Raw genomic sequence first — 109,214 nt, forward strand, 5'->3', positions numbered from 1 at the left:
TGGTTGGCGTTTATAATTTAGAGCTTGCGCGCATGTATGCCTATCTTTATCAGCGATCTGACAAAAAATATACTATTTTAAATGCATTGGAAGGTTATGATGAGATTTCGCTTACGTGCGATTTTAAAACATTTACCCCTGAAGGTGAAAAAATAAACACATTAAAAAGTGTTGGCTTTGATAGGGTAGACCCATCAGCAATAGTTGGAGGAAGCACGGTTAATGAATCGGCCGCTATATTTATGCAGGTGTTAAACGGCAATAGTACTACAGCGCAAAGCAATGTGGTTTTAGCAAACGCGGCATTAGCTATTAAAACAATAAATCCTCAAAATAGCTTTGCGGATTGTTTTTATGAAGCAGAAAAAGCATTAGTTAGTAAGAGAGCATTAACAAGTTTTAAAACCCTTGTTGAAAATTAAAATGAAAATAAAGGTTTGCGGGTTAAAATATCCGGACAATATTAAGGCAGTTGCTGATTTAGATCCTGATTATATGGGCTTTATCTGTTATGATCGCTCGCCAAGATTTGTTAGTGAAGTACCTGCTGATGCTTTGAACGGTCTGCTTGCGTCAATTTTAAAAACTGCTGTTTTTGTGGATGAAAATCAGCAGGAAATTAACCGGCTTATTGAAGAATTTGGATTTGATGCTATACAGTTACATGGACAAGAAACTCCTGAATTTGCCAATTCATTCAGAAACAGGGTGACAGTTATTAAGGCCTTTGGCCTAAATGAAGATTTTGATTTTAACCAGCTAAATGATTACGCCGGCAAAGTTGATTATTTCCTGTTCGATACCAAGACAGATACACACGGCGGCTCTGGCAAAACCTTTAACTGGAAGGTATTAGATAAATATAAATTGAACATACCGTTTTTTTTGAGCGGAGGTTTAAGTTTGGATAATTTGGAGCAGGTAACTATAATTGCACACCCCCAATTTTATGGTGTCGATTTGAACAGTAAGTTTGAAACAGCACCCGGAATGAAAGATATAAAAAAATTAAAACAGGCGTTTAGCCTGTTAAAACAATCTACTACGCATGAAATACGGAGTTAACGAACATGGTTATTATGGCGATTTTGGTGGCGCTTACGTGCCCGAAATGCTGTATCCTAATGTTGAAGAATTAAGGCAGCAATATTTAAAGATAATAAATGAGCCCGATTTTAAGGCCGAGTTCGATCTGCTTTTAAAAGATTATGTTGGCCGGCCGTCTCCATTATATTTTGCTAAAAGATATTCTGAAAAATATGGCGCCAATATATTTTTAAAGCGCGAGGACCTGAACCACACGGGTTCGCATAAAATTAATAATGCAATCGGCCAGATATTGCTTGCACAACGCCTGGGAAAAAAGCGCATAATCGCCGAAACAGGTGCGGGCCAGCATGGGGTAGCAACCGCTACGGTTTGTGCGCTAAAGGGTATTGAATGCGTAGTTTATATGGGCGAGGTTGACATGGAGCGCCAGGCCCCAAATGTGTCGCGTATGAAGATGTTGGGCGCGAAGGTAGTCCCGGCCTGTTCTGGTAGTAAAACACTTAAAGATGCCACCAATGAGGCCCTGCGCGACTGGATAGCCAACCCGGTTGATACACATTATATTATCGGGTCGGTTGTTGGCCCGTATCCTTATCCAGATATGGTAGCGCGCTTTCAATCTATCATATCATTCGAAGCTAAAAAGCAATTATTTGAGCATACCGGTAAAGAGTTACCAGAATATGTAATGGCCTGCGTAGGCGGTGGCAGCAATGCCATGGGTATGTTCTACCATTTTTTAGATGATGAAAGTGTTAAGCTTATTGCGGTTGAAGCAGCCGGGAAGGGCGTGAATAGCGGACACTCTGCAGCTACAACGTTTTTGGGCAGGGAAGGTGTTTTGCATGGAAGCCGTACCATATTAATGCAAACAGACGACGGGCAGGTGGTTGAGCCTTATTCTATATCTGCCGGATTAGATTACCCGGGTATAGGCCCGCAGCACGCGCATTTGTATAAAGTAAACCGTGCGCAATATACAAGTGTAACAGACGATGAGGCATTGCAGGCAGGCCTGTTATGCTGCCAATTAGAAGGTATTATACCGGCAATAGAATCTGCACATGCATTGGCACAATTAGAGAAAATGAAATTTAAGAAAGATGATAACGTGATCATTTGTTTATCAGGTCGTGGAGATAAGGATTTAGACACGTATATTAAATATTTTAACTACTAATAATGAACCGTCTAAACCATCTTTTTGCTACCAGGAAAGATAATTTATTATCCATCTATTATACAGCAGGTTACCCCCAACTGAATACTACCCTTGATATTGCCGAAGCATTAGAAAAAGCCGGAGCTGATTTTCTGGAAATAGGCTTTCCATATTCAGATCCTGTGGCAGATGGGCCAACCATTCAGCATAGCTCACAACAAGCGCTGGATAATGGCATGACGCTTAATTTATTATTCGAGCAATTAAAAGACCTGCGTAAGCGGGTAACCATACCGGTACTTTTAATGGGATATTTTAATCCAATAGTTCAATATGGTGTGGAAGAGTTTTGCAAAAAAGCTGCTGAAGCGGGAGTAGACGGTGTTATTGTACCAGATTTGCCAATGTATGAGTATGAAACCATGTATGCCGGTTTTTTTAAGGATAACAAACTGAGCAATATATTTTTAGTTACACCGCAAACCTCTGCAGACCGTATCCGTAAAATTGATGAGTTGAGTAATAGCTTTATTTATCTGCTTTCATCATCATCAATAACAGGTGGTAGTTTAGATGTATCTGATAGTATTGAAGATTATTATAAACGTATTAAAGCCATGCAATTAAAAAACCCTGCAATTATCGGTTTTGGTATAGGCGATAATGCTACATTTAAAAAGGCCTGCGAATATGCTAACGGTGCAATAGTTGGAAGTAAATTTGTAAAGCTTTTAGAATCTGAAGATTACCTCGAAAAAATTAATGGATTTATACATTCCATAAGGCCATCTTTGTAAAATTATATCTCCAAACTTCTTTATTTTTCTTTATAGATAAATGTATCCTAAAGATTTAATATATAAACTTATATTTAGGTTAAACTATATAGTTTATTTGAGGAATTTCTTTAATTTCCGCAAGCTAAGCTGATAATGATCGATCAGTCTTATAAAAACGAAATTTAGCATTTTCCCAAATATGATAATTTCTTTTCTTCAAACTAAGCTAAAAGATACCTCTATTTCCAGGAAATTGTATTTTACAATTGGTACCATGGCTGTGCTTGTAGTAATAGAATTAAGTACACTTTGGTTTGCTGTTAATACGCTTTCTTCTGTACGCTCATATGTTGAAGGAGAAGGGTTATGGTCAAAGGCACAAAAAGATGCGGTTTATCATTTGCGTATCTACGCATCATCGCATGATGAAAAAGATTACAATGCATTTCTTGATTTTTTAAAAGTTCCGTTAGGGGATAAAAAGGCCAGACTGCAGCTTCAAAAAGCACATCCTGATCTTGATATTGTACGGCAAGGGTTTATAGAAGGGCGTAACCATGCGGATGATGTTGACGGAATGATCAAGCTTATGAGGCGGTTCCACAACGTATATTATATTAAAAACGCATTTATTATCTGGGGTGAGGCTGAGGGGAAAATGGAACAGCTAATTCCGCTCGGCAAAAAAATGCATGTAATGATAACTTCAAAAACTGCATCGCAATCTCAAATAAATACGGTACTGGAGTATGCAGAGAGCATCAACAGGAAGCTTACTAAACTGGAGGATGATTTTTCATTTACATTAGGCGAAGGTTCCAGGTGGCTGGAAAATATTGTACTTAAGCTATTACTCGCACTCTCACTTACTATTGGTACAACAAGTATACTTATTACCATATCTGTAAGCAGAGGCATTGAAAAGGGGTTAAAAGCAATTATTGATGGGGCCGCTCTTATTCGCCAGGGATTATTAGGTACGCGTGTTGAGGTTTACTCGCGCGACGAAATTGGGGTGTTGGCTAAAGCTTTTAACGACATGACGGCTACTCTTGAACATAAGATACAGGAGCTTAAGGATGTCGAGGATAGTTTAACCAGGGAAAAAGAAAGAGCCGAAGCATCAGAAAAAGTAAAACAGCTTTTCCTGGCAAATGTGAGTCATGAAATACGTACACCAATGAATGCCATATTGGGTTTTGCGCGATTGCTGGAAGAATCAGTTACAGACAAAGGATTACAGGAGTACATTCAGATAATTATAAAGTCGGGCGATGATTTGTTAGTGATTTTAAATGACATACTTGATTTTTCAAGAATTGAAACCGGGAAGATACTTTTTGAAAGAAATCCGTTTAGTTTGCGGGGTACAATTGATTCTATTGTAACTATGATGGAGGCTAAAGCTCATTCAAAAAATCTTGAACTTGTTACTGTCATTGATAGTAATATACCCGAAATAATTATTGGCGATTCTGTGAGATTAAGCCAGATACTACTAAATCTTATTTCAAACGCTATAAAGTTTTCTGATAAAGGGGATATTAATGTTTCTATGGCCGGAGTTGATGAAAATGAAAATAATATTATAATTGAATTTATTGTAAAAGATGATGGCATAGGTATATCAAAAGAAAAGCAATCAAAAATATTCGAGAGCTTTGAACAGGCAACAACAAGCACCATACGCAGGTTTGGTGGTACCGGTCTTGGATTAAGCATTGCAAAACAGTTGGTTGAAATGCAGGACGGTGAGATTTTTGTAAAAAGTGAACCTAATCATGGAGCCGAATTTCATTTTCGCCTACCATTTTTAAAGAATAGAATTAAGCAAAAAAAAGAGGATGTAAAGAATAAAACCGATGAAACGCTACTACCCGCCCAAAGCGGAAAAGGTATTCATGTTTTAGTTGTCGAGGATAACCCAATTAACCAAATGCTAATAGTTAAAGTATTAAAAAAACGTGAATTTGAAATAGACGTTGCCGGAAATGGTGTTATCGCTTTAAGCAAATACAAAAAAAACTATTATGACATAATTTTAATGGACCTGCAGATGCCTAAAATGGACGGATATGAAACAACCCACAACATCCGTAAACTGAAAGGCGATAAAAAAGATATACCAATTTTAGCTATGACGGCACATGCGATTAAAGGTGAAAAGGAACGTTGTATTGAAATAGGCATGAATGATTATATACCTAAGCCGTTTAATGTAAATGAGCTGTTTGAAAAAATTTTTTCATTTGTAAAAAAGGAAGGATAGACTTAAAAATTAAAAAACTAAGTCTCAACTGTTATAAATACAATTCCAACTCACCCTTACCTTCACGTATTACCTCAAAATCGCCGGATGTGCAATCAACAACGGTTGATGCAATATTATCGCCATAGCCGCCATCAATCACCAGATCAACCAGGTTCTCATATTTTTCGTGGATCAGTTCAGGGTCGGTAGAGTATTCAATGATCTCGTCATCATCCTTAATAGAGGTAGAGAGGATAGGATTACCTAACACCCTTACAATCTCGCGTGCTATATTGTTATCAGGCACACGTATACCTACTGTTTTTTTATTAGAGCTTAACAGTTTGGGTACATTGTGGCTGGCATTAAATATAAATGTAAATGGCCCCGGCAGCGCCTTTTTTAATAAACGGAAAGTGGTATTATCAATTGGTTTTATATAGTCTGATATATGGCTTAAGTCGTAACATACGAAAGAGAAATTAGCCTTTTCAGGCTTTATATTTCTTATACTGCAAATAGCCTCAATAGCCTTATGATTGGTAATATCGCAACCCAAACCATAAACTGTATCAGTAGGGTAGATAATTAATCCGCCCTTACGTAATACATCAACCACCTGTTCAATAGCTTTTGGATTTGGGTTTTCAGGGTATATTTTAATTAGCATTGTTTGTAAAATATCGGATTTTCAAATGTTCGATTTCGGATTTATTGGCTGCAATATACACCAAAAGCAACCTCATTTTGAGATTGCTTTTGAATTATAGCATTAAACATGCCAATATAAAATTTCAAAATCGAATATTTGAAACCCGAAATAAAAATTACGCTTGTTTAGCAAATTGAGCGTTAATGGTAATCTTAATATCTTCACCTGCTACAATTGCACCGGCTTCGGTTATACCATTCCAGGTTAAGCCAAATTCTTTACGGTTAATTTTACCGGTAACTTCAAAGCCGGCTTTCGTATTTCCATAAAAATCATCTGCAGATCCACCATATTCAACATCAAGTGTAATCGGTTTAGTTACATCTTTAATAGTTAAATCGCCTGTTAATTTATATTCGTCATCACCTGCTTTGGTAAATGAAGTTGATTTGAATTTAAGATTTGGATATTTTTCCGCATCGAAAAAATCAGCAGATTTTAAGTGCTCATCGCGTTGAGTTTGGTTGGTATCAATGCTATTGATATCTATAGTGAATTCTACAGACGCGCCTTCAAAGTCGTCACTTTCAGACGTTAATGAACCTTCAAAACTTTTGAAAAAGCCACTTACGGTTGATATAACCAGGTGCTTAACTTTAAATTGTACTTCTGAGTGCATAGGGTCTATAACCCATTTTGTTGCTGTTGCCATGATTGATTGTTTTATTTAATGATACAAATATAAATAAATAGATGTTTAAACATGTAATTTAATTATTAAATTTACTCTTTATCGACATTGTTGCAACAATGTACCCTGTTAACTACATTTTCTTTAATACAATGTTTTTTATTAGCCACAAAAAAAGGGGCCAGGGCCCCTTTAATAATTTATTTAAATATAATTTGCTATGCCAATACTTGTTTAACTATTTCAGCCGCTTCTTTTAACAGAATAGCTGAGTAAACTTTTAAGCCAGAATTATCTATCAGTTCTTTTGCCTCTTTTGCATTGGTGCCTTGTAAACGAACAATGATAGGAACCGGGATATTGCCTATTTCTTTATAAGCATCAATAACGCCTTGCGCAACACGGTCGCAACGTACAATACCACCAAAAATATTGATCAAAATCGCTTTAACATTCGGGTCGCTTAGTATGATATTGAAACCGGCTTTAACTGTTTGCGCATTAGCGGTACCGCCAACATCAAGAAAGTTAGCAGGCTCGCCACCGGCCAGTTTTATAATATCCATAGTAGCCATAGCTAAGCCGGCGCCATTAACCATACAGCCTACGTTACCGTCAAGCTTTACATAGTTAAGGTTTGATTTACCTGCTTCAACTTCGGTAGGGTCTTCCTCGTTTGTATCACGCATTGCTGCATAATCAGGGTGACGGTATAGCGCGTTATCATCTAAATTCACTTTAGCATCAACAGCTAATATTTTATTGTCTGATGTTTTTAATACCGGGTTGATCTCGAACATAGAAGAATCGGTAGCATCGTAAGCTTTATATAATGAAGCGATAAACTTGGTCATATCCTTAAACGCGTCACCTGATAAACCTAAATTAAAAGCGATCTTGCGGGTTTGAAATCCCTGCAAACCAACTTTAGGATCAATCTCTTCTTTAAATATTAAATGCGGGGTATGCTCGGCAACTTCCTCTATATCCATACCACCCTCGGTAGAATACATGATAATATTGCGGCCCTTACCGCGATCTAACAAAACACTTATATAAAACTCTTTAGTTTCACTTTCGCCCGGGTAATAAACATCCTGGGCAACTAATATCTTACGTACTAATTTACCTTCAGCGCCCGTTTGTGGGGTAACTAATTGCATTCCTAAAATATCGGTAGCTCTTTGTTTAACTTCGTCTAAATTCTTAGCCAATTTTACACCACCGCCTTTACCTCGACCACCGGCATGGATCTGTGCTTTAATAACAACCCAGCTTGAGTCGTAGTCTTCCTTTAATTTTTTAGCGGCTTCAACAGCTTGTTCAACAGTATTTGCAACTATGCCTTCTTGTACTCTTACGCCAAAACTTTTTAATATGGCTTTACCCTGGTATTCGTGAATATTCATATTTTTTCGAGGAATTTGCGGTAAATCTAATGATTTTGTTTTAAAATCAATTATCGGTGATTTGAGATTGGTGATTAGTTTTACTTTGCTGTGATTAGGATAGCATGATTAATTAAAAAAGGGTGTAAAACCAATAAAAATGTTACATAACAAGGCTTCTACTTTAGAAAAGTTAACAACAAATCACCAATCTCTAATCTCTAATCGCTATTTTTGGCCATGCTTAAAGCAACAGCTATTCATAAATCATACGGGCAACTTCAAATATTAAAGGGCGTTGATTTTGAAGTAGAAAAAGGTGAAATTGTAACGATAGTTGGCGCATCAGGCGCGGGTAAAAGTACCCTGCTTAATATTTTAGGTACACTGGATAAGTCCGATTCTGGTCAGCTATTCATCAATAACGTTGAGCTAAATAAACTGAACAACAAAAATTTAAGCGACTTTCGTAATCGTAAAATTGGTTTCATATTTCAATTTCACCACTTATTGGCTGAATTTGACGCGCTGGAGAATGTTTGTATTCCTGCTTTTATAGCCGGAGTATCAAAAGCCGAAGCTGAAAAGAGAGCTACAGAACTGTTAGATTTACTTGGATTAGGCGCTCGGCTTCACCATAAACCCAATGCCCTTTCGGGCGGTGAGCAACAAAGAGTAGCCGTAGCACGCGCTTTAATTAATAAACCGGCACTAATATTTGCCGACGAACCGTCAGGTAACCTTGATTCGGCCAATGCGCGCGAGCTGCATGAGCTTTTTGTAAAGCTGCGTAATGAGTTTAACCAAACTTTTGTAATTGTTACCCATAACGAAGAACTGGCAAATATATCAGACCGTAAGGTTTTAATGGTTGATGGTTTAATTGTTCAATAATAGTGAGTATTCTTATAACAGCAGCCAATTCGGCACAGGCGCATCGCCTTAAAAAACAACTAAACAGGGATGATGTTGTTTTAGGTGATTACCATACATTACCTGCATTTATGCTTATGCAAGGTAAAATGTTACAATTACCCAATCCGCAATCTATATCATATACGCATGAAATGCTGGCCCTATGTTTGGATAACTCCGTTGATCTAATCTATGTACTGGATAATGCAGAGATGGGCCTTTTATTAGAATCGCAGCAACTATTTAAAGAATACAATATTGATATACAGGTAACAAGTAATGAAATATAGCGATATAAATCAGCGTAAAAAGGCCTTTGTGTTTGAATTGGATAATGTTATCTATCCTGAAAAAGATTATTTATTCCAGGTTTATTATTTGTTTGCCAGTTTAATAGAATATACAGAGCTATCAGACGCAAAAACAATAACCGATTTAATGGTGGCAACCTATACGACAGAGGGTAAGGATGTAGTTTTTGACCGGGTAAAAGAAAAATTAGGTATAGACGAGAAGTACCGGATCAATTTTCAGCATTTATTACTTACTGCTAAGCTTCCTTTAAAATTATTAGTTTATCAAGCCGTACTTGATTTGATGCAGGAAATTGTAATTGACCGTAAAAAACTATACCTTGTAACTAATGGCAACCCGATTCAGCAATTAAATAAAATTAAACAAACAGAATGGCACGGGCTTGAGCCTTATTTAACCTGTTATTTTGCCGAAGAAACATTACCTAAACCTGAACCAGATGTGCTTCATTTATTAATGAAGGAGCATGGTTTAACCAGGAAAGATATACTGATGATAGGAAACTCTGCTGATGATATACTTTGTGCAGAGGCAACAGGGGTTGACTATATTAATGTTAGCGGGTTTTTATAATGTTGAATATAACATAGTTAAGCTGATTGTCGTTATAATATTACCTTAATATAAACATGAAAAAAACATTTTATTTAACTATTATACTTATTACCTGCCTGTCGGCTTCTTGTAAAAAAGATACAAAAAGCAATAATGAAATTGCGCCGTCAAAAAATGGTTCAACGCTTGACCTGGTAAAGGACTCTGTGTTTTTATATGCCAAAGAAGCATATTATTGGTACGATGGTCTGCCAAGCTATGCTGCATTTAATCCGCGGGCAATCTCAGGGTCAGACGATCTAAGCGCATTAACAAAAGAAGTTGATGCTATCTCTCAGTATAAGATAAATCCATCAACAGGAAAACCTTATGAGTATTATTCGGCAGCACCCGGAGAAGCCAAATACTCATTTATTGATCAGGGGCAGGTGTCGACTGCATTAGGCGGAACAAATGCCGACTTTGGTTTTGCTCCATTATTTAATGATGTTAATGATTTGCGTGTAAAATATGTATATCCGGGTTCGCCTGCTGATCTGGCGGGAGTGAAGAGAGGATATAAGATCACTTCAATTAATGGTAATAGTAATTTGAGTTATGACGGATCTTCTGGAACGCATACCCAGTTTGTTATCAATGCCTATGCATACAGCACCGCAATAACAATGATTTTGCAAAAGGCAGACCTATCTACATTTAGCGTTACACTTAGTGCAGCAAATTATACCATCAATCCGGTTTTAACTTACAAAACTTTTAATGTGGCTACAGGTAAAACGGTTGGCTATATAGTGTTTAACAGTTTTACTTCTGGTGATAATGCTGATGCTAAATTAGATGCAGCTTTTAATTATTTTGCAACCCAGGGTATTACAGACCTGGTTGTTGATCTGCGCTACAACGGCGGTGGTCTTGTGTCAACTGCCGAGTATTTGGACAACTTAATTGTTCCGGCTGCAAAAAGCGGAACGATAATGTATAGCTCTTATTTTAATGATATACTAAGCAGTGGAAAAGCAAGTCTGCTTAAAAACCAGGTGCGTCGCGATCCAACTAATAATCAGCTTTATAATTATGCTCAATTTGATTATACTGTTGCCGGCAATGCCATAAATTTTGCAAAAAAAGGAACACTAAACATTAGCCGTGTATTTTTTATTGTAACAGGAGCAACAGCATCTGCAAGCGAACTGACCATTAATAACTTGCGCCCGCATTTAAATGTGCAGCTAATTGGTACAACTACTTATGGTAAACCCGTTGCTTTTTTTGATATAGATATTAATAAATATCAACTATATATTCCGGAATTAGAAACCAAAAACTCATTAGCCCAGGGAGGGTATTATTCAGGTATGACACCAGGCTCAACTACTTATCCGGGTGTAAATGATTATGATGATGTTACCAAAGATTTTGGGGATCCTACAGAAGGTTTACTGGCTCATGCCTTAAACTATGTTAAAACAGGGCTTTACAGCACAACCGGTCCGCAAATACAGGGTTTATCTACCAAATTAAAAACGTTTTCTATTGAAGAATCAAATGCGGCCGCTATCAAATTGGTTGAACATAAATTCAATGGGATGGTATTTGATAAAAAATTAAAACTGAAAAAATAATGTGCAGATATGCGAATGATTGAAAAAGATATTAATTAATTTTCAATCCACACTTTTGCATATTCATCAGTCTGCCAATTCTCTGATATCCACCGGGACAACGCGTGATATTCCCTGCTCAACCATTGTCACACCGTAAATTACATCGGTGCTGGCAATGGTTCTTTTATTGTGGGATACTATAATGAACTGTGATTCTGTAGAGAACTTACGTATGATGTTATTGAACTTGTCAATATTGGTATCATCTAACGGCGCATCAACCTCATCAAAAATACAGAATGGCGCCGGCTTTAACAGGTAAAGCGAAAACAGGATAGCAGTTGCCGTCAGTGTTTTTTCACCACCTGAAAGTTGGTTTATTGATAGCGGGCGCTTACCCTTTGGTTTGGCAATGATATCAATATCCGATTCGAGCGGGTGTTGCGGATCGGTAAGGATCAAATCGCAGGAATCTTCTTCATTAAACAATGAACGGAAAACATTGATGAAGTTTTCGCGCACCATTGTAAAAGCATACATGAATTTTTCCTTAGCAGTATCGTCAATTTCCTGTATGGTTGCCAGTAATGATGCCTTTGCTTCGCCCAAATCCTTTTTCTGATTTTGGATAAACTCATAGCGCTCATTCATTTCGGCATAAGCTTCAACAGCCATTGGGTTTATGGCACCAAAATCATCCAGCTGATTTTTTAATTTATCTGTTCTGTCACGCAGTTCCTGTTCATTTTCATTTGTAGCTGTTTCGCTTTCGGGCAAATCATTAATATCAACATTAAACTCAACAGACAGGCGTTCTTTTAAAGCATTGAGTTCTATGCGCAGGTTATTGCGTTCGTCTTTCAGCTCATTTTCAATTACTTCTGCCTGATCTTTTTTACGGCGCAGCGTAGTTATAGCATCTTCTGTTTCTGTAATTGCTCCCCGTAAAGAATAATGTTCCTGCTCGGCTTCGTGGGTTGCTTTTTCCAGTTCTTCCTTTTGGCTGTACATTTCCAACAAACTATCATCTGACGAATCTGACTGCTGTAAATTTTCCTGTATAGCTATTTTTACCTTATCAAGCTCCGCGTTGTTTTGTTTGATGCGGCTTTCCAGGTTTTCCTGTTGAGTAAACCGGTAATCAAGGTCCTTACTTAATCCTGATACTTTATTTTGCTGCTGATGAAACCGGATGTTTTCCTGATTATAGGTATTTGATTGTACAGATACCATTTCATTCAACTCATTAAACGCGCCTTGCCTATCAACAAGCAGATCGTTTTGAATTTGTTTATTAGCTTTTAGTTCAACCAATAGTGGCTGTAGGGTAGCTATCTCATCCTTTATTCCGCTTATTTTTTTGGCGATATCGTCCTTGCGGTTAAGACTGTTCTCAATAAATGTTTCATATTGCTCCTGGCGCGTTTTAACCGTTATCAGTTCGGTATTTAAACGATTAAGTTCTGCCTGCTTTTGGCTTAATTCGGCAGATTTACCCGCCGCTTTTAATGCTGCAGATTTTGCCTGTAACTCGTTCGATCGTGTTTTGAGCTCAAACAGATCTACATCAAGCGTTTTTATCTCTTTGGCTAAATTCTCCAGATTCTTTGCACGGCCAATTCTTTTACCCTCAAATAAACCAACAGAGCCACCGGCCATGGTATATTTGGACTTATTAAACTTACCGCTTTGGGCTATTATAACCAATCCATCTGTTAAGTTGGAGTTGTTTAATTCAGATTCGTCATTAACCAGGTAAACATTTTTAAGTAAGTGATTTACCAATGGCTGGTATTTTTTTTCTACCTCAACCACATTTAAAGCGGGGATGCGTAAGCCTCCCGCATCATCCTTAAAAGGTATAGAACTGTCCGTATCAACATAACTGCTTAATATAAAAAACTGTGCCCTGCCGCGTGCCGAGTTGCTTAGCAGGTTAATTGCTTTTACTGCGTCATCATAAGTCTCTACCACATAATGATTCATTAGCGGTTCTAAATAGTTTTCAATAGCAACACGGTATTGCTCGCGGCAAAACAGCACATCACTAAACAGTGGAGCATTTTTGGCCCATTCACTGTTGTTTTTCAAGAACCGGATAGACTCGGGGAAACCTTCCAAATTATCAACCAAACTTTTGGTCAGGTTATATTCGTTTTGCTTAGCGTCAAGCTTACGGCTTTCTGTAATGATGGTTTCTTTTATGGTACTTGCTTCGCCCTCAATAGTGGTTATTTGTTCCTGAAGTTCGGTTTCCAGGTTAAGCTCAAACTGGTATTCTTTTTCTAAGTTTTCTGTGCGATATTGTAATTCGGCAACAACCTGGTTAAAGTGAGAGAGTTCTACCTTTTTATTAGTAGCATCTTCCATATTGCGTTGGCTTTCCTGCTCCAGTGCCTGTTCTTGTATTTGCAGGATGTCAATATCCTTTTCGACTTTATAAGCTTGATTTTGTAAGTTATTATTAGCGGTAGTAAGTTCGTTTAACTCATTCCGGGCGCTTGATTGTTGTAAACGTAATTCATCAACTGCCAACTTTAAGTCGGCAACCTTTTCAGTTATGGTTTGCAGGTTTTCGTCTTCCTGTGCTTTTTCTTCAGATAACCGCTTAATATTATAAAGTACATGGTTAAGCTGATTTCGGTCTCGTTCCAGTTCTTCGCTTAGTCTTGTTTCTTTATCCTGCTGAAACTTTAGCTGTTCGTTCTTTATCTTTTTTTCGCTTTCGTAAGCACGTATCTTACCTACAAAATCATTGGTTGCCTTTTGCTGGATGGATAGATTCTTTTCCTTCGTCAGGCTATCCAGCTTTTGCTGCTGTAAAGTGGCTTCAAGAGTATCCATCTGGGTAACAATGCCTGATTTTTCTTCGCTATGTTTAAGGTCCTGTTGTTCTATTCTGCTAAGAGAATCGCCAAAAGCCGCGATTTTGAACGAGGCAAGCTTAACACTAAGCAATTTATATTCTTCTTTAATGCGATAGTAACGCTCGGTTTTTTTTGCCTGGTTCTCCAGCATTTTGAGGTTTTTCTGTATCTCGAATAACAGGTCCTCAACACGTTCCAGGTCAGCCTCGGTATCTTTTAACTTATTAAATGTTTGCTTTTTGCGCAGCTTATATTTTGATATGCCCGATGCTTCTTCAAATAAATTACGGCGCGATCCTTCTTTGTTTGATATGATCTCTTCGATCATTCTTAACTCAATAATAGCATACGAATCTGAACCAATGCCCGTATCCAAAAAAAGATCAGTAATATCCTTTAACCGGCATTGCACATCATTTAACCGGTACTCGCTATCGCCGCTACGGTATAGCTTGCGGGTTAGGGTAACCTGCGAATAATCTGTAGGGAGAATGTTTTTAGTATTGTCAAACGTTAATGATACCTCGGCCAGGTTAGCGGCTTTACGGGTTTTTGTGCCGTTGAATATTACGTTATCCATCTTCTCGGACCGAAGCATGCGGGTGCTTTGCTCGCCCAGTACCCAGCGTATGGCATCTACCACATTTGATTTTCCGCAGCCATTAGGACCCACAATAGCGGTAACACCCTCATTAAAATTAATGGTGATCTTATCGCCAAAGCTTTTAAACCCTTTGATTTCTAACTGTGTAAGCTGCATTTAATCTTTATCTCCTAATAAAATTCAAGTTTTCAAATTAATCATAAAAAAATGATTTTACTATAAAAATTAACTTTTAAGGTGAAAGGTAAAAGGCGAAAGGTAAAAGGAGTTGATTTTCCAAAAAGATATAATAAAATCAAACAAAATATGACCTCTCACCTTTACCTATTATGAAGATCGCAGTATTTGGCGCAGGTGGCCGTATTGGCAGCAGGATAGTTACAGAAGCATTAAACCGCGGGCATAATGTTACAGCAGTTGTACGTCATCCCGAAACCTACACTGTTATGCATGAGCATTTAAAAGTAGCTAAAGGCGATCTGTTTAAGGCGCAGGATGTTGAAACCGGCGCTTTTGACCAGGACGCTGTTGTTTGCGCTTACGGCAATACCCATGGCGCGCCGGAATCAACTGTAGCTGAGTTGGCAATACCGCTTATGATAGGCTTAAAACAGGCTCATACCAAGAGATTATTAATATTAGGCGGGGCGGGCAGTTTAGAAGTTGCACCCGGTATGCAATTAGTAGACACACCAAATTTCCCTCTTGAATATGAACCTATTTCGTTAGCGCACCGGGATGCTTTGAAAATTTACCAAAACGAAAAGGAACTGGAGTGGACCTATGTTAGTCCCGCTGCTGAAATTGAACCCGGTGAACGTACAGGAAAGTTTAGGATAAGTGGTAACCAGCTGTTAACCGATGAGCAGGGCAGAAGCTTTATATCTATGGAGGATTTTGCAATTGCAGTTTTAGATGAAATTGAGAACCCAATGCATATAAGGAAACAAATGACTGTAGCGTATTAGTCGCTGGCCCCCTAAAGGAGGAGTTTTTAAGTATTTAATTTTAGGTTGTAGTGTTTCACAAAATAATGAAACACATGAAACACTCTTTTAGGTTAACTTATTGATATTTAGCAACTTGAAAAAATTAGTGAAACACTTTGAAACAGTACAAAAGCTTTAGGTGAACTAAGATAAGTATCTTACAATAAGCATTTTATGCCATTTTTCCGATTTTTGCAAATATGGAGTGAAACACCTGATGTGAAACACTTTGAAATAAAAAATTAGCGTACCTGCCGACACGCTAAATGATTTATATGATGTCATTTATAGGGCCGGGAGGTAAATTTCTCCCTTTAAATAAGTAACTGCTTTACCACTCATTAAAACGCGGTCATCTTTAAGCTCACACCATAATTCACCTTTTCGGGCCGATATCTGGTAGGCGTGAAGCTTATTCTTGCCTAACCGTTTTGCCCAATAAGGTATTAAATTACAATGTGCCGAGCCCGTTACCGGATCTTCGGGAATGCCTGCACCGGGTGCAAAAAATCTGGATACAAAATCAACATCTCTGCCGGGCGCTGTAACAATTACACCTACCGTGTCCATTTTTGACAGGGCAAAAAAATCAGGCGTTATGTCGCTAATTTCAATTTCCGAATCATAAACAACAAAGAAATCTCTCGACCTTAAAATAGCAGCCGGTTGTACCCCGCCCAATGCCTCAATTAAGCCATTTGGTTTTTCAATAGGTATTGGCGGCCTTGACGGGAAATCCATAATATATTTATCGCCATCTTTTTTTACAGTTAGTTCGCCTGCTTTTATGGTTTCAAAATGGATGGTGTCGCCCGCATACCCCAGTTCTGTGAATAAAATATGTGCCGATGCCAGTGTAGCATGCCCGCAAAGATCTATCTCATATTCGGGTGTGAACCAGCGCAGTAAATAACCATTGCCGGTCTTTACAAAAAATGCGGTTTCGGCCAGGTTATTCTCAATAGCTATTTTTTGCATTACTTCGTCTGGCAACCACTTGGTTAACGGACAAATCGCAGCCGGGTTACCGCCAAAAAGCTGGTCGGTAAATGCGTCTGCTTGATAAATAGGAATAGTCATATCGTATTTATTTTATATCACTAAGATAACGGTAAGTAACTAATTCATCAACGTGATTTATGTGTTTTGTACATATATATAACAGTGAATCAAACAAATTAAACCGGGGATTATCGTCGATAGCGCTTAAACAGCTTATTATCTGTAATAAAGTAGATTAAGAAAGGGACGTATAACAAAAAAGCCTCCCGGTTATCGGAAGGCTTTGATCTTTAAGATTTGACGACTTTTAAAAAGTAGTCAAATCTATTCAGGCAATTTAACCTAAATATGATTTTAAAATTTTACTTCTGGAAGTATGACGCAGCCTTTGCAGGGCCTTGTCTTTTATCTGCCTTACACGCTCGCGTGTAAGATTGAATTTTTCGCCAATTTCCTCTAACGATAGGGGATGGTTAGTGCCTAAACCAAAGAATAATACAATAATTTCGCGCTCGCGCTCGGTTAATGTTGAAAGTGAACGTTTGATCTCTTCTGATAAAGATTCATTAATTAATATTGAATCTGTATTTGGCTCAGAGTTTTCCAATACATCTAATAATGTATTTTCTTCACCTTGTACAAACGGCGCATCCATAGATACATGGCGGCCCGAGTTACTTAGCGTGTCAGATATCTTGTCAACTGTAGTTTCAAGCATATCAGCCAGCTCTTCGGGTGAAGGTTCACGCTCATATTCCTGTTCCAGCTTAGAAAATGCTTTACTTATTTTGCTTAATGAACCTACCTGGTTTAAAGGTAAACGTACTATACGAGATTGTTCTGCAATAGCTTGTAATATAGATTGGCGTATCCACCATACGGCGTATGATATGAACTTAAATCCTTTAGTTTCGTCAAAACGTTTAGCGGCTTTTATTAAGCCTAAATTACCTTCATTAATAAGGTCACCAAGTGTTAAACCTTGATTTTGGTATTGTTTAGCTACCGATACAACAAAGCGAAGGTTAGTTTTAGTTAAACGCTCTAAAGCTGCCTGGTCGCCTTCTCTAATCTTTTGGGCTAATATTACTTCTTCTTCGGCTGTTATTAGGTCTACTTTACCAATTTCGTGAAGATATTTATCAAGTGATTGCGACTCACGGTTGGTAATTGATTGGGTTATTTTGAGTTGTCTCATTTATTTATAAACCTCGATTCTTGTTTTTTTAGAAATTTAACGTGCAAAGTTAAGAAAAGTTTTACCTATATTATGATTAAAAAAAGATTATAAATTATTAAAAATCAGTAATAATTGCATGGTTTTTGTGGTGTATTACTACAACTCATTGAGTTTAAATGTTTCTTTTAAACGGATGCCTTTTTCTGTTTGTTGTAAGGTACAGCATTCGTTAATTGGGTCGTGTTCTAAAAACAAAATATAGTCTTTATCCAACGCTTCGGTCAAAAAAACTTTTTTCTCAGTTAAAGTTTGCAATGGAAACATATCATAAGCCATAACGTAGGGTAGGGGTAAATGCCCTACAGATGGTAACAGATCAGCCATGTACAATATTTGCTTATTCTTATAATTTATTAACGGAAGCATCATTGATTCAGTATGTCCGTATACAAAGCGAATGCTTATTTCACCTGTAAATTTTACATTATCGTGAGCATCGATAAACTTTAACTGCCCGCTTTCTTGTATAGGTAATATATTATCTTTTAAAAACGAGGCCTTCTCCCTGTCATTTGGATTTACTGCCCAGTCCCAGTGTTTCTTATTACTCCAGTAAGTGGCGTTTTTAAATGCCGGTATCAATTTTTCACCATCACGAATAATAGCGCCGCCTACATGGTCAAAATGCAGGTGTGTTAAAAATACATCAGTAATATCATCTCTATGAAAGCCAAGCCCGGCTAATGAGCTATCGATAGTAGCATTACCATGCAAATAATAATGACTAAAGAATTTTTCGTCCTGCTTATTGCCTATGCCTGTATCAATCAATATTAATCTGTCTCCATCTTCTACTAATAAACAACGCATTGCCCAGGTGCACAAGTTATTATCGTCAGCAGGGTTGCTTTTGTTCCAGATGGTCTTAGGTACAACGCCAAACATTGCGCCGCCATCAAGCTTGAAAAATCCGGTGTCTATCGTGTGTAGTTTCATGTTCAAGTCAAAAGTAAAAAATCAAAAGTAAAAATAGGAAGTAGGGTAAAATAAAAAGACCGATAGTTTGATACTATCGGTCTTTTTTAATTTTTATTTTTGACTTTTTACTTATAAATGTATACATTCTCCATACGCATCAGCGGCAGCTTCCATTAAAGCTTCGCTCATGGTAGGGTGCGGATGTACAGATTTAATGATCTCATGTCCGGTGGCCTCCAGTTTACGTGCGGTAACAACTTCGGCAATCATTTCTGTAACGTTATGGCCAAGCATGTGTGCCCCTAAAAACTCGCCATATTTGGCATCAAATATTACTTTCACAAAACCATCTTTAGCGCCGGCAGCACTTGCTTTGCCCGATGCAGAGAATGGAAATTTACCCACCTTAATTTCGTAACCGGCTTCTTTAGCTGCTTTTTCTGTATAACCAACAGATGCAATCTCTGGCGCACAGTAGGTACATCCCGGGATGTTGTTATAATCTAAAGGTTCTGGTTTTAAACCTGCAATTTTTTCAACGCATATAATGCCTTCGGCAGATGCAACATGCGCCAGTGCCTGGCCTTTAACAATATCGCCAATAGCATAAACGCCTTCTATATTGGTGCGGTAAAAATCATCAACCAATACTTTACCTTTATCGGTTTTAACACCGTTTTCTTCCAAACCTATGCCTTCAATATTTGTAGATATACCAACAGCTGACAATACAATTTCGGCTTCCAGTATTTCTGTTCCTGTAGCAGTTTTTACGGTTACCTTGCAGGTTTCGCCGCTGGCATCAACAGCTTCAACATTTGAGCTGGTCATAATATTTATACCCTGTTTTTTAAGTATGCGGGCAAGTTGTTTTGAAATTTCTTCATCTTCCAACGGAACGATGTTATCCAGGTACTCAACAACAGTTACTTTGGTGCCGATTGAATTATAGAAATATGCAAATTCAATACCTATAGCGCCCGATCCGACAACTATCATTGTTGCCGGTTTTTTAGGCAATATCATTGCCTGGCGATAGCCAATTACTTTTTTATAATCTTGTTTAAGGTTAGGCAACTCGCGCGAGCGGCCGCCTGTAGCTAAAATGATATGTTTTGCAGTAAATTCTTTAGCACCATCGTTGTTTTTAACTTCAACTACACCTTTACTTTTTAATTTACCTGTACCCATTAGTACATCTATCTTGTTTTTTTTCATTAAAAACTGAACGCCTTTGCTCATGCCATCAGCAACACCCCGGCTTCTTTTTATAACGCTTTCAAAATCAACTTCGCCCTCTCCGTTAACCTTTATACCATACTCGGCAGCGTGATTAATATATTCAAATACCTGGGCGCTTTTTAATAATGCTTTTGTTGGGATACAGCCCCAGTTAAGACAAATACCACCTAATGATTCTTTTTCGACTATTGCAGTTTTTAAACCTAACTGGGAGGCACGTATTGCGGCAACATAACCACCCGGACCTGACCCTATAACAATTACATCGTAGTTCATATATAATTTAAAATATGTTTTAATAATTTTTAAAAGCCAAAGCTAAGTAAAAGGCTCGAAATGCGAAAGTCACATTTATAATATAGCATCATATTAGTTTCATAAATGTCTACTAAAATTACGAATTAACTAAGGGTTAAAAATCATAAATCAGTGTGAATTTTATAACTATCGACCCTGAATTTTTGCAGTTTATGTTATTATATGATAAAATGTTGATAAAAACATAATAATTATTATAATATGTTAATACTATATTAACAATAGTTAGGATGTTAACAAATATATTTGTTGCAATTAACTGATTCGTTATTCATCATTAAAAAAACACTTATGAGGAAGTATTTACTCTTATTATTTTTTTCATTGTTTACCACGTGTATCGCTTTTGCACAAGTAACTACAAGTAGTTTTTCTGGTATTATAAAGGACTCCAAGGGAGGAACTTTGCCAGGCGCTACCGTTAAAGCAACACATCTGCCAAGTGGCTCTGTTTACAGCATAGCCGCTAACGTTGATGGAAGGTTTACATTATCTGCCGTTCGTATCGGCGGCCCTTACACCGTTGTTGTATCTTATATCGGTTATGAAACTCAAACCTTTACAGACATCAATCTTAGATTAGGTGAGCCTTTTATCTTAAATGTTACCTTACCTGAAACCGGAACTGCTTTAAAGGAAATTGTAGTAACAGGTAAAAAACAAATTAATGTTGCCAGGGCTGGTGCAAGTACCAACATTAACAGCAGAATGTTAACTACCCTGCCTACAATTACCCGTAGTATTACAGACTTTACTCGTTTAAGTCCATTGGCTAACGGTAACAGCTTCGGTGGTCGCGATAGCAGGCTTAACAACACTCAAATTGATGGTGCCAGCATTAATAACAGCTTTGGTTTATCAACAGATCCGCTTCCGGGTGGTGGTGGTATAGCACAGCCAATCTCAATTGAGGCTTTCGACCAGATATCAATTAACGCTGCCCCGGTTGATGTAAGACAATCTGGCTTTACAGGCGCGGGTATTTATGCTGTAACAAAAAGCGGTACCAATACTTTTAGCGGTTCTGCTTACGAATATTATAAAAACCAATTGTACAATGGTGTGCATATTGGCGACAATGACATATCAAGCAGCATAGCTAAATCTTCAACAAAAACTTATGGTTTCACTTTAGGCGGACCGATCATCAAGAATAAATTATTCTTCTTTGCTAACTACGAAAACACAAAAAGTACCTCTCCTGGTATCCCATTCTCTCCAAAGGGCGGATCAGGAACAGGTGGTATAGCTGCAACTCCGATTGCCGATCTAAAAGCAGTGTCTGATTATTTAGCTTCTACCTACAATTATCAAACTGGCGGTTATGACAATTTCCCGGCATTTGCACCAACCAGTAAAAACTTTTTAGCAAAAATTGATTGGAATATTAACGACAAAAATAAATTGACGTTAAAATATAGCAACTTAACTGCAACGTCTGATAACCAGTTGAATGGTAGTTCAATACCAAACAGTGCAAGTTTTTCAGTTACTGGCCGCGCCGGTACAATCAGTTCTTTACCAAATAATCGTTATAGCTTAAACTCAATTGCTTTCCAAAACTCTAACTACGGTTTCAAAAACATAGTTACAACTTACACCGCAGAGTTAAATAGCTCTATCACCAGCAAGATGTCTAACCAGATATTATTTGCTATTACTAAAACAGACGCTAAACGTACATTCCCTGGTGGCGACAGCTTCCCAACTATCGATATCTTCAATGGTTCGGGTGGTAACTATATTAGTGCAGGTAATGACCCTTTTACGTTAAATAACGATGTTATCAACAACACAACAAGCATAACTGATAATTTTACTTATTATGCAGGTAAACATACTATTACCGCTGGCGGTAACTATGAGTATCAATATGTTGGTAACCAGTTTATGCAAGGCGCCGCAGGTTATTATGCTTATAACAGCTTAACTGATTTCTTAAGTAATGCAGCACCAGCTTATTTTGCATATACTTACTCATTAACTCCAGGTGTAACAGCACCTTACTCAGCATCATTAAAAATAGGTACCGTTAGTGCTTATATACAAGATGAAGTGAGTGTTACCGATAACTTCAAATTAACCTACGGTATCCGTGCTGATAAGCCAATTTATTTGGAAGATCCGGAGGAAAATCCTCAAGTTGCAGCACTACAATTACCAGATAAAAATGGTAATACTACCAGCTACAGCACGGGTAGATTCCCTAAAAGTACCATTCTTTTATCGCCACGTGCGGGTTTCAGATGGAACGCTAAAAAAGACGGATCATTAATAGTACGTGGTGGCGCGGGCTTATTTACAGGCCGTGTACCTTATGTATATTTAACCAATATGCCTACTAATAGCGGTATGTACCAGTTTAGCGGTAACATTACCAACCCTGCACAATTGGCTGCCGTTAAATTAGTTCGTGACCCTTCTACTATCGCTGCACAGTTTCCAGCTAACTTCTCAAATACTGCTGGTACGGGCGTTTCTTCAGGAACGGTTGTTGTTGATCCTAATTATAAATTCCCTCAAATATTCAGAGCTAACTTAGCTGTTGAGAAATCTTTTGGCGATGGTTATAACTTGACTTTAGAGGCGTTAATGACAAAAGATATTAATGCTACCCGTTATACTAACGTTAACTTAAGATCTGCTACTGGTTTAACTTCAGAGGGTGATCTTTCGAGAGAGCGCTTTTTAGGTGTTGGCGTTGCTGCGCCTGCCGCTACAGACAGGTTGATCTATCCGAGTTTAGGAAACATTTATTTGTTAACTAATACAAGCCGGGGTTACTCTGCTGCTTATACAGCACAAATCAGCAAAAGCTATGCTAATGGCTTCTACGGTTCATTGGCTTATACTTATACTATAGCTAAAGACGTAAATGCTAATTTAGGTTCAACAGCTGCTTCAACTTATTCTGGTAACCCAAATGTTGGTACTTCAAATGAAGTTGAATTGGGTAACTCAAGCTTCTTCACTCCACACCGGATTGTTGCAAACGCTGCTTATACCATCAACTATCTTGACCATGGTGCTACTACTTTTGGTCTATACTATCAGGGTTCATTTGGTAGCCCCATCAGCTACACAGTTAACGGTGATTTAAATGGTGACAGTAATAACAATACCGACCTGATGTATATCCCTAAAAACGTTAACGACATGTCGTTCAATCAGTATACAACAGCCTTTAACGGTGTTACTTATACTTATACAGCGGCACAACAAGCAGCTGCGTTTGACCAATTTATCAACAACAGCCCTTACCTTAAAAAACACAGAGGTGGGTTTGCTGCAAGAAACGCTGCTTTCTTACCATGGTATAACAGAGTTGACGCAAACTTCTTGCAAGATTTTTACATTATGCAGGGCAAAACCAAGCATACACTTCAGTTTAGCGCAACTATACAAAACTTCTTGAACTTGCTTGATAAATATTGGGGTGTTCAACAACAAGTTACCTATTCAAGTCCTGTTACCTGGGTTGGTTATAACCTTGCAAATACACCGGCAACAGCAAACGTTCCATATTACAACATGAGGCAGTTGAATGGTAAATTGGTAACCACACCATTTGCGGATGCAACAAGCAACACCACCTGGAGCTTATTAATTGGGTTGAAGTATAAATTTTAATTAATTGATAAAATAAATTAATCGAAAATTTTAAAATGATGAAAATGAAAAAATATATAGGTGCTTGTTTAATAGCACTAACGACAATAACCATGGTATCATCTTGTAAAAAGGCAGTTGACGTTGTTGCAGTAGGGGCTTTGTTACCCGGATTGCAATTATCAAGTGTAGGTATGCAAACATCAGGCCCATACATGATACCTACCGGTACAACTGTTAATACTATACAGGTATTATTTGGTGCAACTACAACAGGCAAAGCGCCTGGTGCATTTGATGTTACAATTACTGACGCGGCAACCAACACCGTAGTGGAAACTTTACACTTTGCATCATGGACAAGTAATGATTCGTTCGGCACTACTTCAATGGGTTCAATTAGCTATACAGCTGTGCCTTCAAGTTACCCTAATACAACTATTTATCAGGGTTCAATTATCTTGAAGTATACTGCTACTACACCTTTTGTAACAGGTAAAACATATACAGTTAAAGCTGTTGCAAGTTCATCGGATAGTCCGGCTGCAACATCTACAATCACTGTAGCCAAGCTTATTTCAATACAATAATAAGTTAGCACCTTAGATAAAAAGGCCGCCTCGGAAAATCCGAAGCGGCCTTTTTTGTAGTAGTTGATTAGTTATAAACAAACTTCCCAAATTCAGATTTAACAGTTACCTGCTTTTGTCCGGCAGCTTCAACATAGCCAATAATTTGTGCCTCAACACCAAAACTTTGGGATATGCTTATTAGTTCTGCAGCTATTTCTTGTGGTACATATAGTTCCATACGGTGCCCCATATTAAAAACCTTGTACATTTCCTGCCAACTGGTTTTTGATTCTTCCTGTATCAGTTTAAACAAAGGCGGGATAGGGAAGAGGTTGTCTTTTATTATATGCAGCTCATCAATAAAGTGAAGCACCTTGGTTTGCGCTCCCCCGCTGCAATGTATCATACCATGTACTCTGCTTCTATACTTATCTAATATTTGTTTAATAATTGGTGCATAGGTGCGGGTGGCAGATAAAACCAGCTTACCTGCTGTAACAGATTGGTTATTACCAATACTAATTAAATCAGTAAGGCTTTTACTACCCGAAAATATAAGCTCATAAGGTATTGCAGCATCATAGCTTTCAGGATATTTATTGGCAATGGTTTTATTAAATACATCATGCCTGGCTGATGTTAAGCCGTTCGATCCCATTCCTCCGTTATACTCCTTTTCATAATTAGCCTGTCCGTATGATGCCAATCCTACAATAACATCGCCGGGTTGAATGCGGTCGTTTGATATAACATCGCTGCGTTTCATCCTGCAGGTTACGGTCGAGTCAACAATTATGGTACGTACCAGATCGCCCACATCAGCGGTTTCACCACCGGTTGAATAAATGCCAATACCCGCATCTCTAAGTCCGGCTAATATTTCTTCTGTGCCATTTATTATAGCAGCTATTACTTCGCCCGGTATCAGGTTTTTATTTCTGCCGATGGTAGATGATAAAAGAATATTATCCGTAGCTCCCACACAGAGCAGATCGTCAAGGTTCATAATTATAGCATCCTGGGCAATGCCGCGCCATACAGAGATATCGCCGGTTTCTTTCCAGTAAGTATAAGCTAATGATGATTTTGTTCCGGCCCCATCCGCATGCATTATATTGCAGTATAGCAGATCGTTAGTTAATATATCAGGCACAATTTTGCAAAAGGCCTTAGGGAAAATACCCTTATCAATATTTTTTATTGCGTTGTGTACATCATCTTTTGAGGCCGATACCCCTCTTTTATCATATCTTTGCGAAGAAATCATGGGCCAAATATACTGCTTAATACGTTTTTTTAATCAGTAAAGTCATTACTTGGTCTATTTTCCGGCAATCTATGTTAAAATCCATCTCTTATAAAATAGCCCGTTGGCGCATGCGGCAAAATAGCCAGCGAAATTTTTTAATTTATTGCAGTGTTTTTGTTGGTTTTTTTGCCGGCCTTGCAGCAATAGCGCTCAAATTTTTGGTCAGCGTGATGGAGGATATAAGCAGAAATATATCGTCGCATTTACCATATCACATTATCTACGTTTTTTTACCGGCGTTAGGTATTTTCCTCACTGTAGCTTATCAACATTTAATAAACCGGGACAGGATACAAAAAGGGATAGGAAATATTTTGATCAACATTAAAAAGAACCGGTCGAACATTAAATATAACAATATATATTCGCAACTTATCACCAGCTCATTAACCGTAGGCTTTGGCGGTTCATCTGGCCTTGAGGCGCCTATTGTTAGTACAGGGGCCGCAATTGGCTCTAATACCGGCAAGTTTTTCAATTTGAGTCCGTACGAGAAAACAGTTTTGATAGCAGCAGGAGCTTCTGCAGGCATTGCAGCGGTATTTAACAGCCCTATTGCAGGTGTTCTTTTTTCACTTGAGATTTTAATTGGCGAAATAACTATACCAACCTTAATACCATTGTTAATAGCATCGGCTACAGGTGTGGTAGTTTCCAAATTATTATACTCAGGTCAGTTGTTTCATTTAGTAACAGAAGGTTGGGCAATGAGCGCGCTTCCGTTCTATATTTTATTGGGACTGTTTAGCGGGTGGATATCGGTTTATATATCCAAAGTAGCTGTCATGCTTGAAAAGGGCATACTAAAAAAACAAAATCGCTATATACGTGCACTGGCAGGCGGGTTATTGCTGGGTTTGATGATCATCTTGTTTCCACCGTTATTTGGCGAGGGCTATCATTATTTACAAGCCGTTTTAAACGGCAATATTGACGCTTTAAAAGAAGAAACATTTTTTAGTTCATGGCTATCAAATCCGTTAATAATGATAGTGTTTATTGCTGCCCTTGTTTTTACAAAAATTATAGCTGCGGGTATTACCATAGGAGCGGGTGGTAATGGCGGTACGTTTGCCCCAACCATGTTTACCGGGGCGTTTTTAGGCTTATTTGTTGCATTTACGGTAAATCTGTTAGGTTGGGTGCATTTAAGCACCAGTAATTTTATAGCGGTGGGTATGGCTGGTGCATTAAGCGGCGTTTTGCATGCCCCGTTAACGGCCATATTTTTAATAGCAGAGATTACGGGCGGTTATGTATTGTTTATTCCGTTGATGATCGTATCGTCTATATCATACATTATATCACGCTTATCAAGTTCGCATAATATATACTGGCACGAGTTAGTGCACGAAAAAAACATTCATCCCGGACAGGATTATGACATGCTGAATGCGATTACACTGGATAGCATTATTACAAAAGACTACGTGGCTGTAAAAAAAGAAATGCTATTAACTGATTTTTATAAGTTACTGTCAACAAGTAATGCTAACCGGTTTGCTGTGCTTGACAATGATGATGCTTTAGACGGGATAGTGTGGATAGACCTGGTGCGCCAGCAATTATTTGATCATATTTCAGACAATGCTACTGTAGCGGATATAATGGCGGTGCCACCGTCAATTATTGATTATGACCAATCGGTGAGCAGTGTGATGGAAATTTTTGACAGCGTTGATGTTTGGCACTTACCCGTTATTCAAAATGACCGGTTTGTTGGTTTTATTTCGAAATCAACCCTGCTTTCCAGGTATCGTGAAGTATTAATAAAGCAAAAACGCGAATCGGATCTGTTTGCACATTTGTAAATAAAAAAGCCTCCGGGATTTGGAGGCTTTTTTATTATTTGATAAATAGCAATTCTCTAAATTTAGGCAACGGCCATAAAGAATCATCAACCAACTGTTCGAGTTTATCAACATGATAACGTATTGGCTGAAAGAATGACTTTACTTTTTCATCATATACAATAGCTTTTTCGCGCAGGTCTTCAATGCCATTGGCTTGTTTGCGTTCGGCAACCATTTGGTCAACGTTTAATTTAATAAAATTAATATGCTCGGATATTTGATTGATAATATCCAATTGAACTTTATAAGTAGATTCGTTTAAGCCCAGATCTTTTAGTCCTTTGGCATTTTCAATCAATTTACTTTGATAATCAATTGCAGCCGGTATAATCACGTTGGTTACTAACTCGCCTATTACGCGGGCCTCTATCTGTAATTTCTTGTAAAAACTCTCTAATAATATTTCATGACGCGCATGTGCTTCACGTTTAGTAAATACAGAAGTTTCTGCATATAAAATCTCAGATTTTTCTGATATGAATGCGTCAAGTGCTTTTGGTGTAGTTTTTAAATTAGATAAGCCTCTTGCTTCTGCTTCTTTTTCCCACTCTTCGCTATATCCATTACCTTCAAAACGTATATTTTTCGACTCTTTAATATATTTCTTAATAATTATTAATAAAGCCACATCTTTCTTTTCGCCCTTTTTTAATAGTTTATCAACATCGTATTTGAATTTTTTTAGCTGATCTGCTACTATTAAGTTCAGGATTGTCATTGGGCTTGCAGAGTTTGCCGATGAGCCAACTGCCCGCAGCTCAAACTTATTACCCGTAAAGGCAAATGGCGAGGTGCGGTTACGATCTGTATTATCTTTTAGTATCTGCGGTATTTTAGGAATGCCCTGCCATAATAAAGCTTCATCTTTAATTTTCTTACTTATTCTTGAGGTTTCAATCTCATCCAGCAATTCACTTAACTGGCTTCCTAAAAATATAGATATTATTGCCGGCGGCGCTTCATTTGCACCTAAGCGATGATCGTTGTTTACTGATGCGATAGATGCGCGTAACAGATCGGAATGCTCATAAACAGCTTTTATAGTATTTACAAAAAATGCCAAAAACATTAAATTATTCTTGGGCGTTTTACCGGGAGATAATAAATTTTTGCCGGTATTGGTAATCATCGACCAATTATTGTGCTTACCAGAGCCATTAATGCCGGCATATGGCTTTTCGTGCAGCAATACTTTAAAGTTGTGGCGTTTTGCTACCCTGTCCATCAAATCCATTAATAGTTGGTTATGATCAATAGCCAGGTTTATTTCTTCATATATAGGTGCGCATTCAAATTGTGATGGCGCAACTTCATTATGGCGTGTTTTTAAAGGAATACCTAATAATAATGCTTCTGTTTCCATATCCTGCATAAAAGCATACACTCTTTCGGGGATCGAACCAAAGTAATGGTCTTCCAATTGCTGGTTTTTTGCAGACATGTGCCCAAAAAGGGTACGACCTGTTAAATACAAATCGGGCCGCGCGTTAAATAATGCTATGTCAACCAAAAAATATTCCTGCTCTATACCTAATGATGCATTTACTTTCTCAATTCCTTTATCAAAATAATGACAAACATCAACTGCTGCTTTATCTAAAGCGCTTACAGCTTTTAATAATGGCACTTTGTAATCAAGTGCTTCGCCTGTGTATGATACAAAAACAGTTGGTATACATAAGGTACGGCCCATTATAAAAGCAGGGGATGAAGGATCCCAGGCAGTATAACCACGGGCTTCAAATGTGTTGCGTATGCCGCCACTCGGGAAGCTGGAGGCATCAGGTTCCTGTTGTGCCAGGGCATCGCCAGAAAACACTTCTATAGCACCACCATCGGCAGTGGGCTCAAAAAACGCATCATGCTTTTCGGCTGTTGTACCCGTAAGCGGCTGAAACCAGTGGGTATAATGCGTGGCTCCTTTACCTAAAGCCCATGATTTCATGGCAGTTGCTACTTGTTCGGCCATATCTCTTGGAATAGGCTCGCCCTTTTCTATAGAATTAACTATGCTTTGATAAGCTTCTTTAGAGAGGTATTCCTTCATTTTCTTTATGTCGAAAACGTTGGCACCATAAAAATCAGAGATTTTTAAAGACGGTGATTTTACTTCAGGGATTGTTCTGGTTAGTACAGCCTGCAAGGCCTGAAAACGAATATTAGGCATGATTAAATTTTCTAATGGTTTAGCTCAAAAATAGAATTATACTTTAAAATAAAGTGTAAATTTTAAAATGAAATATAAAAGTTTAATAATTTTTTGTAAATTATCACATCTAAGCCCAATTCTGGGATATTATTTATGTTTTTTGGATTTTTTTCTTAAAAACTCACTGTTATTTTAAATTTTTATACTTTTTACTGCAAAAAGATATCTTTAAATCATCTTTTTTTAAATAAAATGCAATAAATCAACTTTAAATAATTATATAAATTATATTACTTACGGTTTTTCAATTAAAAATTATTCAAAAAACATATTAAATAATTGTTAAATTTTATATTTTTTGTAATAATTTACAATTTCATACATTTTTTTGAATCAAATGCTTGTTTTTAATGAAATTCATCCATATTTTTATGAAAGTATTAATAAACTGATATCCTAACCCATAACAATGCTAAAATATGAATGAAAATTTTACAAAAAATCTTATTTCCTAACTTTTTCTCAAACAATCACATTTAACTAACTAATTAATCAACAAACAAATGAAAGTAAAACAACCAAAATTCAACCTGCTGGACGCGTTTCGCGGCCTATCGCGGGAGAAATGGGCGCTGGGTGCAACCATTTTAACGGGGAAGATGATAGGCTTGGGCCTGGTAGTAGCAGCAATGTTCACTATTCCGGGATTATTGCCTTCTGCTGCTCATGCTGCGGCTGCTCCTGCAAAACCAACTGATCTGGAAACTTCTATGATTAATTCTATTAATACAGTTTGGACACTGGTAGCAGCATTTTTAGTATTTGGTATGCAAGCAGGTTTTGTAATGCTTGAAGCTGGATTTGCTCGTAAAAGAGAAACTGTTAACGTATTAATGGAGTGTATTTATGATACCTGCCTTTGTGGTATCTTATTCTACGCCATTGGTTATGCATTTATGTTTGGACATGGTAACGGTTTTATAGGATGGGGTGGAGCTGATGGTAAAAATTGGTTCTTCCTACAAAATACTCCTGCAACATATGAGGCATATGGAGTTCCGATACTTGCACACTGGATATTCCAATATGCTTTTGCTGATACTTGCTCAACTATTGTATCCGGTGCAATGATCGGTCGTACCAGCTTCCGTGGTGATATTCTTTACAGTATAGGTATTACAGGTTTTATATACCCAATAATTGGTCACTGGGCCTGGGGACCTGATGGTTTCTTAGTAACAATGGGTACACCAACCGGCTTCTTGCCATCATTGGGACAAGGTTTCCGTGATTTTGCAGGTTCAACGGTAGTGCATACCATTGGTGGTGTAGCTTCATTAGCCGGTGCAATAGTATTAGGCCCACGTTTGGGACGTATTTTTGCACGTGATGATAAAGAAAAAGGCGGAATGCCACCTGGACACAATATGCCATTAGCAGCAATTGGTACATTTATTCTTTGGTTTGGCTGGTATGGTTTTAACCCGGGCAGTACACTTTCTGCAATGGATATGCAAGGAATTGGCCGTGTTGCAGCCAATACAACCCTTGCTGCCTGCGCTGGCGGTATGATGGCTATGTTAGCAGGTTTATGGTGGGGCCCAACAAAAGGTAAATTTGATTTAGGTTATACCTTAAACGGTTTATTAGGTGGTTTGGTAGCTATTACCTGCCCTTGTTACTGGGTTAGCCCGCTTGGTGCTATATTGCTTGGTGCTATTGCCGGTTTTGTAGTATACGCAGCTATGAACTTTATAGAGTGGTTACGTATTGACGATCCGGTTGGTGCAGTATCTGTACATGGTTTCTGCGGTATCTGGGGAACATTATCACTTGGATTATTTGCTTCAGGAGACTATGGTGTAACCGGCCCTACCGGTGCCGATAATAGTGCACCTGTTACAGGTTTATTTTATGGTGGCGGTGCAAGCGTACTTGAGGCCCAGGCTATAGGTACATTCACGATTGCGATTGCCGTTTTTGTGGTAACTATTATAATGATGTATATTATTAATAAATTGCCTAATCCTTGGAGATTACGTGTTGAAGAACATGGTGAATTAGGAGTAGGTGGCCTGGATATATTTGATCACGGTATCGAAGCTTATCCAGCTCAAGATGAAGACATCAGCTTAAGCGGCCTGTTTGATAAAGGCGCAAAAGTTCCGGCTTAAGTTTATCTAATACTATTATCCCTTGTGCGGGATGTAAATGCAAACCGCACAAGGGTTTTTATAAATCAAAATATTTTATTATTATCACATAACCTATCAATTTGATAGGATTCAGAGTCCTTGTTTTATATGTTTTGCTAATATTAAAACATAATTTTTTGAAAACCAATTACTTAAAATGAATTTATAATTAATGGCTGATACTTTGTACAAAGTATCTCAAAACTTTAAAATATATACGTTTTAAAAACAGCAATCAAATTAACAACAATTATCAATTAAACACTTATCAATCAAATCATGAAAAAATTATTACTTTTATTACTTACTGTATCGGCATTCAGCTTAGCTTCTAAAGCGCAGGATACAATTAAAACCACCGGTGACGCTCCCCTGGTTATCTCAGGTTCGGTAGATGCTTATTATAAGTATGACTTTTCTGGTCATAATAATATACCTACCAGTTTTGCCACCGATCAAAATTCATTTTCTATAGGTATGGTTGACCTTGCTTTAAAAAAGAAAGTTGGCAAAGCTTCATTTGTTGGCGAAGTATCTTTCGGTCCACGCAGTGACCAATCTATACCTGTCGCTACCAATCACATTCAAAACTTATATGTTTCGTATGATGTAACCAGTAGTTTTAACCTGACTATGGGTTATATGGCTACATTTATAGGGTACGAAGTAATTTCCCCTGCCGGAAACTTTAATTATTCAACATCTTATTTATTCACTAACGGCCCATTCCAAAATGCAGGAGCTAAGGCTACCTTCACTTTCTCACCTGCAGCAAGCTTAATGGTTGGTGTATTTAATGATCAGTGGAATGTTTACTCAACAAACGTTGCCAACACAGCACCAGGCGGGCCAGCGGTATTGCCAGGCAGAATAAATACCTTTGGCGCGCAATTAATGTTAGCACCTGTTAAAGGCTGGACAGCTTATTTAAACGTAGCTACAGGCCCTGCATCAGGTACTATATTTGATGTAACTACCGCTTACCAAATAACTGATGCTTTTAAATTAGGCTTAAACGGTGCTACTAAATCTGGTAATGGTGCTGCAAACTATAGCGGTATAGCCTTATATCCACAGATAGCTGTTGATAAAGCAGTTACTTTAGGTTTAAGAGGTGAGTATTTTAATTTTAAAGCAGTTGGCACTACTCCAAGTTCAAGCATAACTGCGGCTACTTTTACTGCTAATATTAAATCAGGCCCACTAACTTTCATTCCTGAAGTAAGATTAGATAACGGTAAAAATGCAATTTTTACTGATAAAAATGGTGTAGCTACAAAATCTGCTTCACAATTCCTTTTAGCTGCTGTTTACGCTTTCTAAGCAAAAGATTTAAGAAAACTTTCAAAAATAGGAGCTGTCCCGATGTAATCGGGGCAGCTTTTTTTATTTTGGGCGTTTTCTTTAAAAGACAAATTGCAACAAAAGTGTACTAATAATGAAATGTTTATTTAAAACTAATAATTTAGTTATGTAAATATAATTAATAATGCAATAATGTTGCAAACATGCTAAAAGTGAAAATTTAACAACATTAAATATTTTATAAGCGTTATATAATAAAATTAAATTTCAACCATTATGCTTATCTCAAACTTTAATTTGTGCAAGTCCGAGTGGCTCGAGCTTGTTTTTGCTAAACGTAACAAGGAATATGGCGCTTATTATATCAGGCAGCATTATGCTGATAATGTTGTAAAGGCCATGGGTATTACTTTTGTCAGCGTTATTAGTGCCGCGGTAATTTTTGGCATCCTGGTAAGGGCAAAACCCGAAACATTATTTAAAAATACAGAAGTAGTTTTAACAAAGTATGTAGAACCACCTGTACCGCCCAAAGCTGAACTAAAAAAAGTAAAACCGGCGGCAACAAAACCTTTACCGCCAGTTAATACTACAAAGTATGTACAAATGATTGTAACTGATAAACCGGTAACGATTGATCCGCCAAAGCAAATTGATCTGCAGAAAACCGCAGTGGGGCCAGTTGAAATTAAAACGGCAGGAGGGGTTGATGGAATAAATATCCCTTCTGATGCTGGAAAAGGAAATGGCATGGGAAATGATGATGTAGAAAAAAGTAATGAAATACACACCTATGTTGATGTAATGCCCGAGCCTTTTGGTGGCGCGGCAGGATGGGGCAAGTTTTTACAAAAGAACTTACATTATCCTCCGGAGGCGTTAGATAAGGGTATAGGTGGCCGTGTGCTGGTTAGTTTTGTAGTTGAAAAAGACGGTCACCTATCAAGCGTAATGGTTGATCGTGGTGCCGGATTTGGCATGGATGAGGAAGCCTTGCGTGTATTAAAGCTATCACACGCCTGGAAACCCGGTATGCAAAGCGGGCAACCAGTAAGGGTTAAGTATACTATACCTATTAGCTTTTCTATAAGCCAATAATCAGGTAAAAGGTGAAGGGATAAAGGTAAAAGGTTTGCACACCACTCACGTTTTACCTTTCACCTTTGACCTTTTTTCTCTACTTTTGGGCATCCTTTTAAAAAAACGTATAACATTGGAGACCCAGGAACTTACTACCGTTACAACAGCTAAAGATTTAGGCTTACTACCCGAAGAATATGATCGGATAATAGAAATATTGGGCCGTGTGCCCAACTTTACCGAGCTATCCATTTTTTCGGTAATGTGGAGTGAGCATTGTTCATATAAAAATTCAATTACCTGGCTTAAAACGTTGCCAAAAGATAGTCCGCGTATGCTGGCTAAGGCAGGCGAAGAAAACGCGGGGTTGGTTGATTTGGGCGATGGTATTGGCTGCGCGTTTAAAATAGAATCACATAATCACCCTTCGGCTTTAGAGCCTTACCAGGGCGCTGCAACAGGTGTGGGCGGTATAAATCGCGATATATTTACTATGGGTGCAAGGCCCATAGCACAATTAAACGCTTTACGTTTTGGCGATATTACACAGGATCGTACTAAATGGTTAATTAAAGGTGTTGTTAAAGGCATTAGTCATTATGGCAATGCTTTTGGTATAGCTACCGTTGGCGGCGAGTTGTTTTTTGATGATTGCTATAATGTTAACCCGTTGGTTAACGCCATGTCTGCAGGTATTGTTAAAGCGGGCGAAACGGTATCGGCAACATCATATGGTGTTGGTAACCCGGTATATATTGTAGGGTCTGCAACGGGTAAGGATGGTATACATGGCGCGGCGTTCGCGTCAAAAGATATTACAGAAGATTCTGTTAATGATTTACCGGCCGTACAGGTTGGTGACCCTTTCCAGGAAAAACTTCTGTTAGAAGCAACGTTAGAGGTAATTAAAACAGGAGCTGTTGTTGGCATGCAGGATATGGGCGCGGCAGGCATTATCTGCTCAAACTCAGAAATGTCTGCCAAAGGCGAACATGGTATGCGAATAAATCTGGATGCGGTACCAACCCGCCAGGAAAACATGAAACCCTTCGAGATATTGCTGTCAGAGTCACAGGAACGCATGCTGATTGTAGTACATAAAGGACGTGAAAAAGAAGTAGAAGCTGTTTTTGATAAATGGGACCTGAACTGCGCTGTTATTGGCGAGGTAACAGATACCAAACGCCTGGAATATTATGCAGGCGGCAAGTTGGTTGCTGATGTACCTGCTGATGACCTGGTATTAGGTGGCGGCGCGCCGGTTTACGAACGCGAATATCGTGAGCCTGCCTATTTTGCCATGAACCAAAAATTTAAAATAGAAGATGTTGCCGAACCTACTGATCTGTTAGCTGTTGCCGAGCATTTAATATCACATCCAAATATCGCGTCAAAACGCTGGGTGACCGATCAGTATGATTCTATGGTAGGTGTTGCGACAATGACTACCAACCGCCCAAGCGATGCGGCTGTAGTTAATGTTATAGGCACAGATAAAGCTATTGTTTTAACAGTTGATTGTAATTCACGCTACGTATATGCCGATCCGCAAAAGGGTACGGCTATTGCAGTAGCAGAAGCCGCGCGTAATATTACCTGCGCTGGTGGTGAGCCTGTTGCTATAACTAATTGTCTTAATTTTGGTAACCCATACAAGCCAGAAGTTTATTGGCAGTTTGTTGGTGCTATAAAAGGAATGGGAGAAGCATGTCGCAAGTTTGAAACCCCGGTTACAGGTGGTAATGTGAGTTTTTATAATCAGTCGACCGATGACGGGCCGGTTTTTCCAACACCGACTATTGGTATGTTGGGTGTGATGGATGATGTGACTAACATCATGACATCAGACTTTAAACAACCCGATGATTTGGTTTATTTGATTGGCGAATCTGTTAATGACATTGCATCTTCTCAATATTTAGCCTCATGGCATAAAATACTGGCAGCACCCGCACCTTATTTTGATATTGATAAGGAATACGATATGCAGCAAGTGGTTAAGCAATTGATCAAACATAAAATGATACAATCTGCCCATGACGTGGCCGATGGTGGTTTATTTATTACGCTGATAGAATCGGCAATGCCAAATGGCTTAGGTTTTGAAATAGCATCAGAAACCGGCATACGTAAAGATGCTTTCCTTTTTGGTGAAGCACAGGGCAGGGTAGTAGTAAGCGTTGCACCTGTCGATCAGGAACGTTTTATTGAACTAATGGCTACCAGCGAAGTTGAGTTTAGCTTATTGGGTACTGTAAGCAATGGTTATTTAAGTGTGGATGAAGAATCATTTGGCCATATTACTGATATTAAATTGGTTTACGATAACGTATTGCACACTATATTAGGAGACTAAGCCCCCCTCTAACGGCGCAGCCTTCATGAACACCTTAAAAACAAATTAATAGGTGAATAATCTCCCCCGATAGGGGGAGACTTTAAATTTAAAATATGCTTAAAATAAACCGGGTACACCATATCGCCATTATTTGTTCTGATTATGAAGTATCAAAACACTTTTATACGCAGGTACTCGGATTTAAAATATTGGCAGAAGTTTATCGTGCCGAACGTAAATCATACAAGCTTGACCTGGAGGTGGGTAACCAATACCAGATCGAGCTTTTTTCATTTCCTGATCCAACTAAAAGGCCATCACGCCCTGAAGCAGCCGGGCTGCGCCATTTAGCTTTTGAAGTGGATAATATAGATGAAGCAGTAGCCGCTATAACTGCGTATAATGTAGTTGTCGAACCTATCCGAATAGATGAGTTTACCGGCAAACAGTTTACTTTTTTTGCAGACCCAGATGGATTGCCAATTGAATTTTATGAGGGTTAAATTTCCTCCTTGTGTCATTTCGAGCGATAGCGAGAAATCCATACACAAGCAAATTAATAAAGCAGGTGTATAGATTTCTCTCTCGTACCTCGTTCGAAATGACACAAAGGCGATATTAATTTAACTACTTTTAATCCTTTAATATGAATCTTATTTTTTTTGATATCTGATCTCTGAATACCTCCATACTGATTTCTGCACCGGGTTTTATATTTTCTTTGGCTTTAAGCAGATCATTGATATTCTTTACCTGTATTCCCTGTAATGATAATATCACATCATTGGGAAAGATATTTCCATATAGGTTACTTGTTGAACTAAGCTCTAATACAATAACGCCGGTTTCAGAAGCCATACCGGTAGCAGATCGTTCACCAAGCGTATTCAAATTTTTCACCCTTGCTCCCATAACTTCATAAACAGACTGGTTATTTACTGTTGACCTGAAAATTAATACGGGGATTGCTACATGATGAGCAACCGCTTTTAAATTAGCAGAAACTACGCCGAACTGATCCATCGGAAAGTTTTTGAACCCGACTTTCAGTGCTGCCGATTCGGGCTTTACCCTATAATCTGCTTTTGAAGGATTGATGAAACCGGGATCGCCATATAAAGAATTCTGATCTGTGCCTCTTGTTTGGGCTTTTTTGAGCGATAAAGAATCAGGGAATATATTATTGTCGACTGTTTTACCCCAATATTTTATACCTATCGGGAAATAACCCGCCATTACTATATTATGGGTAAATATATCATCGCTATTGTTAAACCATACATGCGGGTGGAAAGAATTATTAATGATAATGTTGTTATAAACTGTGCGATGAAAGCCTTCCCTTAGCTTTAATCCGCCGTTAAGGCAAACATTATTATATATTTCATAATTACTTGAGCCATCATCCAGATCAATATCCCATCCATGGTCACATCTAAAACGGTTGTTCCTGATGATGACCGGTTTAATAACATCCAGCAAAACCAGTTCTGGTTGAGCGGCATTGATGCTATCCATCATTTTCCGGTTAGGGTACCAAAATCTGTCTCGCCCCCACGAATTAAATGAACCATGATCGCCCGTTTCTAAAACAGTATTAAACACATCATTATATTCAATGATATGGCCTCCCCATGTTCCTTCGCTTATGTTAATACCTGCCCTGGGTGTTTTGTCAATAGTGTTATGGCTAACCGTAATATTCATAGCCATTGATATTTCTACGCCTGCTACTTGTTTTTCAACACAGCCAATATTCTCTATCAGGTTATTATAAACTAAACAATCGGCCGGGTAATTATTGGTTTGGGGGCCACGGGTTTGGTCGACTTTGTTTGGATCATTAGTGTTCTCATACCTGAACAGGGGAGAACGCACCGCTTTTGGGTCGCCGGTAAAAACAATGCCGCTGCTGCCGATATCAGCAATATGGCATCCAGAAATTTCATTATGTCGGTTATAATCAGAGCATACTATGGCATTGCCCCCAACAGTATTAAAAAAACAATTTTTAACCGAGCAATGTTCAGCACCCTCCATAATTAAAGCTCCCCGGCGATAGATCATCCAGTCGCTGCGTAACAGCGGCTCATTTGTTTTCATGAATGTACGCACCGTTTGTGTAAATTCCAGTCCTTCAATGCTGATGTTTTTTACCGGCTGTTGTTCAGTACCCTTCAATTCAAAAAGGGTTTCGAGCTGGGGTACCTCTATTTTTGCTTTATTAAGGTCGGTATTTTTAGGCGGATAAAAATACAGTGTATGTTTAGTTTTACTGTAATACCATTCGCCAACAGTATCCAACTCTTCAAAAACATTCTCCACATACCTGAATTTTGCATGCATTGGTGCCGGGCGGTTATTTTGATAGCCACCCTCCATGGTTAAGCCGCCTTTGCCGTCTTTACCGGTTATCAGGTAACTAAAGCCGCCCCACTCGCTTTTATGTAAGGCATGGATATATCCACCAGCTGGATCTTGCCATTTATTAATCCTTTCGTCACTTATGGCATCCCCGGCAAAACCGCCATAATGCGCAATTTGAGGGTTGTAATTTGGATACCTGGCTATATGCTGCAACTGGCCGTTAACAAACAACTCATCAAACAAAATATCCTGGTCAACATGGGCTTGTTTAATGCCATTTTTATAATCATGCCATTGGAGTTTTAAAACCTTTGCACTGCTTATAATTGCCTTTTCGCCGGGATAGGACCTGTAAGTAACACCTGCGCCTTTTTCCCGCGAATCTTTTGATGAAAATTCCACGGTTTCAGTTAAATAATATACGCCTCCCCGTAAATAAACAGTAATCGTGCCTTTGCTTTTCCGCGCCTGTTGCTGCGCTCGTTTTATACTGAAAAATGGTTTTGCTTTAGTACCTGTATTATGGTCATTGCCATGTGGCGAAACATAAATATCTGCAGCGCTACAGTAATTAACAGTCATCACAATAGCCACTAATGCATAGATGGTTTTTACCATTACTTTCATTCTTCTTGTCTGAAATTTGTATTTATTGTTGCCATGAATACTAAATAATTGAAATAGTTCAGGGCATTTGTTAGGTTTACTCAAAAGTAATTAATTTATTGAATGTTCAAATTCAAACAATTCAGTGTCGATCAAAGCGGTTGTGCCATGAAGATCAATACGGATGGTGTATTGCTGGGCGCCTTAGCTAAAACAAGTAATGCTGTAACTATATTGGATATTGGCACAGGTACAGGTGTAATTGCTTTAATGCTTGGGCAGAGGTTTATTCGCTCCAAAATTGATGCTGTTGAAATAGACATAACCGCTGCGGAAACGGCTAAGCGGAATTTTGCAGGATCACCGTTTGCTGATCGTCTGAGTGTTTATCCGGCCGATTTCGGGGCTTTCTTTAAAGATCATTCCGAAAAGAAGTATGACCTTATAGTTTCTAATCCGCCGTTCCATATTAATTCGCTCGAATCACCGGGAGCTAAGAAAAGCCTGGCTAAACATACGGATGAATATTTTTTTGAAGAGCTGATAAGGTCTGTTGCCGGCCACCTAACAGAAAATGGTGAATGCTGGTTGATATTACCTTTGCAAACCGCCCAATTAGTGAAAGTTATAAATACGCAGCATCAGCTAAATATAAAGCAGGTAATAAGTATCCTATCTTATCCTGATTCAGTTCCGCACCGGGAGATTTTAGTGTTAACTTTGGATGAAACAAAAAACCCGGATGAGCAATTTGTTATTTATGCTCGGCCAAAAGTATATTCGGAAGAGTATCAAAACAAGTTAAAAGACTTCTTTACTATATTTTAAAATGACCCGAATAGGCCTGCTATCAGACACCCACAGTTTTTTAGACGATGCCGTCTTTAAACATTTTGAACTATGTGATGAGATATGGCACGCAGGTGATTTTGGTAATATTGAACTGGTTGATAAACTGGCCGCGTTTAAACCTTTGCGCGGCGTATATGGCAATATCGACGGTAAAGAAATACGACAAACCTATCCCGAAAATTTGCGGTTTAAATGCGAGGATGTGGATGTTTGGATGACGCATATTGGTGGTTACCCGGATAGATATGACCTGCGGATACGGAATGAAATATATGCCAATCCGCCCGCTTTATTTATATCGGGGCATTCGCATATTTTAAAGGTAATCTATGATAAAAAGATAAACTGCCTGCACTTAAATCCGGGAGCGGCAGGTAAACAGGGCTGGCAAAAAGTACGCACTTTAATGCGGTTTAATATTGATGGTAATAAGATACAGGATCTACAGGTGATTGAGTTGGCTAAATAATAAAAAGAGCAAGGACAAAGCGAATCTTGTTTCACGTGAGTGTGAAACAAAATGTAACAAGTGAAACAAGATTTTAACTTAAAGTATTTGTTTATTAGGTAATTGATAAAAAGTGGTGAAACAAAATGTAACAACTTATTCGTCAGTATTTTTAGGTGTGATTTTAAGTTTTTTTATTGATAATCAAATAATTACAAATTGTTAATTTTAGGAGTGGTGAAACAAGTTATTTGAAACAAGATGAAAACAAAATCACCGACAATATAATGCCGCCATTATATCAGTTGCACGTTTGTAATTAAAATTGATTAGCCTTAGCTGCTTCCATCTCAAAAACAGAATCTATTAGTAAATCTTTTTGCTTTCCGGCAGCTACAGCCAACTCATCACAACGCTCGTTTTCGGGGTGTCCATTATGACCACGTACCCAGTTGAATTTTACGTTATGTAATTTGCTGATATCTAAATAACGCAGCCAAAGGTCCTTATTCTTTTTGTCTTTAAAACCTTTTTGCAACCAGCCGTACACCCATTTTTTTTCGATGGCATCAATTACATATTTTGAATCGGAAAATATGGTTACATCTTGATTAGGCTTGTTCAGTGCTTCCAAACCTTTTATTACCGCCAGCAGTTCCATGCGATTATTGGTTGTTTTGCGGAAACCTTCAGACAGTTCTTTATAATGACTCCCCGCACGTAATATCACACCATATCCCCCCGGACCCGGATTACCGCTTGATGAACCATCTGTATAAATTTCAATCATTAGCCATTCGGCCCCCTAAAGGGGGAGCTGAATGGCGTAAAAATAATAATAAATTAATTATTCCCCCTTTAAGGAGTAGGGGTAGGGAAATCGCTTTTAAAAATTGACTGTACCAAAACAGGTCATTTACCCATAATGGCGATTTTTTTGGCTAAAGCCGGTGCTAATTCTTTTATGGGTCCGTCACATAAATGTGACGGCAATGATAGCAAAATAGTCTTTCATTGCCGTTGGCTTCAGCCAACGGGTTAAGATTATAATTATAGACGGGCTTTAGCCAAAACCAAAACTTATATTTTGAAGCTATACCTGCCTGCAATTTAAAAGCGATTGCTCAGGTTAGGGGGTTATACGCTTGCGCTTCAATCTTAGTGAATTTCCAATGACTACCACATCAGAGAAAGCCATCGTAAATGCGCCTACCATAGGGTTTAAAAAGCCTAATGCCGCTATAGGTATAGCAATTACATTATAGGCAAATGCCCAAAATAAGTTTTGTTTAATGGTTAACAGCGTATGCCTGCTGATCTGCAGGAATTTAATAACCGAATGCAGGTCTGTATTTAATAAAATTACCCGTGCAGATTGTATGGCTATCTGGCTGGCATCATTCATAGACACACCAACATCGGCCTTGGTTAAGGCAGGGGCATCGTTTATTCCATCGCCAATCATTATGGTTTTGCCTTTTTGTTTGTAGATGTCAATAACAGTTAGCTTTTCATCAGGTAGTTTTTCTCCGTGCACCTCGTTAATGCCAACTGTCTTTGCAACTTTTTGGCATCTGTTTTCTCTGTCGCCGCTTAATAAAACGGGGATTATTCCCATTTTTTTAAGCTGGGTTATTAAAGTTATGGCTTCAGGCTTTATGGTATCATCTATAGCTATTTGTGCTAATAAGACCTGGTTCTTATAAAGCGACAAATTAAAATCATTCGCGTCGATTGATTTCCCTGTACCCAGGAAATAGTGATTGCCTTCCACGTCTTCGGCACGCATGCCTAATCCTTTTTCTTCGGTGGCCGAACGTAGTATTAGTTTAGTTTGAGGTAATGATTTTAATCCCTCTACCAGCGATTTTGCAATAGGATGATTGGATCTTTCTTCAATTGCCACTATTATTCCACGTATATGCTCCAGGTCAACACCATCCTCCACCTTTATATCATGAATACTGAATTTGCCGGTAGTTAGCGTGCCTGTTTTATCAAATACCACATATTTGGTATTAGCAACAGCTTCGATGGTATCGCCTCCTTTTATTAATATGCCGCTTTTAGCAGCGCGGCCCAGCCCAACCATAACCGCGGTAGGGGTTGCTAAACCCATAGCGCATGGGCAGGAGATAACCAGCACAGCAATAGCATTCATTAATGATTTTTGTAAACCTATATCACTCAGAAAAAATGTAAGTACAAAGGTTAGTAAGGAAATTAATATTACCGCGGGTACAAATATAGCAGCCACCTTATCGCCCAGTTTTTGAACAGGAGGTTTAGCCGCCTGCGCCTTTTTCATCAATTCAATAATTTGCGATAGTATAGTATTAGAGCCAACTTTGGTAGCAATCATTCGCAGGTTACCATTTTGCACTATTGTCCCGCCTATTACTTTATCGTATTTTTCTTTTTCAACAGGTATACTTTCGCCGGTAAGCATGGCTTCGTCGACAGATGCGCTGCCTTCCAGAATATCACCGTCAACCGGTATTTTATCTCCGTGGTTAACCAATAGTACATCACCGGGGCGCACATCGCGCGCGTTAATCACCTCAATAGTGCCATTAATAATCCGGTTAGCATTTACCTGTTGAAACTTAATTAAGTCTTTTACAGCAGATGTAGTTTGATTTACCGAACGTTTCTCGAAAACGTTACCCAACAACACCAATGTAATAATAGTGGCACAGGTCTCATAAAACTGGTACTGTTCGCCCAGGTTTTGGATAGTGCCAACTAAACTATAAATAAAAGCAGATGTTGAGCCAATAAATATCAGTACATCCATATTAGGGACACCGCCTTTAACAGAGTGCCAGGCGCTTTTACCAAAATGCAGGCATCCCACAATAAAAACAGGTAAACATAATAGTAACTGCACCATCGGCATATGTAAAAAATGCCATGGCAAAATCATGTGCAATAAAAGGGGGGCGGTAAATATGGCACAGAAAATAAATTTGTTCTCTACCTTTTCATAAAACTTTGGTGCATGCAGGGCAAGGTTATCAACAACTTTAAAGCCCAATTGCTCAATGCCCTTTATTATCTCGGGTAGTTGTGTGCCGTTAGCGTTAGAGAATTTAACTTCCTCGCCGGCAAAATCAACCAGAATATTGTTCAATCCTTTTTTTTCCAACAGCTTATGTATGGACAAGGCGCAATTATTACAGTGCATCCCTGTTACATTCAATTCTACTAATTGCTCTGTCATAACACAAATCTACTTATACAGAGGTAGTAACAGGTAAGCCCAATGTAATATTAAAAAAGGCTTTGCATTTAGGCCGAAGATTTTTACATTTGCACTCTCCAAACGGTAGATGTAGCTCAGTTGGTTAGAGCATCGGTTTGTGGTACCGAGGGTCGTGGGTTCGAGCCCCATCATTTACCCTTTAATTTAAGAGCAGTTTGAAAAGACTGCTCTTTTTTGCTTTATTGTATTGATTATTAGTTGATTGTGTTTTTATCAAATGGTTCGATGTTTTAGTAACGCAAAGTAAGGGTCATGCAAAAGCTTGATTATTAGCGAATATACCGTATTTTTCAGGTTCGAGCCCAGTTGGCCATTTTGAGCGACCGAACTTTATCAACTGTTTTTGACGCATAAAAAATGCTTTTTTTAACCTTTTCCTTTTTCTAATATTTTTCCTTTCCTGGGCTTTCATTTGCCTAACAACAATCCCGCCCAGTAGGTAAAGGATAAGGAAATCGTAAAAAAACATTGCAGTGATTCAAAGCGGGTAGGCAGTATCACTTTTAGTTTCTGAGAGTACAAAAAAACTTTGTACGGTAGTAATATTGGGCAGTTTGGCCAGTTTGTTGCGGTAAAAATCGTGGTACGAGTCCATATCACTGGTCGCTATGCGAAGCAGAAAGTCGAAAGTACCGGTCATCTGGAAACATTCCATCACTTCAGGGAATTTGGCTACCTCATGCTCAAACTGGTAAAGTGTATCTGCCGCATGGTCATTTAATAACACCTGGCTAAAGGCAATCAGGCTTCGGTTAATTTTCTTACGATTTAAAATTGCGACCGTCCGTTGAATAACGCCCTGGTCTTTAAGGCGGCGTACCCTCTCATGAATTGTAGCAATGGATTTATGGAGTTTATATGATAGTTCTTTGTTTGTTAACGATGCATCGCGCTGCAAGTGTTTTAATATTTCAATATCAGTAAGATCCAAATGGTTAATTATCATAAAGTCAAAATTGCGTAAACAGAAAAACTATCAATAGTGGGAAAATTATCCCAATTATATTAATAAAATTAAATTAAATCCGCATAAATCCGTAAAATTTATGGAAATATTAATAACCCTTGTTATTAATATCAGTTATGTTGAGTTTTATAACATCAAATTTTAGTTATAGCGTATAAATAACAATTGCGTCCAATTAAATTCAATATTATTTAAAGGAATGTAGTGAGGATATGAATTACAAGATTGATAGGAATAAAAGTAAACGCTCATTCTTGTGTAAACTCAATATTAAGTTTATATTAGTTCTTTAGTTGCAGGCGATAGTTGAAAAGGACATTAAATAGTGATGATGAATTGTTGCTTCACTTAAAGCAAGGCAATATTTATGCATATAATGAAATTTTTGATCGTTATTGGAAGAAACTCTACGCAATCGCCTATAATCGTCTCCGCTCAAAGCAGGCTTCAGAAGATGTGGTGCAAGATGTATTGTCAAGTTTATGGATGAGGAGAACAGAACTGGAGATTGATAATTTATCACATTATCTGGGTACTTCCATTCGTTATGCCGTTTTCAGGCAAATAAACAAATCTATTGAAAAAATTCAATTGAGTGCTGATGAGTTAGTATCGGATGACCCATTTACTGAACCTGCAATATTCCAATTAATGGATTATCAAATTTTAAAAAAATATTTGGAGCAGAAGGTTAATAAACTTCCTGAAAAGTGCCAAATTGTTTTTAAATACAGCCGGGAACAGCATTTAACCAATAAAACAATTGCTGAAATGCTCAATCTTTCCGAAAAAACCATTGAGGCACATATTACGAAGGCATTAAAGTATCTAAAACTGGCTTTAAAGAATTTTTAATCTTCATTTTCCTGTTTTTTTTATAAAAAAGATCATTTTAACTAAGGGTGAACCACACTTTTATGTACTATACATAAAACATCACAGATTTAAAGGCCATCATTCGATGCTATTTGTTAAATCCGGGATACTATAAATTAGTAATGGATCAAAAACAATTTAAAACGCTTTCAGAAAAATATCTTCAGGGAAAAACAACTGTTGAGGAAACCGGAATGTTATATCAATGGTATGAATCTTTTGATGATGCCCTAATATACCTTGAGGAAGGTGAGCTTGAGCTTAAAAATAAGTTATGGGAAAAACTTCACCCCGACCAGTTTCCGGTTGAAGTTGCGCCTAAGGTTATTCATCTGAAAAGATTTGCAAACACCCGTTTGTGGTATGCTGCCGCTGCTATTTTGTTTTTGACGATCAGTATAGCTGTTGCTATATTTTTTAAACGCAATACCACCTCTTATAATCCCGAATTGGTGAAGGCCACAAAATTTAGACCCGGTACAAATAAAGCAACACTTACTTTATCAAATGGTAAAGTTATTGTTCTGGATGGGAGTGAAGCTAAAGAAGTAAGAAATAAACACGGACAATTGGTTGCGCTTAGTGCTAATAAAGAACTAAGCTACAAAGCCGATAGCGCCTCAAAAGCAGGCTTCGTAGATGAAACCAATACATTAACAACACCTAAGGGGGGGCAATATATAGTAGTTTTACCCGATGGTACTAAAGTATGGCTTAATGCAGCTTCATCCATTACCTATCCCCTGGTTTTTCAGGCTCATGAAAGAAAGGTGCAAATAACCGGAGAAGCTTATTTTGAGGTTACAAAAGATCCAGATAAACCATTTAAAGTACTCAGTGGAAAACAACAGGTAGAAGTTTTAGGTACCCATTTTAATATTAATTCTTATGCAGATGAACCTATTATTAAGACTACATTACTGGAAGGAAAAGTTAAAGTAACAGCAGGGCAAAACCAGGCGTTGCTTATGCCGGGAGAACAGGCACAACTTGCTGCAACAGGTTTAACTGTTAACCAGAATGTTAATCTGGAAGAAGCTACGGCGTGGAAAAACGGATATTTTGTTTTTGATCATGAGCGTATTGAAAGTGTGATGAGAAAAATATCGCGTTGGTATGATGTTGAGATAACATACCGGGGGCCTATCTCAAAAGACTGGTTCGGAGGGTCGGTTTCCCGTGACAAGAACGCAGCCGAACTACTCGGAAAGTTAGAATTGACCGGGCAAATTCACTTTAAAATTGAAGGGAGGAGGGTAATAGTTATGCAATAAATTTACCTATGCTCAACTATTCCAAAAAAAGAACCGGAGATGCTACTAACACCTCCGGTCAATACTTTGGATCAGTTTACAAGACTTGCTTTGAAAATCCATTTAATCATTAATCCAAACATTCAAATGTATGAAATTTTACACTTTGTTTCATTCTAAGCGCTCTGCTTATGTTGTAAATAAAACCCTGTTGATTATGAAACTTACTGTTATTTTACTATTCACAGTTTTGCTACAGGTAAATGCCAGCACTTTTGCGCAAAAAGTTTCTATTAATAAAAAAAATATCTCACTTGAGCAATTATTTAAACAGATACGTGCGCAAACCGGATATTATATCATTTATACCGGCAAACTTTTAAGCCAGTCAAAACCTATTAGCATTAATGTAACCAACAGCTCTGTTGATGATGTTTTACAGCTTGGTTTAAAAGATCAGCCTTTAAGTTATGTGATAGAAAATAAAACGGTAATCATTAAGGAAAAGGAAAAGTCACTATTAGATAAGATTAGAGATTCCTTTAATATACCTATTGTTGTAAGCGGAAGAGTTACAGATACACTTGGCAACAATTTGTCTGGTGTAACCATTAAAGTAGTTGGCAAACCCCTGGGAACTATCACCGATAAGGGGGGAGCATTTAGTCTGAACGTTCAGGATGGCGACGCGCTCGAGTTTACATTTGTAGGTTTTGCCCGGGTGATATGTTATGTAAACCGTAACGATAATAATATCACTATTGTAATGCATGAATCTACAACATCTCTATCCGAAACAGTTATTGTAGGCTATGGGAGCATAAAGAAGAAAGATCTGACAGGATCTGTATCCACCATTAACGTGAAAGATATTCAAGATGTGCCCTTTGGTACGGTTGATAACGCACTGGCCGGTAAAGCGGCAGGGGTGCAGGTAACCAAAACTGATGGTTCGCCCGGAGGCGCTGTAAGGATCAGGATACGCGGGTCAAGCTCAATTTTAGGTGGTAATGATCCGTTATATGTAATTGATGGCGTACCATTACAGGTTTCAAACAATTATATCAACCCTGGTTTTGATGTCGGCAGCGCGGTTGGCAATAACGTTACCGGTAACGGTGGGGTAAGCACAGGCATGTCAACCGCTTTTGTAAACGGGTTAAACAGTATTGGGGGCTTAAATGTTGATGATATTGAATCGATCACTATTTTGAAGGATGCTTCATCAACCGCTATTTATGGCTCGAAAGCTGCTAATGGAGTGGTACTTATTAATACTAAAAGAGGGAAAAAGGATATGAAACCTCAAATAGTAGCCAGTTATTACTCTACAGTTACCACGCCCAAAACCCCTGATCTTTTAAATGCAGATCAATATAAATTATTACTTAGCGAAGCTGCAAAAAACAGTTACGATGCCCATGTTGCTCAGGGCCGGAGCGTGGCAGCCAATGTAACAGCGATAGTAAATACGCCAGGCACCTATTTTGGTACCGCTAATACCAATTGGATAAACGAAGTAACCCGGAATACCATTTCACACAATGCCGATCTTTCTGTGCAGGGTGGTGGTTCGGCTTCAAAGTATTTCAGTTCAATCTCTTACAACTCGACACCGGGTGTTGTAAAATCAACCGATTATCAAAGAATATCAGGAAAGCTGAATATTGAAAACGAGATAGGGCCAAAATTCAGGTTTATTACCAATTTAATAGTGGGTTATACCAATCAAGATATTGGTAACGGCGCTTACGACCAGGCACTTATTGCCCCGCCCACTTATGCACCTTATAATGCTTTAGGCGGTTTTACGGATTTTTCATTGGTTGGCGCTTCGTATCAAAATTTCCAAAACCCGGTAGCAATGCTTACAGCCACTAATAATGCTAAAACATTTAGTTTATTGGGTTCTATATCAGGTATATACGATATTACTTCAGCCTTGCAGTTTAAAAGTACGGTATCGCTTAATATGCAAGCATATAACCAGCGAAACTATACCCCAAGCTATTTAGCAATTGGAAGTTTTTATGGTAACATAAGCAATAATGGCGGTATTGGCGGCAACTCAAACAGCCAGTTAACCAATTGGTTTGTTGAAAATACGTTAGCTTATAATAAAACATTTAATAAAATACATGCAATTGATATTTTGGTAGGTACATCCTACGAAACCAAAAAAACAAGCTTTTTTAGTGCAACTGGCGCCGGTTATCCTAACGATAATGTGTTAACCAGCCTTTCGTCGGCTGTTACACCCTTATTGGTAAAGGGGGATGATCCATCGCAGCCACAAAGCTATTTATTATCATTTTATGCCCGTGCAAATTATGGGTTAATGGATAAATACCTCATTACTTTTACCGGCCGTGCAGACGGTTCATCCAAATTCGGGCCCAATAATAAGTTTGGTTATTTCCCATCAGGCGCAGTAGCCTGGCGTATTTCAAAAGAAGACTTTTTGAAGAATGTTAAATGGATAGATGACATTAAATTCAGAGGAAGCTATGGCTTAACCGGTACCCAAAATATTGGCGACCAAATGTACCGTACGTTATATAGTCCGTATTCATACGCGGGTACCAGCGCCTTAATTCCTACCCAGGTAGGTAACCCTGATATTCAATGGGAAAGCACCAAAGAGGCCGACGCGGGCCTGGATATATCCTTATTCAATGGCAGGCTACAGGCAACGCTTGATTATTATAACAAGCAAACCAGCGGGGCTTTGTTATTACTACCTGTAGCGCCAAGCAGTTCATACAGTTCCATGCTTAGTAACGCGGTAAGTATTAAAAATACAGGTTTCGAAGTAAGCTTACAAGGCGATATTGTGCACACTAAGGACTTTAAGTGGAATTCCTCGATAAACATAACCTGGAACAGATCGTTGGTTACCAAATTAGCCTCTAACGCAAATTTAGGACAATTGGGCAATTTTACGGGCTTGGAAATTGGCAATACTACCCTTATTCAGGGGCAGCCACTTGGTTTAATAACCGGCCTGCATGTTACAGGTATTATAAAAACTGCCGATCAGTTGGCTGCCTATAAGCAACAACTGGGGGTTTACACATCAGTATTTCGATATCTGGCTATAGGTGATCCGATGTATGAATTGCAACCTCAGGGACCCGCTGGTTCCAACTACCTTAACTTTAATACTATTATTGCCCATGCCGCGCCAAATTATTTTGGAGGTTTTACACATAGTTTTACCTACAAAAATTTTGACCTGAATTTCTATTTTACCTTCTCGCAAGGTGGTAGTTTGTTATGGGGCGATCACGTATCCAGTATGGAGTTTGTGGGTGTTGCAAACGCCAACGTGGCTATGTTAAACCGGTATACACCTGCCAATACCAGTTCAAACCAGCCCATGCTGCAATTGGGCGATATTATTTATTATAAATCCAATTTAGATGTTTTCAGCTCGTCATATATCAAATTGCGTACACTGTCATTCAGTTACCGTTTTAATAAAATTCGTTGGATGCAAAAGGCGGGGATGAAAAACACTTCGGTATTCGCATCGGCAACCAATGTGTTTACCATTACAAAATACCCGGGTAATGATCCCGAAACGTCCGACGATCCATACAGTGTAGCCGGTGGTTACATGGATGTAAGTAATTATCCAACTGTAAAAACATTCTCGTTAGGCATTAAAGTGGGTTTTTAATTTAAAAAATAGGAGATCGTAAAAATGAAAAATAAAAATATAAAATTAACCTTGGCCCTGTTTGCAGTTTGCCTAACAGCAGCCTGCAAAAAGGAGCTGAACGTGTATCCTACTACATCTGAAGTTGATGGCAATGTTATTGTTGATGCCAAAAGCGCCTCAACCGTTCTTAATGGGGTATATTATCGTTTTGCCAATGGTGGGGTAGATAATAATAGTATCCCATCGGTATTGTGGACAAACGTAAATGAAATTTTTCCATCAGAGTTAAGCGGAGCATTAACCAACTCCAGCGGTAACGACGGTAATTATTCTTTTACCTTTACTGCTTTAAGCACTGGTGGTGTTACTAATAAATGGAACTATGGTTATGCTTTGGTAAACGCCGCAAACGGTTTTTTAAAAAATGTTGCACCCGTTACCACTATACCTGCCGCTACTAAAACCCAAATGATAGCGGAAGCTAAATTTTTGAGAGCTTTTGCGAACGAGGAGCTATTGCTTTATTATGGACAGTATTACGATGTTAACAGTAAATACGGAATTATTTTGCGCGATGAGTTTGTTGATGCCACTAATATTAACCTTCCGCGCAGTGGGGTTAGCGCTGCTTATACATCAATATTGGCCGATCTGGATGCGGCCATTGCCGGTTTGCCTGCCCTTAATACACAAATATATTATGCAAACGTGTCGGCGGCCAAATTGTTAAAGGCGCGCGTTTTAATAAATCGCGGATCAAGCGGAGATTATGCGCAGGTTGTCAGCCTAACTAATGATGTAATTACCAATGGCGGTTTTACATTGGAAGCTAATTTAAAGGATATATTCTGGACTAAAGGCTTTGCCAGTAAAGAAGTAATATTGGGGGTACAACCATTCAGCACGGAAACCTATAAGTTCAGGCAAAATCAATACTACAACCAGTATCCTGTTTCAGCCTCTTTTATAACCTTATTGGCAAACGATCCCCGTAATCAGTGGGTTTATCAGCCGTACACGCTCCGCGGGACAGTAATAGGACAGTTAACCAAGTATTATTCGGGCAGTCCAAGTGTCGTTGTTCAAACCCCCTTATCCGAACACTGCTATGCTTTTCGCCTTACAGAAGCCTATTTACTGGAAGCGGAAGCCATTACCTTATCAAACGGGGACTTGTCAAAAGCTAAACCCTTGCTAACAACAGTAATGGGGCACGCCGGCCTTACCGATTATAGTGCTGTAAATAATGCCACTACCGCGGCAGCTTTACAGGTACTTATTGTACAAGAAGAAATGAAAAACTTTGTGGCCGAAAACGGTGCAGATTGGTTTGCCCTACGCAGGCTGCCCTTTGCTACCCTTAAAACTATGCAGCCTTACATTACAACGATTAACCAATTGATATTGCCCATACCAAATAGCGAAATAACTGCCAATGGCCAGATATTTCCAAATCCCTGATATGGAGTGTTGTTAATAAACATTAAAGGGAGCAATTAAAAGCTCTCTTTAATTAATCTAATTTCAATACTGATAAATAATTATACATTTTATGAAAGCAAAAAAAACAATAGGTAGTATTGCGGTAGTCCTTTTTTTACTGCAACAAAGCTTTGCCCAAACCATACAACCCGGAAAGCGGTATTTAATAAAGGGGAATATAAAAGGTATTACTACCGGAAAGATAAAATTAATTCAGCCCAATATTGACAACCGGACTGAAAAGGTGATTGATAGCGGCATTATTAAAAACAATTATTTTAAATTAAAAGGAACTGTAAAAACTTCCCAAATGATGTCTGTAATGATAGAACCTGGCAACTGGAAATTTACCGCGTTTGTGGAAAATAATGTACTGAATATTACCGCCGATACTACCGGCTCGCAGTATTATGACTATACGGCTTATGGTATGGGGAAAGGCGCCATAATAAAGAATTTTACTGAAACCGGCTCTAAAAACTATGATGACTGGATGAAATATGAAAACAATCCCGGACAAAAACAATACGCGGCGGTTTCAGCAAGGCTTAATGAAAAATTTAAGGCAACAGCCAAAGATATAGATGCACAGTATAAGGTAAGGGATGAGATGGATTCGGTAAAAATGCTGCTTCAGAAATGGCAAAAAATGCAGATAGATAATTACGTAGATCAAAATCCATCAGCTGTTGCCGGGATATACATGTTTTATAATCTGTTCCTGTTTTCAAGTAATATGTCTTATGCAACGCTTGATAATATGTTAAACAAGTTTACAGGCGAAGCTAAGTCATCGGTTTATTATCAAAACCTTGCAACTTCGCGGGCCAAGCTTAAAACGGTACAGCCCGGCAGTATAGCCCCCGATTTTACTTTGCTGAAAAGAGACAGTACAAAGTTTACCTTGTCGGCATTGAGGGGTAAATATACCATGATCGATTTTTGGGCAAGCTGGTGCCATCCCTGCCGTCAGGCTATTCCGCATTGGAAACAGGTATATCAAAAATACCATGATAAAGGCTTTGATATTCTCAGCGTTTCGGACGATAGCAAATGGAAAGACTGGATTGGTGCCATGAATATTGAAAAAATGCCGTGGACACAGGTATGTGACGAATTTCCAATAAAAAGAATGCCTGCAAGGGTAGGTAGTTTATATATGACAACCTTTATACCTTTTTATGTATTGCTGGATAAAGAAGGAAAAGTTTTAGTTTACACCGGCGACGAAACTAAAATTGATGAGAAACTAACAGAGATATTCGGAAAATAATATTTGCTTAAAAGATTAATTCGATGGGGGGATTTTATTCATTAAAAACATCATCAAATATAAAATTTATGAAAACAATAAAAATAGGCTGTACGCTAATGGCATTGTTGCTTTTGCAACACGCTTTTGCTCAGGAAACAAACAGTGGGAAGCAATTTACACTCAGCGGCCAAATAATCGGTGCGGTTATTGATTCTGTATTGCTTAATTATAGAGATGCCAACGGAAAGTACATGCAAACAGCTACACCGGTACTAAACCAGAAATTTACGGTAAGCGGCAATATAGTTAATCACCCGGGAAGCGCCATTATGTGGTTTAAAAATAAAGGTGAAGTAATATCGCGCCAGCAGCTTGAAGATAGAAGACATGTAATTTACCTGGAACCTAAAAAAATGACGCTTACTGGAAATCCTTTTGGAAAAGCTGGGATACAAATTTCGGGCTCAAAAACGCAATCAGAATTTGATGAACTAAACAAAGAATTAGCTGCTGTGATGGCCGAAAGGCAACCGGTTGTTGACGAGTTGATGAAAGAAAAGGATCATGAAAAGCAGGCAAAGATCAGAGAAAAATTAGAGCCATTTAATAACAGGGTCAAAAAGATCAATTACCATTTCTTTTTAATGCACCCCAATTCATATGTTACCAGCGACCGGATAAAATACGATATTTCGAGCCTGAGACTTGATTCTATTAAAACAGTGTACAATAATTTCAATGCTGAATTAAAAGAAACCGACGATGCAAAGCAACTGGCAATTGAAATTAAAAAAATAGAATCGGGAATGCCAGGAAGTGTTGCGGCAGCTTTTACAGCGAATGACCTAAACGATAAGCCGCTATCATTGGCCGACTTTAAAGGTAAATATGTAATAATTGATTTTTGGGCCAGTTGGTGCGTTCCATGCCGTAAAGGTAACCCGCACCTGATAGCCCTGTATAGTAAGTATCATGAAAAAGGACTGGATATTATAAGCGTTTCCGATGATGACCGGAACCATCAGGCCTGGAAAGATGCCGTTGCGAAGGATAATATTGGTATATGGCACCATGTGTTAAGGGGGCTGGATATGCAACTGATTATAAAGCACTTATTAAATCCGAAGGATATTAACGAAAAGTATGGTATACATACCCTTCCTACAAAAATAATGATTGACCCTTCAGGTAAAATCATTGGCCGTTATGGCGATAGCATGGGCGGTACAGATGAGGATATGGACAAGATGCTGGCCGAAATATTCAAATCTTAAATCAAAAAATAAAATTAAAATAATGAAAAAAATTATCTTATCTATATTAATGTTTGGCTGTAGTTTAATAGCATCAGCACAGGAAAAGCCAGAAGAAAAAATTATTTTCAAAGGCAGTGCCGACCCGGTTTATAATGGGTCAGTAATTGTAATATATAACAAGAGTATTGGCGTACTGGATTCTGCTAAGGTTGAAAATGGAAATTTTGCTTTCACTGTACCATACAAAGAGCCATCCCGATATATGTTTTACAGTAAATATGAAGCTAAAAAGAAAGGTGGCTATGCGCCCTATGGCATCCTGATCACCAGTCCGGAAACGGTTAATATCAAGGCGGATATGGAGACTTTAGCTAACTCAGCAATTGGCAATGCTCCTGAAAATGATTTATATATGGCCTTTGTGAAGGCTGGAAATGCGGGCAGGCAAAAAGTGATGGATCAGTTCGACGAAAAATACGGTGCCGGATTCATGAAAAAGCTCACACAAAAGGATCCAAAATATCCGGAGGCTATTAAATATTACCAGGAATTGAATAACGCAAACAATGTTTTGGAAACAGCAAGATTGGAGACCTTTATAAAAAACAACCCGGATTCATTTACCGCCATTTATTTACTCAATGGTATATTTGCAAACATGCAAACGGAGAAAGCACAATCACTGTATAACCTGGTACCGGCAAAGTATAAAAACACCAGCTATGGTAAAACCATTATGCAACGAATTGAGGCAGCTAAAATTACCGCCATAGGCAAAATAGCTCCCGATTTTGAGCAGCCCGATACAGCAAATAAAATGGTTAAGCTCTCCGGTTTCAGAGGGCAGTACTTATTGCTGGATTTTTGGGCAAGCTGGTGCGGGCCTTGCCGGCAGGAAAACCCGAATGTAGTTAAAGCGTACCAAAAATATCATGATAAAGGCTTCACCGTACTGGGCGTTTCTCTGGATCAACCCGGAAAAAAAGAAGCATGGCTCAATGCTATCCATCACGACCAGCTTACCTGGACACAGGTTTCGGATTTGCAGTTCTGGAATAATACCGTTGCTAAATTGTATGGGATACAAGCTATCCCCCAAAACTTTTTACTGGATAAGGAAGGTAAGATCGTTGCAGTAAACATCCGTGGTGATGACCTTACCAATAAATTAGCAGAATTACTGGATAAAAAGTAAACCACTGTATACAAACAATAATTTAAAGTAAAGGTGGCATCAAAACCACTTTTACTTTACCTCTTGAAGATAGGAATGTTAGCTTACCGGTACAATAAGTAAAGGAAAGATGGTTCAGGAGAGTCATTACGTTCCAACACACGTTTAATAGTGGGAATACCTGTGGCTCGATCGTCTGTTAAATCCAGTTCCTTAAAAAAAATCCCCTAAACGGCGATTATGGTAACGTCGCGGCTTTATTCGTCATCTGATAAAATATTTCCTGTATACGGCATCCGGATGAGGATATCTATTGCATTGCAATATTTTGACTCATTGGAAAACAGATTTACAAGTCATAAATTATAATCAAACTGAAGTAGACCAATAAACGTAGTTTAAACCTGATAATCACTTTAGGAGGTAAGCCCACATAAGCAAAAATGCGACGTCCTGATGCTTAAGTAGGTAGTCTTTAATTGACTGGATAGATTTAGTCATGTGACTATTAACAGTGGCGGTAGAAATGCCCATAATCCGGCTGGTTTCTTCATAGCTTTTTCCTTGTAGCTTACAAAGACTGAATACCTGTTTCCTTTGGGGCGTTAACTGGTCAATAGCCTGGTGCAATAATTGAGCAGCCTGTTTGTTTTCCAGCAGTTCTTCTCCATTGAGATAATGATTTACACTGTTGAACGATAAAGATTGTATTAACGATTGATCGCTTGCAATCTTACGAAAATAATTGTAAACGAGATTTTGTGCTACCGTAAACATATAAGACTGGAAAGATTTATCCGTATCCAATGTTACGCGGTTTATCCAAAGCTTTATAAACAACTCCTGTAATACCTCGTCAGCAACATCCATATTTTTAACCAGATACATTATGCGTCGGTACATGGGTTTACTGTATGCCTGATAAATCGCATTAAAAGCAGTCTCATCACCTTGGCTCAGGCGCACAAGTAAATCTTTTTGATACGTTTCTTCCAGTATTTTCAATAGTCGCTATCAGTTAGTTACCAAATTTACTTTTTTTCGCCTCAAAAAACAATCCTTTTATGTATATAAACTTAGGAGTCAATAGTATAACAGAATAAATTGATCGGTATTCAGAAGGACTAAATATATTTGAAAAATTAATTAACTGATTATTAAGCGATTATTAATATCAAGTAAATTTTAACGGCCGCGGCTCATTACTTTTTCTTTCAACGGTGTATTACTTAATATTTTACAAATAATGGAAGAACTAATACCGCATTTGTTTACTAAATATCTTGAAGGAAATTGCTCCGATGAGGAACTAAAAACGCTGATGGTGTATTTTAAAATGCCAGAAAATGAATTGTTGCTGAAGCAACGGATCATCGGTGAGCTTAAAACAAAAGATATTTCCGAAAGTGAAGTGCCGGATTTGGATAATCGTTTGAATTCAATATATAAAAATGTTCAGCTATATATTGATAAGGATAAAGTGCCTTTAACGAGGTTATGGACAGGCTGGAAGAAAATAGCTGTCGCGGCCTCTGTTGTTTTAATTAGTGGGGCAGGTTTATTTTATTACAAACAGAAAAATAATGCGGGCCAGTTAACCCTTGCGTCGTTACATGCGATTAATCCCGGAAAAAATGCCGCCACATTGACGCTGGCAAACGGTCGAAAAATTTTATTATCAGATAATGTAAATGGCTTGCTGGCCAAACAGACCGGGGTAAACATTACCAAAACCGGTAGTGGACAAGTCATCTATCTTGGTGTTGCACAGCCATTATCACCGGGAGCAACCGCAATCCCACAACCAGGTAACATTGTACAGTATAATACGATCAGCACGGCCAATGGACAACAATTTAATGTCATCTTGCCTGATGGTAGTAATGTTACATTGAACGCTGCATCGTCAATAAAATTCCCGGCAAGCTTTGCGGGCTTAAAAGAGCGTAGGGTTGAACTGAGCGGCGAAGCTTATTTCGCTGTAAAGCATAATAGTCAACAGCCATTCAAAGTTGATACAAAAAACCAGCAGGTTGAGGATATAGGGACTGAATTTGACATTAACAGCTATGTTGATGAGCCCGGTATCAAAACAACCCTTGTTGAGGGATCGGCCAAAGTATCCGCATTTGGAACAGAAACAGCGGGACAAATACAAAACGGATCTGTAATATTAACGCGCAGCCAACAATCAGTATTGACAGGTAATGCATTGAAAGTCAAAATGGTTAATGCAGGAATCGATATCGCATGGAAAAGCGGGCGATTTGCTTATCAAAATACTCCCTTGCAGGAAGTGATGCGCCAGGTAGCCAGGTGGTATGATGTAGAGGTTGCCTACGATAGTGAAGATTTAAAATTAAAAAGACTGAGTGGCTCTGTGTCAAGGTATGACAAGGTAGCAGACATCTTAAATGCCATTGAGTATACAGCAAAAGTCAGGTTCAAAATTGATAGCAGAAAAATAACCGTAATGCCAGGTGAGTAATCCGCGAATAGGGCCTCTCATCACACCCATAAGAATTCATAAAAATTAATATAACCGTAAACTAAACAACGATAAACAAAACAGAAATGAAAAATTTAAAGACAAACAAGACAAGGATATCAGATATAAAAGAACAGGAGCGCTGCGAACGCCCCTGTTCATTAAACCTGATTAAATCCTAAACGAGCGACAAACCCCTTTTTTTAATTTAACACAGAACCCAAATGTATAAAATTAATACTAAAATTCCGTGTGTGCCACCTGGCTACATACATAAATTGTTATTAATTATGAAGTTAACAACTGTCATATTAATTACCACCCTGCTGCAGGTAAGTGCAAAAACCTTTGCCCAAAAGGTTACCTACAGCAAAAAAGACGCCACGCTGGTCGATATTTTCAAGCAGATAACCATGCAGACGGGTTATAATATACTGTATTCACCCGACCTGATTGATGAAAATTCCAAATTTGATGCGAACTATAGAAACACAGATTTCAAAACCATCCTGGACCAGATCATCGATAAAAAAACACAGAAATATACTATTGATAATACGGATATTTTAATTACTAAGGTTAAAGAAAAATCCACCTTTGGCAAGCTCATTGACGCCATAATGGCTATCAACGTGCATGGCCGGGTAGTGGATGACCAAAATTCACCCATACCGGGCGCAACCGTAAAATTAAAGGACGGCAGTCAACTTACTGTGACCGACAAAAACGGAGAATTCATTATAACAGGTGTGGATGATAAAGCGGTTGTAGTTATCACTTTTGTTGGTTTCAAACCAAAAGAATTACCTGTGGCGAAAGAGATGGGTAATATCCAGCTGGATGTCAACATTTCTAAACTGGACGAAATAATGGTAATCGGGTATGGAACAACCACCCAACGCTTAACCACTGGCGCCGTAGGAAAAGTTACCGCTGCTGAAATTGAACAACAGCCAGTTTCTAACCCTATACTCACGCTGGAAGGAAAAGTTCCCGGTTTGTTTATTACTCAGAATGCCGGCTATGCAGGGGCAAATATAACCGTCACTATCAGGGGGCAAAATAGCTTATTAGCGGGCGCGCCTCTTTATGTTGTTGATGGCATCCCGTTTGGCAGCATACCTGTTGAGCAGTCTGTGGGTGGTTTCTCTGCAGGGGGGACAAACGGGTTAAGCCCGTTGAACACTATCAATCCGGATGATATAGAAAGCATTTCCATATTAAAGGATGCGGATGCCACTGCAATTTACGGTTCGAGAGGTGCTAATGGAGTTATCCTGATCATTACCAAAAAAGGCAAACCCGGAAATACACGCGTAAATGCAGATGTGTCCAGTGGTTTTGGCAATGTAACGCATAATCTTAATATGTTGTCAACGGCCCAATATTTAAGTATACGCAAACAGGCCTTTGTGAACGATAATATCACACCGACAGCGGCAAACGCCCCAGACCTGACATTGTGGGACCAAACGGCAAATACCAATTTCGGTAAGTTACTGATTGGTCAAACTGCTTACCAAACCAAGGCATCCATGTCTGTCTCAGGTGGCGATACTTATACTCAGTTTTTACTGGGTGGTAATTACCGTCGCGAATCCGACTCTTTCTACTCCAAGAATGCAGATGATGCCGCACAGTTTAATTTAAGCTTACAACATAAAAGCCATGACGGAAAGTTTGGCGTAAGCGCTTCAGTAAACTATAACGTGGACAACAACACCCGGCCCAACTATAGCCTGTCGTTCGCAAATTATAGCCTACCGCCAAATTATCCCCTATATAACGCTAATGGCAGCTTATATTTTGGCACCGGTTACACTAATCCCTTGGCTGGTTTCAATGTTATCAATAACCTCAAAACGGATAACCTGATTGCCAATACCAATTTTCATTACCTGATACTGCCGGGTTTAGACCTGATAGCTAACCTGGGTTATAATCGAATCAATGCGGAAGGCTCGTCCATCTCTCCTGCATCGGCCAATAATCCTTTAACCAATGCTACCCAAACCACCACCCTCAATAGTAATTATGCCGAAACCTTCATTATTGAGCCGCAACTAAATTATACGCATACCTGGGGCAAAGGAAAACTCACCGTATTGATCGGGGGGACGTGGCAGGAAACACAGACCGTTCAGCCTTTATTTGTGGTGGGCAGCTTTTCCAATATTGTGCTGGCTAAAAGTTTGGGCACTTTAACTGTATTAGTTAAATCTTCCGGGTATACAGATTACAAATACGACTCGGGCTTTGGCCGTATAGCGTACGCATGGGACAATAAATATTTAATCAGCGGTAACCTGCGCAGGGACGGCTCCTCGCGTTTTGGAGCCGATCGTCAGTTCGGAACATTCGGCAGCCTTGCCGGTGCCTGGATATTTTCCAATGAAAACTTCGTTAAAGATAACCTGCCATGGTTAAGCTACGGTAAGATCAAGACCAGTTACGGTACAGTAGGGAATGATAAAGCGATTGTCGACTACAGCTATGAGGCTACCTACAATTCACAATCAGCGTACGGGGCCGTTAGCGGTTTAACCCCTACACGCTTGGCAAACCCTTATTTACAATGGGAAGTTACCAAGAAATTAGATGCCGCTTTGGAGTTGGGATTTCTGGATGACAGAATCTATTTTTCTGCTGATTTTTACCGCAACCGTTCCAATACTCTGCTGGGAAACACTGCGTTGCCATCCCAGACCGGATTTAGTAGTTACTACGCCAACCTCCCTGCAACCATCCAAAACAAGGGAATTGAACTACAGTTAACCACGGTAAACTTTGCCAAAACCAACAAGTTTTCGTGGAGCACTTCATTTAACCTTACTTTACCCAGTAACAAGTTAATTGCATTTCCAAATCTAACCACCTCTACTTCTGCCAATACCTATGTGATCGGCCAATCGGTTAATCCTATTCTTGTATATAAGTTTGCCGGTTTTCAAAACGGCATAGCAACTGCACAGGATCTCGACAATGATGGGATAATTACATCGGGTATTCATGCGAATGGAAAAGGCGACTATATTGTTGACGGTAGTTATGATCCGAAGCTCTATGGTGGAATAACCAATACGGTTAGTTATAAAGGCTTTCAGTTGGATTTTACATTCCAGGGCATAAAAAGAAATGCCCAGCGTGGCGATCTTAACTTCGGTGCGTATCCCGGTCGCCAATACAATATTCCGGAATCCCTATTGGATCTCCCGGTGAAATATTCGACGACTTCTTCTTCAGCCGCAGGCAGTGCGTGGCGTTACTATACCGGTTCTGACGCAGCTATAGAAGATGCTTCTTTTATACGCTTAAAGAATGTTTCACTGGCTTACAACGTACCTCAAGCCTGGTCAAGACGATTAAAGTTATCGTCTCTACAGATCTATCTGCATGGAGAGAACCTGTTAACATTTACAAAATACAAGGGGCTTGACCCAGAGACTCTGGGTAGCAGTCTGCCGCCTTTGCGTATGATAGTAGCAGGTATTAAAACCACTTTTTAATTAAACAACATGAAAAATTTTAGACTATATAAAACAAGTAGCGCCAATCATGGTGCCAACCATAAACCGGTTTTAGTTTATATATTATCGGTGATTGCCATCATCCTTACATTCGGCTCGCTGAATAGCTGTAAAAAGCTCATCGAGATCAAGCCTTCTACAACCCTGCAGCTTGGCTCGGAAGTGTATACAGATTCAGCCTCTGTTCAAGCTACACTTTCTGGAATGTATGGAAAACTAAGTGTGCTTAGTACCACGAATAGCTATCGCTACAGCATTAGTACGCTTTGCGGGTTTAGTGCTGATGAACTGAATTATGTAGGCAGTACTTATGATCAATTTATAAATAACGGCATTCAGGTAACTGACGGTAATGTTTCTGATATTTGGGGTAATTCTTATAGTACAATTTACCTGGCAAACAGTATTATAGAAGGTGTTAGCCAATCTTCCACGATTTCAGACCGCTTTAAAAATCAAGCTATCGCTGAAGCCAAATTTATACGATCATTCTGTTTTTTTTATTTAGCCAATATCTACGGTGATGTCCCCCTGGTTTTGACCACTAACGTTGCTACTAACGCTGTTATGGCCCGAATGCCTGTTGCCACTATTTATAATCAGCTAATTACAGATCTTAAAAGTGCGCAAAGTGTATTGCCAGCCGATTATTCCATATCCGGTACTGTAAGGACAAGGGCCAATAAATGGGTGGTTACCGCTTTGCTGGCCCGGATTGAATTATATACCAAAAACTGGGCGGAAGCAGAAACACAATCCGGCGCAATAATCGGTAACACGGCGCTGTTTAGTTTGCCAACTGATCTCACAAAGGTATTCACACCTACAAGTACGGAAGCCATTTTGCAATTCTACAATGATGCTAATGGTTATACGGCCTATGCCGGTGCCGTTCTGCCTAACGCGGTGTCTAAAGTGCCGACCTATGTGCTGACCACAGGACTGGTAAATGCATTTGAAGCCGGCGATAAGCGGAAGAGTACATGGACGGCAAGTCTCGTTTACAACGGCATAACCTATTATTACCCCTATAAATATAAGAGCATTACCAGCGGTGCCAACGCAGAATATTACACTGTTTTCCGGCTGGCCGAGATGTACCTAATCAGGGCTGAGGCACGAGCCGAACAGAATAATATCAGCGGAGCTCAAGCCGACTTGTCAGTGATCAGGAACAGGGCTGGTTTGCCTAACACCTTCGCTGCAGACCAAGCTTTGCTGTTACTGGCTACAGAGCAGGAACGTAGAATTGAGTTAAATAATGAATGGGGTCAACGCTGGCTTGACTTGAAACGAACCGATCGGGTAAACACAGTAATTGGTGCATTAAAGCCCACCTGGAAACCGACTGCTGCGCTATTTCCTGTTCCTAACACAGAGATCATTAGCAATGCTAACCTGGAACAAAATCCAGGGTATTAATCAAAATTCAACTATTGTTCATCCATTTAATATTAGAAATATGAAATATCGTAATCTACCCCAATTAAAAAAACTAACCCTTCTTTTTTCTTTGTTACTGGCCTTTATGGCCGCTCAGGGTCAGCAGAAATACACCGTTCGGGTGAAAATTGAAGGGTTGCAATCAGAAATGAAAGCTTATCTCCAATACCGTGCTACTAAAGAATTATTTGTAAAAGATTCGGCTATAGCAAAGAATGGAACTTTTCGGTTTAACGGAATAAGCGGCAGGCCGCTTAAGGCTACTTTATTGCTGTTGCCCATGGTTCCGGCAAAAAAAATCCAGGTTGATTCAAGGACGTTTTACTTAAGCAGCGGAGTGACCGCTATTTCAGGTAATAATTTAAGAACCGCTGCAATTAAAGGCGGAAAAGCCCAGGATGATTACATGGAATTTACAGAAAAATCAAATACTTTGGTAGATTCCGTCAATCAGTATACCTGGAAAGTCATTGCAACAAGTGCCGCGAAAAAACCGGCAATACAAACAAGATTGGATACGTCCAGAGCTCAACTGGAAAAAGCGGTACGAAGTTTTATTGCAGCTCATAACAATTCCTATGTTTCCCTTGATCTGGTGGGGGACAGAGCCTTTGCAATTACCGATCCGGATGGGTTTCAAAAAATGTATGACCTGTTAAGTCCGGATCTTAAAAACACTCCGGACGGAAAAAAATATGCCCAGTTACTTTACCTTACCAGAAGGTTGGCTATTGGCCAACAGGCCATTGAGTTTACACAAAATGATCCCAATGGCAAGCCGGTTTCTTTAGCGTCTTTAAAAGGCAAATACGTATTGATTGATTTTTGGGCAAGCTGGTGCGGACCTTGCCGGGTGGAATATCCTTATCTGAAAAAAGCCTACAGCAAGTTCAGTAATAAAGATTTTGAAATTATTAGTGTTTCATTAGATTCCAAGAGCCCGGACTGGATCAAAGCCATTAAAGATAACGGATTTGAATGGACCCAGGTTTGCGACTTTAAAGGCTTTAACAATGATGTTGCGGTAGCCTATGGTGTTTATGCTATACCCAGAAGCTTCCTTATTGATCCGACCGGAAAAATCATAGCCAAAGATCTTCGAAACGATAACCTGATTGAAAAACTTAACTCAGTAATAAAAACTCAGTAATTAGCTCTTTAATAAAAAAATCAATAGAAAATGAAAAGAATTCTTTTAATGATTCTTGTGGCTTTGCCAATTGTTGGCTTGGCCCAAAGCAGCACTTTTACATTAAAAGCCAGGATCGCAGGAATATCTGGTTCCGGGAGGGTGTATCTGACCTATCAAATACCTGGCAAAATGATGGTCGATTCTGCCCTTATCAATGACGGCTCATTTAAGTTTAATGGAACGGTACCTTATCCGCTTAAAGCACAGTTATGGATGGATCATCGTGGCGGTGGGATAACTAAATTAGGCCCAAATCCGGATATGTTAACCCTGTTTTTGGATAAAGAAGAAATTAGTATTAACGCAACGGATTCGATTAAAAATTCGATTATTACAGGCTCCCGGATTAATGCAGAGTATATAGAATACAAGGCTTTTATAGCGGTACCTGTAAAAGAAATGGCTTTAATTACTGCTGAAAAGGCGGCGGTTCCGGCAGATCAAACGAATGATCAGCAAATAATGGATGACCTTAAACTCAGGTATCAAAAGGCTGCTGAAAATAAAATAGCACTTCAATATCAGTACATTAAGCTAAATCCTAATTCCGAATTCAGTCTGGGTGCATTACACGAGGTTGCGGGGCCATATATTGATGTGGCTACTATAGAGCCTATATACAATGGCTTATCTGCTGATATTCGAAATTCCATGTCTGGACAGCAATTCGCAAAATCAATTGAAATAGCACGCAATACAGCCGTTGGTTCAATGGCGCCTGTTTTCATACAAAATGATGTGGATGATAAACCGGTAAACCTTATTGATTTTCGCGGAAAATATGTTTTGCTGGATTTTTGGGCCAGCTGGTGTGCTCCATGTCGGGCAGAAAACCCAAATGTTGTTAAAACCTATCAGCAATTTAAAGACAAAAATTTTACTGTATTGGGGGTTTCTCTAGACCGCCCGGGTAAGAAAGATTCCTGGATAGCAGCAATTAAAGCAGATGGCCTGACCTGGACACAGGTATCTGATCTGAAATTTTGGGATAACACAGTAGTTAAGCTATATGGAATTACCGGTATCCCGCAGAACTACCTGATCGATCCAGCCGGGAAAATAATTGGAAAGAATTTGAAGGGTGAGGAACTGGAAAGGAAGTTGACAGAAGTCTTATCTCAATAGAGGCTTCATCAAAATACAATAAAGTCAAAAAGCACCAGCTACGGTCACCAAAAAAGCTAAAGAAAAATAATCTCCTGCCAATATAATACTGAAGTATTCTTCAGTTTATTGGACATTGAAATAGAAATAAACGTAATTATACAAGTTAAAGTTTATCAAAACTGAAAATTAAACTACTAAATTTAAATATTACCATAAAATTTATGATTTTTTGAAAAACTATTGTTCTTTTTATCGTAAATATGGAGATTTATCCTATAATTCTAATGAACATGGTAGGTAACTTAGTGGGAGAAGGTCTGACAAAGAACCAGGTAGAAAAATTTCATAATTTATGGTACTTGGTCGGTAATACACCCATGCTTAAGGTGGAGTATAATTATAAAGGGAAGCCGGGTAATATTTACGTGAAGTGTGAGCATTATAATCTTACCGGCAGTGTAAAAGATAGAATGGCCTTGTACATTATGTACCAAGCCTATAAAACCAATACCATAAAGCCGGGCAATGTTGTTGTGGAAGCCACCTCTGGTAATACCGGGATCGCGTTTGCAGCCATAGCCAAGGCGCTGGGCCATGAAGTGATCATTATGATGCCCGATTGGTTGAGTAAGGAACGTATTGATATCATTAAGAGCCTGGGAGCCAAGATCCACTTAGTCAGTAAAGCTGAAGGGGGGTTTTTAGGCAGCATTCGTCTGGCCGAATATATGGCCCAAAGTTCGGACAAATATTTTTTGCCGAAACAATTCGAGAATCAATACAATGCGGAAGCTCACGAAATGACCACGGGCCCGGAAATATGGGCGCAATTAACCATCAATGGATTAAAGCCCGATGCATTTATAGCGGGGGTGGGTACGGGCGGAACGGTAATGGGTACCGGCAAATATTTAAAAATGATGAATCCGAACATTAAAGTCCATCCCTTGGAACCTGCCGAGTCGCCGACATTGACTACCGGTTATAAAGTGGGCAGCCATCGTATACAAGGTATTTCTGATGAATTTATACCGGCCATTGTAAAACTGGATGAATTGGATAGCGTGATACAAGCCAGCGATGGAGATGCTATTATCATGGCGCAAAAACTATCGTCAGAATTAGGATTGGCGGTAGGGATATCGTCAGGAGCCAATGTGATCGGCGCAATTAAACTGAAAGAACAATTAGGAAACGATGCGGTGGTGGTTACTCTTTTATGTGACAGCAACAAAAAATATTTGAGCACAGACCTGGTAAAAGAAGAGCCGGTTAAAAATGGCTATGTTTCGACCGAAGTGAAATTTACCGGTTATCGACCCATTTCACGATTAAAAGAACCCCTTATTAAATAATAGATAACCATTAACGCATTTTTATTATGAAAAAATTATTAACCGCACTACTGCTATTTATTGTTTTCGCCATACAAGGCAAAGCGCAGATATTAGCACCTGTCACCTGGAGCTATGCAGCCAAGAAGACCAGTACCACCGAGGCCGTGATATTTATAAAAGCGACTATTGACGATGGTTGGCATGTATACTCGCAATTTGTTAAAGAAGGCGGACCGGTAAAAACCACGATCACCTTTGCGCCCTCAAAAACTTATGCACTAATTGGCAGTACGATAGAACCCAAACCAATTAGCCGTATGGAAAAAGTATTCAATATGGAAGTCGGTTTTTTTGAACATAGCGTAATATTTCAGCAAAAAATAAAGCTAAGCGCAAAGCAAACTATTGTAAAAGGCAAACTGGAATACATGACCTGTAATGACGAAAAGTGCCTGCCGCCTGACGATATTGATTTCAGTATCCCGGTGAAATAATTTAAAAAAAAACATCATGCAGAAACAGCGAATTTGGGGACTCCCCTGGCTATGCCTTTGTCTTATAATTACTTGTTTGCTGTTTTCGTGTGCAGTAAAGCGCGAAAGCAAGGCAACCGACGCGAAACGCCATTGGGAAATAAAAGTATGGTTAAGAGCCGGTGATGCGGGTTGGAATATACCGATTAACGACAGTACGCTGGTGGCGCCATATAATGTGGAGAGATTAACTGCCATAATAGTGGTAATAAGCTATAGGGTAGATAATATGGCCCAGGTACTGGCCTTAGAAGAAAAGCTGTTGGAGACGGGGGCTGTTGAAAATATAACAATAACAAGCTATTAATGTAATTACCCTGATGAAGAAAACCCTCTTATTTACTTTATTAATTGTTGGATCGTTGCTAAGCTATGCGACCGCGTGGTCGCAGGATACGGTATCCACCGCGGGCGTTGAATTTACGCCGGTAACAAAACCGGCGATTGTAAAACCTGCAGCATCAAATAAAAACGAACAGATGGGAAAAAAAGTGGAAGATGTAACCAATAAAGCGGCTAAGCAAACCCTCTGTGCCATATTTTTGGCCGGTTTGGCTGGTGGTTTTGCGGCTTTGTTAATGCCCTGTATTTTCCCGATGCTGCCATTAACAGTGAGTTACTTTACCAAGTCTGGCGATAAGAAAGGTAGCGCGGCAGGCAAGGCTATGATCTACGGCACCAGTATCATTGCCATTTATGTGGTCATGGGCTTAGTCGTCACTTTCATTTTTGGTGCCAATGCTTTGAATAGTTTCTCCACCAACGGTGTTTTTAACTTTTGTTTTTTTCTGCTGATCGTTGCTTTTGCCGCATCTTTCCTGGGCGCGTTCGAGATCACCCTGCCATCAAGTTGGGTAAACAAAATGGATCAGAATGCTGATAAAGGCGGCTTAACTGGTTTGTTTTTTATGGCAGCAACCTTAGCGCTTGTATCATTTAGTTGCACCGGGCCGATTATTGGTACCTTATTGGTGCAGGCAGCTACAACAGGTGCCTTGTTAGGCCCGGCCATAGGCATGTTGGGTTTTGCCCTGGCATTGGCGATACCTTTTGTACTATTCGCCTTATTCCCAGGCTGGTTGAGATCGTTGCCTAAATCAGGTGGTTGGTTAAATAGTGTAAAGGTCACCCTTGGCTTTTTAGAATTGGCCCTTTCTTTGAAATTTTTGAGCAATGTAGATTTGGCTTACCACTGGCATTGGTTTGACCGGGAACTATTTCTGTCGTTGTGGATAGTCATATTCGCGCTGATGGGTTTTTATCTATTGGGTAAGCTCAAATTTGGTCATGATGGTGATCTGCCGGTTATTCCTGTTCCCCGGTTATTCCTGTCCATCATTATATTATCATTCACCATGTATATGGTACCTGGTTTATGGGGAGCGCCTTTAAAATCGATCAGCGCTTTTTTGCCGCCACAAACCACGCAGGATTTCGACCTGTACACGCCTACCTTAGGTGGTGGTCGTTCGGCAACGCCATATGATCAGGCGGCATTGAGTACAGGAAGTACGGCACTGGACGTTAAATACGCTTCGTTATTTCATGCGCCACTGGGTTTACATGCTTTTTTTGATTATGCGGAAGGCATGGATTTCGCCCGGAAAGTACATAAACCGGTTATGATCGATTTTACGGGGCACGCTTGTGTGAATTGCCGAAAGATGGAGTCGGCGGTTTGGCCGGATAAAAGAGTGTTTCCGTTAATCAACAATGATTATGTACTGATCCAGTTGTACGTAGATGATAAAACGGAACTACAAGACAACCAGCAGTATGTTTCAACATTCAGCAAACAAAAGATCACAACAATTGGTGAGCAGAACAGTGATTTACAGGCAAGCGTGTTCAATAGCAATTCGCAGCCGATGTACGTGTTACTGGATAATACCGGCAAACTAATGATCCCGGCTTCGGGCGCAGAATATGATGCAGGAAAGTATGGGCAATTTTTAAGGGATGGATTGGAAGCCTTTAAAAAATGATTTATGGATGGGACATCTGACCTGGTTTTGGCTGTGTTTCTTGTCTTTATTTTATTGCTCGTTTATATCATCATTAGGATGTTCATCAATTTGATGAAAGACCGGGATGTTTTGAAAGGGTTGTCAATTGGAAGAAAAAGATTGACCGCTTTGGGCGGTCGTTCAGATACTCTCTCGTTCTTTATATATTTTCATTAGTGATAATGAAAGATCAGTAAATAAAAAGCGTTGCTGATAGAGCAGGAACGCTTTTTTTTGTCTTTATAACTTGAGTTAGTTAATGAATAGGCGTTCTGTCCAGGTACTGGCAGACGCTTTTTTTACAAACAACAAAAATGGAAATATAAAAGGGCCGTTTTTTGTTGAGATGGTGCGGTGATGACACTGACCATACGCTGTTTATTTGGTGGTGACGGTGCCCGGTTTGGCATATTCCACATCATTGGGCTCCCATAATTCGATCTTATTGCCCTCCGGGTCCATCAGGTGTACAAAATTACCATAGCTTGTCTTTGCTACGCTGTCAGTCGGCAGAATACCAGCCGCTTTCATTTGCGCTAAAAGCTGATCCAACCCTTCCACGCGGTAATTGATCATGAATTGCTTTTCGGAGGGCTGAAAGTATTTGGTGGTTTCTTTAAACGGCGCCCATGCGGTAAAACCCTTTTTTGTGCTGTCCATACCCTGGTGCCATTCAAAATTCGAACCGTATTCCCCCATGCGGATGCCCAGGTTCTTGCTGTACCAGGCTTTCAGCGCCGCGGGGTCTTTTGCCTTAAAAAAAATACCACCGATGCCCGTCACGCGCGGACCGCTATTGACCGGGTTGGTTAAACGGCTGAAACCATAGCCTAACAGGAAGGCCGTGCAAAGCAGGCCCATTAGCGTAAACTTTTTCATGATATGCGTTTTACCTTAAAGATAGGAAATAGACAAGTTGACCTTGCAAACACTAAAGTACCGTTTTATATTTAAGGAAACAATTTGACTATACCCGAAATCAGGGCAGACTCATTAAAATTTCTTTGCCCTCTTTCCGCGAAGCGAAGAGAGGGCCGACCAGCGTAGCGTAGTCGGGGTGAGTCACGCCGCCGTGCATTGGCGGTAATGTCGCTTTATTAGTACTCACCCGATCATCGCTAAGTCGCTCGATCACCCTCTCTTCGCTTCGCGTAAAGAGGGTTGGGGGGTATCTTTTTTAATGCACCTGAACTTAACGGATCCATTTTTCATATTCAAGGAATTTAATCAGGCGCGGATTATCAGCTGAAATAGCCGGGATCCAATCACCAATTTGCTCACGGGTCCACCAAAGGCCCTGCGGATTGCCCGGCGATGCAAATTTATATCGATATAAAACTGCCCGGATATAGCGCGGCGGCTTGCCGGGAAAAGGATTGCCCGCGAACAAACTTACAGCACCGGGATCATTATGAAGGAGTTTCCATACCAGGTTGTAGGTCCATGGATATTGATCGGCAGATGACATGGCTGCAAACCACATTTGCCAGTCTAAACGCAACTGGTAAGGAGCTATTTGCGGTGGCCGCTGGTTAAGCAATACCGGTAACCCTTTATAAATATAGGGTTTCCAGTTGGCTTTGTCGTCAGGCTGCTCATCCATGGTTCCTTCAAATACAACATTTAAACGTTCCTGCCCCACACTTCCAAATGCTCCGTAAGTATTTACAATATCCAGCGGGTTGAATGAGGTGTTCATGATCTGTCCCGGAGATAAAATGTTTAATATAGGCTGGATGCTAAGCAGTGCAATAATAACAGTAACGGCCCAGCCGGTGGTAAGCATAGGTATGGATTCTTCGGCGCTGCCTGCAGCAGCTTTCGCCTTATGAACGAGCCGGTTTGGAAGAACCCCGGCCCAGAAACCATCATCAAAACAAGCCAGCGCCGGCACAACAGTAAGCCAGTTTAAAAGCGAGAGGTTGCCGCTGAGTATAAGGGCGACCTGAAACAGCACGATCACAGATCCCGCTATATGGCGTGCAAGTCGCGGCCAGAACACGAACCATGGCGCTGCGAGTTCGGCCAGCCAATTAAACCAGATGCCGGTTCTCAGCATTGCACGTGGCAGGAAATGGAACCACCGGCTTAACGGACCGGGAATAGGCTGTGTTTCGAAATGATAATAGAGGGCTGTGCCATTATGCCATATTTTATCCCCGCGAAACTTTATCAACCCGGAACCAAGCATAATACGGAACGTTAACCATCGAAATAAAATAATGATGGGCATAGGTGGTGCATGCCGTGGAAATGGACGCAGGTTGAGCAGAGGGCAGAGAAAGATTGCGAGAAAACCGGTTTCGTTCAATTGGATCTCCCAGCCGTATCCATACCACTCTTGTCCTACATGAACAAAAGACATATACAAGAACCAAAGAATAGCAAGTAGCAGCGCATTGGCGTAACCTGCCGCTACTACACATGAAAGTATAAATCCGATCCAGGCGGCCGTTAAAAGTGCCGTATCAGCGTGCCAAAGCCAAAATATAGACGGCAGACGGATAAAACCAGCCCCGGCCGACCCCAACGCAATGCTAACCTGTTTTAAGTATATTCCTACCGGAAGTAAGCCATCAGACCCTATTAAAGGGACGATCTGGTTAATGGCCACCAGGAAAGCTACAGCATAGATCACACCCAACAGGCGAAGAATTACAAAGCGGGTAAGCCAGTAGGTTGGAGGGGTTTCCTGTATCTGGGAAACTATTTCGGCCTCACTATCTATTTTGTTGTCTGCCTTCATTTGCAGTTTATTGCTTTAGGCGTAATTTATTAATAGTACATTAATAATAGCGGTATGGTTTGTAAAAATTGATGTAAAAAAAACACCAATCCATTTTTGTGGATATAAACGTCGCTCCAAGGATGTATTGCCCGAAACCATACTCTAAACTATATAAAAAACACTAATATGAAATTACTTTAAGTTCAAAGTAAATAATTGTCATAATTTTTTGATTGTTAATGATTTAAATTATTTACTTTTAATGTAACTAACAGATTACAAACAATTTAAATCTCAAAACTATGAAAAAGCTTTTTGTAATGTTTTTACTGGCCGTGCCATTTGTGGCAATGAGTCAGATGCACAGCGGTTATACTGCTAGTTATTCATCAAAGTTCACCATTGCCAGTTCAACGTATTCGGATAAAATTTTGATGCTTTGGAAAGACTATGAAAATAACACTTTGGATAAACACGTAGATTTTATATCGGACACGGTGACGATGATGCATGCAGGCGGAGCTATGGTAAAAGGTAAGGCAGAGAATCTTAAAAATGTAAAGGAATTTAGAGGCTCTATACAGAATTATAAGGTAAGTTTAGATGCCTGGATAAGTTTAAAAAGTACAGACAAGAATGAAAATGTAGTTTGTGTTTGGGGAACCGAAGAATTTACTGATAAAGATGGGAAACATGTTAAACAACGTACACATGAAGTATGGAAATTTAATAAAGATGGAAAAGTGGATTTAATGTTACAATACACTGGTGTAGAGGGTATGTAACAGTGTATAATATTTGAAAGGCTGCCTTCAGGGTGGTCTTTTTTTTATGAATGCGCCCCGGTAATTGAGTAATAAGCTATTGTTTTTTTACCTCAATCAATTCCAGCATATTTCCCCACGGGCAGCGTATTTTTATGACGAGGGTCTTATTAGCATCTTTTTCGGTATTGCTTATCTGCTTAGCACCCCCGCTTATCATCTTTTTGGCGAGCGTTGTGGCATCCTTAACTTCAAATGCGATATAGCTTACGCCAAAACCCAATTTGGTATAATCCCTTTCAGGGCCTGTGCTTAAAAACTCCATAGCCATATTGCGGCCCGGGTCGCCAACGTAGGGGATACGGTAGGTGCTAACCGCACGGGTTGAGTCGGCCGGGTCCTTTGACCAGGGGATGGTTAGCCCCATAAATTCTACATACCATAATGCCGCGTCTTTTTGCTGGGTCATGTTTAGCGCCAAATGCTCAAAGCGTAATGTGCCGGATTTGTGGGTATAATAAGGATGTACACGATAGATCAATTGTATCATTATTCCGTGTGGGTCGCGCATGTCAACAACGGCATCGCCTATCAGGTTATGGCGGGGAGGTGTATTGTATTTGCCACCGGCCTTTAATATTTTTTGTTCCCAATAACTTAAGTTATCGCTCTCTAAAGCAATATGGCAGGCATCAAATGAAACATCCGAATAATTGTTTTTTTGCAATGGATCTGAAAAGAATTTGATGCGGAAGTTATTTCCTGCATCGCTAACATAAACCTCGTTAGCTTCTTTAATAATATTAAAATTCAAGGTGTTATGCCACCATTGGGCGGCTTCCATTTTATCGGGTACATTTAGGGCCAGATATTTAAACTTTATATCTTGCGCTATTGCAGAGGTGGTTGTTAGAATGAATAAAATGAACAGGTATTTTTTCATTATCAATTATCCGTGCTTTTTCTTCTTATTCATTTTAGCCTTTTGCCCTGAACTAAAATTATAATTTTTACTATTGGCCGCCTTTTTCTCATGAAATGCTGCACCAATTTCAGGTGCTATTTTTACTGACTGTTTAGTCGGTTCTATTTTGGGTTTTGTTTCGTTTACAATTACCAATTCATCGGGTAGCGCAGCCAATTGCATTTTTTTACCGGTGGCCTGTTCTATCTTTTTTACCTGACTAAGTTCAAGATCGGTAGCAAAGGTTAGGGCCAGTGTTTCATTATCGCTGTCAGGATTTTGATTGATAATACGTTCAATATAAATTTCCTTTCCCGGCGGAAGATCAAAATGTATCAGGAAAGGTACACCGGTTAAATCAATAGTTTCTTCCTCATTTTCATTAACCACAATTAATACCCTTGCGCCCTTATCAGCCTTAAATTCATTCACACTTTTAAACCCAATCACATCAAAAAACGGTGGATTTAAATAAGCTACCGCATTATGCATACGGTAGTTAAGACTTTGATATATCTTTTCGGCAGTTGCGTTATTATTTACAAATACAATGCTTTTAGTAAACACTTCCTCATCATAAAAAAATAAATTTAATAGGTTAAGTTTAGTAAGGAAATTAGGAACATTATATAATAATTGCTGATGCGTTAACATGGGAGCTTCTTCCTGTGGTTCTACCTCAATCACAGCATGCAGTTTCATAAAAGGGGCGATCATTTTTTCGAGGCGACTGTGCATAACATCAGTAAATACAAGATGCTGGCATTTTGGAATGCTGTTTGCCAGTTCGGCTATAGGTAACTGCATGCCTTTTTTAATCATCTGGTCGGCATCATCAACAATAAACAGCTCTATTTTATTTAAATTAAGTGCCAGTTTTAAATAAATGGCCCTTGCCCTGTCGGGAGTTGCTACAACAATATCGGCACCATCAGCCAATGCATCCATTTGTGCCTCTGTGCCCGCAGTAACATATAAGCCGACAATTGAAATAGATTTATTTTTATTTAATAACTCAAATTGCTCAATAACAGCTAATACTTGCTCTTTATCAGGTACCAGTATCAACACTTTGGGCACACCTTCCGGCGCGTAGTTGAAACGGTTTAAGGCACCTAAAATATAGGTGGTAGTTTTGCCAAAACCTTCGGGAGCTATGGTAATAATATCCTGCCCGCCCATAATCCTTGTCAGTGTTTTTTGTTGTACTTCTTTAGGAGCCGTATAACCCACCTCATTTACCGATCTAACCAGTTGTTTATTCAGCTTTAATTTATCAAACCCTGCCATTGTGTTGTATCAAATATTAAAGTGCGAAATTACCTTTATAATTTCGCAATCAGGAATTTTAGAAAACGGAATCTGGCAGGTTTTAAAATAGGATGCCAAATTCATACCAATTGCTGGAGAAATACTTTCCTATTCAATATCTCTAAAAGTGTACACCGATTTTTTCCTTAATCTCAAAAAAGCTTTTTATGCCTTAATGAAACCATCAGTTGTAGAATAAACTATTTTAGAAATCTGATAGCTTTTATTTTTTTTTCTCACCATATAATTCTAATTATCTGTTAGTCAATCCTTCCATTTTGTGTGTCACTTAAAATCACTTTTTTATAAAGGAAAATTAATTTTAAAGAAACAATTTGATATTTCAAACGTATAAATGGGGTACTTATTAAAATTATATTATGGAGTATTTCTTTTAAATTAACTATAATGAAACACGGGCACATTGAAATTATAAAAGAAAGAAGAAAATGTCACAAGTGTGGCAAAGGAGAATTAGATACCCGTATCCGGAGAGGTATTTTAGTTAAACAGTTTTTATTTTGGTTGCCAATAAAGCATTATAGATGCAACACTTGTTGGGGAAAAACCTATATTTTAGGTTCGGTATGGAGAATCGCAGAATCGCATGAGAATTCATTAATTACAACATAAAGGGCATATCCGGATATCGGTACAGTTGTTGCATATGTTTTGTGTATTTAAACACAATATTATGAAAACGCAAAATTTAAAAAATAATGCTGGTGGACAAGGTTCCACAACTGCCGACCGCGCTTTTACCGATCAAAACGAAAAGCTTAAGGAAAGGGGCATTAGTAACTCAGGCGGGCAACGCTCAGATCAAACTTCAAGCAAAGACAGCGCTCATAAGCCCGAAAAGAAAAAGAGCTAAAATACAAAGCCTCCTGTTTGCAGGAGGCTTTGTATTTAGTGATTATAGCTTATTACACGGGTCATTTTCCACTCACCATTTTTATGCTGCCAAACTTCGGTGAATTTTAGCAGGGCAACCTCCTCTTTGCCATTTTCTATATGAGTGAATTTATGCACGCCAACTTCTATGGCGCCAAAATCTTTTAACAGGTAAACTTCAAGACTGCTTTTTACCAGTTCGCGCTTTAAGCCGCTTATTTTGGCTTGCTTAAACATTGCACCAAAAGCCTTCATGGTATCGTCGTAATTGGTTATGGTGCCGTTATCATTATAAAACTCAATATCTTTCGAAAAGAACTGTTTTAATGTTTCCAGGTCCTGTGTATTAAATGCGACAAAGCATAGGCTGTCCTGGTGTAGAATGGTGTTATATAGCTCCTGGTTAAAATGCCGTTGTTCAACTTGTGCATTAGCAGTAACGCAGGTAAGTAATAATAGGGCAGTAGTAATGATGTGTATGGCGCGTTTCATATATAGTTTCTTGCATGAGTTTGACGCGCTATTTAAAATATAGGTTACAACTAATTCTTTATATTCTATACTTTTGCTGCTGATATGAAAAAGTTCCTCATCCTTTGCATGGTTGTGCTTACGGCCTGCCACTCTAAACCAAAAACGCCATTCACCATATTAAAGTCCGTAAAAACCAAAGATGGTGCAAAACTGGATGTACAGGTAAATGCCCGTATCAGCAAAGAGCAAATGGTTGATATTGCCGCTTATATAAAGAGCGACAGCTCACAATACAATAATTTACAGATAGATTATATACTGCCCGGCAATAGTTATAAAAATGCAGGTGGTGTTACTGTATATGCTACAGCGGCTTATCATGATAAAGGCATAGTTGCACCGGCAGACACGGTGAAGGATAATGACAACAACTTATTGAGTTTTGAGTTTGTTGGCTTTACGCCAGAGAAAGCAAAGCAATTGCTTGCTTTTAACCCTGCGGATATGGTTGGCAAACACGTATCAGGCAAATTTATTGATGATAATACCAAAACCATCAGTATTATTTATGAGGATAAGAAAGAAGTGAATCAGTTATATATTTTAGAGCTGGATACTTTAGGCAAAGTGGTATCAGCCATCGCGCCAATGGAAGTAACCTCCAGGGGTATCAAAAAAATGGTTGTTACCCAGCAGGGAGATTATATGGTTTTAAAGGATAGTATACTCACCATGTATAGCAGTACTGATTATGATAAACCTTTCAGAAGCATAAAGCAGGGCCTTTAATTATTTAACTACTACCTGTATAGTGTTCCTGCTAATTTGCTCTAATAAAATGGTTTTGCCTGTGGTTAAGGTTTTTAGGGTATTATCTGCATAATGCCTTATAGTAATTAGCGTTAAGCCGCTGTTATACTTTGCTTTATAATCAGTGCTGATATCGGCTAACAGTTTATCAAAGCTCTCTGTTTTATGATCAAAACAAACGCTAAAGCTTAATGCTGATGTTTGCATCATATTAATTTTAACACGGCCTTTAGCAAACCTGCCGAATATATCGCTTAAATGATCTTCGGATATAAAGGAATAATCTTTTGGGGATAACGAAAGCAATATCTGGTTCTGTTTAATAATGATAACCGGTTTTTCAAACACATGTGCCGCGCTTTCTTTTATTATTGTTCCGGCTTCTTCCGGGTGATTAAATGGCTTTACAAATAATGGTATTTTAGCATTCTGTAACGGCTTAATGGTCTTTGGGTGAATAACCGTAGCGCCGTAATACGTCATCTCGATAGCTTCGGTATAACTTAGCTCATCAAATTTAATGGTATCTTCAAATAGCTTAGGGTCGGCATTTAAAATACCAGGCACATCCTTCCAGGTAGTAACAGATACTGCACCCAAGCAGGCCGCGAATATGGACGCGGTATAATCAGAGCCCTCACGACCTAATGTGGTAGTGAAATTTTCGGACGTGCCACCTAAAAAGCCCTGCGCAACTATAATGCCCTTCTCTAATAGCGCAGGGATGCCTTGTTGAATGCTTTCGCAGGTTTTATCCCATTGTACCACACCCTCACGATAAGTATTATCGGTATGGATATAGCCGCGTACATCCAACCACTTACTTTTCAAACCTGCTTTATTTAAATAAGCTGTTACAATCCGGGTTGATACCAGTTCGCCAACGGATACGATCTGGTCATAAATAAAATCATAATCGTCATGGGGCTCGTCTTCTATCATCCAGTCAATCTCTACAAACGTATTGGCCACTTCATTAAATACCTGGTCGTTTGCATCAAACAGTTCGGCCAATATATCATAATGATATTTTTTTATTCCCTCATAAATATCATGCATATCATCGGTTTGGCCGGCATAAGCTTTGGCCAGTTTCTCCAGCGCGTTGGTGGTTTTACCCATTGCTGATACTACGACAAGTAATTGTTCGCTTTTGTATTTGCTTACAACATTACCCAGGTTAATGATACCTTCTGCATCCTTAACCGATGCACCTCCAAATTTAAAAACAAGCATTTATTTGATATATTGTCTTACAACCGTATTTGGCCGTAACAGTGATTTAATTTTTGCGTAGGGGATAAGCAGTTCTGTTTGCCCGGCTGCATAGGGTTTTATTTCGTATTGATTGTAGATAAACCTTAAACCCAGCGGCGTAACAGAGAAGTTTTGATTTAAGGCAAATTTATCATCTTTAAAAAAGTAGTCGTTAGCTAATGAAGCAGTGGGGCCTAATTTTTCCTGTTTCCTGAAAATTTCTTCAGCAATTGTATTTAGCTTTAAATTGTACCCATCGATCAAGATGTCGTCAAGCGAAATGTTTTTATTGGCTTTGGTGTTCCAATTGATAAATACAATTTCTGAGCCACCATGTGCGCCGCCTTCAAAAGAATAGCCGCTAATCACTAATGTAGTAAGGCTCGAATCCTGGCGAACTATGCTTGCATTCATATCAAGCGTATAAAATAGCTTACGGTCATCCAGGCTTTTGTTTTTATCGTAAGCCTTAATAAAATTTGATGTTAGCTGGTTCAGGCTGGTATCCTTATCATTTAATGCAAATAAGTTTAATAGCTTATGCTTTAATGTATCATTTAACAATCCGTCCTTAAAAAAAAACGGATATTTAATTTTAACAACTGTGCAACCGTTATCCGGCTTAGTACCGCAATCTGCTGCTTTTTGTTTAATTATATGATACGAGTAAGTTAAAGTATCCGTTGTTATAGCAGGTTTAGGCTTCTTAGTATCTCCCCACATACATGAGCTTAACCCCAGTATCATTCCTAAAAATAACAAATACACTATTTTCATAACCTAATAATTTAATAACTGTTCTTTAGATAATGACGCGTTAAGCCATCCGGCCTCAACAGCCGCATTGTATTTAGCATAAAAATTAAGCGCCGGTTCATTCCAGTCCAACACCTGCCATACCATACCGCTAAATCCTTTCTCTTTAGCTTCAACAATTAACTGGTCAAAAAGTAGTTTACCAATTCCCCGGCCGCGCATGGGCTCTGTAACTATAAAATCTTCCAGGTACATGCGGCATCCTTTCCAGGTAGAAAAGCGGGTATAGTATAGCGCAAAGCCAACTACTAATCCGCCAACTTCAGCTACATACGCTTTCCAAACCGGCTTTTCGCCAAAGCCCGCAGCTTCAAATTCCTCTATGGCTACAGTCACTTCCTGCGGGGCCTTTTCATATAGCGCCAGTTCGTTCACCAGCTCCAGCAGGCGTACACAATCTTCTTTTACAGCTACTCTTAGGTGAATGGTTGGGTTGTTAGCCATTGTGTCATTAGTCATTAGGTCATTGTTTAAATTCGATGTTAATTATTTTTCCAATGTTTAATAACCCGCCCCCCAAAAATAGTGCTGCCTACACGTATCATATTGCTGCCTTGTTCAATGGCCAGTTCATAATCAGCCGACATACCCATCGAAACTACATTAAAGCTTTCTTCTTTCCTGAAAAAGCTTTGTTTAATGCCATCAAAAAAGGTTTTCAGTTCATGGAACTCGTCCTTTAGCTGCTTCTCTTTATCAGTATTGGTTGCAATGCCCATTAAACCACGTATGCGAATGTTTTTAAACGTAGCAAACTCTTCAGACCGTAACAACTCAATAGCCTCATCGAAACCCAGGCCAAACTTGGTTTCTTCGTCGGCAATATATATTTGCAGCAGGCAATCTATAACGCGTTTATTTTTTTCGGCCTGTTTATTTATTTCCTGTAAGAGTTTTAAACTATCAACAGATTGTATCATGCTGATGAACGGGGCAATATATTTTACCTTGTTTGTTTGCAGGTGGCCAATCTGGTGCCATTGTATATCCTTAGGTAATTGTTCGTGCTTTTCAACCATCTCCTGTACCGTATTTTCGCCAAATAAACGCTGACCGGCATCATAGGCTTCCTGTATATCGGCAACCGGTTTGGTTTTTGATACCGCTATTAAAGTTACCTTTTTAGGTATAGTTTCGTTTTTTAAGCTTTTGATGTTATCTGCAATGCTCATTTATCCGTAATTTTGCTTAATTAAACCGCTAAATTACAGAATGCGTAAACATATTATCTTGTTTTTTTCAGCTTTGCTTTTTTTGTTTGCCTGTAATAGGGGAAATAGTCCAGATGGTATACTGAAACCGGATGTAATGGTACACCTGCTAACCGATGTTCATATTGTAGATGGCAGCCTGGCGCTGCAAACTGCCGGCGATAGTTTATACAAATATGGTACAGGCAAATATAATTACTTGTTTAAACAGTATCATACCGATTCTGCCCAGTTTAAAAGAAGCGTAAAATATTATACTACCCAGCCTGAAATTTTAATAAAAATGTATGCTGATGTTGCTGCGCTTTTGCAAATTAAAAACGACTCGTTAAACAAAGTGGTTGCAAAAGAAAACTCGGCAAAAGCAAAGGAAGTTATTGAAAAAGCAAAGAAAAACGCAAAATTGAAGGCTGATTCGCTTAAACGTGATTCAATTATCCATCCCAAACACCCAAAAAAAATAAAAAAGGATACCGTCAAATTAAAACATAAACCAACAGGGGTACTTAAAAAGTACCCAAACTAATATAAAATGCTTTACCCTAATAATAGTATTGATAAGCTGGGATTTACCGAGGTAAAGGAATTAATAAAAGCACATTGCCTTAGTGTTATGGGTCAGCAGATGGTTGACAAGATACAGGTAATGAGTAATTACGAGCAAATAAGCAAGTTTTTAAGCCAGGCCCATGAGTTTAAAAATATATTGCAAAACGATGCTGCTTTGCCTATCTATAACTTTTTTGATATTAAATACCTGGCTAACAAGGCCAGGCTTGAAGGCGCATTTTTAACCGAAGAAGAATTTTACCAGGTATTGGCATCGTTAACCACTGTATTTGCGGTTATAGCTTATTTTAATGAGCGCGAGGGCCAGTATCCAAACCTGGAGGCGCTGTTTGAGCACTTGCCCATTGAAAAAGCGATAATTAAAAAAATTGAACAGGTAATAGATCCTAAAGGAAAGATAAAGCCTAATGCATCGCGTGAATTATCAGACATTACTTCGGGTATTGCAAAAGCCGAGCAGGACGCCCGTAGAAAAATTGACCAGATATTTAAAAGCGCATCGGGTAATGGCTGGACAGCGGATGGATCATTAACCATACGGGATGGCCGCCTGTGTATTCCTTTATTAGCCGAAAATAAGCGAAAGCTAAAAGGTTTTATTCATGATGAGTCAGCATCCGGGCAAACCGTTTATATGGAGCCCGAGGAGGTTTTTACGCTGAATAACAAGATACGCGACCTGGAGTTTGAACGCAGGCGCGAGATAGTGAAGATATTAACCGCGTTAACAAACGAATTAAGGCCGTATGTGCCGCTTTTATTATCATACCATAGTCTGCTCACCAAATTAGACTTTGTACGCGCCAAGGCCCTGTTTGCCATTGATATTGAAGGCGAAATGCCACAGGTGATAAACGAAGCTAAGCTAAAGCTGGTTAATGCCCGCCACCCCTTATTGTTCCTGAATTTTAAAAAGGAGCATAAAACAGTGGTACCCCTAAACCTGCAAATTGACGAACACGCACGCGTAGTAGTAGTATCCGGCCCTAACGCAGGTGGTAAATCTGTTTGTATGAAAACTGTGGGGTTACTACAGCTTATGGTGCAGGCCGGCTTATTAATTCCTGCTGATGAGGCCAGCGTTGTAGGCGTGTTTAAACAGTTTTTTGTTGATATTGGCGATGACCAGTCTATTGAGAGCGATCTGAGCACATATAGCGCGCACCTTTCTAAAATGAAACATTTTGTAGAGCAGGCCAACGGTAAATCATTAATATTGATAGATGAGTTTGGAACAGGGACCGATCCGCAATTTGGCGGGCCGATAGCTGAGGCTGTGCTGGAATCATTAAATCATAAAAAGGTTAAAGGAATGGTTACCACGCATTACTCCAACCTGAAAATATTTGCAGGCCATACAGAAGGTATTGAAAATGCATCCATGCTGTTTAACAATGTAGAAATGAAACCGCTTTATATTTTAGAAGTAGGTAAGCCCGGCAGTTCATACGCGTTTGAGATAGCTCAAAAAATTGGCTTGCCGCAACAGGTGCTTAACCTGGCTAAAAACAAAATTAGCGCAGGGCAAAAAAATGTAGATACGCTGCTGGTTGGTTTGGAACGCGAAAAGAAGGAAATACTGGATACCCGCGTTAAGCTGGATAAACAGCAAAAACAAGTAGATATACTATTAGCCGAAAACGAAAAACTGAAAAGCTATCTCGAAGAAAATAAAAAGGTATTGATACGCGAGGCAAAAGATGAAGCCAAAAATATCATACTAAATGCTAATAAGCTGGTTGAAAATACCATAGCCGAAATTAAGAGCAGTAATGCCGATAAAGAAAAAACAAAGGACCTCCGCGAAAATCTGAACCGGGAATTGCAAAAAAATACTGTAAAAACAGAAGTTGCTAAGCCAGCTGTAACCGAAGATGAATTGAAAGTAGGTGATTGGGTAAAACTGGTCGACTCTGAAACTACCGGGCAGGTAATTGAAATAGCAAAAGATAATGTTATTATAGCCATTGGCGATTTGCGTACGGTGGCTAAAAAGAAGCGGGTACAAAAAGTGTCTAAATCTGTTGTGCCAAAAGAAGTCAGGCGAAGCATGAACAGCCATACCGGCGATATAGCCAGCTTTAGCCCCGAAATTGATGTACGCGGTATGCGTACCGAGGATGCTTTAGGGGCTATTGAGCGATTGTTTGACCGCGCGCTAATGATGGGCTTTGGTAATTTAAAAATACTGCATGGCAAGGGCGACGGCATCCTGCGCAAAATGATAAGGCAGTACCTCAAAAAATACGACCAGGTGGACCGCCTGGAAGATGAACATGCCGACAGGGGCGGAGATGGGATTACTTATGTATATTTTAAATAATAGCAGAATTTACGAAGTTTTAGAAACTTTGTAAATCTTTAAATCAACATTGTTGCAATTATTCTGCTATAGCCCTAACGAATAAGTATGTAGCAGGTGTAGCGCTACGCTACACCCATATTATTAAGTTTCTACATGATACCTGTCATCTTCGCTATCCTCGCCAACTTTCTGCTGGTCGGGTATTTCATTAGGTCCGGGGATGTTAGGTTTGGCATTGCTGTTGCCATCATTGTCAGCCGTCCCCTCCTGATAACTTTGCTGATCCTGAGCTTTAAAGTTGTTATTTTCAGGATGTTCTTCAGATGGCTCTGTACGCCTGAAATATTCGTTACTATAGCCCGCGTTTTGTGATGGATTGTTCTTATCATCGCCGGATGGTGTAACGCTGTTTGCACCAAAGTTTTCACCTCCCATTGGCTGGCCCTCTCTTATGGGTTTGGTTTTGTTATTGCCTGCCATGCTTCTTATCAGGTCCTTTTCTTCAATGTTTTTATCGTCATCTACCCGGTAGGCGTTGGGTTTATTGGAGTTTTGTTCTGAATGATTGTTCTTGTCATTCAAAAATGCATCATCTTTATACAACATAACTTTTGTTTTTATTGGTTCATTCTATAATTATTATAATGCGCAGTTTTTATAATTGTTTTTGTGTGCTGATGATTTAGTAATTTTACCCGTATCAATTATATCCCATGAATAAAGTTTATAGCAATGCCGATGAAGCCATAGCAGATATTGCCAATGGCATGACCCTTATGTTGGGCGGATTTGGTTTATGCGGCTTACCCGAAAATTGCATCGCTGCATTGGTTAAAAAAGGAGTAAAGGAGCTTACCTGCATATCAAACAACGCCGGTGTTGATGATTTTGGCATTGGTCTGATGTTGAAACAACACCAGGTTAAAAAAATGATATCTTCCTACGTGGGCGAAAATGCCGAGTTTGAGCGCCAGCTGCTTAGCGGCGAACTGGAAGTTGAACTAATACCACAGGGTACCTTAGCAACGCGTTGTATGGCAGCCGGTTATGGCATGCCCGCGATTTTCACCCCGGCCGGTATCGGTACAGAAGTAGCCGAGGGTAAAGAGGTGCGGAATTTTAATGGTAAAGATTATTTAATGGAAATGGCTTTCGATGCCGATTTTGCAATTGTAAAGGCCTGGAAGGGCGATAGCATGGGTAACCTAGTATATCGCTCAACCGCCCGCAATTTTAACCCGGTTATGGCAATGGCCGGAAAGATTACTATTGCCGAAGTTGAAGAACTGGTTGAGCCCGGCGAATTGGATCCGGATCATGTACATACGCCGGGTATATATGTGCACAGGATATTCCAGGGAGTGAATTATGAGAAAAGGATTGAACAGCGGACGGTTAGAAGTAAATAACCATTATGTACATTGCGAGTACCCACCAACCCTGGAAAAAACTGTAATGACGTATACAAAAAAGAAATTATATAAAACGCGTTGTCATTTCGACGAGGAACGAGGAGAAATCTTAAACGCCAGGCATGGTTGCCTAACAGGGTGTATAAAATCTCTCACTATCGTTCGAGATGACAATTTTAATTGTATTGATAACCAATAACTTACCATCACGTCATTGCGAGAACGAAGCAATCTCTACAAAGGATATTCAAATGGATAAATCTCATTTGGCGATAGCCAGCACGATCACTCCGTACATTGATTAGTAAGTGCAGAGATTGCTTCGTTCCTCGCAATGACGCATTTATAGAATTTAAAAAGAAATAATGCTTGATAAAACAGGAATAGCAAAACGTATAGCTAAAGAAATAAAAGACGGTTACTATGTTAACCTCGGCATAGGCATACCTACGCTGGTGGCTAACTATATCCCGCAAAGCATGGATGTAGTGCTGCAATCAGAGAATGGATTGCTGGGCATGGGGCCATTTCCGTTTGAGGGCGAGGAGGATGCAGATGTAATTAATGCAGGTAAACAAACTATTACCATGCTGCCGGGCTCGGCCATATTTGATTCGGCTATGAGTTTTGGGATGATACGGGCACGCAAAGTAAATCTGACCATATTAGGCGCCATGGAAGTGTCGGAAAATGGAGATATCGCTAACTGGAAAATTCCCGGTAAAATGGTAAAAGGAATGGGCGGGGCCATGGACCTTGTAGCATCAGCAGAAAACATTATAGTAGCTATGCAGCACGTAAACAAGGCAGGCGAATCTAAATTATTACCACAATGTACGCTTCCATTAACCGGGGTTAATTGCGTTAAAAAAATAGTAACAGAATTAGCTGTACTTGATGTTTTACCCGGAGGTGGATTTAAACTACTGGAACGTGCACCAGGAGTAAGTGTGGAAGAAATTAAAAATGCTACTGCCGGTAAACTGATAATAGAAGGCGAGATACCAGAGATGGATGTTTAACTAAATATTTTCGTCCTTAATTCTTTTGATATTTCTTTGGTAACAGCTAATATTCCTGCGGCGGTTTGCGTGTTGTTAACAATGATTTTATGGCAGCAGTCTTTATAAGGCAGCAAGAACTCTTTGTAGGCAGGTACAACGTGGTTTATCCATTTATACATCACATCATCGTTAGAGTAGCCACGCTCCAGCAGGTCGCGTTTTAAACGACGTTGTAAGGCAATGTCTTCATCCGCGTCAACAAATATTTTCAGGTCGAACAGATCAGCAATACCCTTAAAGTGTAAAATAAATAAGCCTTCTACAATAATAATTGGTGCCGGTTTAATCTCCAGTATTTTTGGTATGGCGTTGGTGTTATTAAATGTATATTCCTTTTTGTAAATAACTTCACGGTTCAGCAATTTGCTAACATCCTGCTCAAATTGCTCATAATCAATTGTACGGGGCAGATCAAAATTATATAGTTTGTTTTCTTCCGCGGTCATGTTATGGGCCACAGGTATATAATAATCGTCTTGTGATAATAAGCAAACCTCATCAGGTGTAAAATGATCAAGGAAACGGTTTAAAAAAAAAGTCTTTCCAGAGCCGCTTCCGCCGGCAATGCCAATAATATAAGGTTTATTCATTAGGAACACCGTAGCTTATATTTACATGAATACGTTTATCCAATGCGCCAATAGATTCGGCTACATTTTTTGTAAATATAATAACAACATCCTTAGTTGTTTCGCTATCAGTGATGCGGCCAACTACTTTGGCAAATGTAGTACGGTTAGTCATCGGGTTGGTGATCTTTATAACTGTACCAATAGGAGCGGTACGGTGTAATGCCAGCTTTTTACTGGGGTCAAGGCTGGCATCGTCTATCCAGGTAGCTACGCCTTTTTCGTTCTTTTCAAATAAACCATATTTATTTGCATTTATTCTATGCTCTATAGCATTACTACTATCCTGTGAGGAGGCATACGAGGTAGAGTCGCGTTTTGCCACAGGGCGTACTATAACAGGCGGCGGTACATCGGCAGTGCCTGATTTTACCTGTATTATCTGCCCCGGAATTACAGTTGTTGAAGTTAAGCCATTAAGTTTAGTTATATCCTCAACAGTCGAGTTAAAACGTTTGGCTATGGCATAAAGAGTCTCTCCGGCTGATACTTTGTATTGTTGCGTTGTTGAACCATTATTTGCCGGAGCTTCGGTTGATGCAACTGGTTTTTGTACAACAGTTGCCGAAGGGGTAGTTTGCTTGGATTGCTGTACAATTGCAGGTTTTGTTGATTCTAAAAATGACCTGTCTGTTGGTACCTTAATAATATTGCCAATTTTTAAAGGGGCATTATTGTTAAATTGTATAATAACACCCGGTTTTACATTGTAACGTCTGCCTATAGAGTAGTAATTATCTTTTGGATCTAATTTATGCAGTATCACTTTTTTTCCATCAAGGTTTTCAATACCTACAGAATCCGGTAACATGGGTTTTGCAAAAAGAGATAGTGAAAGTGTTAGTAAAGGAGTAATGAACAATAAATTCTTTAATTTCATAATAAATTCTTATACAGTAATTTATAGGTTTAAAACCTTTAATTCTGATTTGTTTTTAATATAGATCAGCGAGTTTTTATACATGATAAACGACTCAGGCTGCATTTTTTGTATATCCTCGTTTAATAAATCTTCATACACAAGATCCGCCCCATCTATAATATACAAGTGTTGTTTTAATTGTCCGGTGTTGAAGGAGTGCAAAGATACAATTCTTAAATTATTGTGTTCAAGGTAATGTATAATGTTTCCATAAGGCTTAATTGGCAGGTCCTGGTTTAAGTAGGATGGAGGTAAAACCTGAGGCACTGTAATATAATTAACCGGCTCAATATCAATTAATGGCTCGTATTGCCTGATCATTGCCCCGGTTTTAATATCCGTTAAAAATAATTTTTTAGGTTGTATTTGAACATTATAAAGCACCGGCCCGTTTACCGACAAATGATCGAAAGCGTAAGTATAGTTACTCCAGCAGATCGCCCCTTTATTATCGATAGCAATAACTCCTTTATGTACAGGAGCTTGTTCTGATTGATAATTGTGCAATAATAGTATACCATCATAACCCGCCTCTATACCGGTTAACCACCGCTCGGGTGCAGACACGTTATTGAAATTAGTTTTACCGTTTGAGAGATCAACCGAAGTAAATGAAACATTTTTATCCTCGCTATTTCTTATTTCCAGGAAAATCGTGTCGGTTAAACTATCAATTTCCATGCGCCAGATCACTCCGCTTAGCTGCTCATTAATGAAGGGTAATAGCATCGTCATAAGGATGCAAATATGCTATTAAAAACAAAAAATAGTGGTATTTACTAAACAAAGGTATAGTTATACCTGTTGATTCACAATAATCTTAATATCATGAACGCAAAAGAAATAAGTCTCAAAGAAGGCAAAGTAAAGCCTGTTGTTGATCATTTAAATGATCTGCTGGCCAATTATCACATCCATTATCAAAAGTTAAGGGGCTGCCATTGGAACGTTAAGGGCAAAAGCTTTTTTACTTTACATATTAAGTTTGAAGAATTATATACAGAGGCACTTGTTACTATTGATGAGCTGGCCGAAAGAATTCTTACTTTGGGCAAAGCGCCTTACAGCACTTTTGATGATTATATTAAAACATCATCAATAAAAGAAATTGATACTATTGGATTAAAAGATACGACAATGGTAAAAGCCCTAATTGATGATATGGCTAAACTGATTGAAATGGAACGTGAATTATTGGAAGTAACTGCCAATTCCGGCGATGACGGCACCAATGATATGGTAAACCGCTTTATGCAGTTTAAAGAAAAGAACACCTGGATGTTGCGCTCATTTGTTGATGAGGATTAAGTATAAAATCTACTCAATAAACAAGAAATATGCTAATATCTATATCCAACGGTTACAAATACATTATTGTTAGTTCCATTGGCGCTTGCAGTAGGTGTTAACGTGCCAACATCGTAAGGAGTTATAGTTTGCGACCCGGTAACATGCATATAAGCGGCATCTACATAATAACTGCCAAACCGGTAACCTAAACCTGCAGTTGCGGTTTTGGTTTGTGTTCCGTTTGTTTTTAAAGGGCTGCCTTGTATACCATAACCACCGCGTAAAGCTACAGCGCCTATTAATTTAATTTCGGCACCAATATGCGCATTAACAGTTGCATGATAATTGCTTTTTATAATTCCGTTATCGTAATCTGCAAGGTAATTATCATTACTGCTGATGTGGGTAGTGCTATAATCAATATATTCAACATCGCTGCTAATAAAGCCGTATTTGCCAAAAAATACAGATAAACCGCCTGATGCTTTTAATGGGGTGCGCATTTTATAAGTTAATGGGTAATCGGCAGGGCCGTTTACATAGCTTGTTCCATTATTAAAATTACTTACAAGACCTTCACTGTACGAATCATCTACGGTTATATATGTTGGCGTAGTAACAGTAGCGCCTAACCGTACATTTTCCAGTAACTTATAGATAAAGCCAAATTTTGCATTAAATCCTTCGCCTTTGGTTTCCTGGCTTTGCGTGTAGGTAGAATTGAAGTTTCTGTCAACACCTGTGGTGCTATTACCTTCAAGTACAGAAGCGGTGCCAGTTTCATTGAAATTATTTACTGAGTTATATCTCAGTTGGGTAATGCCTATACCCAAACCAAGATATAGTTTGTTGCTGTAATTGGCACCAAGTGATAGATCTAATCCTGATTGGCCGCCAGACTTTGTGATGTTATTAAGCTGGTTTACGCCCGCATAAGCATTGCTTTTATAGGTAGGAGTTGTGGTGCCTCCATACAGGTCAATCAGGTTTTGGCCATAGGCCCAGCCCTGTAATGTTCCGTCGTCTGCGCCACTTGAATTGGCAAGGCCTGCATAATAATCGTTTATGGAGCTATTGCTGTTTTTAGCGCCATAGCTAATACGCTCATCAAAGTTATTTGTACGATTATAACCCAAACCAAAATTAAGGCTTAACCAACCTTTGGTTTTGTCCTGTCCGCTTGGGGTATTTAGCCGCGAATAGAATACTATGGCGGCATTACTTAAATTCAGATTGTTTTTACTTGCAGTACCAGGTTGATTTAAATAAATTGAATTAATCTTCGAGCCATCAAACTCGGGGGTCAGGCTAACTTCAGACATGGTGAAGAAACCCAAACCTGCCGGATTTCCACTAACCGAGGTCAAATCTCCGCCCACAGCAGTACCGGCGTTGCCAATTCCCTTTATACGGGAGGTGGAGCCGGTTCCAAATGTTGAATAGCGTATAGCATCCTTTGCATATTGGGCAAAACTGCTCTTACTAATTGCTATTAAAGCAACTATACATAGTATATATTTAAATTTCATAGATAGCTAAATTAAGGCCTAACGGGTCTGCCGCCACCACCGCTGCTCCCTGAACTGCTGCTAGAACTGCTTGAAGTATTAGCAGGAGCCGGGCTCGGTTGTGAAGCACGCTCAACAACTTGTTGACTGGCCGGCCTTACATCTTGCCTGTCGGTACGTACAGCACGTGTATTGTTATTGGTAGTACCGGTACGGGCAACTGAAGTATTATTAGGCCGACCGGGATAAATTGTATTGGTGCCATTATTGGCATAACCACGGCGATTGGAACCGGCTATACCGTTTGATGGATTTCCTGACCCTGAATTAGCTTTACGAAAAGTTAATCCTGAACCACCTCCCGCAGATGTAGAGCGGGAATATTGCCTTCCATGATGGCGCCCGCCACCGGTATATAAATAATTAGTATAGATAGACCCATAGCTAAAATCATCATATCCGCCAAAATTATTATAACCGTAATCAAATGGTGAATAAACCCCAAAATCGTAAGGTGATGGTTGGAATGGAGAGTAGGAATTATTATAATTGGTATTGGCGCTTATATTATAATTATTGTAAGTGTTGTAAGGAGTATAGCCATAGTAAAAGTCGTCATCATAATCAAACGGCGTAAAATAACTAAAACGGCTTATGCGCGACGCGTAATCACCATAGTAGTAATAATCGTCATCTGCTTTATAATTGTTTTGTTTGGATTGATAGTTATTAGCATCGGCATATTCTATGTTATCGCCGGCAATTGCCTTTGTAAAATATACATCATCACCGGTAGTTGGTGAATTAGCCAATTTATTACTGACGGAGCAGGAACTCAGCACAACGGCACTGATAAAAACGATTCCTTTTAAAAGGTTCCTTTTCATATTTCTTAGGTATAGATCGGTTTTTACCAATATAGATTGATTTTTCAGGGTATAGTTTAATTTGCCCGCTTTAATAACGTATAAATTTATAAATTTGACCACAATTATAAGTAATTAAACAGTCAAATTCTATTTCATAAACAATGAGCAAAGGCGTTATTAGTAAAGATGAAGATTATTCGCAATGGTATAACGATCTGGTAATTAAAGCAGATATGGCTGAATACTCGCCGGTTAGAGGCTGTATGGTCATTAAACCCTATGGCTATTCTATATGGGAGAAAATGCAGGCCGTACTGGATAAAATGTTTAAAGAGACCGGTCACAGTAACGCCTATTTTCCATTGTTTATACCCAAATCTTTTTTTTCCAAAGAGGCCAGCCATGTTGATGGCTTTGCTAAAGAGTGCGCGGTTGTAACACATTATCGCTTGAAAAATGATGGTAACGGTAATATTGTTGTTGATGAAGATGCCAAGTTGGAGGAAGAACTGATTGTTCGCCCGACATCTGAAACTATTATATGGAACACCTATAAAGGCTGGATACAATCATACCGCGATTTGCCTATTTTGGTTAACCAGTGGGCCAATGTTGTGCGGTGGGAAATGCGTACCCGCTTATTTTTACGTACCAGTGAATTTTTATGGCAGGAAGGCCATACCGCACATGCTACTGCCCAGGAAGCTATTGCAGAAACTGAACAAATGCTGAATGTATATGCCGATTTTGCAGAAAACTGGCTGGCACTACCTGTTATTAAAGGAAGAAAAACTCCTAATGAGCGTTTCGCAGGTGCATTGGATACCTATTGTATTGAAGCATTAATGCAGGATGGTAAAGCCCTGCAGGCCGGAACATCTCACTTTTTAGGTCAAAATTTTGCTAAGGCATTTGATGTAAAGTTCACTAACAAGGAAAATAAGCTTGATTACGTTTGGGCGACCTCATGGGGAGTGTCTACCCGTTTAATAGGTGCGTTAATTATGGCGCACTCTGATGATGCCGGATTGGTATTGCCACCAAAACTGGCGCCTATACAGGTTGTTGTTGTGCCCATTTATAAGCATGATGAAGAATTAGAGAACATATCTGCATACGTAACCGCATTAACAAAAGCGCTTAAGGCAAAGGATATATCAGTTAAGTTTGATAAACGCGACACCCATCGCCCCGGTGCTAAGTTTGCAGAATATGAGTTGAAAGGTGTGCCTTTGCGTGTAGCTATTGGCAGCCGCGATATGCAAAACGGAACAGTTGAACTGGCCCGCCGTGATACCAAAACAAAAGAAACTGTTAACCAGGAAGGTTTGGCTGAACATATTGAAGCATTGCTGGAAGAAATACAAAACAACATTTATCAAAAAGCTGCAGCATTCCGGACTGATAATACAGTTGAAGTTGATACTTATGAAGAGTTTAAACGCCTCCTTGACGAAAAGCCGGGATTCTTATCAGCTCACTGGGATGGTACGCCTGAAACAGAACAAAAAATAAAAGATGAAACTAAGGCTACAATACGTTGTATACCTTTAGATAATAAATTGGAAGAGGGTAAGTGCATCCTTACGGGGAAACCGTCAACGCAAAGAGTGCTGTTTGCAAGAGCCTATTAAGCCCCGGGGCCACTGAAGGTAAAATAGAGAATAGAAGAATAAAATATTGGGTAGTGCCACTAAAACGCCCGTCATTGCGAGGAACGAAGCAATCTCTACATAGGACAGTCAATGTGCATATTGATTAGCGAGTGCAGAGATTGCTTCGTTCCTCGCAATGACGCTTTTTTTAACTGTAAATAAAAAGTATCACCATGAAATTCGCAACAAAAGCCATACATGCGGGTCAGGAACCTGACCCAAGTACAGGGGCGGTAATGACACCGATATACCAAACGTCTACCTACTGGCAAAAATCGCCGGGCGATCACCAGGGGTATGAGTATTCGCGTGGTACAAATCCTACCCGTAAGGCTTTGGAAAATTGTTTGGCAGCTTTAGAAAATGCCAAATTTGGTTTGGCTTTTTCAAGTGGCATGGGTGCTACCGATGCAGTAATGAAATTATTACTGCCCGGCGATGAAGTTATTACAGGTAATGATCTGTACGGCGGCTCATACCGTATGTTCACTAAGATATTTGCCAATTATGGTATTAAGTTCCATTTTCTGGATATGTCAAACCCTGATATTATCCGGGAATATACCAATGCTAACACTAAACTGATCTGGATAGAAACGCCTACCAACCCAACCATGCAGATAGTTGATATTGCGGCTGTAGCTAAGATCGGCAAAGAAAAGGGTTTGCTAACTGTTGTAGATAATACCTTCGCGTCACCATACCTGCAAAATCCAATTGACCTGGGTGCTGATATTGCGATGCACTCGGTAACCAAATATATTGGTGGCCACTCTGATGTGGTGATGGGGGCGTTAATGCTTAATGACGAGGACCTGTATAAGCGTCTTTGGTTCATCTATAACTCCTGTGGTGCTACACCGGGGCCAATGGATAGTTTTTTGGTACTGCGCGGCATTAAAACCCTGCACCTGCGCATGAAAGCGCATTGTGAGAATGGCCGAATCATAGCCGAGTTCCTGAAAACACATCCCAAAGTTGATAAAATATACTGGCCGGGCTTTACCGATCATCCTAACCACGAAATTGCCAAAAAGCAAATGCGGGATTTTGGGGGCATGATAGCTATCACCCTAAAAGATGCCGATCTGAAGGAAACATTCAGGATTGCCTCATCATTCAAAGTATTCGCATTAGCCGAATCATTGGGTGGAGTAGAGTCGTTAATTAATCACCCGGTTACTATGACGCACGCGTCTATACCCAAAGAGGCGAGGGAAGCAGTTGGTGTAGTGGATAACCTGTTACGTTTAAGCGTAGGGGTTGAGGATGTAGATGATTTGTTAGATGATTTGAGGCAGGCATTGTCATAAACCAACTAACCAACACGTCATTGCGAGGAACGAAGCAATCTCTTAATTTGCTAATCAATGTCCCCAATGGTCGTGCTGGCTATCGCCAAATGAAATTTATCCTTTTGAATGTCTGTTGCAGAGATTATTAATGTTATTATTGTTTTTTAAAGGTATTAATGAGCTCCCTTTGGTCGGTTGTCTTCGTTCCTCGCAATGGCGCTTATTTATAAGTTAAATGATTGAAAATCTAAAAGCTTTTCTCGACGCTAAGGTTCTTCAATACAACCAACCTGGTTTTATTGCTAATGACCCGATTTGCATTCCGCACCTGTTCACCAAAAAGCAGGATATTGAGATTATGGGCTTTTGGGCCGCAACGCTGGCCTGGGGGCAACGCGTCACCATCATCAATAAATGCAAAGAGCTGATTGCTTTGATGGACGGAGCGCCCTATGATTTCATCATCAATCATGAAGAAATCGATCTGAAAAAACTACTCCATTTTAAGCATCGTACTTTTAATGATATTGATACGCTGTATTTTATAGCGTTCTTTAGATATCACTATACAAATCATGAATCTTTAGAGTCGGCTTTCATACCCGCCGACGGTAATTACTCCCCCTTTAGGGGATTGGGGGGCTTTCGCGATTATTTTTTTTCGTTGCCGGATTTTCCGCATCGCACTAAAAAACATGTATCCTCACCATCACAAAAATCTACCTGTAAGCGGCTAAATATGTTTTTACGCTGGATGGTACGCAAGGATGATTGCGGTGTAGATTTTGGTATCTGGAACCATATTAAACCATCAGAACTAATAATGCCCTGCGATCTGCATGTCGACCGGGTGGCCCGAAAGCTAAACCTCATCACCCGCAAACAAACTGATTGGCAAACGGCCATAGAGCTTACCCAACGCCTGCGCGAGTTTGATCCTGTTGACCCGGTTAAGTATGATTTTGCGCTGTTTGGATTAGGGATAGAAGAGCGTTGGGGTGTTAATGAAATTATTTCGATATTGTAACAAATATTCCATGTCATTTCGAAGCGTAGCGAGAAATCTTAAACGCTTTATAGGTCGCTTGTCTAAGATTTCTCACTCGTTCCTCGTATAGAAATGACAACTATATATTTACGTTATGAAAGAAGAAAGACGAATAACTGAATTTTTAGCTGGTAAATCAGATCATACGCTTGCGCTCTATAATCATTTTATCAGAGAGTTTGAAAAGATCGGTACCATATTGGTAGAACCGACCAAAACCATGATAGGCATATCTAACGCCCATAAACGTATTGCTTGGGTAACGCAGTTGGGTAAAAATTTTATCCATGTGGTATTTCCATTCAGGCATCCGTATGAGGATAATTTATGCTTTCAGAAAGTAGGGCAGGTACCCGGTCAGCAACAGTTTAATCATCATTTAAGGGTGTTAAATGCTGAGGATATTAATGAGGAAGTGCTCGGGTTTATGCGGTCAGCGTATAGCGAGGAGAAGTAATTATAAGTCTCATCAAATTTCCTTCCATCTTTAAGCTATTCAAACTTGTTTCATTAAGGCTTTTCTCCACTATTTATAAGTAGCTTTTTTATAGATAATTATGTGGTTTTTAAGTTACAGTTTACTGACTTATAAGTTGTTACACAAATCTTGTTACACGGTTCATAAAATCAATTAATTGCAATTAATTGATAACCAATAAAATAAGTAAAAATCACACATAAAAATACTGACTTAAAAGTTGTTACATTTTGTTACATTACTTTTTCACAAACAACTGATTGTAAGTATATTAAGTCAAAATCTTGTTTCACTTGTTACATTTTGTTTCACATTCGCGTGAAACAAGCAATAGCCATTATTGCTCCTCCTTAAAAAACACCTTGTAATAATTCATCGCTTTATCATCGTCAAAGCCTTTCTCAATCAGTTTGTTATCGCCGTGTATATAAATATGAAAGTTCTTATCTAGCTTTAATACCGATTTATAAACACGTGCTTGCTTCTTTACGGCATTGTTTGATATCTCGAACGTATCGCCAATCTTGGTATCAAATTCGTCCTCGTATTGGTTCTTAAAGGTTTTGAAAGATTCAATCGCTTTTGGGTTACTGATAACCTCGCCGGCAAACTCGTCCATATCAAAGGTTTCCTTCTCTTTAAAGTACTTAATCGAGCGGTTAAGCAGGTCTATTTTATCAGCCTTGGTCATATCAAACCCCTCGTCAATTTTATTGGTGACAAAGTTCTTGTAGATGCCTAAAGCATTACTGGTTTGATTATAGCTGTCGTTGCGTATTTTAAGCTGTAAAAAGTCATCTTTCCAATAAACGGCAGCCTCTTGCCCGCGACTGTTATTGTCAATAACAACCACTTTATAGCCGTTCTCTTTTTCAATATTAAATATCAGGCAGCCTTTATCCAGCTTGTTAATGTTGATGGCATTTTCTTCATAATCAACAGCGAAGCCACCTTTTTCGGGATAAACCTTTAAGTAAGTTTCTTTGTTTTCTGATTTGAAAATGCCGATAGCCTCCAGTAAATTACCTTCAATCTGCACATTTTTAAAATACACCACATATAACTCGCCCGATTTTATTTTAGGGTGATTAGCAACCTTGTACAGGTACTTAGCTATCTGTTCAGACATGTCATGAAACTTCTCTTTATCGTCGAATATCTGTGTGGCAAAGTGGTGTATTTCATTAAGCGTCAGGTCGCCGCTGCTGTGCATCAGGTGGTAAACCTCTACCGATTTTTCGAACGGAGTTAAAAAATACTGCTTAAGCAAGCTGGAAATCAACTCGTCTTTTAAAACAAGCGGATGATCAGACAGGGCATACATTTCGCTTTGCGACTGGTTACCAACGTGATGTACAGAAATTGTATCGAGCGAAGCTTCAAAAAAAGTTACCATAATTGAATCGCAATTTAGTTTTTTTACTTTATGGTTATAACTATTGTTGACGGTAATTTGCGACCTTTGCCCGCAATGACTAATACAGAAGAAACCATTGTTGCACTTGCCACCCCAACCGGGATAGGTGCCATTGGGGTTATACGCCTGTCGGGCCCGGATGCTATAACAATTGCCGATAGCATATTTAAGGGTAAAGATCTGACCAAACAACCATCACACACTATCCATTTTGGTAATATAGTTGATGGTGATGCTATATTGGATGAGGTATTGGTTTCATTATTTGTAACTCCAAAATCATACACCCGCGAAAACGTGGTAGAGATTTCCTGCCATGGTTCTGCTTATATATTAGAATCTATTATAAAGCTGCTCATTAAGCGCGGCGCAAGGTCTGCCAAGCCCGGCGAATTTACCTTGCGGGCCTTTATGAACGGACAAATGGATCTTTCGCAAGCCGAAGCCGTTGCCGATCTGATCGCCTCCAACTCGAAAGCATCACAGCAAGTGGCCTTACAACAATTGCGGGGAGGGTTTAGTAATCAACTGCAAACTTTGCGGGATCAATTGGTGCAATTTGCCTCATTGATAGAGCTTGAACTTGATTTTGCAGAAGAGGATGTAGAATTCGCTAACCGCGACCAGCTAAAAAAACTGATCTATGAAATTGTGCGGGTAATTAGCGCGTTGATACAATCGTTCGAATTAGGAAACGCCATTAAACAAGGTGTAAACACCGTTATCGCCGGGAGGCCAAATGCCGGTAAATCAACCCTGTTAAATGCCCTGTTAAACGAAGAGCGCGCCATAGTAAGCCATATACCCGGCACAACACGCGATACTATAGAAGAGGTATTAAATATTAATGGCATAAACTTTAGGCTGATAGATACTGCCGGAATACGCGAGGCTACTGATGCTATTGAAAAAATAGGGGTAGAGCGCACCATGGAAAAGATAAATCAGTCGGCACTGTTGGTTTATGTTTATGACGCGGCGCAAATTACCATTGAAGAACTAAACAGCGACTTAGAAAGCCTGCAACGCCCCGATGTTACTATGCTTGTTGTCGCAAACAAAGCCGATCTGCTAACACCCGAACAACTCAGCGCTTTACCTCATTCACAAGCCATTATTATTTCGGCAAAGGAGAAAACGCATATAGATGAGCTTAAATCAAAGATATATCACTCTGCAGTAAAAGATCAGCTGGACGTAAACGAAATGCTGGTAACCAATATACGCCATTTGGAAGCCCTCCAAAAAACAGAAGAGGCCCTGGCAAGGGTATTGAACGGAATAGATACCGTAACTTCCGACTTCCTGTCAATGGATATTAAACAGGCACTTCATTATCTCGGCGAAATTACAGGCGCGGTTACTACTGATGATCTGCTTGAAAATATATTCAGTAAGTTCTGTATCGGCAAGTAATTGATTGTCAGATACTTGCATGTACTATCATATAGTCGTTTAAACCAGGTCTTTGTTTCATTTGTTTGTATATGACAGCAGATATTTCGTTAATTTTTCCGAGTGGTTTGTAAATGTTATTTTCTCAGTCAGAAATATTCGGAATATTCAATTTTACAGTGAAGAGAATCCGTGAGCAGAGGCCATGCTATTCGCCGTATCTGTTTAACTATAATTCTACTAACACTTTTAACTGGCGTGATTCCTGCTGATGCTATTATCGGAGTTATCAAAAGTTTTTACGTTACATCAAAGCCAATTTGCCTTATATTTATTAGTAATTTGGGATCTAATTGCCCAAAAGAAACTATACCTAAGATTTTCAGGGGCCTAAGACGGGTATTTTTACTCTTATCGGCGTTATCAGACGGTTTTACGCTATATCGAAGCCAATCTATCCTTATATTCATTGTTAATTAGGATTTAATTGCCAAAAAAAGCTATACCTAAGGTTTTTAGGTGCTTAAGACGGGTATTTTCAGGTAAAATCCTTAACATTGCCTAAAGATACCCCAAATTAACTGGTGCGGGAAGGTAAAATAATGGCTATAAAATCTCTTGTAAATGAACGTACCTTGTTGGTTAAGGTAGCTGAAGGCAATGAACGTGCATTTAAAGAGCTGTTTGATTTTTATTATAATCCTTTAGGGGAATATGTATTTAGACTAACTAATTCCATAGCCATTTCCGAAGAGATTGTTCAGGATACTTTTATTAAAATATGGCTGAAAAGAGAAACCCTGGCGGAACTGAAAAGTTTTAGTAATTACCTATTCATTGTTTGCCGGAACCAAACTTATGACCAACTTCGCAAAGTTTCCCACAAGCATAATATGCAAAAGAAGATCGAACAATATTTTCAGCAGGAGTTGGAAACCGAACCTGCTGAGGCCCCTATTGATCAGTACCGGATACTGATTGATAATGCTGTTGATAGGTTGCCTCCGCAGGCCAAGAAAGTTTATTTGTTTAGCCGTCATGAGCGGCTTAAATATGATGAAATTGCCATTCTTTTGAATATATCGCCAGAAACGGTAAAAAAGCATATTCAATATGCTGTTAATTCTATTAAGAAAGATGTTTATGCAAAAATTGATATGGGAATCCTGCTGATTCTGATCAGCCCTTTAATACGGAAGTAAGTGACATCTTTTGATGGCTCTTCTAATAAGATTCATAGTTACTATTGGCATAAGGTAATGAATTGCCGATGCTGAATAGCCAGAACCGGATCAGGCTTAAAGCACGCAAACTTTATTGCGAGAACACCCATTGTGACGGAAGAATAGCCCTGCAACCCGGTGGTAACAGTTGAGTGAAAACATGCACTCATAAATATTCCCCTAAGTAGTTATACCCCGCTCTGTTTCATACGCTATCAACCTGTTAAAGAGTGAATATTGAGCGTAAGCAACATTACAGTTTTCTTATTTTGATCATTGATCAAAATTAATATCAAAATTATTTGATCAGTTATTTGAGGTAAACAACAACGGAATTAATTTTTTTTATTTTTCCACTACCCCCTTTTTTTGAGGCATACGTCTTTAGGCAAGTAGATAACAAAAGCTGTTTAAGTTATAAAGGGAAATAATGCAACAAACCAGACTAGAATTCTTATTTCACCAGCACTTTAACAAACTGGCATCGAGCGATGAAGAGGAGGAATTTTATTTACTTATTGAACGGCATTCAAATCGCCTGGAGGTTCAGGAATTGATGGAACAATACTGGAGTACTTTTACGCCAGGGGATAATCTATTTTCTGAAGAAGATAGAGCACGTATATTTCAGCGTATTATCGGAGATAAAACTGAACAGTCTGCCGACAGTAATTTGAAAGAAGGTTCCCGCAGTCGTATCTACCGACTGGGGGGTAAAAGATGGATCGCTGTTGCGGCATCTTTGCTGTTGATAATTAGTTCAGGGCTATTATTTTATAAGTTATACTACACTAAATTTGAAAACGAGCATAATACCGAAAAGATTCCTATTGGTCGTCATACTGCAACCTTAACCTTCGCCAATGGGAATACGATAAATTTGAGTGACACAAAAAGCGGAGTAGTCATTGCGGCATCAGGCTTGAAATATAATGATGGCAGTTCGGTTGAGGATACTTTGAATACGCAAAAGGAAAAAGTTAGTGATAATGTGCAAACTAAAGCTGAACAGCTCCTGGTGGCCAGTACACCTACTGGCGGAACCTACCAGATTGTATTGCAGGATGGTACCCATGTATGGTTAAATGCGGAAAGTAAGCTGGAGTTTCCAGCCAGCTTTGCAGGATTAAAGCAGAGAATAGTTAGATTAACCGGAGAAGCATATTTTGAAGTATCTAAGCTTCAAATGGACAAAAAAGGTAAGGATGAGGGCCGGAAAATTCCTTTTATTGTGTCTACTGCTGAACAAAAGGTGGAAGTTTTGGGCACCCACTTTGACATTTCCAATTATGCTGATGAGCAGAGTACCCGCACTACTTTAATGGAAGGTTCGGTTAAGGTCTCTGCTATTGGCTCTTCTGAATCGAAGTTATTAGAGCCTGATCAACAGGCGATTTTGAACCGTTCAAACCAAATTTATGTTCACGAAATAGATGCCCAATCAGTTATAGACTGGAAGAATGGAGAGTTTGTGTTTAATGAAGAATCCCTGGAGAGCATTATGCGTAAAGTGAGCAGATGGTATGGTGTGAAAGTGGTTTTTACGAATGCCCAGATTCGGCAGCAGCCTTTTAGCGGCGGTGTTTCGCGTTTTGGGAACATATCTCAGTTAATTTCCGTACTGGAATCCACTAAACTGATCAAATTTAAGGTTGAAGGGAAGCAGCTCACCATTAGCCCTTTTTAATAAGGTATCATGAAAAACAAAATAATAATTAAAAATTACTTAACCCGCCTGTCTTTGTCAGAAAAGACGGGCTTAAATCAACAAACAGATGAAAAATAGAGCACCATAATTTGAATTCATTAATGGTGGCGCAGATAAAAAAAACCGCAACTCAGGGTCGAATCAGAGTCACGGTAATGCCTTATCCAATGCCAAAAAATTGAGGAAACAACTATTTAACAGATTAACAAGACAAGCAAACTTAGACATTATTGCCGATTAAAGCAATATCAATGGTTTATATCATACCACTAAGTCTTGTCACAACAAATGATAGAATGAATAAAACTTATACCAAGAAATGGTTTGCGCCTCCGTGCTTAGCGCAATTGTTAAAAACTATGAAGTTAACTGTAATCATATTGATTATATCTTTAATGGAGGTAAGTGCATCCGGGCTTGCCCAGAAGATTACCATGAGCCGCAACAAAGTGTCCATCGCAGAGGTGTTTTCTGAAATTAAGAAGCAGACCGAATATCGCGTGATCTGGCCTTCTAACCTATTTGATGCGAACAAACGAATTATGGTTTCTTTTAAAGATACCCCGCTTGATGAAGTTATGGATAAGGTACTTGAAAATAATGCCTTTACTTATGAACTGGTCAATAAAACAGTGGTGTTGAAACAGAAAGAACCCTCTGTTCTGAATAAGATTCTCAATGTTATTGAGAATGTAGATGTAAGTGGCCGCATTGTGGATGCCAAAGGCAGAGGTCTGGCCTGGGTTACAGTCAGGGTGATTGACGGATCGGGGTATACCACAACCAATGATCAGGGGCAGTTTCTCCTTTCCCAAATCTCTGGAAACGCAGTGATTGCAATTTCCTCTGTTGGCTACTCGCCTATAACCATACAGATTATCAATCGTACTTGCGTGGTTAAACCTCCTATTATCCAAAATGGTAAGAACCGGAAATCTGATACTACCACAGTTGGTGAAAAAAGTGAACTTTTAAACGGAAAGTTAAATAATGTGATGATCAGGTTGGCAACGGCGACATCACGATTGGAAGAAGTGGTGGTGAATAAGGGATATTATACGACAACTCAAAGATTAAATACAGGAAATGTGGTGAAAATAACTGCTGAAGAAATTGAAAAACAGCCAGTAGCTAATTTTCTGCAGGCCCTGCAGGGGAGGGTTCCAGGTTTGATCATTACCCAGCAAAGTGGTGTGCCTGGAAGTAATTTTACGGTACAGATTCGTGGTCAGAACAGTATTTTGAACGGGAATGATCCGTTGTATATTGTTGATGGAATTCCTTATTCTCCGAGTAACTTGAACCAGGTACTTTCGGGGTATACAGGTACAGGTTCTTCTACGGCTTCGGGTTCAGCTGCAGGTCTCGGTGGACTGAGTCCGTTGAACAATATCAATCCCGCTGATCTGGAGAGTATCGAAATCCTTAAAGATGCCGATGCTACCGCTATTTACGGATCAAGAGGAGCTAACGGAGTTATTCTAATCACCACAAAGAAGGGAGGAGTAGGACCCTTATTGGTATCTGCTAATGTAAATTATGGAACCAACCTACCCACACGGCTTGCCAAGTTTATGAATACGCAGCAATACCTGGAAATGCGTAACGAGGCATTTAAAAATGATAATGCCAAACCCGGGCCATCAGACTATGATGTTACTACCTGGGATAAAAATAAATACACAGATTGGACAAAGGCATTGATAGGAAGTACCAGTTCTACCGTAAATACGCAGTTGTCTGTATCAGGAGGAACCATTCAAACCCGCTACCAGCTTGGCTTTGACTATAGCAAACAGAACCCTCCTTATGGTGGCAACTTTTCAGACGACCGGGGGGCGCTAAGGTTTAACATCAACAATACTTCCAAGAACGGGCGTTTTACAATGGGTTTTGGTGCCACTTATAGCGTGGATAACAATAATCTTCCGGGAATGGATGTTTATGGTAACGTTGGACTTGCACCTAATGCACCGGATATGCTTAATCCGGACGGATCTTTACTTTGGACCGATTATGTAAACAATCCCTATGCGTCCTTACTTAGGCCATATAACGCTTCAACCAAAAACTTGATGGCAAATGGCCAGCTTGGTTATAAAGTGATTCAGGGATTGAATATCAAAGCTGCATTTGGTTATACCAACACGTATTTTTCTGAAACCAGAAATAATCCTGCGTCGTCAATGTTACCAACTTCATACAATATTACCCAGGCTAACTCCAGTTTTGGAACGAGAAATGGAAGCACCTGGATTTTTGAGCCTCAGGCGGAGTTTGAAAGGAACATGCTGAAAGGAAATGTGAAGATATTGATCGGCTCAACCTTGCAGGGAAATGAATCTGATGGGCAAATAATTACCGGCATTTTTAAATCAGATGCTTTTCTGAACATTATCAGTGCTGCAACTACCAAAACCATTACCAATTCCTACAGTCAATATAAGTATGCGGCGATTTTCGGTCGTTTCAGTTATAATTATCAGGATAAGTATTTATTTAATTTAACCGGACGTAGAGATGGAAGTAGCCGTTTTGGACCGGACCACCAGTTTGCCAACTTTGGTGCTATTGGACTTGGATGGATATTTTCTGAGGAAAACTTAATTAAGGATAATCTTCCATTTTTGAGCCTTGGTAAAATTAGAAGTTCCTACGGGATAACGGGGAATGATCAGGTCCAAAATTATCAATATCTGGATTCTTATACACCAAGTTCTACCTATACCTACCAGGGACTAAATGGATTAAAGCCATCGCGTCTTTATAATCCTGATTTTGAATGGGAAGCCAATAAAAAGCTGGAAGCCGCTATTGAACTGGGATTTTTAAAAGATCGGATTACCCTCTCAACCAGCTGGTTTAGAAACAGATCTTCCAATCAACTGGTAAATGTGCCATTGTCTCCCGCAACAGGTAGTACATTTGTAACGGCCAATTTACCGGCTACGGTACAAAATACAGGGTGGGAAATCATGGTTACTTCGGTTAATATCCGAAGCGGAAACTTTACCTGGAAAACTTCTGGAAACGTTACTTTTGCCAGAAATAAGCTGATCGCATTTCCTGATTTAGAAAAATCTTCTTACAAAAATACCTATATCGTTGGTGAGCCGGTAACTATTCTGAAATTATATAATTATGCCGGTGTAAACCCTACTACAGGACTTTATCAATTTATTAATAAAGCAGGAGTCTTGACATCTAATCCTATTTATGGAACGGATAATACTACTGTTTTTAGTGCCAGTCCGAAGTATTATGGCGGTCTGCAAAACAGCTTTACCTATAAGGGCGTATCGCTGGATATATTTATGCAATTTGTTAAGCAAGATGGAAAAAACCTGCTTACGGGTTGGTCAAACTTGATTGGTAGCGCCAACAACTTGCCATTGGCATTTCTGGACCGCTGGCAAAAACCAGGGGATATCGCCCCGATACAGCGCTATACACAAACTTATGGCGCTGCATCAACAGCAGGAACTGCAGCAGCAAACAGTAATCAGGGATGGACAGATGCTTCGTACTTGCGTTGCAAAAACGTAGCTGTTTCTTATGTAATCAATCCCCGCTTTTTGCAAAAGATGGCTATCAAATCAGCAAAGATTTACTGCCAGGCACAAAATCTTTTTACAATTACAAACTATATGGGTGCAGATCCTGAAACGCAAGGTCTTGTACTCCCTCCGATGAAAACCATATCCGGAGGTATCCAATTAACACTTTAATAATGTATTGTATGAAATTTATTAAATATTCTTTTAAAACCAAGCTGTCATTAATCTTACTGATTATTATTGGCTGCGTATCCTGTAAGAAGTTTGTTGATATTGGGCCGCCTAAAACAGAAGTGGTTTCTGAACTGGTGTTTGGTGATGAGGTAACTGCAATTAACGCTTTAGTAAGTATTTATGGTGATATGATGAGCGGCAATAACTTTATAAGTGATTATTGTTCATCTTACCTGGGTTATACTGCTGACGAACTTGGCACATATAGTACCACCCCCGCTGCATATAGCAACAATGCGTTAACCTCAGCCAATGATGATTTCTGGAGTAAGGGGTATAATTTTATCTATCAGGCCAATGCGGTAAAAGAAGGAGTTGAGAAATCAACCAAGCTTACCGATTCAACAAAACGGCAGCTCATAGGGGAATCTTTGTTTATCAGGTCATTCTGTCATTTTTATATGGTAAATCTGTTTGGCGACGTACCTTATATTGACACTACCGACTACAGAGTGACCAATGTGGCTGTCAGGGAGCCGGTTTCACAGGTATATGGTAAAATCCTGAAGGATTTATTGGCTGCCCGCACGCTGGTGAAAAATTCCTATGTAAACGGCAATAATGGGGCTTACCCAAGTCCGAGTGCTGTTGAAAGGGTAAGGCCTAACAAAGCGGTGGTTTCTGCTTTAATAGCCAGAACTTACCTGTACATGGGCAACTGGGCAAAGGCAGAAGAAGAGGCTACGGCGTTAATCGGTAATCCGTTATATGCCTTGCCAAGTAATCTTGACCAGGTATTTTTAAAAAATAGCAAGGAAACGATTTGGCAACTGATGCCGAGTAATCCATCTTATCTTAATGGCTATTCGGGATATAATTATATTCTGAACGGTTCTTTTGGTTCCCGCCCATATTTAACTGACGTGTTGTGGAATGCCTGCAGTCCGGGGGATAAACGAAAAACGCAGTGGATGGGTACTTATTCAGGCCTTCACTTCGCTTACAAGTATAAAGTAAGCCAGGCTAATTTGCCGTCGACTGAGTATTACATGGTTTTTCGTCTTGCGGAACAATATTTGATTAGAGCAGAGGCACGGGCACATCAGAATAATATTTCAGGTGCTGTGAGCGACCTGAATGCTCTTCTGGTTAGGGCAAGAGTGAATCCTACAGATCTTCCCAATTACCTTTCTTCGTTGAGCCAGGCGCAATGTCTTGATGCTATAGCTCATGAAAGGCAGGTAGAGCTTTTTACAGAATGGGGGCACCGATGGCTGGACCTGAAAAGAACGGGTATGGCAGATGCGGTGTTAAAGGCTTTTAAAGGTACCACCAAGTGGCAGATAACTGATCAGCTTTTTCCGCTTCCACAGACACAGATCACGCTGAACCCAACTATGTCTAATCAACAAAATCCGGGTTACTAATTAAAACTTGCATAAGCTACAGCTTACAAATTGCGATGATAAGCTATAGCTTATGCATATTTTATAACCGTTAATAAAAAAATCACCATGAAAAAAATAATATTATTTATTGCCTGCTTGTTGCCAATAGTAAGTATTGCACAGGAAAAAAATACAATAATTAAAGGTACCGTAGACTCTAAAGAGCTTACAAAGATATTTACAATCTATTATAATAAGGCTACACAGCATAAAGCGATGGATTCAGTAGAAGTAAAGGATGGAAAGTTTCAGCTGGTTGTTCCTATGGACGGATTGGTGGTAAGTGTGATGATGTATGCCGGACACGATGGCAAAGGCTTGAAGAGGGAGGATATCCGGGATTCCAAGGCTTTTTTAGTTGATAAATACGGGACAGACATCCATATCAAACAGTCCGTACGTATGGCTGAATTGTCAAATAATAAGATTGAAAAAGAGAAGGAAAATTATGTTAAGTATATGTATATTCCTGAGGCGGATTCTGCAAAGATAGGCTTTTACATCAATGGGCTATCACCAATTATATTTGGCATCAATAAAAATTCAATAGATACTTCCAGTGTCGAAAAGCTCAACCAATATAAAAACGCTGTCGCAACGCTTAAAAAGATGGATGGCTTTATACAGAAAAAGCTTGATTATCAACGTAAATATGTAAAAGAAAACCCGGATTCATACTTTAGTTTTCTTGCTGTGGAGGATATTGCCCGTTATGGTAAGGATGTAAATGAAGCCAGGAAATTGTTTGTTGGCCTTTCAGACCGGTTGCACAAAAGTCCGGATGCTGCCGCAACGGATTCTTTGATAAATAAGACTTTGGACGATAAGCTTCATCCCGAAAAAGTAGCCCAACGTGCTGCAGCGTTGGTTCCCCCAAAAGCACTTACCATCGGTTTAATGGCTCCTGACTTTACTCAGTTTGATGTAAATGGCAAGGCGGTGAAACTGAGTGATTTTAAAGGTAAATATGTTTTGGTTGATTTTTGGGCCTCCTGGTGCGTGCCATGCCGCAGGGAAAATCCAAACCTGATCAAGGCCTATCAACAATTTAAAGATAAGAATTTTACTATCCTGGGAGTGGCACTTGAAGAAAAGGGACATAAAGATGCTTGGCTGGCTGCTATTAAAAAAGATGGCTTGATCTGGCCACAGGTAGCGGATATTCAAAACGCGGATAATGAAGCGCAGAAAGCTTACAAGGTGAGCAGTATTCCTATGAATTTTTTAATAGACCCTTCCGGTAAAATTATTGCTACCAATCTAAGGGATAAAGGATTGCTTGATAAACTCTCAGAGATCCTATCAAACTAAAGTATAATAAGTTACGTTAGCCACCATCTTTATCCTTAAATACAGAATTGAGCTAAATTCATTTTCTGATAGGCTACTGGGTGGTGGCTTTCTCACGATAGGATATAATCATGAAAAAGATATTATTAATGATCGGCATGCTTCTGCCTGCTTTGTGTTATAGCATTCGTGCTTCTTCCCAGGGATATGTAATAAGCGGGACAAGCGATGTTAAATACGGATTTTTAGTGTTAAACAATCGGATCAGCCGTGACACGGTTAAGATTAAAAATGGGAGGTTTGAATTTCGCGGTAAGGTTAATCGCCCCACCCTTGCTTTGATTGAAGTTGGTGGAGGAAGTGGCATCCCCGCCGAGCTTATTCTTGAAAACGGCGTGATAAACGTTAGTTTGACGAAAAAGGAATTTAAGATAGGCGGCACTAAGAATAACCGCGATTATCAGCTGATTAAAGACCAGTTGGCCCCCTACAAACAACAGATTACAGTGTTGCGGGAAAAACTGTATCAGGCCCCGGTTAAAGATCAGCGGCAGATCCAATCGAGCATCGACAGTTTGAACAGAAAAAAGGTGCTTGTTGCCGGGCCATTGATTCGGAAGGATAAAGGCTACGCCGGATTTGCAGTTTTGCTGTCAGTATACCGAAATGAAACACCTG

At 39.3% G+C, this 109,214-nt stretch carries 86 protein-coding genes, 1 tRNA gene and 1 pseudogene; 56 read left to right on the forward strand and 32 right to left on the reverse strand.

Annotated elements, in window-relative coordinates; all coding sequences use genetic code 11:
• The 5 genes and pseudogenes from JWR23_RS09925 to JWR23_RS09945 all read left to right on the forward strand — a co-directional run.
• Positions 1 to 422: pseudogene (locus JWR23_RS09925) on the forward strand (anthranilate phosphoribosyltransferase); the annotation flags it as partial.
• Between the two features lies 1 nt (position 423).
• Positions 424 to 1,065: a phosphoribosylanthranilate isomerase gene (locus tag JWR23_RS09930; RefSeq protein ID WP_299515740.1), complete on the forward strand. Its 642-nt coding sequence runs from the start codon at positions 424 to 426 to the stop codon at positions 1,063 to 1,065.
• Entirely contained in the window at positions 1,049 to 2,230 is a 1,182-nt protein-coding gene (trpB, locus tag JWR23_RS09935) for a tryptophan synthase subunit beta (RefSeq protein WP_299515741.1), read from the forward strand. The genes JWR23_RS09930 and trpB overlap by 17 nt, the downstream gene beginning before the upstream one ends.
• Positions 2,231 to 2,232: 2 nt before the next feature.
• Positions 2,233 to 3,009 (forward strand): tryptophan synthase subunit alpha, encoded by a 777-nt coding sequence (trpA, locus tag JWR23_RS09940; protein ID WP_299515742.1) that lies wholly within the window; start codon positions 2,233 to 2,235, stop codon positions 3,007 to 3,009.
• A gap of 256 nt (positions 3,010 to 3,265) precedes the next feature.
• On the forward strand, positions 3,266 to 5,260 hold the full coding sequence (locus tag JWR23_RS09945; RefSeq protein ID WP_299515743.1) for a response regulator: 1,995 nt from the start codon (positions 3,266 to 3,268) through the stop codon (positions 5,258 to 5,260).
• A 31-nt stretch (positions 5,261 to 5,291) separates the two neighbouring features.
• Here the strand turns inward: JWR23_RS09945 and JWR23_RS09950 are convergent, their stop codons facing one another.
• The 3 genes from JWR23_RS09950 to sucC all read right to left on the reverse strand — a co-directional run bounded on the left by JWR23_RS09950 (position 5,292) and on the right by sucC (position 7,994).
• The gene (locus JWR23_RS09950) at positions 5,292 to 5,912 is read right to left on the reverse strand and encodes an L-threonylcarbamoyladenylate synthase (RefSeq protein WP_299515744.1); all 621 of its coding nucleotides are present in this window, start codon (positions 5,910 to 5,912) and stop codon (positions 5,292 to 5,294) included.
• 157 nt (positions 5,913 to 6,069) lie between these two features.
• Complete coding sequence (locus JWR23_RS09955) at positions 6,070 to 6,606, reverse strand: YceI family protein (RefSeq protein WP_299515745.1); 537 nt, start codon at positions 6,604 to 6,606, stop codon at positions 6,070 to 6,072.
• A 197-nt stretch (positions 6,607 to 6,803) separates the two neighbouring features.
• A complete protein-coding gene (gene sucC / locus JWR23_RS09960) occupies positions 6,804 to 7,994 on the reverse strand; it encodes an ADP-forming succinate--CoA ligase subunit beta (protein WP_299515746.1) in 1,191 nt (396 codons plus the stop codon).
• Positions 7,995 to 8,213: 219 nt separating this feature from the next.
• Here sucC and JWR23_RS09965 point away from each other — a divergent pair, with 219 nt between their 5' ends.
• From JWR23_RS09965 to JWR23_RS09980, 4 genes are read left to right on the forward strand one after another with little or no spacing between them, the layout of a single operon-like run.
• Complete coding sequence (locus JWR23_RS09965; RefSeq protein ID WP_299515747.1) at positions 8,214 to 8,867, forward strand: ABC transporter ATP-binding protein; 654 nt, start codon at positions 8,214 to 8,216, stop codon at positions 8,865 to 8,867.
• Positions 8,868 to 8,869: 2 nt separating this feature from the next.
• The gene (locus tag JWR23_RS09970) at positions 8,870 to 9,178 is read left to right on the forward strand and encodes a hypothetical protein (protein WP_299515748.1); all 309 of its coding nucleotides are present in this window, start codon (positions 8,870 to 8,872) and stop codon (positions 9,176 to 9,178) included.
• The gene (locus tag JWR23_RS09975; protein ID WP_299515749.1) at positions 9,168 to 9,776 is read left to right on the forward strand and encodes an HAD family hydrolase; all 609 of its coding nucleotides are present in this window, start codon (positions 9,168 to 9,170) and stop codon (positions 9,774 to 9,776) included. The genes JWR23_RS09970 and JWR23_RS09975 overlap by 11 nt, the downstream gene beginning before the upstream one ends.
• A gap of 56 nt (positions 9,777 to 9,832) precedes the next feature.
• On the forward strand, positions 9,833 to 11,380 hold the full coding sequence (locus tag JWR23_RS09980; protein ID WP_299515750.1) for a S41 family peptidase: 1,548 nt from the start codon (positions 9,833 to 9,835) through the stop codon (positions 11,378 to 11,380).
• Positions 11,381 to 11,446: 66 nt separating this feature from the next.
• Here the strand turns inward: JWR23_RS09980 and smc are convergent, their stop codons facing one another.
• Positions 11,447 to 14,989 (reverse strand): chromosome segregation protein SMC, encoded by a 3,543-nt coding sequence (smc, locus tag JWR23_RS09985; protein ID WP_299515751.1) that lies wholly within the window; start codon positions 14,987 to 14,989, stop codon positions 11,447 to 11,449.
• A gap of 173 nt (positions 14,990 to 15,162) precedes the next feature.
• Here smc and JWR23_RS09990 point away from each other — a divergent pair, with 173 nt between their 5' ends.
• Complete coding sequence (locus JWR23_RS09990; RefSeq protein WP_299515752.1) at positions 15,163 to 15,801, forward strand: NAD(P)-dependent oxidoreductase; 639 nt, start codon at positions 15,163 to 15,165, stop codon at positions 15,799 to 15,801.
• Positions 15,802 to 16,107: 306 nt separating this feature from the next.
• Here the strand turns inward: JWR23_RS09990 and JWR23_RS09995 are convergent, their stop codons facing one another.
• The 4 genes from JWR23_RS09995 to lpdA all read right to left on the reverse strand — a co-directional run bounded on the left by JWR23_RS09995 (position 16,108) and on the right by lpdA (position 20,500).
• Complete coding sequence (locus tag JWR23_RS09995; RefSeq protein ID WP_299515753.1) at positions 16,108 to 16,902, reverse strand: PhzF family phenazine biosynthesis protein; 795 nt, start codon at positions 16,900 to 16,902, stop codon at positions 16,108 to 16,110.
• A 259-nt stretch (positions 16,903 to 17,161) separates the two neighbouring features.
• The gene (locus JWR23_RS10000; protein ID WP_144250350.1) at positions 17,162 to 18,022 is read right to left on the reverse strand and encodes an RNA polymerase sigma factor RpoD/SigA; all 861 of its coding nucleotides are present in this window, start codon (positions 18,020 to 18,022) and stop codon (positions 17,162 to 17,164) included.
• Between the two features lie 138 nt (positions 18,023 to 18,160).
• Entirely contained in the window at positions 18,161 to 19,000 is an 840-nt protein-coding gene (locus JWR23_RS10005) for an MBL fold metallo-hydrolase (RefSeq protein WP_299515754.1), read from the reverse strand.
• A 111-nt stretch (positions 19,001 to 19,111) separates the two neighbouring features.
• Entirely contained in the window at positions 19,112 to 20,500 is a 1,389-nt protein-coding gene (gene lpdA / locus JWR23_RS10010) for a dihydrolipoyl dehydrogenase (RefSeq protein ID WP_299515756.1), read from the reverse strand.
• A gap of 333 nt (positions 20,501 to 20,833) precedes the next feature.
• On the opposite strand from lpdA, the gene JWR23_RS10015 reads away from it, so the two are divergent.
• Both JWR23_RS10015 and JWR23_RS10020 read left to right on the forward strand, forming a co-directional pair.
• Positions 20,834 to 24,172, forward strand: a complete 3,339-nt coding sequence (locus JWR23_RS10015) for a TonB-dependent receptor (protein ID WP_299515758.1) — start codon at positions 20,834 to 20,836, stop codon at positions 24,170 to 24,172.
• A 44-nt stretch (positions 24,173 to 24,216) separates the two neighbouring features.
• On the forward strand, positions 24,217 to 24,741 hold the full coding sequence (locus JWR23_RS10020) for a hypothetical protein (RefSeq protein ID WP_299515759.1): 525 nt from the start codon (positions 24,217 to 24,219) through the stop codon (positions 24,739 to 24,741).
• A 67-nt stretch (positions 24,742 to 24,808) separates the two neighbouring features.
• On the opposite strand, the gene JWR23_RS10025 is transcribed toward JWR23_RS10020, so the two are convergent.
• Positions 24,809 to 25,990, reverse strand: coding sequence for an AIR synthase related protein (locus JWR23_RS10025; protein ID WP_299515760.1), 1,182 nt, complete (start codon positions 25,988 to 25,990; stop codon positions 24,809 to 24,811).
• A 71-nt stretch (positions 25,991 to 26,061) separates the two neighbouring features.
• Between JWR23_RS10025 and JWR23_RS10030 the strand changes: the two genes are divergently transcribed.
• Positions 26,062 to 27,843 (forward strand): chloride channel protein, encoded by a 1,782-nt coding sequence (locus JWR23_RS10030; protein WP_299515762.1) that lies wholly within the window; start codon positions 26,062 to 26,064, stop codon positions 27,841 to 27,843.
• Positions 27,844 to 27,877: 34 nt separating this feature from the next.
• Here JWR23_RS10030 and JWR23_RS10035 read toward each other — a convergent pair whose 3' ends face one another.
• Positions 27,878 to 30,052 (reverse strand): glutamine synthetase III, encoded by a 2,175-nt coding sequence (locus tag JWR23_RS10035; RefSeq protein ID WP_299515763.1) that lies wholly within the window; start codon positions 30,050 to 30,052, stop codon positions 27,878 to 27,880.
• A 545-nt stretch (positions 30,053 to 30,597) separates the two neighbouring features.
• Between JWR23_RS10035 and JWR23_RS10040 the strand changes: the two genes are divergently transcribed.
• From JWR23_RS10040 to JWR23_RS10060, 5 genes are all read left to right on the forward strand, one after another.
• Positions 30,598 to 32,208: an ammonium transporter gene (locus JWR23_RS10040; RefSeq protein WP_299515764.1), complete on the forward strand. Its 1,611-nt coding sequence runs from the start codon at positions 30,598 to 30,600 to the stop codon at positions 32,206 to 32,208.
• A gap of 300 nt (positions 32,209 to 32,508) precedes the next feature.
• Positions 32,509 to 33,552 carry a porin gene (locus tag JWR23_RS10045; RefSeq protein WP_299515765.1) on the forward strand — a complete coding sequence of 348 codons (1,044 nt, stop codon included), beginning with the start codon at positions 32,509 to 32,511 and terminating at the stop codon, positions 33,550 to 33,552.
• A gap of 258 nt (positions 33,553 to 33,810) precedes the next feature.
• Positions 33,811 to 34,632, forward strand: a complete 822-nt coding sequence (locus tag JWR23_RS10050) for an energy transducer TonB (RefSeq protein WP_299515767.1) — start codon at positions 33,811 to 33,813, stop codon at positions 34,630 to 34,632.
• A 115-nt stretch (positions 34,633 to 34,747) separates the two neighbouring features.
• Positions 34,748 to 36,970 (forward strand): phosphoribosylformylglycinamidine synthase subunit PurL, encoded by a 2,223-nt coding sequence (gene purL / locus JWR23_RS10055; RefSeq protein WP_299515769.1) that lies wholly within the window; start codon positions 34,748 to 34,750, stop codon positions 36,968 to 36,970.
• A 95-nt stretch (positions 36,971 to 37,065) separates the two neighbouring features.
• Positions 37,066 to 37,455 (forward strand): VOC family protein, encoded by a 390-nt coding sequence (locus tag JWR23_RS10060; RefSeq protein ID WP_299515770.1) that lies wholly within the window; start codon positions 37,066 to 37,068, stop codon positions 37,453 to 37,455.
• Between the two features lie 130 nt (positions 37,456 to 37,585).
• Here JWR23_RS10060 and JWR23_RS10065 read toward each other — a convergent pair whose 3' ends face one another.
• The gene (locus JWR23_RS10065) at positions 37,586 to 40,030 is read right to left on the reverse strand and encodes a PDZ domain-containing protein (protein WP_299515772.1); all 2,445 of its coding nucleotides are present in this window, start codon (positions 40,028 to 40,030) and stop codon (positions 37,586 to 37,588) included.
• 18 nt (positions 40,031 to 40,048) lie between these two features.
• Here JWR23_RS10065 and JWR23_RS10070 point away from each other — a divergent pair, with 18 nt between their 5' ends.
• A complete protein-coding gene (locus tag JWR23_RS10070; RefSeq protein ID WP_299515773.1) occupies positions 40,049 to 40,753 on the forward strand; it encodes a methyltransferase in 705 nt (234 codons plus the stop codon).
• Between the two features lies 1 nt (position 40,754).
• Positions 40,755 to 41,246, forward strand: coding sequence for a metallophosphoesterase family protein (locus JWR23_RS10075; RefSeq protein WP_299515775.1), 492 nt, complete (start codon positions 40,755 to 40,757; stop codon positions 41,244 to 41,246).
• Positions 41,247 to 41,544: 298 nt separating this feature from the next.
• On the opposite strand, the gene rnhA is transcribed toward JWR23_RS10075, so the two are convergent.
• Both rnhA and JWR23_RS10085 read right to left on the reverse strand, forming a co-directional pair.
• A complete protein-coding gene (rnhA, locus tag JWR23_RS10080; protein ID WP_299515777.1) occupies positions 41,545 to 42,015 on the reverse strand; it encodes a ribonuclease HI in 471 nt (156 codons plus the stop codon).
• 339 nt (positions 42,016 to 42,354) lie between these two features.
• Entirely contained in the window at positions 42,355 to 44,448 is a 2,094-nt protein-coding gene (locus JWR23_RS10085) for a cation-translocating P-type ATPase (RefSeq protein ID WP_299515779.1), read from the reverse strand.
• 105 nt (positions 44,449 to 44,553) lie between these two features.
• Here JWR23_RS10085 and JWR23_RS10090 point away from each other — a divergent pair.
• Positions 44,554 to 44,627 (forward strand) — tRNA-His (locus JWR23_RS10090).
• A gap of 113 nt (positions 44,628 to 44,740) precedes the next feature.
• Here JWR23_RS10090 and JWR23_RS10095 read toward each other — a convergent pair.
• Positions 44,741 to 44,902, reverse strand: a complete 162-nt coding sequence (locus JWR23_RS10095) for a hypothetical protein (protein WP_299515781.1) — start codon at positions 44,900 to 44,902, stop codon at positions 44,741 to 44,743.
• 66 nt (positions 44,903 to 44,968) lie between these two features.
• Positions 44,969 to 45,436 (reverse strand): Lrp/AsnC family transcriptional regulator, encoded by a 468-nt coding sequence (locus JWR23_RS10100; RefSeq protein ID WP_299515782.1) that lies wholly within the window; start codon positions 45,434 to 45,436, stop codon positions 44,969 to 44,971.
• A 327-nt stretch (positions 45,437 to 45,763) separates the two neighbouring features.
• Between JWR23_RS10100 and JWR23_RS10105 the strand changes: the two genes are divergently transcribed.
• The 7 genes from JWR23_RS10105 (at position 45,764) to JWR23_RS10135 (ending at position 56,438) form a co-directional block, all read left to right on the forward strand.
• Positions 45,764 to 46,312, forward strand: a complete 549-nt coding sequence (locus JWR23_RS10105; protein WP_299515783.1) for a sigma-70 family RNA polymerase sigma factor — start codon at positions 45,764 to 45,766, stop codon at positions 46,310 to 46,312.
• 143 nt (positions 46,313 to 46,455) lie between these two features.
• The gene (locus JWR23_RS10110; RefSeq protein WP_299515784.1) at positions 46,456 to 47,607 is read left to right on the forward strand and encodes a FecR family protein; all 1,152 of its coding nucleotides are present in this window, start codon (positions 46,456 to 46,458) and stop codon (positions 47,605 to 47,607) included.
• A gap of 196 nt (positions 47,608 to 47,803) precedes the next feature.
• Entirely contained in the window at positions 47,804 to 51,268 is a 3,465-nt protein-coding gene (locus JWR23_RS10115) for a SusC/RagA family TonB-linked outer membrane protein (protein WP_299515785.1), read from the forward strand.
• Between the two features lie 24 nt (positions 51,269 to 51,292).
• Positions 51,293 to 52,711 carry a RagB/SusD family nutrient uptake outer membrane protein gene (locus JWR23_RS10120; RefSeq protein WP_299515787.1) on the forward strand — a complete coding sequence of 473 codons (1,419 nt, stop codon included), beginning with the start codon at positions 51,293 to 51,295 and terminating at the stop codon, positions 52,709 to 52,711.
• A 91-nt stretch (positions 52,712 to 52,802) separates the two neighbouring features.
• Entirely contained in the window at positions 52,803 to 54,005 is a 1,203-nt protein-coding gene (locus JWR23_RS10125) for a TlpA disulfide reductase family protein (protein WP_299515789.1), read from the forward strand.
• Positions 54,006 to 54,073: 68 nt separating this feature from the next.
• Complete coding sequence (locus JWR23_RS10130) at positions 54,074 to 55,261, forward strand: TlpA disulfide reductase family protein (protein ID WP_299515790.1); 1,188 nt, start codon at positions 54,074 to 54,076, stop codon at positions 55,259 to 55,261.
• A 22-nt stretch (positions 55,262 to 55,283) separates the two neighbouring features.
• Entirely contained in the window at positions 55,284 to 56,438 is a 1,155-nt protein-coding gene (locus tag JWR23_RS10135) for a TlpA disulfide reductase family protein (protein ID WP_299515791.1), read from the forward strand.
• 390 nt (positions 56,439 to 56,828) lie between these two features.
• On the opposite strand, the gene JWR23_RS10140 is transcribed toward JWR23_RS10135, so the two are convergent.
• On the reverse strand, positions 56,829 to 57,422 hold the full coding sequence (locus tag JWR23_RS10140) for a sigma-70 family RNA polymerase sigma factor (RefSeq protein WP_299515792.1): 594 nt from the start codon (positions 57,420 to 57,422) through the stop codon (positions 56,829 to 56,831).
• A 241-nt stretch (positions 57,423 to 57,663) separates the two neighbouring features.
• Between JWR23_RS10140 and JWR23_RS10145 the strand changes: the two genes are divergently transcribed.
• From JWR23_RS10145 to JWR23_RS10185, 9 genes are all read left to right on the forward strand, one after another.
• Entirely contained in the window at positions 57,664 to 58,905 is a 1,242-nt protein-coding gene (locus JWR23_RS10145; protein WP_299515793.1) for a FecR domain-containing protein, read from the forward strand.
• A 290-nt stretch (positions 58,906 to 59,195) separates the two neighbouring features.
• Positions 59,196 to 62,411, forward strand: a complete 3,216-nt coding sequence (locus tag JWR23_RS10150) for a SusC/RagA family TonB-linked outer membrane protein (protein WP_299515794.1) — start codon at positions 59,196 to 59,198, stop codon at positions 62,409 to 62,411.
• A 9-nt stretch (positions 62,412 to 62,420) separates the two neighbouring features.
• Complete coding sequence (locus tag JWR23_RS10155; RefSeq protein ID WP_299515795.1) at positions 62,421 to 63,854, forward strand: RagB/SusD family nutrient uptake outer membrane protein; 1,434 nt, start codon at positions 62,421 to 62,423, stop codon at positions 63,852 to 63,854.
• Positions 63,855 to 63,894: 40 nt separating this feature from the next.
• Entirely contained in the window at positions 63,895 to 65,025 is a 1,131-nt protein-coding gene (locus JWR23_RS10160; RefSeq protein ID WP_299515796.1) for a TlpA disulfide reductase family protein, read from the forward strand.
• A gap of 30 nt (positions 65,026 to 65,055) precedes the next feature.
• Complete coding sequence (locus tag JWR23_RS10165; RefSeq protein ID WP_299515797.1) at positions 65,056 to 66,192, forward strand: TlpA disulfide reductase family protein; 1,137 nt, start codon at positions 65,056 to 65,058, stop codon at positions 66,190 to 66,192.
• Between the two features lie 272 nt (positions 66,193 to 66,464).
• Positions 66,465 to 67,529, forward strand: coding sequence for a PLP-dependent cysteine synthase family protein (locus JWR23_RS10170; RefSeq protein ID WP_299515798.1), 1,065 nt, complete (start codon positions 66,465 to 66,467; stop codon positions 67,527 to 67,529).
• 26 nt (positions 67,530 to 67,555) lie between these two features.
• Complete coding sequence (locus tag JWR23_RS10175) at positions 67,556 to 68,005, forward strand: protein-disulfide reductase DsbD domain-containing protein (RefSeq protein ID WP_299515799.1); 450 nt, start codon at positions 67,556 to 67,558, stop codon at positions 68,003 to 68,005.
• Between the two features lie 16 nt (positions 68,006 to 68,021).
• Complete coding sequence (locus JWR23_RS10180; RefSeq protein WP_299515800.1) at positions 68,022 to 68,351, forward strand: hypothetical protein; 330 nt, start codon at positions 68,022 to 68,024, stop codon at positions 68,349 to 68,351.
• Between the two features lie 13 nt (positions 68,352 to 68,364).
• Positions 68,365 to 70,029 carry a protein-disulfide reductase DsbD gene (locus JWR23_RS10185; RefSeq protein ID WP_299515801.1) on the forward strand — a complete coding sequence of 555 codons (1,665 nt, stop codon included), beginning with the start codon at positions 68,365 to 68,367 and terminating at the stop codon, positions 70,027 to 70,029.
• 399 nt (positions 70,030 to 70,428) lie between these two features.
• On the opposite strand, the gene JWR23_RS10190 is transcribed toward JWR23_RS10185, so the two are convergent.
• Both JWR23_RS10190 and JWR23_RS10195 read right to left on the reverse strand, forming a co-directional pair.
• Positions 70,429 to 70,929, reverse strand: coding sequence for a VOC family protein (locus JWR23_RS10190; protein WP_299515802.1), 501 nt, complete (start codon positions 70,927 to 70,929; stop codon positions 70,429 to 70,431).
• A gap of 313 nt (positions 70,930 to 71,242) precedes the next feature.
• Positions 71,243 to 72,796, reverse strand: coding sequence for a lipase maturation factor family protein (locus JWR23_RS10195; RefSeq protein WP_299515803.1), 1,554 nt, complete (start codon positions 72,794 to 72,796; stop codon positions 71,243 to 71,245).
• Between the two features lie 284 nt (positions 72,797 to 73,080).
• Between JWR23_RS10195 and JWR23_RS10200 the strand changes: the two genes are divergently transcribed.
• Positions 73,081 to 73,563, forward strand: a complete 483-nt coding sequence (locus JWR23_RS10200; protein ID WP_299515804.1) for a hypothetical protein — start codon at positions 73,081 to 73,083, stop codon at positions 73,561 to 73,563.
• 76 nt (positions 73,564 to 73,639) lie between these two features.
• Here JWR23_RS10200 and JWR23_RS10205 read toward each other — a convergent pair whose 3' ends face one another.
• Positions 73,640 to 74,485, reverse strand: a complete 846-nt coding sequence (locus tag JWR23_RS10205) for a VOC family protein (protein WP_299515805.1) — start codon at positions 74,483 to 74,485, stop codon at positions 73,640 to 73,642.
• 6 nt (positions 74,486 to 74,491) lie between these two features.
• Complete coding sequence (locus JWR23_RS10210; protein WP_299515806.1) at positions 74,492 to 75,796, reverse strand: DEAD/DEAH box helicase; 1,305 nt, start codon at positions 75,794 to 75,796, stop codon at positions 74,492 to 74,494.
• A gap of 715 nt (positions 75,797 to 76,511) precedes the next feature.
• Here JWR23_RS10210 and JWR23_RS10215 point away from each other — a divergent pair.
• Entirely contained in the window at positions 76,512 to 76,691 is a 180-nt protein-coding gene (locus JWR23_RS10215) for a hypothetical protein (RefSeq protein WP_299515807.1), read from the forward strand.
• Between the two features lie 35 nt (positions 76,692 to 76,726).
• On the opposite strand, the gene JWR23_RS10220 is transcribed toward JWR23_RS10215, so the two are convergent.
• Entirely contained in the window at positions 76,727 to 77,203 is a 477-nt protein-coding gene (locus tag JWR23_RS10220; RefSeq protein ID WP_299515808.1) for a nuclear transport factor 2 family protein, read from the reverse strand.
• An 84-nt stretch (positions 77,204 to 77,287) separates the two neighbouring features.
• Between JWR23_RS10220 and JWR23_RS10225 the strand changes: the two genes are divergently transcribed.
• Positions 77,288 to 77,974, forward strand: a complete 687-nt coding sequence (locus JWR23_RS10225; protein WP_299515809.1) for a hypothetical protein — start codon at positions 77,288 to 77,290, stop codon at positions 77,972 to 77,974.
• On the opposite strand, the gene JWR23_RS10230 is transcribed toward JWR23_RS10225, so the two are convergent.
• From JWR23_RS10230 to JWR23_RS10245, 4 genes are read right to left on the reverse strand one after another with little or no spacing between them, the layout of a single operon-like run.
• The gene (locus tag JWR23_RS10230) at positions 77,975 to 79,231 is read right to left on the reverse strand and encodes an aspartate kinase (protein WP_299515810.1); all 1,257 of its coding nucleotides are present in this window, start codon (positions 79,229 to 79,231) and stop codon (positions 77,975 to 77,977) included.
• Complete coding sequence (locus JWR23_RS10235; protein ID WP_299515811.1) at positions 79,232 to 80,029, reverse strand: DUF3298 and DUF4163 domain-containing protein; 798 nt, start codon at positions 80,027 to 80,029, stop codon at positions 79,232 to 79,234.
• A gap of 3 nt (positions 80,030 to 80,032) precedes the next feature.
• Complete coding sequence (locus JWR23_RS10240) at positions 80,033 to 80,527, reverse strand: GNAT family N-acetyltransferase (protein WP_299515812.1); 495 nt, start codon at positions 80,525 to 80,527, stop codon at positions 80,033 to 80,035.
• 23 nt (positions 80,528 to 80,550) lie between these two features.
• Entirely contained in the window at positions 80,551 to 81,240 is a 690-nt protein-coding gene (locus JWR23_RS10245) for a YggS family pyridoxal phosphate-dependent enzyme (protein WP_299515813.1), read from the reverse strand.
• Between the two features lie 40 nt (positions 81,241 to 81,280).
• On the opposite strand from JWR23_RS10245, the gene JWR23_RS10250 reads away from it, so the two are divergent.
• Together JWR23_RS10250 and JWR23_RS10255 are read left to right on the forward strand one after the other, a co-directional pair.
• Complete coding sequence (locus JWR23_RS10250) at positions 81,281 to 81,805, forward strand: DUF4296 domain-containing protein (protein WP_299515814.1); 525 nt, start codon at positions 81,281 to 81,283, stop codon at positions 81,803 to 81,805.
• A 6-nt stretch (positions 81,806 to 81,811) separates the two neighbouring features.
• A complete protein-coding gene (locus JWR23_RS10255) occupies positions 81,812 to 84,172 on the forward strand; it encodes an endonuclease MutS2 (RefSeq protein ID WP_299515815.1) in 2,361 nt (786 codons plus the stop codon).
• Between the two features lie 123 nt (positions 84,173 to 84,295).
• Here JWR23_RS10255 and JWR23_RS10260 read toward each other — a convergent pair whose 3' ends face one another.
• Positions 84,296 to 84,760: a hypothetical protein gene (locus JWR23_RS10260; protein ID WP_299515816.1), complete on the reverse strand. Its 465-nt coding sequence runs from the start codon at positions 84,758 to 84,760 to the stop codon at positions 84,296 to 84,298.
• A gap of 107 nt (positions 84,761 to 84,867) precedes the next feature.
• Between JWR23_RS10260 and JWR23_RS10265 the strand changes: the two genes are divergently transcribed.
• Together JWR23_RS10265 and JWR23_RS10270 are read left to right on the forward strand one after the other, a co-directional pair.
• A complete protein-coding gene (locus JWR23_RS10265; protein ID WP_299515817.1) occupies positions 84,868 to 85,563 on the forward strand; it encodes a CoA transferase subunit A in 696 nt (231 codons plus the stop codon).
• Between the two features lie 368 nt (positions 85,564 to 85,931).
• A complete protein-coding gene (locus tag JWR23_RS10270) occupies positions 85,932 to 86,588 on the forward strand; it encodes a 3-oxoacid CoA-transferase subunit B (RefSeq protein ID WP_299515818.1) in 657 nt (218 codons plus the stop codon).
• On the opposite strand, the gene JWR23_RS10275 is transcribed toward JWR23_RS10270, so the two are convergent.
• Genes JWR23_RS10275 through JWR23_RS10285 form a run of 3 tightly spaced genes read right to left on the reverse strand, consistent with a single transcriptional unit; the run spans position 86,585 to position 88,916 of the window.
• A complete protein-coding gene (locus JWR23_RS10275) occupies positions 86,585 to 87,220 on the reverse strand; it encodes a uridine kinase (protein ID WP_299515820.1) in 636 nt (211 codons plus the stop codon). The genes JWR23_RS10270 and JWR23_RS10275 overlap by 4 nt on opposite strands.
• Complete coding sequence (locus tag JWR23_RS10280; RefSeq protein WP_299515821.1) at positions 87,213 to 88,139, reverse strand: LysM peptidoglycan-binding domain-containing protein; 927 nt, start codon at positions 88,137 to 88,139, stop codon at positions 87,213 to 87,215. Before JWR23_RS10280 ends, JWR23_RS10275 begins: the two co-directional genes overlap by 8 nt.
• A 21-nt stretch (positions 88,140 to 88,160) precedes the next feature.
• Positions 88,161 to 88,916, reverse strand: a complete 756-nt coding sequence (locus JWR23_RS10285) for a DUF4905 domain-containing protein (protein ID WP_299515822.1) — start codon at positions 88,914 to 88,916, stop codon at positions 88,161 to 88,163.
• A gap of 93 nt (positions 88,917 to 89,009) precedes the next feature.
• Between JWR23_RS10285 and JWR23_RS10290 the strand changes: the two genes are divergently transcribed.
• Positions 89,010 to 89,489 (forward strand): DNA starvation/stationary phase protection protein, encoded by a 480-nt coding sequence (locus tag JWR23_RS10290; protein ID WP_299515823.1) that lies wholly within the window; start codon positions 89,010 to 89,012, stop codon positions 89,487 to 89,489.
• A 32-nt stretch (positions 89,490 to 89,521) separates the two neighbouring features.
• Here JWR23_RS10290 and JWR23_RS10295 read toward each other — a convergent pair whose 3' ends face one another.
• Both JWR23_RS10295 and JWR23_RS10300 read right to left on the reverse strand, forming a co-directional pair.
• On the reverse strand, positions 89,522 to 91,000 hold the full coding sequence (locus JWR23_RS10295) for a hypothetical protein (protein WP_299515824.1): 1,479 nt from the start codon (positions 90,998 to 91,000) through the stop codon (positions 89,522 to 89,524).
• 11 nt (positions 91,001 to 91,011) lie between these two features.
• Positions 91,012 to 91,866 (reverse strand): hypothetical protein, encoded by an 855-nt coding sequence (locus JWR23_RS10300; RefSeq protein ID WP_299515825.1) that lies wholly within the window; start codon positions 91,864 to 91,866, stop codon positions 91,012 to 91,014.
• Positions 91,867 to 92,009: 143 nt separating this feature from the next.
• Between JWR23_RS10300 and proS the strand changes: the two genes are divergently transcribed.
• The 4 genes from proS (at position 92,010) to JWR23_RS10320 (ending at position 96,303) form a co-directional block, all read left to right on the forward strand.
• Complete coding sequence (proS, locus tag JWR23_RS10305; RefSeq protein ID WP_299515826.1) at positions 92,010 to 93,482, forward strand: proline--tRNA ligase; 1,473 nt, start codon at positions 92,010 to 92,012, stop codon at positions 93,480 to 93,482.
• 194 nt (positions 93,483 to 93,676) lie between these two features.
• Positions 93,677 to 94,816: a cystathionine gamma-synthase gene (locus tag JWR23_RS10310; RefSeq protein ID WP_299515827.1), complete on the forward strand. Its 1,140-nt coding sequence runs from the start codon at positions 93,677 to 93,679 to the stop codon at positions 94,814 to 94,816.
• Positions 94,817 to 95,033: 217 nt separating this feature from the next.
• Positions 95,034 to 95,825 (forward strand): TIGR02757 family protein, encoded by a 792-nt coding sequence (locus JWR23_RS10315; RefSeq protein ID WP_299515828.1) that lies wholly within the window; start codon positions 95,034 to 95,036, stop codon positions 95,823 to 95,825.
• A gap of 115 nt (positions 95,826 to 95,940) precedes the next feature.
• On the forward strand, positions 95,941 to 96,303 hold the full coding sequence (locus JWR23_RS10320) for a DUF5655 domain-containing protein (RefSeq protein WP_299515829.1): 363 nt from the start codon (positions 95,941 to 95,943) through the stop codon (positions 96,301 to 96,303).
• 358 nt (positions 96,304 to 96,661) lie between these two features.
• Here JWR23_RS10320 and JWR23_RS10325 read toward each other — a convergent pair whose 3' ends face one another.
• Positions 96,662 to 97,720: a nucleoid-associated protein gene (locus tag JWR23_RS10325; protein WP_299515830.1), complete on the reverse strand. Its 1,059-nt coding sequence runs from the start codon at positions 97,718 to 97,720 to the stop codon at positions 96,662 to 96,664.
• 75 nt (positions 97,721 to 97,795) lie between these two features.
• Between JWR23_RS10325 and mnmE the strand changes: the two genes are divergently transcribed.
• The 7 genes from mnmE to JWR23_RS10360 form a co-directional block, all read left to right on the forward strand.
• On the forward strand, positions 97,796 to 99,157 hold the full coding sequence (gene mnmE, locus JWR23_RS10330; RefSeq protein ID WP_299515831.1) for a tRNA uridine-5-carboxymethylaminomethyl(34) synthesis GTPase MnmE: 1,362 nt from the start codon (positions 97,796 to 97,798) through the stop codon (positions 99,155 to 99,157).
• A gap of 581 nt (positions 99,158 to 99,738) precedes the next feature.
• On the forward strand, positions 99,739 to 100,338 hold the full coding sequence (locus JWR23_RS10335) for an RNA polymerase sigma factor (RefSeq protein WP_299515832.1): 600 nt from the start codon (positions 99,739 to 99,741) through the stop codon (positions 100,336 to 100,338).
• A 451-nt stretch (positions 100,339 to 100,789) separates the two neighbouring features.
• On the forward strand, positions 100,790 to 102,046 hold the full coding sequence (locus JWR23_RS10340) for a FecR domain-containing protein (RefSeq protein WP_299515833.1): 1,257 nt from the start codon (positions 100,790 to 100,792) through the stop codon (positions 102,044 to 102,046).
• Positions 102,047 to 102,426: 380 nt separating this feature from the next.
• Complete coding sequence (locus tag JWR23_RS10345) at positions 102,427 to 105,795, forward strand: SusC/RagA family TonB-linked outer membrane protein (protein ID WP_299515835.1); 3,369 nt, start codon at positions 102,427 to 102,429, stop codon at positions 105,793 to 105,795.
• Positions 105,796 to 105,806: 11 nt separating this feature from the next.
• Positions 105,807 to 107,225 carry a RagB/SusD family nutrient uptake outer membrane protein gene (locus JWR23_RS10350; protein WP_299515836.1) on the forward strand — a complete coding sequence of 473 codons (1,419 nt, stop codon included), beginning with the start codon at positions 105,807 to 105,809 and terminating at the stop codon, positions 107,223 to 107,225.
• A gap of 87 nt (positions 107,226 to 107,312) precedes the next feature.
• Positions 107,313 to 108,557 carry a peroxiredoxin gene (locus JWR23_RS10355; protein WP_299515838.1) on the forward strand — a complete coding sequence of 415 codons (1,245 nt, stop codon included), beginning with the start codon at positions 107,313 to 107,315 and terminating at the stop codon, positions 108,555 to 108,557.
• A gap of 110 nt (positions 108,558 to 108,667) precedes the next feature.
• Positions 108,668 to 109,214, forward strand: a 547-nt coding sequence (locus JWR23_RS10360) for a DUF4369 domain-containing protein (protein WP_299515840.1), incomplete at its 3' end; no start/stop codon positions are given.

The sequence above is a fragment of the Mucilaginibacter sp. genome, assembly GCF_028288205.1.
Taxonomy (GTDB): domain Bacteria; phylum Bacteroidota; class Bacteroidia; order Sphingobacteriales; family Sphingobacteriaceae; genus Mucilaginibacter.

Bases quoted from the DNA above. Each gene is read 5' to 3' on its own strand.
- JWR23_RS09930 (WP_299515740.1), top strand. From the start codon at position 424: ATGAAAATAAAGGTTTGCGGGTTAAAATATCCGGACAATATTAAGGCA.
- trpB (WP_299515741.1), top strand. From the start codon at position 1,049: ATGAAATACGGAGTTAACGAACATGGTTATTATGGCGATTTTGGTGGC.
- trpA (WP_299515742.1), top strand. From the start codon at position 2,233: ATGAACCGTCTAAACCATCTTTTTGCTACCAGGAAAGATAATTTATTA.
- JWR23_RS09945 (WP_299515743.1), top strand. From the start codon at position 3,266: ATGGCTGTGCTTGTAGTAATAGAATTAAGTACACTTTGGTTTGCTGTT.
- JWR23_RS09950 (WP_299515744.1), bottom strand. From the start codon at position 5,912: ATGCTAATTAAAATATACCCTGAAAACCCAAATCCAAAAGCTATTGAA.
- JWR23_RS09955 (WP_299515745.1), bottom strand. From the start codon at position 6,606: ATGGCAACAGCAACAAAATGGGTTATAGACCCTATGCACTCAGAAGTA.
- sucC (WP_299515746.1), bottom strand. From the start codon at position 7,994: ATGAATATTCACGAATACCAGGGTAAAGCCATATTAAAAAGTTTTGGC.
- JWR23_RS09965 (WP_299515747.1), top strand. From the start codon at position 8,214: ATGCTTAAAGCAACAGCTATTCATAAATCATACGGGCAACTTCAAATA.
- JWR23_RS09975 (WP_299515749.1), top strand. From the start codon at position 9,168: ATGAAATATAGCGATATAAATCAGCGTAAAAAGGCCTTTGTGTTTGAA.
- JWR23_RS09980 (WP_299515750.1), top strand. From the start codon at position 9,833: ATGAAAAAAACATTTTATTTAACTATTATACTTATTACCTGCCTGTCG.
- smc (WP_299515751.1), bottom strand. From the start codon at position 14,989: ATGCAGCTTACACAGTTAGAAATCAAAGGGTTTAAAAGCTTTGGCGAT.
- JWR23_RS09990 (WP_299515752.1), top strand. From the start codon at position 15,163: ATGAAGATCGCAGTATTTGGCGCAGGTGGCCGTATTGGCAGCAGGATA.
- JWR23_RS09995 (WP_299515753.1), bottom strand. From the start codon at position 16,902: ATGACTATTCCTATTTATCAAGCAGACGCATTTACCGACCAGCTTTTT.
- JWR23_RS10000 (WP_144250350.1), bottom strand. From the start codon at position 18,022: ATGAGACAACTCAAAATAACCCAATCAATTACCAACCGTGAGTCGCAA.
- JWR23_RS10005 (WP_299515754.1), bottom strand. From the start codon at position 19,000: ATGAAACTACACACGATAGACACCGGATTTTTCAAGCTTGATGGCGGC.
- lpdA (WP_299515756.1), bottom strand. From the start codon at position 20,500: ATGAACTACGATGTAATTGTTATAGGGTCAGGTCCGGGTGGTTATGTT.
- JWR23_RS10015 (WP_299515758.1), top strand. From the start codon at position 20,834: ATGAGGAAGTATTTACTCTTATTATTTTTTTCATTGTTTACCACGTGT.
- JWR23_RS10020 (WP_299515759.1), top strand. From the start codon at position 24,217: ATGAAAAAATATATAGGTGCTTGTTTAATAGCACTAACGACAATAACC.
- JWR23_RS10025 (WP_299515760.1), bottom strand. From the start codon at position 25,990: ATGATTTCTTCGCAAAGATATGATAAAAGAGGGGTATCGGCCTCAAAA.
- JWR23_RS10030 (WP_299515762.1), top strand. From the start codon at position 26,062: ATGTTAAAATCCATCTCTTATAAAATAGCCCGTTGGCGCATGCGGCAA.
- JWR23_RS10035 (WP_299515763.1), bottom strand. From the start codon at position 30,052: ATGCCTAATATTCGTTTTCAGGCCTTGCAGGCTGTACTAACCAGAACA.
- JWR23_RS10040 (WP_299515764.1), top strand. From the start codon at position 30,598: ATGAAAGTAAAACAACCAAAATTCAACCTGCTGGACGCGTTTCGCGGC.
- JWR23_RS10045 (WP_299515765.1), top strand. From the start codon at position 32,509: ATGAAAAAATTATTACTTTTATTACTTACTGTATCGGCATTCAGCTTA.
- JWR23_RS10050 (WP_299515767.1), top strand. From the start codon at position 33,811: ATGCTTATCTCAAACTTTAATTTGTGCAAGTCCGAGTGGCTCGAGCTT.
- JWR23_RS10060 (WP_299515770.1), top strand. From the start codon at position 37,066: ATGCTTAAAATAAACCGGGTACACCATATCGCCATTATTTGTTCTGAT.
- JWR23_RS10070 (WP_299515773.1), top strand. From the start codon at position 40,049: ATGTTCAAATTCAAACAATTCAGTGTCGATCAAAGCGGTTGTGCCATG.
- JWR23_RS10075 (WP_299515775.1), top strand. From the start codon at position 40,755: ATGACCCGAATAGGCCTGCTATCAGACACCCACAGTTTTTTAGACGAT.
- rnhA (WP_299515777.1), bottom strand. From the start codon at position 42,015: ATGATTGAAATTTATACAGATGGTTCATCAAGCGGTAATCCGGGTCCG.
- JWR23_RS10085 (WP_299515779.1), bottom strand. From the start codon at position 44,448: ATGACAGAGCAATTAGTAGAATTGAATGTAACAGGGATGCACTGTAAT.
- JWR23_RS10095 (WP_299515781.1), bottom strand. From the start codon at position 44,902: ATGAAAGCCCAGGAAAGGAAAAATATTAGAAAAAGGAAAAGGTTAAAA.
- JWR23_RS10100 (WP_299515782.1), bottom strand. From the start codon at position 45,436: ATGATAATTAACCATTTGGATCTTACTGATATTGAAATATTAAAACAC.
- JWR23_RS10110 (WP_299515784.1), top strand. From the start codon at position 46,456: ATGGATCAAAAACAATTTAAAACGCTTTCAGAAAAATATCTTCAGGGA.
- JWR23_RS10115 (WP_299515785.1), top strand. From the start codon at position 47,804: ATGAAACTTACTGTTATTTTACTATTCACAGTTTTGCTACAGGTAAAT.
- JWR23_RS10120 (WP_299515787.1), top strand. From the start codon at position 51,293: ATGAAAAATAAAAATATAAAATTAACCTTGGCCCTGTTTGCAGTTTGC.
- JWR23_RS10125 (WP_299515789.1), top strand. From the start codon at position 52,803: ATGAAAGCAAAAAAAACAATAGGTAGTATTGCGGTAGTCCTTTTTTTA.
- JWR23_RS10130 (WP_299515790.1), top strand. From the start codon at position 54,074: ATGAAAACAATAAAAATAGGCTGTACGCTAATGGCATTGTTGCTTTTG.
- JWR23_RS10135 (WP_299515791.1), top strand. From the start codon at position 55,284: ATGAAAAAAATTATCTTATCTATATTAATGTTTGGCTGTAGTTTAATA.
- JWR23_RS10145 (WP_299515793.1), top strand. From the start codon at position 57,664: ATGGAAGAACTAATACCGCATTTGTTTACTAAATATCTTGAAGGAAAT.
- JWR23_RS10150 (WP_299515794.1), top strand. From the start codon at position 59,196: ATGAAGTTAACAACTGTCATATTAATTACCACCCTGCTGCAGGTAAGT.
- JWR23_RS10155 (WP_299515795.1), top strand. From the start codon at position 62,421: ATGAAAAATTTTAGACTATATAAAACAAGTAGCGCCAATCATGGTGCC.
- JWR23_RS10160 (WP_299515796.1), top strand. From the start codon at position 63,895: ATGAAATATCGTAATCTACCCCAATTAAAAAAACTAACCCTTCTTTTT.
- JWR23_RS10165 (WP_299515797.1), top strand. From the start codon at position 65,056: ATGAAAAGAATTCTTTTAATGATTCTTGTGGCTTTGCCAATTGTTGGC.
- JWR23_RS10170 (WP_299515798.1), top strand. From the start codon at position 66,465: ATGGTAGGTAACTTAGTGGGAGAAGGTCTGACAAAGAACCAGGTAGAA.
- JWR23_RS10175 (WP_299515799.1), top strand. From the start codon at position 67,556: ATGAAAAAATTATTAACCGCACTACTGCTATTTATTGTTTTCGCCATA.
- JWR23_RS10180 (WP_299515800.1), top strand. From the start codon at position 68,022: ATGCAGAAACAGCGAATTTGGGGACTCCCCTGGCTATGCCTTTGTCTT.
- JWR23_RS10185 (WP_299515801.1), top strand. From the start codon at position 68,365: ATGAAGAAAACCCTCTTATTTACTTTATTAATTGTTGGATCGTTGCTA.
- JWR23_RS10190 (WP_299515802.1), bottom strand. From the start codon at position 70,929: ATGAAAAAGTTTACGCTAATGGGCCTGCTTTGCACGGCCTTCCTGTTA.
- JWR23_RS10195 (WP_299515803.1), bottom strand. From the start codon at position 72,796: ATGAAGGCAGACAACAAAATAGATAGTGAGGCCGAAATAGTTTCCCAG.
- JWR23_RS10200 (WP_299515804.1), top strand. From the start codon at position 73,081: ATGAAAAAGCTTTTTGTAATGTTTTTACTGGCCGTGCCATTTGTGGCA.
- JWR23_RS10205 (WP_299515805.1), bottom strand. From the start codon at position 74,485: ATGAAAAAATACCTGTTCATTTTATTCATTCTAACAACCACCTCTGCA.
- JWR23_RS10210 (WP_299515806.1), bottom strand. From the start codon at position 75,796: ATGGCAGGGTTTGATAAATTAAAGCTGAATAAACAACTGGTTAGATCG.
- JWR23_RS10215 (WP_299515807.1), top strand. From the start codon at position 76,512: ATGAAAACGCAAAATTTAAAAAATAATGCTGGTGGACAAGGTTCCACA.
- JWR23_RS10220 (WP_299515808.1), bottom strand. From the start codon at position 77,203: ATGAAACGCGCCATACACATCATTACTACTGCCCTATTATTACTTACC.
- JWR23_RS10225 (WP_299515809.1), top strand. From the start codon at position 77,288: ATGAAAAAGTTCCTCATCCTTTGCATGGTTGTGCTTACGGCCTGCCAC.
- JWR23_RS10230 (WP_299515810.1), bottom strand. From the start codon at position 79,231: ATGCTTGTTTTTAAATTTGGAGGTGCATCGGTTAAGGATGCAGAAGGT.
- JWR23_RS10235 (WP_299515811.1), bottom strand. From the start codon at position 80,029: ATGAAAATAGTGTATTTGTTATTTTTAGGAATGATACTGGGGTTAAGC.
- JWR23_RS10240 (WP_299515812.1), bottom strand. From the start codon at position 80,527: ATGACTAATGACACAATGGCTAACAACCCAACCATTCACCTAAGAGTA.
- JWR23_RS10245 (WP_299515813.1), bottom strand. From the start codon at position 81,240: ATGAGCATTGCAGATAACATCAAAAGCTTAAAAAACGAAACTATACCT.
- JWR23_RS10250 (WP_299515814.1), top strand. From the start codon at position 81,281: ATGCGTAAACATATTATCTTGTTTTTTTCAGCTTTGCTTTTTTTGTTT.
- JWR23_RS10255 (WP_299515815.1), top strand. From the start codon at position 81,812: ATGCTTTACCCTAATAATAGTATTGATAAGCTGGGATTTACCGAGGTA.
- JWR23_RS10260 (WP_299515816.1), bottom strand. From the start codon at position 84,760: ATGTTGTATAAAGATGATGCATTTTTGAATGACAAGAACAATCATTCA.
- JWR23_RS10265 (WP_299515817.1), top strand. From the start codon at position 84,868: ATGAATAAAGTTTATAGCAATGCCGATGAAGCCATAGCAGATATTGCC.
- JWR23_RS10270 (WP_299515818.1), top strand. From the start codon at position 85,932: ATGCTTGATAAAACAGGAATAGCAAAACGTATAGCTAAAGAAATAAAA.
- JWR23_RS10275 (WP_299515820.1), bottom strand. From the start codon at position 87,220: ATGAATAAACCTTATATTATTGGCATTGCCGGCGGAAGCGGCTCTGGA.
- JWR23_RS10280 (WP_299515821.1), bottom strand. From the start codon at position 88,139: ATGAAATTAAAGAATTTATTGTTCATTACTCCTTTACTAACACTTTCA.
- JWR23_RS10285 (WP_299515822.1), bottom strand. From the start codon at position 88,916: ATGACGATGCTATTACCCTTCATTAATGAGCAGCTAAGCGGAGTGATC.
- JWR23_RS10290 (WP_299515823.1), top strand. From the start codon at position 89,010: ATGAACGCAAAAGAAATAAGTCTCAAAGAAGGCAAAGTAAAGCCTGTT.
- JWR23_RS10295 (WP_299515824.1), bottom strand. From the start codon at position 91,000: ATGAAATTTAAATATATACTATGTATAGTTGCTTTAATAGCAATTAGT.
- JWR23_RS10300 (WP_299515825.1), bottom strand. From the start codon at position 91,866: ATGAAAAGGAACCTTTTAAAAGGAATCGTTTTTATCAGTGCCGTTGTG.
- proS (WP_299515826.1), top strand. From the start codon at position 92,010: ATGAGCAAAGGCGTTATTAGTAAAGATGAAGATTATTCGCAATGGTAT.
- JWR23_RS10310 (WP_299515827.1), top strand. From the start codon at position 93,677: ATGAAATTCGCAACAAAAGCCATACATGCGGGTCAGGAACCTGACCCA.
- JWR23_RS10315 (WP_299515828.1), top strand. From the start codon at position 95,034: ATGATTGAAAATCTAAAAGCTTTTCTCGACGCTAAGGTTCTTCAATAC.
- JWR23_RS10320 (WP_299515829.1), top strand. From the start codon at position 95,941: ATGAAAGAAGAAAGACGAATAACTGAATTTTTAGCTGGTAAATCAGAT.
- JWR23_RS10325 (WP_299515830.1), bottom strand. From the start codon at position 97,720: ATGGTAACTTTTTTTGAAGCTTCGCTCGATACAATTTCTGTACATCAC.
- mnmE (WP_299515831.1), top strand. From the start codon at position 97,796: ATGACTAATACAGAAGAAACCATTGTTGCACTTGCCACCCCAACCGGG.
- JWR23_RS10335 (WP_299515832.1), top strand. From the start codon at position 99,739: ATGGCTATAAAATCTCTTGTAAATGAACGTACCTTGTTGGTTAAGGTA.
- JWR23_RS10340 (WP_299515833.1), top strand. From the start codon at position 100,790: ATGCAACAAACCAGACTAGAATTCTTATTTCACCAGCACTTTAACAAA.
- JWR23_RS10345 (WP_299515835.1), top strand. From the start codon at position 102,427: ATGAAGTTAACTGTAATCATATTGATTATATCTTTAATGGAGGTAAGT.
- JWR23_RS10350 (WP_299515836.1), top strand. From the start codon at position 105,807: ATGAAATTTATTAAATATTCTTTTAAAACCAAGCTGTCATTAATCTTA.
- JWR23_RS10355 (WP_299515838.1), top strand. From the start codon at position 107,313: ATGAAAAAAATAATATTATTTATTGCCTGCTTGTTGCCAATAGTAAGT.